The sequence below is a fragment of the Actinacidiphila polyblastidii genome, from assembly GCF_036353415.1.
Lineage (GTDB): Bacteria > Actinomycetota > Actinomycetes > Streptomycetales > Streptomycetaceae > Actinacidiphila > Actinacidiphila polyblastidii.
Map to the genome: position 1 here is coordinate 1 of NZ_JAZEWV010000026.1, position 93578 is coordinate 93578.

The following is a 93578-nucleotide window of genomic DNA, read 5'->3' on the forward strand; positions in this document are numbered from 1 at the left end:
AACCACCCACCGGCCGGTGGCCCGGCAGCGACCGCAACCGCCCCACCGGGCCGGTGACGACGCACAGCCCTCGCCCCGGCCGAAAACCCCGGGCCGCGCCCGGAACGCGCGGTACTCCGCGTCAGCGGTTCTGCTCGTCGTCCTCGGGGAGTTTGCAGACGCGTTCGAGGAAGAGGGCGGCGGCGACGACGGCGACTCCGGCCAGGACGGCGAGGCCGGCGTAGATCGCCTGCTCGCGCCGGGGCTCCATGTCCAGCTTGTACATCACGAGGTAGAGCCCGGCGCCGCCGTAGAGCCCGACGACGAGCGCGCCGACGAGCGCGCTGGCCTGGCCGAAGACGACCGCGCGGGCGGCGGCGAGCGGGTCGACGCCCTTGGCGCCGGGCCGCCGCTCGCGCTGGGCCCGCAACCGCCCGCGCAGCGACAGCGCGGTGGCGAAGAGCGCGACGGCGATCACCGCGAGCACGATGGGCGCGGCCACCGGCACCCGGGGCAGCGTCCCGACGGTGTCCCACAGCCGCGCCGCCGACCACGCGATCACCAACGCGATCGCGAAGAGTCCGGCCAGCGTCCTGATCCGCAGCGTCCTCACCGAGTTGCCCGCCTCCACCAATGCCGTGTTTCCGCGTACCGCTGGTTCCCGACTGCTCTCAACGATTACTCCGGCAGCCGGAGTTCCACGTCGGCCCGGGGCCGCACACCCTGGCGGCCGACCGTCTCGACGAGTTCGGCGACGGGCCCGCGGCCGGGCAGCACCGCGGCCGGCTCCACGTCGTACCACGGTACGAGCACGAAGGCGCGCTCGTGTGCGCGCGGATGCGGGAGGGTCAGCCGGGGGTCGTCGCGGACCGTGCCCTCGTACGCCACGATGTCGACGTCGATGGTGCGCGGGCCCCAGCGCTCGGTGCGCACCCGCAGGTACGCCTCCTCGATGGCGTGGCCGCGCTCCAGCAGCGACTCGGGCGGCAGTGTGGTGCGGACCACGACGACGGCGTTGAAGTAGTCGGCCTGGCTGCCGGGCGCCACACCCCACGGGTCGGTCTCGTAGACCGGGGAGACCGCCTTGACCCGGACTCCGGGGGTGTCCTCCAGGGCGTCGACGGCGCCCTGGAGCGTCTCCAGCCGGTTGCCCATGTTGCTGCCGAGCGCGACGACCGCGGTCCTGGGGTTCTGCAGGGTGCTGTCGGCGGCGTCGACGGCCGCGGTGACCGCGGACGGCACGGGCTGCACGGTGGGGTCGGGCCCCGGCAGCAGGGGGTCGGGCAGCAGGTCGCGGTGCGGGCTCGGCTGGGGGGATGTCACGGGCGCCTCCGGCTGATGGTGACGGTCACGTCCTCGAAGGGCACGGTGATCGGCGCGTCCGGCTTGTGCACGGTCACCTCCACCTCTTCCACCGCCTGATGCCCAAGACAGGTGTCCGCGATGCGCTGGGCGAGGGTCTCGATGAGGTTGACCGGCTCGCCGGAGACGACGGCCGCGACCTGCTCGGCCAGCACACCGTAGTGCACGGTCAGCTCCAGGTCGTCCGCCGCCGCCGCGGCCGCGGTGTCCAGGCCCAGCACCAGGTCGACCACGAACGTCTGGCCGTCCTCGCGCTCGTGCTGGAACACCCCGTGGTGCCCGCGGACGCTCAGTCCGCGCAGCGTGACACGATCCACGACTTCACTCCCGCCGGTATGCGACTGCTGGCAACGGGTCCCGTCACGCGTACGGGCCCGGCGGGAAGAATCTACGTCACTCGTCCGGGTCGCCGTCCGCGACCGCGGTGCCGCCCGGTCCCTCGGGGCCGTCCTCGGGTCCCTCGCCGTCCTCGTCGTCGTCCTCGGCGAGCACCGGGGAGCCGTGGTGCGCCCACATCCGCCAGCCGTCGTGGGTGCGGCGGAAAACGTTGGTGGCCACCACCAGGCCGCCGACCAGCGAGCCGGCCGAGCCGTCCTCCTCGGCGGGGCCGCCGGTGAGGATGTTCTCGGTGCAGGTGACCAGGGCGGTGTCGCCGTCGACGGCGACCTCCACGTCGGTCAGGAAGAACTGGATGTACTCGGTGTTGGCCATGATCAGCGCGTAGGAGCGCATCACCTCGCGGCGGCCGCGCAGCGCCGGCCAGCCCGGGTGCACGACGGTGACGGACTCGGCGAGCGGCCCGGTCAGCACGACGTTCTCCAGCGCGTCCAGGTCGGAGGTCTCGATCGCGTCGTAGAACGCCTGGTTGGCGCGCTCCGCGGCGCGCGCCTCGGCGGTGCGGGCGGTCATCGGGCAGCCCCGCCGTTCGCGTCGCCGGACGTTTCGCCCGTCCCGTCGCCGGCCGGCCCGGCCGTGTCGCCGGCCGCTTCGATGGCGCGGGCCACCCGCACGGCGTCGGCGCTGGCGTGCACCTCGTGCACGCGGACCGCCCAGGCGCCCTCGCGGGCGGCGATCGCGGTGACGGCGGCGGTGGCCGCGTCCCGTTCCCTGGCGGGCGGCGCGGCGCCGGCGGCGCCGGCCAGCACCCGGCCGAGGAACCGCTTGCGCGAGGCCGCGACCAGCACCGGGCGGCCCAGCTCGCGCAGCGTCGCCAGCCGGGCGAGCAGCGCCAGGTCGTGGTCGGCGTTCTTGGCGAAGCCCAGCCCGGGGTCGACCACGATCCGTTCCGGGTCGACACCGCCGGCCACCGCCCGGTCCACGCCGGCGCGCAGCTCGTCGAACACCTCGGCGAGCACGTCGCCGTAGACCGCCCGGTTGTTCATGTCGATGCTCTGGCCGCGCCAGTGCATGACCACGAACGGCGTCCCCGCGGCCGCCACCACCGGGATCATCGCCGGGTCGGACAGGCCGCCGCTGACGTCGTTGACGAGCCGGGCGCCGGCCGCGAGGGCCTGCTCGGCGACGGCGGCGCGCATCGTGTCGACGCTGACCAGCACGCCGCTCGCGGCCAGTTCACGGACCACGGGCACCACGCGGCGCAGCTCCTCCTCGGGGTCGACCCGGGTGGCGCCCGGCCGGGTCGACTCGCCGCCGACGTCGACCAGGTCGGCGCCCTGCGCCACGAGGTCGAGCCCGTGCTTGACCGCCAGCTCCGGGTCGAACCACTGCCCGCCGTCGGAGAACGAGTCCGGCGTGACGTTGACCACGCCCATGACCGCGCAGCGGTCCCACTCCGGCAGCCCGAGGGGGCCGGTCCGACCCTGTGACGTACTCATGCGCCCAGCGTACGGGGCGACGCCGGGACGGGGGTGCGGCGGCGGCGCGGCGCCGGGGCCGCACCGCACGGCCGCCGGGTCCTGGCCCGGCGGCCCGTGCGGGTGTTCAGGCCACCGCGTGGCGGTTGCCGCGGCCTTCCTCCTCCGGCGCGGCGGCCCCGGCCGCGTAGCCGCTCTGGCGGCCGTGCGGCGGGCGCTTGGCGCGGCCGGGCAGGAACCGCTGGACCAGTTCGGGCAGCGGCAGCGACAGCGTGACGAACCCCTCGGCCTGCATGATCGCGAAGCCGATCCGGGGCAGGTCGCGGGAGTTGGGGAAGACCAGGAACCGCGGCACCCACGCGGGCTGGAACTTCGCGTTGAACTTGTACAGCGACTCGATCTGGAACCAGCGGGACAGGAACACCAGCAGCCCGCGCCAGCCGCGCAGCACCGGCCCCGCGCCGATCCGCTCGCCGCGGGCCAGCGCGGAGCGGAACATCGCGAAGTTCAGCGAGACCCGGGCCACCCCGAGCGCCGGGGCCTCCTGCAGGGCGGCGACGATCAGCAGCTCGTTCAGCCCGGGGTCGGCCGAGCGGTCACGCCGCATCAGCTCCAGCGACATGCCGTCGCGTCCCCACGGCACGAAGTGCAGCACCGCGCGCAGGTCGCCGAGTTCGGGGTGAGGGTCGCCCGGCTCGCGCTCCTTGTGGGCGGTGACGACCACGCAGTCGCCGTCGGCCTCCTCGCCGAACCGGCCGAGCGCCATGGAGAAGCCGCGCTCGGTGTCGGTGCCGCGCCAGGCGTCCGCGGCCAGCCGCACGGCCTGCTTCTCGTCCGCGGAGAGGTCGCGCACCCGGCGCACCCGGCACACGTACCCGGAGCGCTCGATCCGCTTGACCATCTGCCGGACGTTGCGCATCGCGCGGCCTTGGAGGGTGAAGTCGGCGGTCTGCACGATGGCCTCGTCGCCCAGCTCCAGCGCGTCCAGGCCGGTCTCGCGGGTCCACACCTCGCCGCCGGTCTCACTGCACCCGACCACCGCGGGCAGCCAGGCGTGCGCGCGGGCCAGCTCCATGAACTGCTCGATCGCGCCGGGCCACGCCTCGACGTCGCCGATCGGGTCGCCGCCGGCCAGCGCCACCCCGGACACCACGCGGTAGCAGACCGCGGCCTTGCCGCTGGGCGAGAAGACCACCGACTTGTCGCGGCGCAGCGCGAAGTGGCCGAGCGAGTCGCGGGCGCCGTGCCGTTCCAGCAGCGCGCGCAGCCGCCGCTCGTCCTCCTCGCCCAGCTCCGCGACCGGCCGGGCCGGGCGCAGCAGCAGGTAGACGGTGGAGCAGGCGATCAGCAGGCCGAGGCCGCCGAGCGAGTAGGCGACGATGTCGTTGACCCGGTCGCTGGTGTACTCCACCGGGCCCTCGAAGCCGAACAGGCCCCACAGCACGTGCTCGCAGCGGTCCGCGAAGCCGGGCGCGCCGCGCTCGGACGACGGGTGGGCGCTGGTGATGACCAGGCCGAGGGCGAAGGCGAAGGTGCTCAGGCCGACGAAGTTGGCCGCCGCCCGCCAGCGGGTGCGCGGGTCGGACAGCGCGGTGAACTCCCCGCGGTAGCGCACCAGCAGCCCCAGCAGCCCCAGGGACACCACCGCGCCGAAGATCGAGTGGCGGTAGATCAGCTGGGTCGCGGCGCCCACCGGCATCAGCGTCACCGCCGCCCACCAGGCGCGCGACTTCCCGCGCTTGAGGGCGTGCGCCAGCATCAGCAGCAGGATGCCGGTGACCACCGAGGTGGCGGCGGCCAGCGAGCTGACGGTGCCGGGGAAGACCGCCGCCATGTGGTGCATCCGGCCGTTGCGGAAGGCCGGGAAGACCGCGGAGACGACGTCGAGCAGACCGATGACAGCGGCAGCGGTGCCCATGATCCGGGGAACGGCGGAGGGGCGCAGCGGCCCGAGGCGGCGGCGCGGTTCGGCGCGGTCAGCGGACATCACACACCCCCTGCGGAACCCGGGCCGGGCTTTCGCCCTCTATCTGAACAGACATGGGTCACCAAACCCCAATATCACCGGGAATCACGGGACATGGCCCGCAATCTGCTCCAGTTACGAATAATGTGCGCCCTCTAGGACGGGAACCCGGGGCTCCGGGTTCCTTCCCCGTGGGGCGCACTTGAGCCGACACGGAAAGTACACCTGCCGACATGGGTCTCACGAGTAAGAAGGTCCTGATCTTCGCCGCGCTCCTCGCGGTGGTGTTCTTCGTGCTGACGGTCTGGCTGTGGCCACGGCTGTCCCGAAGAGGCGTCACCCCGGTGCTCGGCAGGGTCGGGATACTCGTGGCCACCCAGCTCTCCCTGATCTCCGCGCTGGGCCTGGCCGCGAACTACAGCTTCGGTTTCTACGGCTCGTGGGCCGACCTGTTCGGGCAGGAGACCTCGCCGGGCGTGGTGGTCGACCACGCGCTCGGCGGCGCGTCCGGGCAGCTGAGGGTGATGAGGACGCTGGACGTCAGCGCCCCCGGCGGCGGGGTGCCGCGCCTGGGCGGCCAGATCCAGAAGGTCGCGCTGGCCGGCGGCGTCTCCGGCATCAGCACCTCGGCGTACGTGTACCTGCCGCCGGAGTACTTCCGCGAGCCGACCAGGGTCTTCCCCGCCGCGGTGGTGCTGACCGGCTACCCGGGCATCGCCGAGGCGCTGTACAAGCGGATGAAGTACCCGACGATCGCCGCGCAGCAGGTCCGCAAGCACCAGGCGCAGCCGATGATCCTGGTGATGATGCGCCCCACGGTGGCGCCGCCGCGCGACACCGAGTGCATGAACGTGCCCGGCGGGCCGCAGACCGAGACGTTCTTCGCCAGGGACCTGCGAGCCGGGCTGCTGGCCCACTACCGGATCGGCACGGGCGCCGGCAGCTGGGGCATGATCGGCGACTCCACCGGCGGCTACTGCGCGCTCAAGCTCGCCCTGGAGGACCCGCACGACTACGCGGCGGCCGTCGGCCTGTCCGCGGACTACGCGGCGCCCGAGGACCCGACGACCGGCGACCTGTTCGGCGGCAGCAAGGCCGTACGGCAGCACAACAACCTCGGCTGGCGGCTGCAGCACCTGCCGCAGCCCCCGGTGCACCTGCTGGTGACCAGCAGCCGCCACGGCGAGAAGAACTACCGGGCCACGATGCACTTCATCGGCCTGGTCAAGGGCCCCACGAAGGTGTCCTCGATCATCCTGCCGAGCGGCGGCCACAACTTCACCACCTGGTCCCGGGAGATCCCGCCGTCGATGCGGTGGCTGGCGGCGCACCTGGTGCCGGACGCACATCCGGTGACGGTCCCCGCGGCGCAGCACGGGCGGCCGCACGGCGGGGCGCACCGCCCCGGCCCGCACGGGCGGCCGCCGGCGCACGGGGCGACCGCGCCGCACCCGGGGCTCACCGCGATAGGCGCCGACCGGCCGCGGCCGGCCCGCTGACCGGCGGCGGCGCCGGCGCTCAGCCGCGGCCGATGATCAGGCTCATCGCCTCGGAGCGGGTCGCGGGGTCGCGCAGCTGGCCGCGGACCGCCGAGGTGAGGGTCTTGGCGCCCGGCTTGCGCACGCCGCGCATCGTCATGCACATGTGCTCGCACTCGACGACCACGATCACCCCGCGCGGTTCGAGAATCCGCATCAGGGCGTCGGCGATCTGCGTGGTGAGCCGCTCCTGCACCTGGGGGCGGCGGGCGTAGACGTCGACCAGCCGGGCCAGCTTGGACAGACCGGTGATCTTGCCGTTGCTGGACGGGATGTAGCCGACGTGGGCGACCCCGACGAACGGCACCAGGTGGTGCTCGCAGGAGGACATCACCTCGATGTCCTTCACCAGCACCATCTCGTCGTGACCGAGGTCGAAGGTGGTGGTGAGGACGTCCTCAGGCCGCTGCCACAGCCCGGCGAATATCTCCCGGTAGGCGCGCGCCACCCGGGCCGGGGTCTCGCGCAGCCCTTCGCGCTCGGGGTCCTCGCCGACGGCGATCAGCAGTTCGCGGACCGCGGCTTCCGCCCGCTTCTCGTCGAACTCACCGGGCGTGCTCAGCCCGTCGAGCGTCACAGGATCGGTCATGGCTGCCTCGTTTCGTGGTGCTGCCGTTCGGGCCGCTCCGCCGGGTCGGGAACTGCGGACCGCGGACGGCACGACCGCGGCCCCAAGGTGAGAACCCTGGGGCCGCGACCTGCATTCCTTGCTGCCGGTACTACTGGTGCTGCTGGTACTGCGCGCTGCCGCTCGGTGGTGCCGGGCGGTCAGCTCTCGGCCGGACCCTCCTCGGGCTGCTCCACCGGCTTGGTGGTGGAGATGGCCGACGGGCCGCTGCCGTTGGCGGGCTGGGAGCCGTTGGTCAGCGCCAGCTCCTTCTCCTTCGGCGACAGCACCGGCGGCCGGGTGGAGGGCGTGCGCCGCGCGGAACCGGTCCACGCGGGGCGGGCGGGACGCTTGATGATCGGGGCGAAGACCTGCGCGATCTCCTCCTTGTTCAGCGTCTCCTTCTCCAGCAGGGCCAGCACGAGGTTGTCCAGGACGTCGCGGTTCTCGACCAGGATCTCCCAGGCCTCGTTGTGCGCCGTCTCGATGAGCTTCTTGACCTCCTCGTCGACCAGCCCGGCGACCTCCTCGGAGTAGTCGCGCTGGTGACCCATCTCACGGCCCAGGAACGGCTCGGAGTTGTCCGAACCGAACTTGATCGCGCCGAGCCGCTCGGTCATGCCGTACTGCGTGACCATGGCGCGAGCGGTGGCGGTGGCCTTCTCGATGTCGTTCGAGGCCCCGGTGGTCGGGTCGTGGAAGACCAGCTCCTCCGCGGCCCGGCCGCCCATCATGTAGGCGAGCTGGTCGAGCATCTCGTTGCGCGTCGTGGAGTACTTGTCCTCGTCGGGCAGCACCATCGTGTAGCCCAGCGCACGGCCGCGGGAGAGGATCGTCACCTTGTGGACCGGGTCGGAGCTGGGAGAGGCCGCCGCGACCAGGGCGTGTCCGCCCTCGTGGTACGCGGTGATCTTCTTCTCCTTGTCCGACATGATCCGGGTGCGCTTCTGCGGACCGGCGACCACGCGGTCGATGGCCTCGTCGAGCGTGCTGTTGTCGATCAGCTTCTTGTCGCCGCGCGCGGTCAGCAGGGCGGCCTCGTTGAGCACGTTGCTCAGGTCGGCGCCGGTGAAGCCGGGGGTGCGGCGGGCGACGGCCCTGAGGTCGACGTCCGGCGCGATCGGCTTGCCCTTCTGGTGCACGGAGAGGATCTCCAGCCGGCCCTGCAGATCCGGCGGGTCCACCGCGATCTGCCGGTCGAAGCGGCCCGGGCGCAGCAGCGCCGGGTCGAGGATGTCCGGCCGGTTGGTGGCGGCGATCAGGATGACGCCGCCCTTCACGTCGAAGCCGTCCATCTCGACGAGCAGCTGGTTCAGCGTCTGCTCGCGCTCGTCGTGGCCGCCGCCGAGGCCCGCACCGCGGTGCCGGCCGACGGCGTCGATCTCGTCGACGAAGACGATCGCCGGGGCGTTCGCCTTGGCCTGCTCGAAGAGGTCGCGCACCCGGGAGGCGCCGACGCCGACGAACATCTCGACGAAGTCGGAACCGGAGATCGAGTAGAACGGCACGCCCGCCTCGCCGGCCACGGCCCTGGCGAGCAGGGTCTTGCCGGTGCCGGGACGGCCGTACAGCAGCACGCCCTTGGGGATCTTGGCGCCGACCGCCTGGAACTTGGCGGGCTCCTGCAGGAACTCCTTGATCTCCTGGAGCTCCTCCACGGCCTCGTCACAGCCCGCGACGTCGGCGAACGTCGTCTTGGGGGTGTCCTTGGTGATCAGCTTGGCCTTGGACTTCCCGAACTGCATGACGCGCGAACCGCCGCCCTGCATCTGGTTCATCAGGAAGAGGAAGACCACGACGATCAGGACGAACGGCAGCAGCGAGAGCAGGATGCCGACGAAGGCGTTCTGCTTGGACTGCGTGACGGTGTACTTGTCCTGGAGCTGGACCCCGGGGACCTTGCCGTCGACGATCTGCTGCAGCCTGTTCGCGATGTCGGCGCCCTGGTCGCCGATGTAGCTGGCGCGGACCTTGCCGCTGCCCTCGATCTTGACGCCGTCCTTGAGCTGGACCTTGACCGATTGGTCGTCCCCGGTCGTCAGCTCGGCTGATTTGGCCTGGTTCGTGTTGATCGCGTGCAGTACCGCGCCGGTGTCCACCGTCTTGTAGCCGCCGCCGGACCCGACGACCTGCATCAACACGACCACGGCGAGGACAGCCAGCACGATCCACATCACTGGCCCACGGAAATAGCGCTTCACGTCCATCCATGCGGGGCGAGAACGCCCCGTCCCTCCTGCCACAGTGAGGCACCGCCGCCGTACGGCGACGTGTGCATCCGGTGTATTGACCCGACTGTATTGACCCGACCTTCGGACGGTACCTCAGCATTGTCACCCGAGGTCGCCGCAGACCGTTAACAATCCCGCTTTCCCCTGCTCCAACGGCGGAAAACCGATCCGGGTTCCCCGGGGTTGGGCCGACAGGGGCGGTGCGGGTCCTCAGCCGCCGTACACGTGCGGCGCGAGGGTCCCGACGAAGGGGAGGTTCCGGTACTTCTCGGCGTAGTCCAGGCCATACCCGACGACGAACTCGTTGGGGATGTCGAAGCCAGTGTATTTGACATCGATCCGCACCTTCGCCGCCTCGGGCTTGCGCAGCAGCGTGCACACCTCCAGCGAGGCGGGGCCGCGCGAGCCGAGGTTGCTGATCAGCCAGGAGAGCGTCAGGCCGGAGTCGATGATGTCCTCGACGATCAGCACGTCGCGGCCGGCGATGTCGGTGTCGAGGTCCTTCAGGATCCGGACCACGCCGGAGGACTTGGTGCCGGCGCCGTAGGAGGACACCGCCATCCAGTCCATCGTCACGTGGCTGGACAGGGCGCGGGCCAGATCGGCCATCACCATGACGGCGCCCTTGAGCACACCGACGATCAGCAGGTCCTTGCCCGCGTAGTCCCGGTCGATCTCGGCGGCCAGCTGCACCAGCTTCGCGTCGATCTCTGCCTTGGAGATGAGCACCTTCTCGAGGTCGGCGCCCATGTCGTTCTCGTTCACTGCGCGGTACGTCCCTAGGTCTGCGGCTCTACGACGGCGAGAAGAACAGTCTGCCATCCGACCTGCGGGCGGTGACGCCGCCCGGCAGGTTGAGCGCCTTCTGCCCGCGCCACCCCGTGACCAGGCGGTCGACCTCCTCGATGTGCCGGGCGAAGAGGAAGCCGGGCGGCGAGCCGGCGGCGACCGCCGCGCGCCGCAGCACCCGGCGGCGGACCGCGGCGGGCAGCGGGTACAGCCGCACCGCGTCGAGGCTGCCGTCGTCGCCGAGCGCGTCGCGCTCGGCGTCGGCCGCCCACTGGTCGAGGGCGTCCGCGTCGTCCCTGGACAGCTGGGCGGTACGGGCCAGCGCCTGGACGACGCCCTTGCCGAGCGACTTCTCCAGCACCGGCAGCGCCTCGTGCCTGACCCGGGACCTGGTGTACGCGGGGTCGTGGTTGTGCGGGTCCTCCCAGACGGTGATGCCCTGGGCCAGGCAGCCCTGGCGGACCGTGTCGCGGTCGAGCAGCAGGAAGGGGCGGCGGTAGCGGCCGCCGACACCGGAGACCGCGGCCATGCCGGACAGCGACCGGGTGCCGGAGCCGCGGGCCAGCGCCAGCAGCACCGTCTCGGCCTGGTCGTCGCGGGTGTGGCCGAGCAGCACGGCGGCGGCGCCGCGGCGCTCCGCGGTGGCGTCCAACGCGGCGTAGCGCGCGTCGCGGGCGGCGGCCTCGGGCCCGCCCTGGCGGCCCACGGTCACGCCGACGGCGTCGACCGGGTCCAGGCCGAGGGCGCGCAGGCGTGCGGCGACCTCCTCGGCGCGGCCGGCCGACCCGGCCTGCAGCCCGTGGTCGACGGTGACTGCTCCGGCGCGCACGCCGAGCCGGGGTCCCTCGAAGGCGAGCGCGGCGGCCAGCGCCATCGAGTCGGCGCCGCCGCTGCACGCGGCGAGCACCAGGGGGTGGGGTTCGGTCGACGCGGTGAGCACGTCGTGCAGGACGCGTCGGACGGCCAGACGTATCGCCGCGACCGTGGGGTGGGGTCCCATGTCCGGTTCCCTCCTGGGGAGGCTGAGGGGAGCTGCTGTGCGCAAGGGGAATGACGCAGGGTGTTCAGATGGTGACAGAAGTCCGGGCATTCCCCGAGCATCGCACGCGCCACCCCACCGCTACGGTCCCTCGGACGGGTGAACCGGAGGCGGGAGGGGGTCAGGAACCGGCGCGGCGGTGCACCCGGGCGACCCAGTCCGCCGGTTTGGCGATCTCCGCCTTCGTGGGCAGCGTGTTGGGCGAGGTCCACACCCGGTTGAAGCCGTCCATCCCGGTCTCGTCGACCACGGCCCGCACGAACCGCTCGCCGTCCCGGTACTGGCGCAGCTTGGCGTCCAGGCCGAGCAGCCGGCGCAGCGCCTGGTCGAGGCGGCCGGCGCCGCTGGCGCGGCGCTGGGTGAACTTCTCCCGGATCTCCGCGACGCTCGGCACGACCTGCGGGCCGACCCCGTCCATCACGTAGTCGGCGTGGCCCTCCAGCAGCGACATCACGGCGGTCAGCCGGGCCAGGATCTCCCGCTGCGACGGCGTCTGCACCAGGTCGACCAGGCTGCGGCCGTCGTCGCCCTGCTCCTGCGCGTCCTGGCCGCCGCCGCTGAAGGACTGCACGGCCTGCCGGACGCGCTCGATCACCGTGGAGGCGTCCAGGTCGGTCTCGCCGAGGAACGCCTGGATCTCGCCCTCGATGTGGTCGCGCAGCCAGGGCACCGCGGAGAACTGGGTGCGGTGGGTCTCCTCGTGCAGGCACACCCACAGCCGGAAGTCGTGCGGGTGCACGTCCAGCTCCCGCTCGACGTGCACGATGTTCGGCGCGACCAGCAGCAGCCGGCCGGCCCGCGCCTCGCCGGGCCCCGGCTTGACCGGACCCGCGGGCATCTCGCGGCTGGGCGGCGCGAACGTCTCGTACTGGCCGAGCACCCGGGAGGACAGGAAGCTCAGCAGCATCCCGACCTCGACGCCGGTGACCTTGCCGCCCACGGTGCCCAGCACCGCCCCGCCGGCGCCGCCCGGCCTGCGCTCCTGCATCTTGCCGAGGAGCGGCTTCAGCACCTCGCGGAAGCCCGCCACGTTCGCCTTGACCCAGCCTGGGCGGTCCACGATCAGCACCGGGGTGCCGTGCGGCGCGCCCTCGCTCTCCCCGTCGCCGTACATCCGCGTGAACGCGCGGACGTGGGTCTCCGACTGCTGGGCGTGGCCGCGCAGTTCGGCGACGATCGCGCGCGCCTCGTCCCGGCTCACCTCCGGCCCCGGCCGGGTCAGCCGCTGAGCGGTCGCCACGGCGAGGTTCCAGTCGACCATCTCGCTTCCACTGATGCTCGTCATGCCTTCACGTTACGTTGCCGGTCCCGCTTTGGGGGCGCCTCGGCTGGCTTCTGCCGCCGGGGGTCGCGGCTCTACCCGGTGGTGAGGGCGGCGGCCAGGGTGTCCAGGGCGGCCTGGGCGCCGGCGGCGGACGGGGCGTCCTGGCTCATGAAGGAGAAGGCCAGCAGCCGCCCCGAGGGCGCCAGGACGGTGCCGGCGATGGTGTTGGTGCCGGTGAGCGTGCCGGTCTTGGCGTGCACCAGGCCGGCGCCCGCGGACGCGTGGAAGCGGGACGTCAGCGTCCCGGTGAAGGCCGCCACCGGAAGCCCGGTGAGGATCGGCCGCAGTTCGGGGTGGGACGCGGCGGCCGCCTGCGCCAGCACCCCGGCCAGCGTGCGCGGCGCGAGCCGGTCCGCGTGCGAGAGCCCGCTGCCGTCGGTGAACACCGCGCCGTCCAGCGGCACCCCGTAGCGGGCCAGCTCGGCGCGGACGGCGGCGGCTCCGCCGGCGAAGGTGGCCGGCCGGCCGGACGCGCGGGCCGCCTGCCGGGCCAGCGCCTCGCCGAGGTCGTTGTCGCTGGTGGTCAGCATCCGCTCCACCAGGTCGGCGACGGTCGCCGAGCGGTGCGCCGCCAGCCGGGTGCCGCCGTGCCCCGACCCGGCGGCCGGCGCGCCGTGCACGGTGACGCCGCGCTTGCCGAGCAGCGCGGCGAAGGCGTCGGCGGCCGCCGACGCGGGGTCGTAGGCGCGCGGCGCGGGGCCGCTGGAGGAGCCGTCGAGCCGTCCCTCGCGCACCATCAGGCCGGTGACCGGCGCGAGGTTCTCGTCGTGCCCCATCGGGTGCAGGGCGGGCCCGGCGAAGTACGACGCGTCGTACGCCAGCCGCACCGACGTGGTGCCCGCCGCCTTCAGCGCCGCCGCGGTGTCGTCGGCGAGCCCCGCCGGGTCGAACGTCGGGTCGCCGCCGCCGACCAGCACGATCCGGCCGGGCGCGGTGCTCACCACGGTGGTGGTCAGCCGGGCTTCCGGGCCCAGCGTGCCGAGCGCGGCCAGCGCGGTGGCCAGCTTGGTGACCGACGCCGGGGTGCTCGCGTCGGCGGCGCCGCGCCCGTACACCAGCCGCCCGGTGGTGACATCGATCACGGCGCCGGTGCGCACCGGGCCCAGCGCGCCGGCGGCCAGCAGCCGGTCCAGGCGGGTCCGCAGCGTCCCGGACAGCGCCGGGTCCTGCGCGGATGCCGCGCCGGCCGGCGCGAGCACCGGGACCGCGGCCGGCGGCGCGGGGGCCGCGCGCCGCACCGGCGCGGGGCGCGCGGCGGCGGGCCGCTCCCGGTCCCGGGCGGCGGCGTGGACGCGTTCCGCCGTACGCTGGCCTGACTCCCACGGCCCGGCGGCGGCCACCGCCCCGGCAGCCACCGCCAGACCTATCGCCGCCGATCCCGCCACGACCTGCCACGTCCTGCCGAGCGGCACCGCCGACCAGCCCCTTTCGCGACCACCCATTTGCGTGGGGGACACTTAACCACCCGCACTGAGCGCTGATCACGGAGGAGTAGGGCCTTGGAGTTCGACGTCACGATCGAGATCCCGAAGGGTTCGCGGAACAAGTACGAGGTGGACCACGAGACCGGTCGTATCCGCCTGGACCGCAGGCTCTTCACCTCGACCAGCTACCCGGCCGACTACGGCTTCATCGAGAACACCCTCGGACAGGACGGCGACCCGCTGGACGCGCTGGTCCTGCTGGACGAGCCGACGTTCCCCGGGTGCCTCATCACGTGCCGCGCGATCGGCATGTTCCGGATGACCGACGAGGCCGGCGGCGACGACAAGGTGCTGTGCGTGCCGGCGTCGGACCCGCGGGTGGAGCACCTGCGCGACATCCACCACGTCAGCGAGTTCGACCGGCTGGAGATCCAGCACTTCTTCGAGGTCTACAAGGACCTCGAGCCCGGGAAGTCCGTCGAGGGCGCGAACTGGGTCGGGCGGGCCGACGCGGAGGCGGAGATCGAGGAGTCGTTCCGCCGCCTGAAGGAACACGGCGACGGCCACTGAGCCCTGGCCGGGCGGACGTCCCCCTGTCCGCCCGGCCAAGCCCCCCGGGCTGCCGCCCGGATCGCGCTGGACTCCCGGGCTGCGCCCGGACCGCGGTGGGCTTTGCGCCCCGCCAGGGGCGCGAGCAACCACCCGCCGTCCGGTGGTCCGGTCTGCGACCGCAATCGCCCCTCCGGGCCGGTGACGACGTACAGCCGTCGCGGCGGCTGGCCGCGCCGTTCCCCGCGCCCCGCAAAAACCCCGGGCTGCGCCCTGCCAGGGACGCGGGCGACCGGCCGCCGGCCGGTGGCCCGGTCTGCGACCGCAATTGCCCCTCCGGGCCGGTGACGACGTACAGCCGTCGTGGCGGCTGGCCGCGCCGTTCCCCGCGCCCCTGAAAAACCCCGGGCTGCGCCCTGCCAGGGACGCGGGCGACCGGCCGCCGGCCGGTGGTCCGGTCTGCGACAGCAATTGCCCCTCCGGGCCGGTGACGACGTACAGCCGTCGTCGCGGCTGGCCGCGCCGTTCCCCGCCCCCCCGGGAAAGGGGGGGTCAGAAGCCGCGGGTGCGCTTCGCCGCGCGGCGCGGGGTGGGGGGTGGGGTGCGCAGCGCCAGGCGGGCGATCTCGTTGCCGAGGTTGACGCCGATGGCCAGCGCGAGGGCCAGCGCAGCGGCCTTGGTGAGCTGGGTGAGCGCCTGGTCCGGGTGGTGCTGGGTGAGGGCGAGCAGCCCGAAGTAGGTGGCGGAGCCCGGCAGCAGCGGCCCGATCGCCGCGGTGACGTACGGCAGCACCGACACGTAGCGGTACCGCGCCATCAGCTGGCCGAAGAGGCCGACGAGTCCGGCCGCGGCGGCCGTGGCGGCGACCTGGTTGCCGCCGGCCTGCTGGTGGAGGACGCCGAAGACCGTCCAGGCGATGCCGCCGTTGACGGTGGCGAGCACCAGCACCCCGCGTTCGCACTGCAGCAGCACCGCGAACGCCAGCGTCAGCAGCATCGCGGCGAGCACCTGCACCCAGGGGTGGTCGTACGCGCGCAGCGCCTGCCCCGGGTTGAGGTCGGCGCCGAGGGTCACGCCGGCGTAGAGCACCAGGGTGACGCCGACGACGATGCCGACCACCAGGTAGATCACTTCGAGCAGGCGGGCCGACGCGGTGATGTAGAAGCCGGTCAGGCCGTCCTGGACGGCGGCGACGAGCGCGCGGCCGGGCAGCAGCGCGAACAGCCCACCGGTGATCACCGCGGAGGACTGGACACCGCTGGCGCCGGGGATCCAGTGCGCGTAGCGGTCCACCAGCACGCCCATGGTGGCCGCGGGCATCGCCGCCGCCGCGAACTGGTAGAACTCCGGCAGCCCGCGCCCGGCGAGCAGCCAGGCCAGCCGGTCGCCGAGCATCGCGGCCAAGCCGGCCGCGACGAAGATGATCGGGCTGCCGCCGACGAGCATGCTCGCCGCGCCGGCGAGCAGCCCGGAGGCGCCGGTGAGCACCCAGCTGCCGTACGGGTGCCGGTTGCGCCGGATGTCCGCCAGCCGCCGGTACGCGTCCTCCAGCGTGACCTCGTGCGCGGTGATGCCGTCCACCAGGTGGAAGACCGCGGCCAGCCGGGTGTAGTCGGTGCCGCGGCGGCGCACCGTGCGGCTCATGGTGACGGGCGGCTCGGTCAGCGCGGGCTGGTGGGAGATGCCGAGCAGGGTGAAGGTGACGGTCGGCTCGACCCGCGCCAGCCCGTACGCGAAGGCGACGCCGAACATCGCCGCCTCGACGTCCTCGGCGCCCTCGCCGCCGGCCAGCAGCAGTTCGCCGATGCGCAGCGTCAGGTCCAGGACGCGCGGCAGCGAGACGGTCGGCGCGGCGCCGCCGCCGGGCGCGGGCGCGGGCCGCTCGGTCGCGGGCAGCCGGATCATCGCCCGCATCCGGTCCTGCCACAGCGCGCCCTCGGGCGGCAGCACCACCACCGGGATGCCCTCGGGCGGCGTGAACGCGGAGTACGCGGGGCCGCCGCTCTGACCTGCGGTGGGCCGCCGCTCGGGCTCCTGCGGCGCGCCGGGCGCCGCGTCCTGCTCGCCGCTCAAGACGTCAGCGCTTCTGCGCGCGGTGCCGGCCGCCGGTGCCGCGGGGCGCCGTGAGGGGCTCGGAGCCGGCCGGCACGCCGGAGCCCGCGGCCGGGTCGCCGGGGACGGAGCGGGGGGCGCCGCCGGGCACCGCGGCGGGCCCGGCGGCCTTCGCCTTGCGGCGCGAGCGCAGGTACTCGAAGCCGATCGGCACCACGGAGATCAGCACCACGAGCACCAGCATGGCCTCGATGTTGTCGCGGACCACCGCGATCTGGCCGAGCCAGTAGCCGAGCAGGGTGACGCCGGCGCCCCACAGGGTGCCGCCGACGACGTTGAAGGTGGCGAAGGTGCGGTAGTTCATCCGGCTGACGCCGGCCACGATCGGGGTGAAGGTCCGCACGATCGGCACGAAGCACGCCATCACGATGGCCTTGGGGCCGTGGTGCTCGAAGAAGCCGTGCGCCTTCTCGATGTTCTCCATCTTGAACAGCCGGGAGTCGGGGCGCCGGAAGAGCGAGGGGCCCACCTTGCGCCCGAACAGGTAGCCGACCTGCTGGCCGAGCACGGCGGCGCACGCGATGAGCACGGCCACCAGCGCCAGCGACCGGTGCAGCGTGCCGGACGCCACCAGCAGGCCGGTGGTGAACAGCAGCGAGTCGCCGGGCAGGAAGAAGCCGATCAGCAGTCCGGACTCGGCGAACACGATCAGCAGCACGCCCCACAGGCCGTACGTGTTGATCAGATGATCGGGGTCGAGCCAGCTCGGGCCCAGCGCGATGGTCGTCACGGTCCAAAAGTATCAATCCAGTGTTGATACAAACGTTCCGCAACCTACGACTGGTGCACTACGGTCTGCGCAGCGTCACCGCGCTCTGTGGCAAGCCAGGCAAGTCTCACAGGTTTCACAAGTCACAACCTGTCTCGCAAGTCCCCCCCACGTGCCCCGTCACCGCGTCCCATTACTTGGCGGCTCCCGTTATGACTCGCGCCATCACCTTGCACGAAGTGTCCAAGTACTACCCGAAGCAGCCGTCCCCTGCCGTGGACCGGTTCTCACTCGACATCACCCCCGGAGAGTTCCTCGTGCTCCTGGGTCCGTCCGGCTGCGGAAAGTCCACGGTGCTCCGGATGATCGCCGGTCTGGAGGACATCACCACCGGCGAACTGCTGCTGGACGGCGAATACTCCAACGACCTGGCCCCCGGCGACCGCCGGATGGCGATGGTCTTCCAGAACTTCGCCCTCTACCCCAGCATGACCAGCCGGGAGAACATCGGCTTCCCGCTGCGCTTCGAGATGCCCGGCGAGGAGCACGGCCCGCGGGTCGACGAGACCGCCCGCATCCTCGGCATCGAGGAGATCCTGGACCGCTACCCCGGGCAGCTGTCCGGCGGCGAGCGGCAGCGCGTCGCGATGGGCCGCGCGATCTCCCGGCACCCCTCGGTCTTCCTGATGGACGAGCCGCTGTCCAACCTGGACGCCAAGCTCCGCGCCCATCTGCGCGCCGAGATCGCCCGGCTCACCCACGGCATGGGCGTGACGACCGTCTACGTGACGCACGACCAGGCCGAGGCGATGTCGCTCGGCGACCGGGTGGCGATCATGCGCAGCGGCGTGCTGCAGCAGGTCAGCCCGCCGCGCGACGCGTACCACCTGCCGGAGAACGTCTTCGTCGCGGCCTTCGTCGGCACCCCGAGGATCAACCTGCTGCAGGCCACCGTGATCGCTCCACTCAGCGGAGGGATGTGGATCGATTTCGGTCGCCAGCGGCTGGGACTGCCGGAGCCGCTCAACTTCGACCACCAGATGCTGCGCATCCAGCAGGGCCGGCCGATCATCGTCGGCCTGCGCTCGGAGGCGGTGCGGATCGCCCAGCCCAGCCAGGCGCACTCCGGCGAGGTGGTGATCAGCGGGATCGTGGAGCACGTGGAGTACCAGGGCCACGAGTCGCTGGTGCACCTCAACACCGGGTCGCGGCCCGCGGTGGTGCCCGAGCTGGAGGCGCCGCGGCCCAGCGGGCCCGGCGCGCGCGGCGGCAGCCGGCGGGCGGCGAGCGGGGCCGGCGGCCTGGGCAAGCTCGCGCAGAAGGCGGCGCGGCGCATCCAGGCGTCGGTGCTGGAGCGCGACGGGTCCGGTCCCTCGGGGTCCGGGCTGCCGCCCAAGCCCAGCCACGCGCCCGGGAGTTCGCCGGTTTCGGTGATCGACCGGCCGGCCGCGGCACCCGAGACGCAGACCGGCGACCTGGTGGTCCGCACCGGCCCCGACATCCGGGTCAGGCGCGGCGACCGGGTGCCGCTGCTGGTCGACCTGGCGCACCTGTACGTCTTCGACCGCGACGGCAACCGGATCTGCCCGGCGCCGGCGCAGCAGCCGCGCCTGGAGTGAGCCCCGCGCCCGGTGGCGCAACCGCGGGTGCGTACCGCCGGCGCAGCGGGAAGGCTGCCGTCATGAGCATCGAAGACTACGGCGGCGGCCAGACCCAGGACTCCGACTTCCTCGTCGTGACCACGAACGACGCCCCGGGCTTCCGGGTGGAGCGCGTGATCGGCGAGGTGTTCGGGCTGACCGTGCGCTCCCGGCACCTGGGCAGCCAGATCGGCGCGGGCCTGAAGTCGATGGTCGGCGGCGAGCTGAAGGGGCTGACCAAGACGCTGGTGGAGACCCGCAACCAGGCGATGGCGCGGCTGGTCGACCAGGCGAGGGCGCGCGGTGCGAACGGCGTGCTGATGATGCGCTTCGACGTCAGCGAGGCAGCGGACGTCGGCACCGAGGTGTGCGCCTACGGCACCGCGGTGGTGCTGGCCCGCACCGACGCCGGCTGAGGCCCGGGCGGGCATCGGGCGGGCATCGGGCGCGGCCACAGCCTGTGGATAACTCCGGGGCCGGGCCCGTCCGCGATGGCACACTTGTCCGATGCTGGGGACAACGAATCTGCCGACCTACCTCGCCGGCCTGGCGCTGATCATCCTGCTGCCAGGACCGAACTCGCTCTACGTGGTCTCGGTCGCCGCGCGGCGCGGGCCGCGGACCGCGTACCGCGCGGCCGCGGGTGTGGTGTGCGGGGACACCGTGCTCATGACGCTGTCCGCGGGCGGCGTCGCGTCGCTGCTGAAGGCCAGCCCGGTGGCCTTCGACGTGGTGAAGTTCGCCGGCGCCGGGTACCTGACCTGGCTCGCGGCCGGGATGCTGCGCGGGGCGCGGCGGATGTGGCGGGAGCGTGCGGCGCGCCGGGCCGACGTGATGGACGCGCCGGCGCCGGTGGAGCAGGCCGAGCGCCCCTACCGGCGGGCCCTGGTCGTGAGCCTGGTGAACCCGAAGGCGATCCTGTTCTTCATCGCCTTCTTCGTGCAGTTCGTCGACCCGGACTACGCCCATCCGGCGCTGTCCTTCGTGGTCCTCGGCGCCTGGGCGCAGCTCTTCTCGGTGACGTACCTGTCGATCCTGATATTCGCCGGCAGCTACCTGGCCGCGACGTTCCGGCGCAGGCGGCGGCTGGCCGCCGCGCTCTCGGCCGGCGCCGGGGCGCTCTTCCTCGGCTTCGCCGCCAAGCTCTCCCTGGCGTCCGCGGGTTCCTGACGCCGCCGTCGCCCTGCGGACCGCGGCGGGCGGACGTATCGTCGGCTGCGTCGCACGACTGCCGGATCGTCACCGTCCGAAGGGCTTCGCATGTCGCTGCACAAGGGTTCGGGCGTACCGCACGACGTCGCGGTGAACCCGTTCTACGGAGTCGCCGCGGACCCGATCGGCGGGATGCAGACCGCGCCGCCCAAGCACCGGCTCGCGCAGGGCCCGATGACGCCCCTGGCGGCGTACCAGCTGGTGCACGACGAGCTGATGCTGGACGGCAACTCGCGGCTGAACCTGGCGACCTTCGTCACCACGTGGATGGAACCGCAGGCCGCCGTCCTGATGGCGGAGTGCGCCGACAAGAACATGATCGACAAGGACGAGTACCCGCGGACGGCCGAGCTGGAGCGGCGCTGCGTGTCGATCCTCGCCGACCTGTGGAACGCCCCCGATCCGAGCGCCGTCGTCGGCTGTTCGACCACCGGCTCCTCGGAGGCGTGCATGCTCGCCGGGATGGCGCTCAAGCGGCGCTGGTCCCGGCGCACCCCGGGCTATCCCGCGACTGCCCGCCCGAACCTGGTGATGGGCGCGAACGTGCAGGTGTGCTGGGAGAAGTTCTGCGCGTTCTGGGAGGTCGAGGCCCGGCTGGCGCCGATGACCGCCGACCGGCTGCACCTGGACGCCGAGGCCGCCCTCGAACTGTGCGACGAGAACACCATCGGCGTGGTCGCGATCCTCGGCTCGACCTTCGACGGCAGCTACGAGCCGGTCGCGGAGATCTGCGCCGCGCTCGACGACTACGAGCGGCGCACCGGCGTGCACATCCCGGTCCACGTCGACGGCGCCTCGGGCGGCATGATCGCGCCGTTCCTCGACCCCGACCTGGTGTGGGACTTCCGGCTGCCGCGGGTCGCCTCGATCAACACCTCGGGCCACAAGTACGGCCTGGTGTACCCGGGCGTCGGCTGGGCGCTGTGGCGCGACAGCGACGCGCTGCCGGAGGAGCTGGTCTTCCGGGTCAACTACCTCGGCGGCGACATGCCGACCTTCGCGCTGAACTTCTCCCGCCCCGGCGCCCAGGTCGTCGCCCAGTACTACACCTTCGTCCGGCTGGGCTTCGAGGGCTACCGCGCGGTGCAGCAGTCCAGCCGGGACGTGGCGATGTCGCTGGCCGGCACCTTCGAGGGGTACGACGAGTTCCGGCTGATCACCCGCGGCGACCAGTTGCCGGTCTTCGCGGTGACGACCGCGCCGGACGTGAAGAGCTTCGACGTCTTCGACGTGTCGCGGCGGCTGCGCGAGCACGGCTGGCTGGTGCCCGCGTACACCTATCCGGCGAACCGGCAGGACCTGGCGGTGCTGCGGATCGTGTGCCGCAACGGCTTCTCCTCCGACCTGGCCGCCCTGCTGGCCGCCGATCTGGACCGGCTGCTGGCCGAGTTGCGCCGCCAGCCGCACCCGCTGAACCGCCCGGAGAGCGTGGCGACCGCGTTCCACCACTGAGCCGCAGCACGAAAGGACCAGGCCATGGCCGAGCACACCTACCGCGTCACCGAGATCGTCGGCACCTCGCAGGAGGGCGTCGACGCCGCCGTGCGCAACGGCATCCGCCGCGCGTCCAGGACCCTGCGGGGCCTGGACTGGTTCGAGATCACCCAGGTCCGCGGCCACATCGTGGACGGCGAGGTCGAGCACTACCAGGTCGGCCTGAAGGTCGGATTCCGCCTGGAGGAGACCGAGTAGCGCCGGCTTCGGCCCGCGGCGTACGCCGTACGGGGGCGTTTCCCCGTACGGCGGTCCCTCGTACGGCCCCATTCGGGTGGCGAAATCCGACAATCCGTCAAAACTTCTGTCGTTAAGGCGGATTACGCCGGAGCCGTTCCAGGGAGCCCGTCATGAGCCATGAGCAGTCACCCACCGCCCCCCACTCCCCTGGGCCGCGGTCCCCGGGCCATGACAGCGGCCGCGAGTGGGCGGCCGGCGGCACCATCTTCGCCGGCCTGATGCTGCTGATCGCCGGCGTGATGGCGATCCTCGAAGGCATCGTCGGCATCTCCAGGGACTCGGTGTACGTCACCACCCGCGGCGACTACACGTACAACTTCGACGTGCCCGCGTGGGGCTGGATCCACCTGGTCCTCGGCGTCATCGCGGTCCTGGTCGGCTACGGGGTGCTGAACGGCGCCGAGTGGGCGCGCTACGCGGGCATGCTGATCGCCGGGCTGAGCATGATCGCCAACTTCATCTTCCTGCCGTACCAGCCGGTCTGGTCGATCATCATGATCGCCATCGACGCCTTCGTCATCTGGGCGCTCGCCACCTATCACCCGCGCAGCATGCGCGCCGGAGGTGCACTGCTGTGACCATGCCGGGCATCATGACGGGTCCGCTGACCCCCACCCTGGAGCACCTGCGCCGCTGCTCCATGGCGGTCGACCTCGGCGCCGCCCGCACCCGCGTCTACCTGCGCAACGGCGGTCTCGTGGTGGACGAGCCGAGCGTCGCCGCGGTGGACGTCCGCACCGGCGCGCTGATCGCGGTCGGCGCCCGCGCGGAGATGATGGCCGGGCGCACCCCCGACCACATCCGCGTGGTCCGCCCGGTGGCCAGCGGCGCGGTCGTCGACATCGCCATGGCCCAGCGGATGCTGCGGCACGTGCTCGGCGAGAAGCTCGGCCGCCGCTGGCTGCGGATGTCCGTGGTGCGCGGCATGCCGGTGATGCGGGCCGCGGTGTGCATGCCGCACGGCAGCGAGCCGATCGCCCGGCGGGCCGCGATCGAGACGATGTACGGGCTCGGGGCCCGCCGCGTCGAGCTCGTCGACACGCTGATCGCCGCCGCGGTCGGCTGCGGGCTGCCGGTCGAGCAGCCCGAGGCCACCATGATCGTCGTCTGCGGCGCAGGCACCACCCATGTCGCGGTGCTCTCGCTCGGCTCGATCGTCGCCGCGGAGACCGTGCCGGTGGGCGGCGACGCGATCGACCGCGCGGTGGTCGAGCACCTGCGCAGCCGGCACGAGCTGATGCTGCCGAGCCAGGCGGTGCGGCCGCTGCACCAGATGCTCGGCGGCCCCGGCAACGGCGGCACCGTCACCACCGAGGTGCACGGCCGCGACGTCACCAGCGGGCTCGCCCGCACGGTCCTGGTCGAGACGGAAGGGGTGCGGCAGGCGATGCGCACGCCCCTCACCGGGGTGCTCGACGCGATCACCGGGGTGCTGCGGCGCTGCCCGCCCGATCTCGTCGCCGACCTCGGCGACCGCGGGATCATGCTGGCGGGTGGCAGCGCGCATATGCCGGGGCTCGACCCCATGCTGCGGCAGGCCACCGGGATGCCCGTGCATATCGCTCCCAATCCGGACACCGTGGCCGTCCGCGGCCTCGGCTCCATGATCGAGGGCCGCATCCGCACCTCCCCCCACGACCCCCTCGCCCCCTGACCACCCCGCCGCCCCCAGCGCGCGGCCGCTTCTCGGTGCACAAGCCAGGCGCTGGACGCCAGCCCGGTTTTTCAGGGGCGCAGGGAACGGCGCGACCAGCCACCGCGAGGGCTGCACGTCGCCACCGGCCCGAAAGGGCAATTCCCGTCGCCGACGGACCACCGGCCGGTTACTTGCGCCCCTGGCGGGGCGCAACGCCCACCGCGTCCCGGGCCCAGCCCGGGGCCTTTCAGGGGCGCGAGGAACTGCGCGACCAGCCACCGCGAGGGCCGCACGTCGCCACCGGCCCGAAAGGGCAATTCCCGTCGCCGACGGACCACCGGCCGGTTACTTGCGCCCCCGGCGGGGCGCAACGCCCAGCGCGGTCCGGGCGCAGCCCGGGGGACGGGCGCACCGCCCAGCGCGGTCCGGGCGCGGACCCCGGAGGGGTCAGAGGTGGGCGTGGGTGGCGGCGGCTTCGCCGTCAGCGTGACCCTCGGGGTCACGCCCGCCGCGCAGGCGGGTCGAGGTGGTGGACGGGAAGAGCCGGGCACGGGCATCCCGCACCGCGGCGTCACGGGACGCGAGCACCGGCAGCAACCCGTACGCCGCCACCTCCTCCCGCACGGCGGCGGAGAGCCGCTCACGGATCCGCACCGCGTACGCCGTGAGGAACGACTCGCGGAAGTCCCGCGACCGGGACTTCCCCCGGTGCAGCGCCCGGTCCGCCTGGACCAGCAGCGAGGTGTAGAGGAGTTCGACCGCGTCGAGGTCCCCCTCGTGCCCCACCACCGTGGAGAAGCCGAACTCCCGCGCCCACACCGCCTCGCAGCGGTTCGCCTTGGCCACCGCGTCGAGCAGCAGCGCCTTCGCTCCGTCGTAGGGCCGGTCGACGCCGATCCGGCGGGCGCCGGGCCCGCCGCCGGATACCCCGTCCAGCAGCGCCTGGTCGACGCTGTACCGCGCCATCAGGTGCTGTGCCTTCTCGGTGAGCGCCTCGGCCTCCTGCGGGAAGCCGGTCGACTCGGCCTTGGCGAGCAGCGCCCGGATACGGCCGAGCATCTTGGGCTCGCCGTGCGCGGGCCCGGCGCCGCCGCCGGCGGGCAGCGCCGCGATCCGCGGGAGGCACCCGTACAGCCGCATCAGGTCGACGAACTCCGCCGCGGCCGAGAAGCGGTCGAGCCGCTCGTCGCGGGCGAACCCCGCCAGGTCCCCGGCGTCCCCGGCGCCCCCGGCGCCCTCCGCGCCCTCGGCGAGCAGCCCGGCGAGCCGCGCGGGCCGCGCGCCCAGTTCGCGTACCGCCATGCGGACGAGATCCGCGGGCGTCCAGCCGCGCGCGGCGCACTCGCGCCGCACCCGCTGCCAGGCGCCGGCGGCCCAGGGACCGTACTCCCCGCCCGCCGCGGCCAGCACGGACGCGGCCGCGTCGACCTCGGGCTGGCCGGCCCCGAAGCCGCCCGGCGCCGCCATCGCCCGGGAGAGCGCCGCGTCGAAGGCGGCCTGCGCCGTCATCGCGCCGCCCCGCCGGGGCCGACCGCCTCGTCGGTGGTCGCGCCGAGCAGGCTGCGCAGCAGCGCCTCGTCGTCGGGGCCCAGCTCGGAGACGAAGCGGGCCAGGACGCGGCCGCGGTCGTCCGCGTCGGACTTGTCCAGCTCGCTGCGCATCCTGCGGGCGGCGAGGCCGGGTGAGTCCTGCACCGGGAGGTAGGCGTAGCCGCGGCCGGAGCGGGTGCGGCTGACCGAGCCCTTCTCGTGCAGCCGGGCCAGGATGGTGGTGACGGTGGTGCGCGCCAGCGTGGAGCCGAGCGCGGCGTCGAGGTCACGCTGCACGTCGGCGGGGGTGAGCGCCCGGCCGGCCGCGGCCCACAGCGCGGCCAGCACGCCCGCTTCGAGTTCACCCGAAGGGCGGCGGCTGGCGTTGGCGTCCGACATTTCTTCGATCGCCCCTTCCCGCTCGTTCGTCTACAGTGCGGTAGACGACTACATGACTGTAGTCGACAAGGGTGCCCTGCCGCGCCCCCGGACCCATTATGGGAGGGCCCCACCGCCATGCCCCTGCCCGTGCTCGACCAGGCCGTGAACGTGCTGGACGCCACCTCGCTGCTCTCGTCCTTCGGGGCGCTGGGCATCGCCGTGGTGCTGTTCGCGGAGACCGGCCTGCTCATCGGCTTCTTCCTGCCCGGCGACTCGCTGCTGTTCACCGCCGGACTGCTCTGCGCGCCCGGCGCCTCCGATGTGGTGCATCTCTCGCTGTGGCAGGTGCTGCTCGCCGCGCTCGCCGGGGCGCTGCTCGGCGCCCAGACCGGCTACGCGATCGGCCGCCGCGGCGGCCCCGCGCTGCTGGCCAGGACCCGCAACCGCAGGCTCCACGAGGGTGCGGCCCGGGCCGCGGAGCTGCTCGACCGCTACGGGCACGCCAAGGCGGTCGTCCTGGCCCGCTTCGTCCCGGTGGTGCGCACGGTGCTGAACCCGCTGGCCGGGGCGCTCGGCGTGCCGGCCCGCACCTTCACGCTCTGGCAGGTCGCGGGCGGCGCGGTGTGGTCGGCCGGACTGGTGCTCGGCGGGTACGCGCTCGGCTCGTCGATCCCGCACGTGGACACCTACCTGCTGCCGATCGTCGCGGTGATCGTGATCCTCTCGCTGCTGCCGTTCGCGCTGGAGCTGCGCCGCGGCCGGGCGGCGCGGACCGCCGCCGGCCCGGCCGCCGCAGGCCCGGCCACCGTAGGCCCGGCCACCGCAGCGCCCGCCGCGGACGCGGACCAGGACGCGGCGACCGGCGGCGCGCCACCACTCAGGTGAATGGGGCGCAGCGGGGCGCCCGGATGGAAGGGTCTCGGATAGTCACATTTCCGGACTTCCATACCGATTGGAGTGACATGCGCATCCGCACCGTCCTCGCCGCCTGCGGGCTGGCCGCCGCGGTCGCCGCCGGCACCGCAGGTACCGCCTGCGCGGCCGACGGCCCGACCACCGTCAACGGCAACGGCTCCGTCCAGGCGTACGGCAACACGTACACCGGCGGTGTCCAGAGCCCGCAGATCGGCCTGATCCAGGGCTCGCTGAACAAGCCGTGCGTGGCGCTCGCCGGCAAGGTCAACGTCGGCTCACTGATCGGCCTGATCCCGATCACCGTGCAGGACGTCAACGCCCTCAGTTCGCCGCAGAACCAGCAGTGCACGGAGAACTCCAGCCAGATCCAGGGCGACGGACCGCTGTCCCACATCCTGTCCGGCCGCTGAACCGGCCGACGCGCCCGACCCCCCTTCGCACCGCCACCGCCGCGCACGCACCCGGCGGTGGCGGTGTCTGCGTCAAGGGCCGTCCGATCGAAGGACGGTCGGCCGGTCGGCCGAGGGGCGGATGGTCGAAGGGGCGGTCGGTCGAGGCCGGGTCAGAGGGCGCCCTCCCCGGGGGAACCGGTTGCCCGCGCGCCGCGTCGAAGCCGTGCCGACTCACGGACGGCCCCCGAGGGCAGGGGCGAACCGGCGGGCCGCCGCGCGCGAAGGCGGCGGACCGCTGCGCTCCGCCGCCTTCGCGCCCCCGTTGTGCGCCCCGCCGATCCATGGCAGGACAACCAGCATCGGGGGTCGCGGCAGGGGCCGGCCAGTAGTTTGCAGCACAGCGAAAACGCCCGGTCACAGCCGTGAGGGACTGGTCAGCTTGCCGTTAAGGATCCACTTCACCAGTGACGACCTCGCCCGGGTCACGGTGGCTCCCTACGCCGACATGCTGTGGGAGCTGGCGCTCAGCCTCACCGTGTTGCAGACCCCGCAGGCGCCGGCGGTCTTCCGGCCGTGGCGCACCACCGCCTCGGGCGCGCTGGCCGCTCCCCCCGTACGCGCCGCGACCCGGCTGCTCACCACCCTCGTGGCGGCGCAGGGCCCCTTCCCCGACTTCCTCACCCCGCAGCGCGGCCCGGTGCGCTCCGGCGGCTTCGCCGCCGCCGTCGACCAGGTCCGCGCCACGCCGCGGGCCGCGCTGCGCACCGACCTGCCGGCGGTGTTCCAGCACCGCAGGCCGCCCACCTGGGTACGGGAGCTGGCCGCCGGCGAGCCGAGGCGGCTGGCCGCGGTCGCGGACGCGGCGCGGGCGTACGGCGAGGCCGTCGTGCTGCCGCACCAGCGCGCCATCGACGCGGCCGTGCAGGCCGACCGGAGCCTGCGCGCCCGCGACCTGCTGGACGGCGGGGTGCACCGGCTGCTGGGCGGGCTGCCGGCGCCGCTGCGCTGGAAGCCGCCGGTGCTGGAGACGGCCTACCCGACCGACCGCGACCTGCACCTGGCGGGGCGCGGCCTGACGCTGGTGCCGTCGTACTTCTGCTGGGGCGCGCCCGTGACGCTGATCGACCCGGACCTGCCGCCGGTCCTGGTCTACCCGGCCGCCCCGGAGTGCGCGGACCAGGGCCCGGCCCGCGGACGGCTGGCCGAACTCCTCGGCCAGACCCGCGCGGAGGCGCTGCTCGCGCTGCGCGTCCCCCAGTCGACCAGCGAACTCGCCGGCCGGATCGGCACCTCCGTGGCGTCCGCCAGCCGGCACACCGGCGTGCTCCGCGAGTGCGGCCTGATCCGCAGCACCCGCCAGGCCAACACGGTCGTGCACGTCGTCACCCGGCTCGGCCAGCGCCTGCTGGACGGTGAGACCTGCGGCGGCCCGCACGGCGGGGCCGGCTCCCCTGCGGCGGCGGGCGCGCGCGTCACCGGGCGTAGCGGGCCTTGAGGTCGCTCCAGCGCGCAGCCTCGGCCGAGGTCAGCGCGCCGCGCAGCTCCGCGAGCTTGAGGAGGGCGGCCTCGGCGCCGCCCGCGAGGGTCTGCGCCTCGGCGCGGTAGTGGTCGCTGACGACGGCGTCCAGCTCCGCGTCGTCCATCGCGGCCAGCACGCGTCCGGCGATCTTCGTCATGGCGCGGTAGGAGCCCTGGAGCAGGAACGGCGGTTCGGTGCGCGCCGCGTGGCTCTGCGCGGCGGACGCGGTGTACGCGGCGTTGACCGCGAGCAGCGTCGTCCTGGCGCGCAGAAGGTGGCGCAACACGGCGAGGATCTCGCCGAGTTCGTCCTCGGCGTACGGGTGCGCCAGGTCCTGCGCGCGGGCGGCGGGGTCGGACTGGGCGAGCCTGAGCAGGAGTTCGAGGTCGGCGCGGTCGCGGCCGGCCAGCGGCGCCAGCACCGGGTTGGCGGTGAGCGCGTTCTCCAGGTAGCTGAGCGCGAAGAGGTCCTCGCGGCCGCCGAGCACCTCGGCGAGGCTCCAGACGTCCGCCCGGTCGGCGAGCATGTCCGGCACCCGGAAGAGGGCGCCCGACTCGGTGTACGGATTGCCCGCCATGCACACCGCGAACCGCTTCCCGCGCAGGTCGTACGGCCCCTCGGGGCCCTCGATCCGGCGCTGGGCGTCGCACAGCGGGATGAACTTCTGGAGCAGTTCCGGCGAAGTGTGCTGGATGTCGTCGACGTACAGCAGGGTGTTGGCGCCGAGCCGCAGCGCCAGGTCGATCTTCTCCAGCTCCCGGCGGGCTCCTGCGTCCGGGGCGGCGGCCGGGTCCAGGGAGGTGGTGGCCGCGCCCAGCGCCGGCCCGGAGACGCGGACCAGGGCCAGGCCGAGCCGGGCGGCGACGTACTCGACCAGCGAGGTCTTGCCGTAGCCGGGCGGCGACATGAGCATCAGCAGGCCGCCTTCGGGGCCGAACTGCTTGGCGAGGCTGTCGCCGACCAGCGGCAGGTACACCTCGTCCAGCAGCCGGTTGCGGACGAAGCCGGGCAGCGGGTGCGGCCGGTGGTCGTCCAGGGCGAGCCGCCGCCCCTCGGCGGCGAGGAGTTCGCCGCGGCGCCGCCGGTAGGCGCGGTACGCGGGCGCCTCCTCGGCGCGGAACCTCCGCACCCGCGCGGGCAGTTCGTCCACCCGTACGTCGAGGCCGCGGTCGGCGCCGATGCGCGGGTGCGTCCCCAGCAGCCCGGTGACGCGCACCGCGGTCGGCGCGTCCACCGGGTAGCGCGGCAGCCGCGCGCCCACCGCGAGCCCCACCGCGGCCTCCAGCAGGTGCCCGCCGCCGTCCTGCCCGCCGCCGTCCCCCTCGGCGGCGGCGAACGCTCCCAGCCAGGCCAGCGCCAGCTCGCGGCGGGCCGCCGGGTCGTCCTCCAGCGACTCCAGGTCGGCGGCGAACTCCTTGTACGCCGCGCCGTCCGGGCCGCCGAGCGCGGCGGTGAACCGGCCGCGCAGCGCCCGCGCCCCGGCGGCTTCGGCGAACCCCGGTCTCTCGTCGGCGAGTTCGGCGACCAGGTAGGCGCCGAGCAGCGCCGCGGTGGTGGCGTCCGGCGCCGCGGCGGAGGCATCGGCGAGCAGCCCGGCGGTGAACCCGACTGCCGCCGCGCCCAGTTCGGCGGCGAGCGCGTCCACCGCGGCGGCGGGCGACGGCCGTTGCGACGCCGAGGCGGAGTCGGGGGCGGGGGCAGAGGCGGGGGCGAAGGCCGAAGCGGCCCGGGTCAGGGAGCGGGCGCGGGTGGTCCAGGCGGTGCGGGCGGCCGCGTCGGGCCCGTGCGCCCAGAAGAGCTGGGCCGCGGTGCGCACCCCGGCCGGGTGGCGGAGCAGCCCCGCGCCCGCGCCGAGCCGCCGCAGCGCGTCGAGGATCAGCGCCGCGTCGTGGTCGTGCACCCCGCGCTCGTACCCCTCGTCCGGCCGCGCCGCCACAGCCGCCGCGACCACGGCGGCCGGCTCCGGGAGCGGCCCGGCGGCCGGGGTGTCCGCGTCGTCGAAGAGCGTGGCGGCGAGGTACTCCGCCCGGTACAGCGCCGGGGACTCCGACGGCAGCGGGCGGTCGAGGAAGCGGGCGGGCAGCGCGGGGTCGTGCACCGGGCGCAGGTAGTCCGTGCCGGGGACGGTGAAGGCCAGGCCGCCGCCGTGCGGGACCAGCGCGAGCGAGAAGGGGTGCGGGTCGACCGGGAAGCGGTGCCGGCCCAGCCGCAGCGTCGCGCCGCCGTCCTCGTACAGGTCGAGCCGGTCGCGCAGCGCGCGGGCGGTGTCCTGGCGGGCGGCGGCGAGCGCCGCGTCCAGCTCGGCGGCCAGGCCCGGTTCGCCGAGGTCCCGCAACCGCGCCGCGATCCTGCGGTGTTCGCGCGCCATCGGGTCGGCGGCGAAGCAGGCGTGCACCTCCTGCGCGGACGCCAGGCCCGCGGCGCGGCGGCGCACCGCGGCCCGTGCCCGCCGCGCCGAGGCGGTGAGGCCGCGGACGCGGGCGGCGCGCTCGTCGGCCAGCTGCTGCCTGCGGGCGGTGAGGGCCTGCTCGATCGCGGCCCTGCGCGCGTCCAGTGCGGCCGCCCGCTCGGGTACGTCGGCGAACCGCGCGGCGAGGTGCTCCACCCGGGCGAGCAGGCTCCCGAGCCGGTCGTCGCACGCCTCGGGGGTGCCCGCGGCGGCCAGCGCCGCGGCGGTCTCCTGGGCCAGCAGGGCGCCCTCCGCGGCGAACTCGACCGCGGACTCGGCCGCGGCCAGCTCGGTGCGGCGCGCTTCGAGCCGGGCCCGCGCCCGGTTGACCTCGCCGAGCACCGCGGCGGCCGACTCCAGGACGCGGGTGCGCACGGTGGCGTCGCCGCCGTCCAGGCCGGTCGCCGTGGCGGTGACGGTGGTCAGCGCGGCGGCCTGCTCGTCGAGCGCCGCGGCCAGCGGCGCCGCTTCCGCGGCCGCGCCGATCTCCGGTGCGGCGGCGTCGAGTTCGGCGACCCGGGCGCGGGGCGCGTCGAAGGCGTGCGGGTCGGCGAAGCACTCGGCGGCGCGGGCCGCGGCGTGCGCCGACTCCCGCGCGAGGTCGGCGTCGGCGGCGTCCAGCCGAGCCCGGTCGGCGTACCGCATGTCCCGCAGCGCCGCCAACCCGGCCTGTGCGTCGGCGAGTTCGGTGAGCCTGCGGACCCATTCGGCAGCGGTGGCGGCGGACTCGCCGCGGATCAGCCGGCGCAGTGCGGCGATCCGCGCCTCGGCCTGCGCGGCGGCCCGCGCGGCCTGGGCGGTGAGGTCGCGCACCCGCGCGTGCTCGGCCAGCGCGCGGCGCGCGGTGTCGCGGATCTCGCCGACGGGCGCGGCGAGGCCGGCCGCCGCGGGGTCGCCCCCGGGCGCGGGGGCGGCCAGCCAGGGGTGGCGGTCCAGGACCCGGTCGGCCGCGGCGGCGAGCGCCTCGTACCGCGCCGCGTACCGGGCGGGGGCGGGCGCCGGTCCGTGGGCGGCGCGGGCCAGCGCGAGGGTGTCGGACACCGCGCGGACCAGGTCGGGGTTGCCGATCCGCTGCAGCGGGCCGTCGCCCGCGGGCGGCGCCCAGGTGTCGGCGGCGAACGGCGTCCGCCACCGCTGCACGGTGTGCACGCGGCCCGGCTCGCCGCCGTCTGCGGGCCGCAGGGTGAGCAGCGTGCCGTCCTCGTACAGCGCGCAGCCCTGGACGTGCAGCGGCGCGGCGGCCTCCTGCCGGACGAGCCGGTACGGCAGCAGCAGGCGGCGGCCGTCGTCCGCGGCGTGGAAGACGTACAGCACGTCGGCGCCGCCCGGCGCGCGCACCAGGCGCTCGAACTCCAGCTGTCCGGGGGCGGCTTGCGGCCCGAGGTCGAAGGTGCGGGTGCCGCCGGCGGCGAGCGCCACACCGCCGGGGAAGACCACCCCCTGGCCCTCGGGCAGCGGCAGGTACGAGCGGGCCGGCACGTCGGTGCGCTCGATCCGCGCGGTGCGGGTGTTGACGGTGAAGTACCGGTCGGCGTCCTCCCGGTAGGGCCGTACGCGCAGCAGCACGAGCGGCCCGACCGTGGCGTAGCCGGCGTCCGCGTCGGCGAGCGACTGCAACGCGTCGTCGACCGGCTCCTCGTGGACGGTGTCGCCGGTGCGGACGCGCAGCCGGCCGCCGGTGGTGTCCACGGTGAGGACGCCGCCGTCGGCCGCCGTGACGGCCAGGTGCGGCCGCCGGCCGGGCACCTGGTGCGCGCGGCCGAGCGGCATCCAGTTCAGCGCGGGCGCGCCCACCGGGTCCGGCGGGCTCTCGCGGCCCGCGCCCTCGTAGCCGCAGCGGCCGTCCTGGGCGGTCCGCCAGGACAGCACCCGGACGTCGCCGGGCTCGGCGCCGGTGCGGAAGACGGCCTGCAGCAGGCCCTCCCGGGTGCGCAGCCGCAGCACCCGGGTCTGCCGGTAGTAGCGGTACAGCTCGCGGAAGTCGTGCAGGAAGGCGGGGTCGTCGAGCAGCCCGTCCGGCGCCGCGACCGGCTCCATCGCGGCCGCCCCGGCGTCCTGCCCGGCCGGCCGCAGCACCTGGAAGACGTCGCCGACGTCCCGGACCTCCGCCGGGTTCGCCGCGAACAGCAGGTACGGGCCGACGGCCGCGATGTCCGCGGGCGTCGCGGGCCGCTGCGTGCGCACCCGCAGCGCGCCGGTGAGCAGCGTCTCCCCGGCCCCGAACACCGCGACGCGCGCGGCGTCCAGGGCCTGCGCCCGCTCGCCGAGGACCGCCGCGGCGGCGGCGAGCCGGGTGCTGAGCACGGCGTGGGCGTCGGGCGCCGCCCCCTCGGCCGGGGCCGCCTCGGCCGGGGCGGGCTCCCGTGTGGTCGGTGCGGCGGTCACTTCTTCACGAGTCCGTTCGCCGCGACGGGCGGCACGGCGGCCTGTACGGCGGGCTGCTGTCCGGACGGCGCCTGCGCCTGCGCCTGCGGTTCCTGGACGGCGCCCCGGACCGTGCCCTGGACCGCGTCGAAGCCCGCGCCCTGCGCGGAGGCGAGGCGGCCGAGCAGCCCGGTCAGCCCCGCGGGGCCGCCGTTGGCGCCGAGGGCGGTGAGGATGCGCGTCGCGTCGTCGGTGAAGCGTCCCGAGCCGTCGAGCCAGCCCGCGCCGAGCGCCTGCGCGGTGGCGGAGGTGTCGACGAAGGCGTCGACGGTGCGGGCCGCGGAGACCGCGGACAGCAGCCGGTCGAAGAAGACGTCCTCGCCGCCGACGATGCTGATGTCGGCCTTCTCCAGGCCGGCGGCGAGCACGGTCGCCTGCGCCTCGGCGATCTGCCGCTGCGCGTCGAGTCCGGCCAGCCGGACGTCCTTCTCCGCGGCCAGCCGCAGACGGTACTCCTCGTGGCCGCGCGACGCCTCGTCGAGCGCGGCCATCGCCGCGGCCTTCTCGGTCAGCCCGGCCGCCTCGGCCTTGAGCTTCTCGCCGATCATCGCCGCCTCCGCGGTGGCCTGCGCCGCGGTGCCCTCGGCGGTGGCCAGGGCGAGCAGCCGGGCGCCCTCGGCCTCGGCGCGCAGCCGCGCCGCGGTGGCCTCCGCCTCGGCCGCGCCGACCTTGCCGATCGCGGCGGCGCTGCGCTCGTGCACCTCGACCTCGGCGAGCCCGGCCGCGGCGGCCTCGGCGCGCTGCCCCTCGGCGAGCCTGATCTTCGCCTCGGCGTCCATCTCGGCGGTGCGCCTGCGGGCCTCGGCCAGGGTGAGCGCCTCGCGGGCCTTGTGCTGGGCCGCGGCCTCCGCGGCCTCGGCGGCCTTGATGTCCTTGACCAGCCGCTCCTGGGCCTGCGCCTCGGCGGTGATGACGAGCGCCTGGCGCTCCCGCTCGGCCTCCTGGACGAGCCGCAACTGCTTGATGGACTCCTCCTGTTCGGCGACCGTGCGGTCGACGGCGATCCGCTCCCGTACGACGTCGGCGACCTCGCGGCGCTCGCCCTCGACCTCCTTCTCCTTGCCGATGCGGGCGAGTTCGGTCTCGCGTTCGCGGGCGATGACCTCCAGCACGCGGTCCTTCTCGATGCGCTCGCTCTCCACCGCGATGACGCGCTCGCGGTTCTTCTGGGCGACGGCCACCTCGCGGGCCTGGTTCTCGCGCTGCACGCCGAGTTGCTCCTCGGTGCGGATGAACGCCCCCTGGGAGCTGAGCCGTTCCTCCTCCTGGACCTTCGCGGTGGCCGCCTCCTCGCGGGCCCGGAGCGTCTCGACCTCGCGGCGCTGCTTGATCTCGGCCTCGGCCTGGCGGCGTTCGAGCTCCAGGATGGTCTCCCGGGCCTCGACGTTCTGCCGGGTGATCTCCTTCTGCTCGGTGCGCTGCGACTCGTTGGTCCGCACGTGCTCGACGACGGTCAGCTCGGTGATCTTCCTGATGCCCTGCGCGTCGAGGATGTTGGCCGGGTCGAGCTGGGTGAGCGGGGTCTGCTCCAGGTAGTCGATCGCGCAGTCCTCCAGGTGGTAGCCGTTCAGGTCGGTGCCGATGACCTGGATGATGCGGTCCCGGAAGCTCTCGCGATGGGTGTAGAGGTCGACGAAGTCCAGCTGCTTGCCGACGGTCTTGAGCGCCTCGGAGAACTTCGCGCTGAACAGCGCCTGCAGCGTCTCCTGGTGGCTGGCCCGCTCGGTGCCGATGGCCTGGGCGACCTTCACCACGTCCTCGGCTGTCTTGTTGACCCGGACGAAGAAGGTCAGGTGGATGTCGGCGCGGATGTTGTCCTGGCAGATGAGGCCCTCGCGGCCGGTCCGCTGGATCTCGATGGTCTTCACGGAGATGTCCATCAACTCCGCGTTGTGCAGCACCGGCAGGACGACCGCGCCGGTGAACGTGACGTCCACCTGCCGGGTCCTGGAGATGATCAGCGCGTGGCCCTGCTCGACCTTGCGGAACAGCCGGCCGACGGTGAGCAGCACGCCGAGTGCGATGAGCGCGAGGACGGCGAACAGCACGCCGATCCCGATGGCGGTGGCATCCATGACGGATCAACCTCGATGCGGAAGTGGAGGTGCGGTGCGGAAGAGGTGCGGTGCGGGGTCAGCGCCGCGGAATCAGAGCCGCGCGGGATCGTCGAAGGGGGCGACCCAGAAGAACTCGCCGTCCGGCTCGTACGCGTAGAGCAGCGCGCTGCTGCCCGCCCGGTACGTGTCCTGGCCGGTCTGCCGGACCTGGACGACGGCGGTGGAGCCGTCGGACGCGGTGACCTCGGCCTGGCCGAACCGTCCGCTGACCGAGCCGGTGCGGATCACGCAGAGCAGTCCGACGAAGTCGGCGCGCGAGGGGGCCCGTTCGTTCGGGAAGAGGCGGCGCAGCGGCCGTACCAGCATCCAGGTCAGCGACCAGGACCCGGCGCAGGCGGCGGCGAGCACCGCGAAGGACAGCGCGGTACGGAGCGGGCCGGGCAGCGGCGCGCCGTCGAGGGCGGCGGAGCCGGCCAGGCTCAGGAACCAGGCGAGCGCGACCAGCAGGGACAGCGCGACGGTGATCGGCACGCCGTCGAGGCCGAGCCCGCGGTGTCCGGCGTGGTGTCCGGCGTGGTGTCCGCCGGAGGGACCAGGGTGGTGCGGTGCGGGCGCGACGTGGCCGTGGTGGCCCGGGCCGTGCGCGTCGGCGCCGCCGACCAGCACGAGCGTCCAGAAGCCGACCACGACCACCAGCGCCCCTCCGAACACGACGGTCGGAAAGCCGAGGACGACGTCGGTGAACTCCCCCATTCCCGTTGCGCCTCCCCCCGTACAGCTCTTCGACCGCCGCAGGAATCGTGGCAGGTCACCGCCGGGTGCGGCATTGCCGGTTCCCGGCAGTCTTGACCCCCTCCTCACGTCCTGGACCGACCGCAACCGTTCGGGCCCGGACGCGCCGCCGGCCGCCGTCCGCGGAGTGCGGGCGGCGGCCGGAAGCGGCACGCGGAGCGTCGGGTGGGACGCGCGGGTGAAGGTCAGGCAGCGGCCTGGGCGGCGGCCTCGATCTCCAGCGCGATACGGATCTTGTCGCTGACCGCCGCGCCGGCGGCGCCGCCGGTCACGCCGAACTCGCTGCGGCTGATCTCGGTGGCCGCGGAGAAGCCGGCGATGGCGTGGCCCTCGTAGTGGGTGCCGAAGCCGTTCAGCTCCAGCTGCAGGGTGACGGTCTTGGTCACGCCGTGCAGGGTCAGCTCGCCGTCGACCTCGAACAGCTCCGAGGTCTTCGCCCGGATCGTGGCGGAGGTGAAGGTCAGCTCGGGGAACTTCTCGACGTCGAGGAAGTCCTCGCCGCGCACGTGGTTGTCGCGCATCTCGTTGTTGGTGCTCACCGAGGTGGTCTTGATCACGGCGTTGACGGTGGACTCCAGCGGGTTCTCGGCGGTGACGATGGTGCCGGAGAACTCCGCGAAGTGGCCGCGGACCTTGGACACACCCAGGTGGCGGACGTAGAAGGAGACGTCGGAGTGCACGGCGTCGATCGTCCAGGTACCGGCGACGTAGCCGTCGATCACATCGGTCTGCGTGGTCATCGGGGACTCCCAAGGGAACTGTGGAGGGGACGGAGCAAGATGATTGAGCTTTCACACACTATAGACCCGATCCATTGAGAGTTCAACCACCGTATGCTGGAGCCATGAGTGATGTGCGGTGGCTGAGCGCCGAGGAGCAGGAGATCTGGCGGGCGTACATGACCGCGAACGTGGAGTTCTCGGCCTACGTCGACCGGCAGCTGCGCCGCGAGTCCGGCATGCCCATGGCCTACTACGAGATCCTGGTCCGGCTCTCCGAGGCGGACGGGCGCTGCCTGCGGATGAGCGAGCTGGCCGACGCGTCGATGTCCTCGCGCAGCCGGCTCAGCCACGCGGTCGCCGCGCTGGAGAAGAACGGCTGGGTGGTCCGCCGCCCCGCCGACGGCGACCGCCGCGGATGGGTCTGCGAGCTGACCGACACCGGGTTCGCCGCGCTCGCCGAGGCTGCCCCCGGTCACGTCACCGCGGTGCGCGAGAAGCTCTTCGACGTTCTCACGCCCGAGCAGCTGCTCACGCTGCGCGATGTCGGGCGGGCGATCAGTGCGGGGCTGCGCGAGGAGTGCGATGCGGCTCGCGCCGCAGGCGACGACGACGCGGACCCCCCGTGCTGACCCCCCTCCGAGCCGTCCCTCGCGCCCGGACGCGCGGCCGTTCCTAGCCGCGCCGCGGACGCCAGCCCGTTTTCGCCGCGCTGCGGACGCGAGCCCGTTTTTGAAGGGGCGCGGGGAACTGCGCGAACAGCCACGACGAGGGCTGTACGTCGTCACCGGCCCGGAGGGGCTGTTGCTGTCGTGTCCGGGCCACCGGCCGGTGGCCGGTTGCTCGCGCAGTTCCCCGCGCCCCTGGTGGGGCGCGCCGCCCCGGGCGCGAAGGACGGGTGGGCGGTGCGGGCCCCCTGAGAAGCGGGCGGACGCCCGCAACGTCGTCAGAGGGGGAGGGCGGGCCAGTTGAGGAGGCGGGCCCCGAGGGCAGCGGTCTCGAGGGTGTAGCGCTGGAGCGAGTCGTCCGGGTCGAACCCGGTCAGCGCGGCGATCCGCTCCAGCCGGTAGGACAGCGCCCGCACGCTGAGGTCGAGGCGGCGCGCCGCCTCCGCGTTGACGTAGCCCGCCGCCGCGTACGCGGTGATCGTCTCGACGAGCGGCTGCGCGCCGCCGCGCGCGCCGGAGAGCGGCCCGAGCACCGTACCGACCAGATCGGCCATCGCCGCGCGATCCCGCATCAGCACCGGGAAGACCATCAGGTCGGCGGAGTTGAGCACCGCCCCCGGCAGCCCCAGCCGGTCCGCGAGGTCCAGCGCGCTGAGCGCCTCCTCGTACGACCGCACGATGCCCACCGCGCCGCTGTGCGGGCGGCTCACCGCGACCCGCGCGCCCTGCGCGTCCGGGTCGCTCCGCGCGCCCGCGATGAGCTTCACGAAGGCGTCGAGGATGGCCTGCTGCGTGGTGGGGGCGACGCAGACCAGCCGCCCGTCCTTGGCGGCGATCAGCGCGTCGTGGTCGCCGAAGCGCCCGGCGAGTTCGCGTTCGACGCGCCGCAGCAGCGGGTGCCGGCCGTCGTAGCCGGGGCTGTCCCGGCCCGCCGCGGCCACCGCGACGACGTGCCGGTCGGCCAGCCGCAGCCCGAACCCCTCGGCCTGCTCCGCGATCCGGCCGGGGTCGCTGCGGCCGTAGAGCAGGTCGTCGACGAACGCCTTGCGGGACTCCTCGAGCCGGCGCACGGCGTGCCGCTGGGCGCGGTCGTGGCCCTCGGCGAGCGCCGCGACCCCCGATTCGACGGCGGCGAGGACGGCCGCGCCGGCCCTGCGCAGCTCCGCTGCGTCGCGGGCGCCGGCCACGCCGGGCAGCCTGCTCCAGGCGCGGTGCGCCGCGGCGAGGTGGAGCGCGGTCAGCTCGCGCAGCCCGTAACCGGCGTCGGCGGCCTGCTCGCCCAGCACCCTGCGGCTCTCGCGCTCCCCGCGGGTGAGCGCGCGGCAGCTGAGTGATATCTCGGCGAGTGCCTCGGGAAATCCCGTCACGAACTCCGCGGGCACGGCGCCACCCGCCGCCCCCGCAAACGACGCCGCCACCACAAGCCCCCCGCTGTCTTCCGGTCTCCGGACGTCCTGAACGTACCAAGACTGCCGGGTCCCGGAAGCGGGGGCCGTGCGGTGGCGGTTCTGCCGCCTGCTCGCCGGCCGGCGGCGGGCCGGCCGGGCGGTCGCGCGGCGCTCTACTTCGCGGTGGCGGCCGGCTGCTCGGTGGCGGTGGCCTCGTGGGCCGTCACGACGTCGCTCGGGGTGATGGCCTCCGGCGCCGGGGTGGGCGTCGGGGTCGGCGCGCTGCTCGCGGGCGTGACGTCATCCGACTTCATCGCCTTGGCCTCGGACTTCAGGATGCGCATCGACTTGCCGAGCCCGCGGGCGGCGTCCGGCAGCTTCTTCGAACCGAACATCAGGATGACGACGATCGCCACCACGATCAGGTGCCACGGCTCCAGCCCGTTTCGCAACATGGGATCCTCGTTTCCTCACAAATGGGTCCGGCCGGGGGCCGGCGGTCACAGCTTCCAACAGTCGCATTGTCGCCCCGAACCCGCCGAAGACGGCACCCGGGTACTCAAAGCATGCGCAAAAAGCTCGTGAACGCCAAGCCCCCGCCCAGTGGGCGGACGGCTCAGGCCCCCCTCGCGGGGGTCGCGCACCGCCGCGACCAGCACCGTCACGCGGCGACGGCGACCCTGCCGCGATCCAGCGGCGAAGCCGCCGGCAGGGCCGGACGGCGGGCGAAGACCACCAGGCGCAGCACCAGGAACCGTCCGGTGCCGGCCACTCCCGACGCGGCCAGGTAGACGGCCTGCGTCAACAGCGGCCCGGCGTGCGGGTGCACCGCGCCGAGCGCCAGCACCGCCACGGTGGTGAAGAGGTACGCCACCACCAGGGTGAGCGCGGACTTGGCGTGGATGCGCCAGCCCGCCAGGCCCGCCCCGCGGATGCCGCCCTCGCCGCGCGCGGCGAAGGTGAACCGGTGGTGCAGTTCGGTCGCCAGCAGCGTGGAGGCCACCGTGACCACCGCGTTCGCCAGCGCGAAGGGAACGCGTCCGGTCACCGCCAGCAGCAGCGCGCTCGACAGCACGCTGACCCCGCCGCCGCACACCACGAAGCGGACGAAGGCCGCCACGACACCGCGCTGCGCTCCGTCCTCGCCGGCCGCCCGCGCCGCCGCGCCGGTCCCGGCCGCCACCGCCCGTATGCCCTTCATGCCCGTCCCCGTCCGTCCCCGTCGTCCTCGCCGTGTCCTCACTGTGCCGGGGGCCGCTGACACGCCACCCACACGCCGCTGACACGGCCGGCACGCCTTCGCGTACCGGTGTCGGCGCCGTGTCGGCCGGCGCCTTCACTCCCTTGGACGCCTATAACGCTCGGATCGCCTGACTGCTTCCACGGTGATCCGTCGGCGGCACCGGAAGCGAGTGGTTTTCCGCACCGGGGCAGGATCGGAGAAGGACGCGCGAGGCGCCGGAGCACCGGGGCACGGGGCTCGGGGTCCGGCGCCGCGGCGTCAGGAGGCGGCGGTCTGGGACTGCATCTCGGCCGGGACGGCGGCGAGCGCCTCCTGGATGGCGGCGACGAGCGTCCGCGCGGACTGCGCGGTCAGTTCGAGGGCGATCCGGGCGGCGGGCCCCCGTGAGGGGTCGGCGAAGTCGATGTTGAGCGTGTGCTCGGCCATCGCGTGGACGGGGTGGTCGAAGTACACGGTGACGTCACTGACCCGGAACCAGGACCCGCCCGGCCCCTTCGCGCTGCCCTCGACGCGGTCCTTGACGGTGAGGTAGGTGCACACGGTCAGCTCCCCGAGGTCCGCAGCCGGGCGCCGAAGAACTCGGTGACGCGCTCCCAGCCGTCGAGCGCGGCGGCGACGTCGTAGTTCGGGCGGTTCACCGCGAAGAAGGCGTGGCCCGCGCCCTCGTAGCTGTGGAACTCGAACTCCTTGCCGTGCTCGGAGAGGATCTGCTCCAGCTCGGCGACCTGCTCGGGGCTGGGGTGGGTGTCCTCCGCGCCGAACAGGCCGAGCAGCGGCGCCCGCAGGTCCGGCAGCCGGTCGACGAGGTTGGTGACCTTCAGCGGGATGCCCTCGGGGACGGTGCCGGTCACGAAGGCGCCGTAGCAGTCGACGGCCGCGTCGACGTCGAGGGTGCAGGCGGCGAGCACGCTCTGGCGGCCGCCGGAGCAGTAGCCGATGACGCCGACCTTGCCGTTGGAGGTGGGCAGCGCCCGCAGGTAGGCGGCCGCGCCCGCCACGTCGCCGACCAGCCGCTCGTCCGGTACGCCGCCGTTCGCACGGCCGACGGCCGCGGCGTCGTCGGGGGACGCGCCGGGGGCCTCGCGGTGATAGAGGTTCGGGCAGACCGCGTCGTAGCCGAGTTCGGCGAAGCGCCGCACGATCTCCTTGGACTCCCGGTCGTAGCCGGGCATGTGGTGGATGACGACGACTCCGCCGCGGCGGGCGCCGCCCTCCGGCGTGGCGAGGTACGCCTCGATCGTGTCGTCCTGATGGCCGGTCAGGAACACGGTCGCGGCGGTCATCCCGGCCGCGGGCGGGGTGGCTGAGGTGATGGGGGATGCACTCATGCCGCCATCTCTACCATAAGGCTGGACTGATCAGTTTATACTGATGATCGTGACGGCACTCGGCAGCACCCTCCCGGCCGACGGCGATCCGGCCGACGGCGGCCCGGCCGATGGCGATCCGGCCGACGGCGGCCCGGTCAGCGCCGGTGCGGCCGACGGCAGCCCGGTCAGCGCCGATCCGGTCAGCGCCGACGGCGGGCCGGCCGACGGCAGTCCCGCCCGTGTCGCCACGGACCTGCGGATCGCGCTCGGACCGCTGGTCCGCCGGCTGCGCCGGTTCCGGCCGGACGGCGAGCTGACCCTCTCGCAGACCTCCGCGCTGGTCCGGCTGGACCGCGAGGGCCCGGCGACCTCCTCCGAGCTGGCCGCGGCCGAGGGCATCCGGCCGCAGTCGATGTGCACGATCGTCAACGCGCTGCTCGAACGCGGCCTGGTCAGCCGCGCCCAGGACCCGGCCGACGGCCGCCGCATGGTCGTCTCGCTCTCCCCGGCGGGCCGCGCCGGGCTGCACGGCGCCCGCGCCGAACGGGCCCGCCGGCTGGCCGAGGCGATCGAGGCCGAGCTGACCCCCCGCGAGCGGCGGCAGCTCGCCGAGGCCATCCCGCTGCTGGAGAGGATCACCCGACGTGTCTGAGCCGGCCGCCGCCTCCGCCGCCGCACCCGCCGCCGCCGGGCCGGCCGGCCGGGACGCGCCGCCCGACCGCTACAAGTGGCTGGCGCTGTCCAACACCAGCCTCGGGATGTTCATGGCGACCGTGGACTCCTCGATCGTCATCATCTCCATGCCGGCCATCTTCCGCGGCATCCACCTGGACCCCTTCGCGCCCGGCAACATCAGCTACCTGCTGTGGATGATCATGGGGTACCTGCTGGTCACCGCGGTACTGGTGGTGACGCTCGGGCGGCTGGGCGACATCGTCGGCCGGGTCAAGATCTACAACCTGGGCTTCGTCGTCTTCACCCTCGCCTCGCTCGCGCTCTCCTTCGACCCGGCGTACGGCGGGGCGGGCGCGATGTGGCTGATCGGCTGGCGGGTGGTGCAGGCGATCGGCGGCTCGATGCTGATGGCGAACTCCGCGGCGATCCTCACCGACGCCTTCCCGGCCAGGCAGCGCGGCATGGCGCTGGGCATCAACCAGATCTCCGCGCTGTCCGGGCAGTTCATCGGCCTGGTGCTGGGCGGGCTGCTCTCCGCCTGGGACTGGCGTGCGGTCTTCTGGGTGAACGTGCCGGTCGGGATCTTCGGCACCATCTGGGCGTACCGCTCGCTGCGTGAGATCTCGGCCCGGCAGCCCGCCAGGATCGACTGGTGGGGCAACGCGACCTTCGCGCTCGGCTGCGGGGCGCTGCTGGTGTCGATCACGTACGGCATCCAGCCCTACGGCCACCACACCATGGGCTGGACGAGCCCGAAGGTGCTGGCCGGGCTGATCGGCGGCGCCGCGCTGCTGGTGCTCTTCGCGGTGATCGAGACCCGGGTGCCGCAGCCGATGTTCCACCTCGGGCTCTTCCGCAACCGGCACTTCACGGCCGGCAACGCGGCGTCGCTGCTCGCGTCGGTGGCGCGCGGCGGCCTGCAGTTCATGCTGATCATCTGGCTGCAGGGGATCTGGCTGCCGCTGCACGGCTACGACTACGCGGACGCGCCGCTGTGGGCGGGCATCTTCCTGCTGCCGCTGACCGCGGGCTTCCTGATCGCCGGTCCGCTGTCCGGCGCGCTCTCCGACCGGTTCGGCGTCCGCTACTTCACCACCGGCGGGCTGCTGGTCTTCGGCGCGAGCTTCGTCGGGCTGCTCGCGCTGCCGATCGACTTCCCGTACTGGGCGTTCGCGCTGCTGGTGATGTGCAACGGGATCGGCTCCGGGATGTTCTCCGCGCCGAACACCTCGGCGATCATGAGCAGCGTCCCGGCGAACCACCGCGGGGCCGCCTCCGGGATGCGCTCGACCTTCCAGAACTCCGGCATGTCGCTGTCCATCGGCGTCTTCTTCTCGCTGCTCATCGTGGGCCTCGCCAACCGCCTGCCGGGCGCGCTCGACTCGGGCCTGCGGGCGCAGGGCGTCCCGGCGGGCGCCGCCGCGCACGCGGCCTCGCTGCCGCCGGTGTCGACGGTCTTCTCGGCGTTCCTCGGCATCAACCCGGTGCAGACGCTGCTCGGGCCGAGCGGGACGCTGGCCCGGCTGCCCGCGCACAACCGCGCGGTGCTGACCGGCAAGGAGTTCTTCCCGCACCTGATCTCCGGGCCGTTCCACCACGGCCTGGTCATCGTCTTCGCGACCGCCGCGGCGATGTCGCTGCTCGCCGCCACCGCCTCCGCGCTCCGCGGCAAGCCGCGCCCCTGACCGACCCGCGCCCCTGACGGCCCGGCGGGACACGCGGACGCGCACGCGGACGGCTCCCGGGGGGAACCGTCCGCGGGTGACGCGGTGTCAGCGTGCCGCGGCACCGCCTGCGGCGTTCTGCTTGCGCGCCATACGCTTGGCCAGTGGGCCGATGCCCATGGTGGCCAGTGCGAGCAGGCAGATGACGCCGCCGAGGATCGCGTTGTTCAGGATCGTCTTGTGCGTGTCGAAGTTTCCGGACACGACCCATGGCGCGATGATCGTCCACACGCCGATGGCCAGCGCGCACCAGCTCAGATTGTGCGTGCGCTCGATCGCGGACCCGAAGCCCAGACCGAGGACGGCCAGCGCGAGACCGGTGACGAGGTTGCTGACCCGCAGTCCGGTGAAGCCCTGGAAGCCCACCACCCATGGCGAGATCGCCAGGTACAGGCCGGCCATCACGCACAGGCTCTCCAGCAGCCCGGTCGCCGGACTGTCACTCACCTTCGCGTAACGGTCGCGCAGGGACACGATGTCCGGGTGGTTCTCCATGTGGTGCGCCGACGACGGCGTGGTCGCGGTCGGTGCGTTCCGCGGGGCCGTCGGCTGGGTCGAATCGGTGGCCATGCAAGCCACCCCCTTCGCAGTGCAGTCGCTGTATTGCCACCGGATGGCCTTCGGGTCTCCGCCCCGAAGCTGTCGCATCCTCATTCAGCGTAAAACTTATATAAGCGATACGGCCACTCAAATCGGTACGAACTTCATCCGATCCGGCATCAGGCCGTCGTCGGATCGTCGTCGGATCGTCGTCGGGCCGCCGTCGGCGGTGCCTCAGGAGCCGGCCGGCTCGGCGGGCAGGGCGGCGTCCAGCAGGGTCACCGCGGCGGCACGGGCGGTCGCGGCGGCCGTGGGGTCGCGGTCCATGCGGGCGGAGAGCGTCGCGCCGTCGTACAGCAGGTGCAGCCGGCGGGCGAGCGCCTCGGGGTCGGGGGCGCCCGCCTCCGCGGCCAGGTCGGTCAGGAAGCCGCGCAGCCAGTGGCGGTACTCACCCGCGGCCAGCTCGACGGACCCGCCGTGCGGGGCCTCGGCCGACGCGGCCACGAAGGCGCAGCCGTTGAAGTCCGGGGTGGTGAACAGCTCGCCCTGCGCCTCGAAGACGCCGAGCAGCCGCTCGCGGGGGGTGCGGTAGCGGGTCATCGCCCGGGTGACGCGCAGCCGGTTCCGCTCGTGCCGCAGCTCCAGATACGCCCGGACCAGCCCTTCCTTGTTGCCGAAGGCGTTGTAGAGCGACGCCTTGGCGACTCCGGCGTGCTCGATGATCCGGTCGATGCCGACGCTCTGCACGCCCTCGCGGTAGAACAGCTCGTCGGCCGCGGTGAGCAGCCGCTCGCGCGCGGAGGGACGCGCCGCGGGCCTGGCCGCGCCGGCCGCCGTACTCGTCGTCGCCGTCATCGGGTTCACCTCTCCAGACAGGTCTGTCTATGCTAGCTCGCCGCGGCCCCCGCGTCAGCTCTCCCGCACGGCCTGCGGCACCCGCCGGCCGGCCAGCAGCAGCGCCACCAGCGAGGCCGCCGCCAGCAGGATCACCGCGGCGCCGTACTCCCGCGCGGTGTCCAGCAGGCCGCCGCCGTGCACGACGAGCACCCCGCCGATCACCGCCGGCAGGCCCATGCCCAGGTACGACACCACGTAGAGCAGCGACAGCACGCCGGCCCGCTCGTGCGCCTCGACCAGCGGGACCACCATCCGGATGCCGCCCTGGAAGCCCGCGCCGAAGCCGAACCCGGCGATCGCGCTGCCCGCGAAGAAGCCGGTGGCCGGGGCCGCGCCGCCCCCTCCCGAGCCGATCGAGACCAGGGTCAGCGCGACGCCCGCGACGAGCGCGAGGACACCGGCGACCATGACCGTACGGGTCGAGGTGCGGCGCAGCAGCGGCACCGACAGGGCGGCCGCGCCGGCCAGCACGAACAGGCTCGTGCCGCCGTAGACCACCGAGTCGGAGTGCAGCAGGGTGCGGGTGATCGCCGGGCCGAGCGAACCGTAGAAGCCCGCCAGCGCCCAGACCGAGAAGAGCACCGGCGCCGCGATGGCGACCGGGCCGCGGGCGGCCCGCGGCAGCTTGATCTCCGGGGTCAGGCTGGCCAGCGCGCCCGGCTTGCGGGTCACCGACTCCGGCAGCGCCGCCACGCCGAGCGCCTGCACCGCGAAGACGCCGAGCAGCAGCAGGTAGACCAGGTGCGTGGGCGAGGGCAGGAACTGCACGACGATGCCGGACGCGAGCGCGCCGGTAGCGGTGCCGACGGGGGGCGCGAAGGAGTTGGCGACCGCGCCCTTGACCCGGTCGACGTCGATCATGCCGGCGCCTATCGCGCCGAGCGCGGCGCCGGTGGCGACGCCCTGGATCACCCGGGCGGCCAGCAGCGCGCCCACGCTGCCCGCCTCGGCGAAGACGACCATCGCCACGGCCTGTCCGGCGAGCGCCGCGAACAGCACCGGCCGGCGGCCGACGTGGTCGGAGATCTTGCCGAAGACCAGCAGCGCGGCCAGCACGGCGAGCGCGTACACGCCGAAGACCACCGTGGTGGTGATCGGCGAGAAGCCCCATTCGTGCTGGTAGACCGCGTAGAGCGGGGTGGGGGCGCTGGACGCCGCGAGCAGCGACACGATGATCGAGGCGAGCAGCGCGAGCGACGGGCCGCGGCCGAGTTTAAGGCGGTCCAGGCGGTCCAGCCGGTCCCGGCGGTCCACCTGGCCCGGGCGTTCCCGGCCCCGCTCGTCGGCGCCGCCCGGCTGCGGACCCGCCGCCGTCGCGGCCCGCGTCCTCCGGCTGATCTGCTGCGTGGTGACCGTGTCGGTCATCGGGACACTCCCTGGGTCGGACTCCGCACTGCGTCCACATCGACGGAGCGGACAGACTGAGTAGACAGGTCTGTCTAAGTTGCTTCGTCACTTTAGACAGACCTGTCTGTTCAAGTCAAGCCGGGTGGCCGCGCGCCGCGCCGCACCCCGCCTCCACCCGGCAGAACCGGCGGACGGCGGCTGAAATGGGTGACGGACCTCACGACGCGAAGGGAGCGGTTCCGGTGCCCACCGAGCGCGCGTACCAGGGGGTGCCGCAGGCCCAGCAGGCGTTGCTGCGGCCGGTCGGAGCGGACCCGGGAGCGGCGGCGGCGCGGCCGATGCTGGCGACGCTCAGCGCGCGGCGCGCGTTCGACGAGCGGTGGGTCTTCGAGCGCAAGCTCGACGGGGTGCGGGCGCTGGCGGTACGCGAGGAGGGCGGCGCGACCCGCCTGCTGTCGCGGACCGGGCGGTCGATCGGCGCCACCTATCCGGAGGTGGTCGAGGCCCTCGCGGCACGGGGCGCGGGCGGCGCCACCCTCGACGGGGAGATCGTCGCCATGAAGGACGGCAGGACCGACTTCCCGCTGCTGCAGCAGCGGCTCGGCCTGACGAACCCGGCGGCGGTGCGCGCCAGCCCGGTCGTCGTCACCTACTACGTCTTCGACCTGCTCGCGCTGGACGGCTGGGACCTCACCGCCCTCCCGCTGCGCACCCGCAAGTCCCTGCTGCGCTCGGCGCTGTCCTCCGGCGGGCCGCTGCGGTTCACCCCGCACCGCAACCACGACAGCGCCCGCGGCGCGGCCGGCCTGCTCGCCGACGCGTGCGCCCGCGGCTGGGAGGGCCTGATCGCCAAGCGCGCCGACGCCCCGTACCAGCACCGGCGCTCCGGCGACTGGCTGAAGCTGAAGTGCGAGCGGGGGCAGGAGTTCGTGATCGGCGGGTTCACCGAGCCGGGCGGCTCGCGGATCGGCTTCGGCGCGCTGCTGCTCGGCTACCACGACGCGTCCGGCGCGCTGCGCTACGCCGGCAAGGTCGGCACCGGCTGGTCGCAGCGGGACCTGCGCGCGCTGCGCGCCGGGCTCGACGCGCTGGAGCAGTCGGCGTCCCCCTTCGCCACCCGGCCGCGCGAACGCGGCGCGCACTGGGTGCGGCCGCGGCTCGTCGCCCAGGTCGGCTTCAGCGAGTGGACCCGCGACGGGCTGCTGCGCCACCCGCGCTTCCTCGGCCTGCGCGACGACAAGGCCCCTGCCGAGGTGGTGCGCGAGGACCCGGCGTGACGGCGGGAACGCCTCCCGACCCGCCCCGCGTGACGACCGTCCGCTCCCCCGGCGCGACACCCGTCCGCTCACCCGGCGTGACGGGCACCGGCGCACCGGCGTGACGCGCAGCACCCGACCCGGCGCGCGAGACCAGGGGAACGCCCTGGTCACGGCCGTACGGCGGACGCCACGACGGCTCCCGCACCGCGATGGGACGTTCGTCACTTTCCGCTGACGTTTGCCGCTCGGCGGCCTGGAAAGGCGCGGCGTTGCTGTGTTCCCGTCCCCGGCCCCGAAAGGCAGACGTGTCCAAAATCGTCGTGGAGCAAGTGTTCAAGGTCTTCGGTCGAAGGCCCTCGGAGGGTGTGCGCCGGCTTCAGGCCGACGCCGACCCCGAGGGCGTACGCGACCGTCTCCGTGAAGGAGGCACCACGGCCGCCGTGATCGACGCCTCGTTCGAGGTCGGCGAGGGCGAGATCTTCGTGGTGATGGGACTGTCCGGATCGGGCAAGTCCACGCTGCTGCGGATGCTGAACGGACTGCTGGAGCCCACCTCGGGCAGGGTGATGTTCGACGGCCAGGACCTGACGGCCCTGTCCCCGAAGGCCCTGCGCGACATGCGCTCCCGCAGGATCAGCATGGTCTTCCAGCACTTCGCGCTCTTCCCGCACCGCAGCGTGCTGGAGAACGCCGGCTACGGCCTGGAGGTCCAGGGCGTGGCCCGCGCCGAGCGCGAGCGGCGGGCCGCCGAGGCCCTGGAGCTGGTCGGGCTGGCCGGCTGGGAGAAGTCCTGGCCGGACGAGCTGTCCGGTGGCATGCAGCAGCGGGTCGGCCTGGCCCGCGCGCTGGCCACCGACGCCGACCTGCTGCTGATGGACGAGTCCTTCTCCGCCCTCGACCCGCTGATCCGCCGCGACATGCAGGACCAGCTGCTGGAGCTCCAGCGGCGGCTGCACAAGACGGTGGTCTTCATCACCCACGACCTCAACGAGGCGATGCGGCTCGGCGACCGGGTCGCCGTGATGCGCGACGGCCGGATCGTGCAGACCGGCACCGCGCAGGACATCCTCACCGCGCCCGCCGACGACTACGTGGCCGGCTTCACCCAGGACGTGGACCGCTCCCGGGTGCTCACCGCGGCCTCGATCATGCAGGACGCGGTCACGGTCACCCCGGCCTGCCACGCCGACGTCGCGATGGAGGCGCTGCGCACCGACGAGGACGCGCACGCCGCGTTCGTCGTCGCGGCCGGCGGCGAGCTGGTCGGCACGGTGACCGAGGAGCAGGTCACGCGCGCGCTGCGCAGCGACAGCGTGATGGGCGAGCTGATGGACACCGACCTCGCGCCGGTCACCACGCAGGCCGACACCCCGCTCGCCGGGCTGCTCGGCCCGGCCTCGCGCACCACGCTGCCGCTGGCCGTGGTCGACGCCGACGGCCGGCTCACCGGGGTGATCTCCACCGGCACGCTGCTCGCGGCGCTCGGCGACCACCACAGCGCCGGGGCCGACCCGTCCGTCGAACCGCACCGGTCCCTCGACCCGCGGGACCAGGTCGACCCGATCGACCACGTCCCACCGGCTCATCCGGCTCAACCAGCCCATCCGGCCCAACCGGCTCACCCGGTGATCCCCGCGGTTCCCGGCGCCCGGGGCGGGGAGGCGGGCCCCGCGGGCCCGGCGCGGCCGTCCGCACCGAAGGAGGCCACCGGTGCCTAGGATCCATCTCGGCAACTGGGCGCAGGACGCCGTCGACTGGCTGACCCGCCACCTGTCCTGGCTCTTCGACGCGATCAGCACCGTCGTCAACGGCATGTACGACGGCGTGGAGTGGGTGCTCGGCGGCCCGCCGCCGCTGCTGATGGCGGCCATCCTCGCGGTGATCGCCTTCTGGATGCGCGGCGTGGTCGCCGGTGTGCTGGCCTTCGCCGGATTCGCGCTGATCGACTCGGTCGCCCAGTGGCAGCAGGCCATGCAGTCGCTGTCGCTGGTCGTCGTCTCCGCCGCGGTCGCGCTGGTGCTCGCGGTGCCGCTGGGCATCTGGGCGGCCAGGCGGCGCACGGTCGGGCTGGTCGTGCGCCCGGTGCTGGACGTGATGCAGACGCTGCCGGCCTTCGTGTACCTGATCCCGGCGATCATCTTCTTCAGCCTCGGCACGGTCCCCGCGGTCATCGCCACCATCGTCTTCGCGATGCCCGTCGGGGTGCGGATGACCGAGCTGGGCATCCGGCAGGTCGACCCCGAACTGGTCGAGGCCGCCGAGGCGTTCGGCACCCCGCCGCTGGGCACCCTGCTGCGGGTGCAGCTGCCGCTGGCGCTGCCGACCGTCATGGCCGGCGTCAACCAGGTGATCATGCTGGCGCTGTCCATGGTCGTCATCGGCGGCATGGTCGGCGCGGAGGGCCTCGGCTCGACGGTCTTCGGCGCGATCAGCCAGGTCGACATCGGCCTCGGCTTCGAGGGCGGCGTCTCGGTGGTCGTGCTCGCCATCTACCTGGACCGGATCACCGGCGCGCTGGGCGAGCAGGTCTCGCCGCTGGGCCGCCGCGCGCTCGCCTCGATGCGCGCCTCGGTGCACGGCTTCGGCGTGCTGCGCTACCGGCCGCGCCCGGCGGTCGGCGTGGCCGGCGTGGCGATCCTGGCGCTGGTCGCCGGCGGCATGGGCGTCTTCGGCGACTCCGGCTCCGGCGCGACGACCGCCACCGGCGCGGCGAACGTCGGCAAGGGCAGGTCCGTACGGATCGGCGCCTTCAACTGGGACGAGTCCGTCGCCTCCGCCAACCTGTGGAAGCAGGTGCTGACGCAGCGCGGCTACCGTGCGCAGGTCAGCACGTACGACCCGGGCGCGGCCTTCACCGGCCTGTCGTCCGGTTCGCTGGACTACCTGACGGACGCCTGGCTGCCGACCACGCACGCCTCGTACCTGCGGCAGTACGGCAAGGACTACCGCGACCTCGGCGCCTGGTACGGCCGCACCTCGCTGGAGGTGTCCGTGCCGTCGTACGTCAAGGGCGTCCACACGATGGCCGATCTGAAGGGGAGGAGCGGGCAGTTCGGCGGGCGGATCATCGGCATCGAGCCCGGCGCGGGCGAGATGAAGCTGCTCTCCACGAAGGTGCTGCCGGGCTACGGCCTGGACAAGGAGTACAAGCTGGTGGCCAGTTCGACCGCCGGCATGCTCGCCGAGCTGAAGCGGGACTACGCGCAGAAGAAGCCGGTCGCGGTCGTGCTGTGGTCGCCGCACTGGGCGTACAGCACGTACGCGATGACCAAGCTGGCCGACCCCAAGGGGCTCTGGGGGCCGGGCGACTCCATCCACGACCTGGCCAACAAGGGCAGCGCGGCCAAGCTGCCGCAGGTCGCCTCCTGGATGCGGAACTTCACGATGACCGAGGCGCGACTCGGCTCGCTGGAAGCCGCGATCCAGAAGGCCGGCGAGGGCAACACCGAGGCCGGGGTCAAGGCGTGGATGGCCGCGAACCCCGGCACGGTGGACAGGATGGCGCCGGTCGGCGCCGGTTGACCCGTGAGGCGGCCGGGGCCTCCTGCGCCGGCCGCCGCGCCTACCAGGTGGGGATGAAGCCGCCGTCGATGAGGAAGTCGCTGCCGGTGATGTTCGCGGCGCGGTCCGAGGCCAGCCAGCGGACCAGCTCGGCGACCTCCTCGGGGCGGGAGAAGCGGCCGGTGACGGTGGCGGCCTTCGCCTGGGCCACCACGTCCTCGGCGGTGATCCCGGCGGCGGCCGACACGGTGTCGGCCACCCCGCCGCCGCCGAGCCACAGCTCGGTCTCCACCGGGCCGGGGCTCACCGTGTTCACCCGGACGCCCTGCGGCCCGACCTCCTTGGACAGCGCCTTGGAGAAGGCGACGAGCGCCGCCTTGCCCGCGCTGTAGTCGATCACCAAGGGGTCGGGCAGGGTGGCGTTCACCGACGCGACGGTGACGATCGCGCCGCGCCCGGCCGCGACCATGCCGGGCAGGGCGGCGCGGGTGGTGCGCACCGCGGAGAGCAGGTTGAGGTCGAGGGCGCGCTGCCAGTCCTCGTCGCTCACGGACAGGAACCCGCCGGTGCGGGCGGGCGCCGAGCCGACGTTGTTCACCAGCACGTCCAGCGGCCCGCCGACCGCCTCCACCAGTGCCTGCGCCCCGCCGGGCGCGCCGAGGTCGGCCCGCACCCAGCGGACCCGGCCCTCCGCCGCCAGCGCCTCCAGGCGCTCGGAGGAGGTGCGCGACCCGGCGACGACCCGCGCGCCCGCCGCCGCCAGCGCCTCCACGACGGCCAGCCCGATCCCCCGGCTCGCGCCGGTCACCAGGGCGGTCCTGCCGTCCAGTTCGGCCGGGTTCTGCTGGGTGCTCATGGGATTCGACTCCTCGCGTCCTGGCCCGCGCCGCCCGCGGACCGCTGCCTCCCACCCTGCGCCCCGACCGGCCCGCGCGCGTCGTTCCGCCGCAACGGCCCCGCGACTGAACCCATATGCGCGCAAACTTCCGGCATGACCGTCCGAACGTATGACGATCACCCATAGTCTGTGCGTCTCGCCGGGCCCGCCAGGGGGGCGCCCGGCTCCTACGCCCAGGGGGGCCCATGCTTCGATTCCGTCGCGCCGCGACCGCGTTCGTCCTGGCCGCGGCCGGTGTCGCCGCCGCCGCACTGCCCGCGCAGCAGGCCGGCGCCGCGTCCGGCTCGGTGTTCCTGTACAAGATCTACTACAACAGTCCGGGCAGCGACACGGGCTCCCAGACGAGCCTCGACGCGGAGTACGTGCAGATCGCCAACACCACGTCGTCGAACGTCAGCCTCAAGGGCTGGACCCTCACCGACGCGTCGCGTCACGTCTACACCTTCGGCACGTACTCGCTGGGCGCGCACAGGTCCGTGGTCGTCCACACCGGCAAGGGCGGCAACACCGCGGCCCACCGCTACCAGGGCCGCGCCTGGTACGTCTGGAACAACGACAAGGACACGGCGACGCTCCGGCGGTCGACCGGCGCCACGGTCGACACCTGCTCCTACAACTCGGCGCGGGTCGCCTACAAGCTCTGCTGAGCGGCCTCCGGCCGCGGCTCTCCCCCGGACCCGATCCCCGCGCGCGGCCGTTCTCGCGGCGCTGACGACGGCTGCACGTCGCCACCGGCCCGGCGGGGCCATTGCTGTCGCTCCCGGGCCGCCGGCCGGCGGTCGGCGGCCCGCGCCCCTGATCGGGCGCACCCGTCGTCAGGAGGCGTGCCCGAGCGGGTCGATCTGCTCGGGCGTCGCGTCGTCCGCGGCCGTCGACACGCTCAGGTCGCGCCACTTCTCGTCCTCCGCGAGCAGCGCCCGCCCGGCCGCGGTGGCGTACGCGTACGCGTCCGGCCCGACGAGCAGCCGCAGCGGCGGCTGCGGCAGCCCCACGACCTCCAGCAGCAGGCGCGCGACCTTCGCCGGGTCGCTCGCCGCCGTCGACTCGGGGCTGTGCATGGCGGCCATCGCGCCGACCGTCTCCTGGTACTCGGCGCGGATCGGGCCGACCCGCATGGACGAGCCCGCCCAGTCCGTGCGCATGCCGCCCGGCTCCAGGACGGTGACCTTGATGCCCAGCGGCGCGACCTCGCCGGCCAGCACCGAGGAGAAGCCGCCGACGGCCCACTTGGCGGACTGGTAGGCGGACAGGCCGGGCACGGCCAGCCGGCCGCCGACCGAGGAGACCTGCACGATGTGGCCTGAGCGCTGCTCGCGCATCACCGGCAGGGCCGCCTGGGTGAGCCGCACGACGCCGAAGAGGTTGGTGTCCACCTGGGTGCGGAAGTCGTCGAAGCCGACGTCCTCGACCGGGTCCACGTTGGCGTATCCGGCGTTGTTGACCAGCACGTCGAGGCGTCCGAAGCGGTCGACGGCGGTGGCCACGGCGGCCCGCGCGGCGTCGGCGTCGGTGACGTCGAGGGGGACGACGGCCAGCTGCCCGTCGCCGTGCTTCGCGGCCAGGTCGTCCAGCGCGGAGGGGCTGCGCACGCCGGCCACCACGCGGTGCCCCGCCTCCAGCGCGGCCGCGACGATCTCCCGGCCCAGCCCGCGTGAGGCGCCGCTGACCAGGAACACGGATGTTGCGGACATGACTACTCCCGGATGTCGTCGAGCTTCGTCGGGCTCGGTCGAGCTTGCTTACTAACCGGTTGATTAGCACCACCTTCATGGAACCTCTTCGGGAAGCCCCTGTCAACTGTCCGGTTAGTTGATATTGTGGCCGCCATGACCAGGGATGCCGAAGCCACCCGCCGCCGACTGCTCGACGCGGCGACGCAGGAGTTCGCCGCCTACGGCATCGCCGGCAGCCGGGTCGACCGGATCGCGGCGGCCGCCCAGAGCAACAAGGCGCAGATCTACCACTACTTCGGCAGCAAGGACGGCCTGTTCGACGCCGTCTTCGACGCCATGTGCCGGGAGACGGTCGACGCCGTGCCGATCGACCCGGCCGACCTCCCCGAGTACGCCGGCCGGCTCTTCGACTCGTACCGGCAGCGCCCCCACGTGCAGCGGCTGGCCACCTGGTACCGGCTGGAGCGGGCCGGCGCCGGCGCGCTGCTGCCGGTGGTCGTGCGGAGCAACGCCGCCAAGGTCCGCGCGATCGCCGACGCGCAGGCCGCGGGCGTCCTGACGGACCGTTTCTCCGCGGTCGACCTGCTCGGTCTGGTGCTGCACATATCCGGCTTCTGGAGCTCCAGCGTCCCGGAGTTCGACGCGCTGCTCGACGACGGGCACTCCGCCGCGCACCGCCGCCGGGTCGTGGTCGACGCCGTCACGGCGCTGCTCGGCTGAGCGCCCGCCTTCCGCTTCCGCCCCGCGCCGGCCCCCGCGGTGCCTCCGACCGGGACCTGGGCGATGGCAATACAGAAGGTGCCCGGCTCCGCCGCCGCGCCGATGATGAACGGGGCGGCGGCCGCCGGGTCCGCGCCGCCACCGGGGGAGGCGGACAACTGCGTACGGCATTCCGTGCGCATCCGACCCGACACATACCATGGAGGTAAAAATGTCTGGGGTCCAGGTCGGCGTCGCTCTGCCCACGCGCGAGGTGGCCATCCTCGGCGCGGCCGAGGCGAGCCCACTGCTCAAGATCGCCCGCCAGATCGAGGATTTCGGCTACGACGCGGTGTACGCGGGCGACGCCTATGTCGCCCGGCACCGGTTGGAGCCGATGACGCTGCTGGCAGCGGTCGCCACGATGACCGAGCGCGTGACCATCGGCACCGGCGCCCTCATCGCTCCGCCCCGCAATCCGGTCGCACTGGCGCACATCATCGTCACCCTCGACCAACTCAGCGGCGGACGCCTGCGGATGGGGCTGGGCGCCGGCTTCCCGCTGCCGGTGAAGGCCGAACTGGACGCCGAGGTGATGACGTTCGGCGAGCGCCTGGAGCGGATGGACGAGATGGTCGCCGGCTGGCTCACCGCCTGGAACGGCGAGGACGGCGACCTGGTCGGCAAGTACTACGACATGCGGGCGCTGCGTGACCAGCCGCTGCCGCTGCAGAAGGGCGGCCCGTCGCTGTGGCTGGCCGCCAACGGCAAGAAGAAGGCGGTCCAGCGGATCGCCCGGCACTACGCCGGCTGGATGCCGATCCGGGTCACCCCGGAGGAGTACGCGGAGAACGGTGCGAACATCTCGGCGGCCCTGACCGAGGCGGGCCGTGACCCGGCCTCCCTCACCCGCTGCCTCTACACCACCGTCCACATCAACGACGACGTCGACCAGGCGCGCGCCGGCCTGGAGGACTACACCAACCGCTACAACAACCTGCCGGTGGACGTGATGTCCGGCTTCCAGCTGTACTTCGGCGGCTCCGCGTCGGCGTTCGTGGACTGGCTCAAGCAGTACGTCGACGCCGGCGCCCGCCAGATCGTGCTGCGGCTCGGGTCGTTCGACAACTACGAGCGGCACCTGCGGATCATCGCGGACGAGGTGGTGCCCGCGCTGCACGCGCTGGACGTCGACTGACGGTCGGCCGGCTCGTCGGCGCACCCGTCCGGCACGGGCGGCGCCCCTTGCCCGGCGCGTACGGCGATGCCGCCGGTCCCGACGGGGGGACCGGCGGCATCGCCTTGCCTGCGGCCGCCGGTGCGGGCGGCCGCGGGCGTCAGCGTGCGATCTTGAAGTTGAACATCGGGGTGCCGATGCTGGTCATCGTCAGCAGCCGCACCTGCACCATCATCTCGGTGGCCCGCGCGGTGGCGATGCCGCCCAGGTCGATGACGTCGTTCCAGCCGAAGGACGCGAGCAGCTCGGTGACGATCCGCTTGGCGTCCGCGTCGTCGCCGGAGACGAAGACGGTGCTGTCGCCGTCGGCGACCGCCTTGGGCGTCACGAAGAGGTTGCCGACCATGGTGTTCAGCGACTTCACGACCCGCGCCTCGGGGAACTCGCGCTGGATCTGCTCGCCGAGCGAGTCGGTGTCCTTGACGAAGAGGTTCGGCGGGAAGCCGTTCTTGAAGTCCAGCGGGTTGGAGATGTCCAGCAGGACCTTGCCCGCCAGGTTCTCGGCGCCGGTGGCGGTGAGCGCGGCGATCGACGCCGCGCCCGAGGCGGCGTTGACGAAGAAGTCGGCCCCGGCGCCGGCCTCCGCGAACGGCGCGAGCCCGATGTGCGGGTGGGTCTCGGCCCAGACGGGGTACGCCACGTTCCCCATCACGTCCGCCTTGGTCCTGGCCAGGGTCTCGGCCACGTCGCGCGTCCCGATGGTCACCTGGTGGCCCAGCTCCGCGAGCCCCCCGGCGAGGGTCCGGCCGGCGAACCCGGTGCCCACAACTGCGATCTTCATGATGGTCCTCTGCTCCCAGTGGAGTGAAAGGCCGACCCCGGAGCGGCCGCTACAGTGACGAAAGTAACAGAATGTTCTGTCTACTTTCAAGGGCGGCCGGAACGACGTCACCTTGTTCACCAGGCAACTTTGCGCGAGGATGGCTGGTGGGGCAGACAGAACGAGCTGTCTGCCATGGCTGGGTCACCTGGAGGAGCCGATGGCCGCCGACGGCACGCGGACCGCACGCGGAACGGCACGCGACCGCATCCTCGACACCGCGCTGACGCTCTTCTACGCCCACGGTGTCCGGGCGGTCGGGGTGGACCGGATCATCGAGGAGTCCGGCGTCGCCAAGGCCACCTTCTACAAGCACTTCCCGGCCAAGGACAAGCTCGCGCTGGCGTACGTCGAGAAGATCGACGACGTCTGCAGCGGCCAGCTGCACGGCGCCGCGGAGGCCGCGGGCCCCGATCCGGCGGCGCAGCTCGTCGGCGTCTTCGACGCGCTCACCGGCATGTGCCACGCCGAGGGCTTCCGCGGCTGCGCCTTCGTCAACGCCGCCGCCGAGGCCGAGCCCGGCAGCCCCGTGCACGCCCTGGCGGTGCGGCACAAGCGCGACGTGCGGGCCTGGATGCGGCGGCTCGCCGAGCGGGCCGGCGCGGCCGACCCCGACCAGCTGGCGAGGACGCTGACACTGCTGATGGACGGCGTGCTGGCGGGCGGCGCGCTGGCGCCGGACCCGCTGGCCGCGCAGGCCGCCAAGACGGCGGCCCGGCTGCTCGTGCAGGCGTCCGTCGCCGCGGCCGCCGAGGCCGGCGCCCCCACCGAGGCGGCCCCCGCCGTCGCCTCCGAGGCCGGCGCTGAAGCCGCCGCCGACGCCGCCGCCCGGCTGGTCCGCACCCGCTGACAGCCCGGGCTCCGCGCACCCTGCGCGACCGCACCAACCCCGGCAATCAGGAAGAGGCTGGACTCCTGCACCCCCCACCACACTGGCGCCATGACTCAGAGCAGGGACCGCGCCATCGTGCTGGGTGGAAGCATCGCGGGGACGCTTGCGGCCCGCGTGCTCGCCGATTCGTATCGGGAAGTCCTTGTCGTCGACCGTGACAGGCTGCTGGGAGTGCGCGAGCCCCGCCGCGGCGCACCGCACAACGTGCATGCCCACGGTCTGCTGGCCCGCGGCCACCAGGTCATGGAGGAGCTCTTCCCGGGCATCACACAGGAACTGAGCGACACCGGTGTCCCCACGTACGACATCGGTGAGATCCACTGGTACTTCCACAACCGCCGCGTGCAGCTGGCCGACACCGGGCTGCTCAGCGTCGCCGCCCGGCGGCCGGTGCTCGAGGCGCACCTGCGGGCGCGGGTGGCCGCGCTGCCGAACGTCACCTTCCTCGAGCAGCACGACATCCTGCAGCCGCAGGCCACGGAGGACGGCTCGCGGATCACCGGCGTGCAGGTGCGGCGGCAGGCCGACGGCGCGGACTCCGAGCCGCTGACGCTCACCGCGGACCTGGTGGTGGACGCCACCGGGCGCGGCTCGCGCACCTCGGCGTGGCTGGAGCAGCTGGGATACCAGCGCCCCGACGAGGAGCGCATACGCATCGGCCTGGCCTACGCCACCCGGCACTACCGGATGCCGCGCAAGGCCCCCGCGATCAACGTCATCCCCTTCACCGAGCACCACCGCGGCGCGTTCTTCGCCCCGGTCGGGCCCGACACGTACATCCTCACCCTCAACGGGATGCTCGGCGACCACCCGCCGACCGACCCCGAGGGGTTCGAGGCGTTCCTGCACTCGCTGACGGTGCCGGACATCGCCGAGGCGCTGCGCGGGGCCGAGCCGGTGGACGAGCCGGTCCGGTTCAGCTTCCCGGCGAGCGTGCGGCGCCGTTTCGAGCGGCTGACCGCCTTCCCCGACGGCCTGCTGGTGATGGGCGACGCGGTGTGCAGCTTCAACCCGGTCTACGGCCAGGGCATGAGCGTCGCCTCGCTGGAGGCGCTGACGCTGCGCGCGCACCTGGCGCGGCCGGGCCGGCCCTCCTCGACCGCCTTCCTCAAGGACATCGCGGCCGTCGTGGACGTGCCGTGGGAGATGGCCGCCGGCAGCGACCTGGCCTACCCCGAGGTGGAGGGCGAGCGGCCGCCGAAGGTGCGCTTCCTCAACGCCTACATGGCCCGCCTGCAGCGCGCCGCGTCCAGGGACTCCAAGGTCACCGCCGCACTGATGCGGGTGGCCGGTCTGCTGGACCCCCCGCAGGCCCTGCTGCTGCCGAAGACCCTGATCCGCGTGCTGATCAGCGGTTTCCTCCGGCCCGCCGTGCGGCAGCCGGCGGCCCGGCAGGCCACGGGCGTCCCGGCGCCCCGCACGCACGAGCCGACCCCCGCCGTCCCACCGCAGCCGTAACCGACCAAGGGAGCACCCGTCATGCAACCGTTCCGCGTGGACATCCCGCAGGCCGACCTGGACGACCTCAACCGCCGGCTGGCCGACACCCGGTGGCCCGAGCTGGTCGACGTCGGCTGGGAGCGCGGCGTGCCGACCGCGTACCTGAAGGAGCTCGCCGAGTACTGGCGCACCGGCTTCGACTGGCGGGCGGCGGAGGCCCGGCTCAACCAGTACCCGCAGTTCACCACCGAGATCGACGGCGAGCAGATCCACTTCATCCACGTGCGCTCGCCCGAGCCGAACGCCATACCGATGATCATCACGCACGGCTGGCCGGGCTCGATCGTGGAGTTCCTCGACATCATCGGCCCGCTGACCGACCCGCGCGCGCACGGCGGCAACCCGGAGGTCGCCTACGACCTGGTGATCCCGTCGATGCCCGGCTACGGGTTCTCCGGTCCGCTGAAGTCGACCGGCTGGGACCTGGTCAAGGTGGCGCAGGCGTGGGCGCAGCTGATGAGCGGCCTCGGCTACGACAAGTACGTCGCCCAGGGCGCGGACTTCGGCGCGGTCGCCTCGATCCTGCTCGGCGTGGTCGACGCGCAGCACCTGCTGGGCATCCACCTGAACCTGCTGCTGACGCTGCCGGCCGGCGAGCCGGGCGAGCTGGACGACCTCAGCGACGAGGACCGGCGGCGGCTGGGGATGACCGACCGGTTCCTGTCGATCCTGGCCGGGTCGATGAAGCAGCAGGCCACCCGGCCGCACACGGTCGCGTACGCGCTGACCGACTCGCCGGTCGGGCAGCTGGCGTGGATCGCGGAGAAGTTCAAGGACTGGGCGCAGGCCGAGACCGCCCCCGAGGACGCGGTCGACCGCGACCTGATGCTGACGCTGATCTCGATCTACTGGCTGACGAAGACGGCCGGGTCCTCGGCGCAGACCTACGTGGAGAACTTCCCGCAGCTGCCGATCAACTCCATCGTCGGCCGGCTGCCCACCGTCGAGGTGCCGGTCGGCGTCGCCCAGTACACGCACTCGCTCTTCCTGCCGGTGAAGAAGTTCGCCGAGCGCGACCTGACGAACATCGTGTACTGGTCGGAGTACGACCGCGGCGGCCACTTCGCCGCCATGGAGGAGCCCGACCTCTTCGCGGCGGACCTCCAGGCGTTCGGACAGGTGCTGCGCAAGCTCTGAGACCGCCCCCGGAGCTGCTCCGGGCCGATTTTCCGGAAAACCCGGCGGACCGCGATTCCTTTGCGCGGTCCGCCGGGTCTACACACCGACGGCAGGCACAGCAAGCAGCATCGTGAAAGGACACGGACCGCTATGGCGATCAAGTACAGTCTCGGACTCCCCCAGGGCTTCGTATGGGAGCTCGTGGGCCGACGCGACCCCGTGGAGGCGTTCGACACGCTGCTGCGGTGGACGAAGGCCGTCGAGCAGTCCGGCTACGACACCATCTGGGTGGCCGACCACCTGATGACGGTCCCGCCGTCGCAGGAGATGCTCTTCGAGTGCTGGACCACGGTGGCCGCGCTGCTGCGCGAGACCGAGACCATCAGGATCGGCCAGCTCGCCACCTGTAACAGCTACCACAACCCGGCCCTGCAGGCGAAGATGGCCTCCACCACCGACGTCATCGGCGGCGGCCGCTTCACCTTCGGCATCGGCGCCGGCTGGTACGAGCCCGACTACCAGGCCTACGGCTTCGACTTCCCGAGCGCCGGCGAGCGCCTGCGCCAGCTGGACGAGGCCGTCCAGATCATCAAGCGGATGTGGACCGAGGACGAGGTCACCTTCGAGGGCAAGTACTACCAGGTCCGCGGCGCGGTGAACCAGCCCAAGGGCATCCAGCAGCCGCACATCCCGATGATGATCGCGGGCGGCGGCGAGAAGGTCACCCTGAAGCTGGTCGCCAAGTACGGCGACTACGCCAACGTGACCGGCTCCCCGGAGGAGGTCGAGCGCAAGTTCGCCATCCTCAAGAAGCACTGCGAGGACGCCGGCCGCGACTACGACAGCATCAAGCGCACCGTGCTGATGCACTCCGTGCTCGACGAGACGGACGAGAAGGCGGCCGCGCGGGTCCCGCAGTGGGCGCCGGCCGTGTACCCCGGTGACATCAGCACCTACGGCCTGATCGGCACCGTCGACACGGTCCGCGAGCGCATCGCGGCCTACGAGGCGGTCGGCGTGGACGAGTTCGTGCTGAGCTTCCCCGACACCGTGCAGACCGACCTGCTCACGCAGTTCGCCGAGGCGTTCATCGCCTGACGCCCCTCCAGCTCCCGCCGGGCGCGCGCACCCCGGACAGGTGCGTGCCCGGCGGGTACCCCACGACCCGCCGTGTACGGATGCGCACGGCGCGCTCCCCCGCGTAAGCTGGCCGGGCCCGATGGAACTGATCCGGCCCGCGATTGTGTGAGGGAGCGGGATGCCGCAGACTCTGGACTCCCGGCCCGATACCGAGGAGTTCGTCCGCACCACCGAGCGGTTCCGGCACGAGCTGCTGGCGCACTGCTACCGCATGCTGGGCTCGATCGACGAGGTCGAGGACCTCGTGCAGGAGACCTACCTGCGGGCCTGGCGCTCGTACGGCACGTTCGAGGGCCGGTCCTCGGTGCGCGTATGGCTCTACCGGATCGCCACCAACGCCTGCCTGACCGCGTTGCAGCGGCGCGGCCGGCGGCCGCTGCCGTCCGGCATCGGCGCGCCGAGCGACGACCCGGACGCGCCGCTGGCGATGGCCGGCTCCGACGTCAGCTGGCTGCAGCCGGTCCCCGACGCCCTGGTCATGCAGAAGGTCGACGACCCCGCGGCCGTGGTCACCATGCGGGAGACGCTGCGGCTCGCGGTGATCGCCAGCCTGCAGTACCTGCCGCCGCGGCAGCGCGCCGTGCTGATCCTGCGGGACGTGCTGGACATGCCGTCCGCCCAGGTCGCGCAGGTCCTGGAGATGTCGAACGCGGCGGTCAAGAGCGCGCTGCAGCGGGCCCGCGGCCGGATCGCGGAGGTGTCGCCGTCGGCCGAGGAGGTCAGCGAGCCCACCGAGCCCGAGCTGCGGGCGCTGCTCGACCGGTACGTCGCCGCCTTCGAGCAGGCCGACGTCGCGGGCCTGGAGAAGGTGCTGCGGCAGGACGCGGTGCTGGAGATGACGCCGTCGCGCACCTGGTTCTCCGGTCTGGTCACCTGTACGGCCTACCTGGCCCGGGTGCTCGGCTCCCCCGGTGACTGGCTCATGGTCCCGACCGCCGCCAACGGCCAGCCCGCCGCCGCCGCGTACTACCGCGCCGCGGACGGCTCGTACCAGGCGTACGGGATCGCGGTGCTCACCGTCGCGGACCGCGCGATCTCCCGGATCACCGTCTTCGGCGACTCCTCGCTGTTCGAGGTGTTCGGCCTGCCGCAGGTGCAGCCCGCCCGGGAGGCGTGAACCTCCCGGGGCGGGCGCCGGCTCGGCGGCCGGCCGCACTCAGCCGTTGAGCTTGGGCAGCACCTCGCGCCCGAAGACCTCCAGGAACTCGTCCTGGTTGCGGCCCACGTTGTGCACGTAGATCCGGTTGAAGCCGGCGTCGATGTACTTCTGCAGCGACGCCCGGTGCACGTCGGGGTCGGAGCTGACGACCATCCGTCCCTCGAAGTCCTCGCGCCGCACCAGCTTCGCCATCTGCTCGAAGTCGAACGGCGAACGGACGTCCGCCTTCGGGAACTTCATGCCGCCGTTGGGCCACTGCACCATCGCGTTGGTCCACGCCTCCTCGTCGGTCGGCGCCCACGACAGGTGCACCTGGAGGAGCTTGGGCATGGTGTCGGGGTCCTTGCCGGCCTTGCGGGCGCCGACACCGAAGTTCTCCAGCACCGAGGCGAGCTTCTCCAGCGAGGCGCCCGGGGTGATGAGGCCGTCGGCGAGCTCACCCGTCTTGCGCGAGGTGTAGGGCGCGGCGGAGGCGATGTAGATCGGCGGCGGCGCGTCCGGCAGCGTCCACAGGCGGCTGGTGTGCAGCTTGAAGAACTCGCCGTTGTGCTTGACGTCCTTGCCGCTGAACAGCTTCCTGATGATCTCCAGCGCCTCGAACATCCGGCGGACCCGTTCGGCGGCTTCCGGCCAGTATCCGGCGATGAAGTGCTCGTTGAGCGACTCGCCCGAGCCGATACCCAGCCAGGTGCGGCCGGGGTAGGTCGCTTCCAGGGTCGCGGCGGCCTGCGCCACCAGCGCCGGGTGCAGCCGGAAGGACGGGCAGGTCACGCCGGGCCCGAGGTCGCCGGTGGAGTGCTCGGCGAGGGACGCCAGCACGCTCCACACGAACGACGCCTCTCCCTGGGCGGGCACCCAGGGCTGAAAGTGGTCGGCGGCCATCTGGCCCCGGAAACCGTGCTGTTCGGCCAGTTCCGCGAGCCTGATCGACTCACGCGGCGAGAACTGCTCCAGTGCGGCGGCGATACCGATCTGAACACTACTCATGGGTGGGATGAGCCTCTCCTGTTGGTCCGCTTTACGAATACAGACTCCTCCGGGGCCCGAGAGGAATCGCGCAGCGGCGGTGACGTCCGAGGTCAGCGTACCGGCAGGCGGCCCGGCGGCGGGGGCGCGGCAGGTGTGGCGAAGGCAATATGGGAGAGGCGTCGCACACCCCTTGAGCACAGGATGTATTTGCTACCCCTGCCTGATTCCGTTCGTCGACCTCAGCGCGCATTGAAGCCTGCGGAGGAATAGAGGAGATATCGATGACCACAAGTGCTCTCACGTCGAGCGTGGGTGATCTGGCTGCGGATCCCGAGAAGGCTGCCGCGTGCAGCGTCGTCTCCCGGGTGAACGCCGCTTGGGACAAGAACGACGCGGAGGAGTTCGCGGCGGTCTACGCCGAGGACGCCACGCTCATCCTGTCCGGCGACCGCTTCTTCGAGGGCCGTCAGCACATCGCCGAGGAACTGGCTCTGTCCTTCAAGGGCCCGCACAAGGGAACCCGCCTGCTGGCGGACGTGGTGAGCTTCCACTGGATCGCCCCGGGGCTCGCCGCGATCGTCACCGAGGGCGGCGTCATCGCCCCCGGTGAGGACACCTTCATCTGGGACCGCGCGCTGCGCGCCACGTGGGTGGCCGCCAAGCAGGAGAACGGTGAGTACCTCGTCACCGCCTACCAGAACGGCCGCCGTGCCGACGGCGCGCTGAAGGGTGAGGGTGAGCACTGACTCATGACGGGGCCGGCCCCGGATCCGAGGATCCGGGGCCGGCCCTTTCGCGCGTTCAGGAGTGCAGGAGTTCAGGAGGGGAGTTCGACCGACTGGCGGTGCTGGAAGAAATTCCGCGGGTCGTACTTCTTCTTGATCTGCTGCAGCCGCGGATAGGCGTCCTTGTAATACAGCGTCGACCACCGGACCGACGACTGGTTGTACGTCGGGTCGCTCAGGTCGGCGTCGGGGTAGTTGACGTAGCAGCCGTCGGTGACGGCGTTCGGCACCGGCACCCCGCCGGTCGACGCCCACACCTCGGAGTAGCTCTGCCGGGTCCAGCTGATGTACGTGTCGTCGTCGGCCGGGTCGGTCCACTGCACGAACCACAGCATCTTGAACGCGGCGCCGCGGTGCTGCGCGGCCGTCGCGGCCGCGTCCACGCCGCTGGCCACGCCGCCGTACGAGGTCAGCTGGATGCTGATGTCGGGGTTGTTGATGTCGGTCCTGGTCAGGTGCTTGTACAGGGCCAGCGCCTGGTCCTGCGTGAAGGCGGTCTTCACGTACGCCGACTTGTACTCGGCGCGCAGCGTCGGGTCGTTGAGCTGCGCGTTGGTGGTGCTGGTCTTGCGGGTGGCCTCCAGCCAGGGCAGCTGGATGCCGTTCACCGCCTCCGGCATGGCCACGAAGTCACCCGACTTGGTGGTGGCCGTGGTCGCCGGCGTCGTGACGCCCGCGTTCATGTAGGCGATGTAGTCGTCGAGGATCTGCTGCGCGTTGGGCGCGCCCGCGTCGACCTGGGTGAGCATGACGATCACCCCGTTGGAGGCGTGGTTCATCACCAGGAAGCTGGCGAGGTACCGGTTGGGGCTGGTCGGTGAGATGTTGTCGGCGTGCCACTGCGAGTAGTTGTGCACCAGCCGCACGAACTCGTCCTGGGTGAGCTGGCTCCAGGGCCAGGCGATCACCTGGAACAGCACCGAGGCCGGCGGCTTCGGCAGCAGCTTGCGCGGGTCGGTCGCGGTGACGCCGGGCGAGCGGAACAGGTAGCGGGTGACGACGCCGAAGTTGCCGCCGCCGCCGCCGGTGTGGGCCCACCACAGGTCGCGGTTGGGGTCGTTGGCCTCCCGGGTGGCGACGACCGTGCGGACCGCGCCGGTCGCGTCGACGAGCACGACCTCCACGCCGTACAGGTGGTCCACGACCAGGCCGTTGCGCCGGGTCAGCCAGCCCCAGCCGCCGCCGGCGACGTGGCCGCCCATGCCGACCGAGTAGCAGATGCCGCCGGGGACGGTGACGCCCCAGGTCTGGTAGAGCTTGGTGTAGACGTCCAGCAGGGTCGCGCCGGACTCGATGGCGATCGCGTTGTACGTGGCGTCGTAGTAGACCCGGTTCATGTTGGTCAGGTCGACGACGACCTTCACGTCCGGGTTGTAGACGAAGTCCTCCAGGCAGTGCCCGCCGCTGCGTATCGACAGGCGCTTGCCGGCCTTCACCGCGGCCGCGACGATGGCCGGTATCTGGCCAGGATTGTCGACGACCTCGACGCAGTCGGGAGCCCCGACGTACCGCGCGTTCATCCCGCGGACCAGGTCGGGGTACTGCTGGTCGGACGGGGTGATGGCGGGCGCCGCCCCCGTGGACGGCGTCGGCGTGGTGTCCTTTCCCCCCACCACTCCCGGCGTCGTGCTGCCCGCTGCCGGGTCGGCGGCGGCGACACCGGCGCTGACACCGCCCAGCGCGGCGGCTCCGCCCACGCTCGCGGCGGCTCCGGCGAGGAACCGGCGACGGTTCACCCCGCTCTTGTCGTGCGTCATGCTGTGTTCCTTCCTCTTGCTCGCTGAGCTGAGCCCTTGGCCTTGCTCTTGGCCTTGCCCTTGAGTGCGATGCCGGCCCCCCGGCGGACGGTGTGGGGTTACCCGGCCCCCAGCACCGGACGGACGCGGTTCGCCATGAGCAGCAGGGAGAGGAAGTGGCCCTGCTCAGGCGGGCGCTGCGTGAAATGCAGCGGCGTCCCCGATGTCTTCGCTCGTAACTCGCGCCGAATTTTGCAGCCCGGTGACGAGCCGCCGGCCACGTACTCCTGCGGGGCATCACCGAGCAACTCTCGAAGCCGCAACGCAGGTCCCCCTGTTCCGCTCCGGCGTCGCCGAAAAAAAGCACATTCGGCAACTGTGGTCGTGCTCCGGAAATTACCATCCCGGCGGACTGCCGTGTCAAGGATTTCAGAGTCGTACCGGGACCGTGACGATCCGCGGAAGTTCCCGAACATCCGCCACGGCAGGCCCTGTTGAGAAGGCAGCCCTTCCCACCTCGGCATTTGCCGCCGCGAGGCCCCCCGGAGCCCCCGTGAAGCGGCGGTCCAAAAACTCGGTAAACGTTTCGGTACCGGGCGGGAAGCGCCGTTCGTACGGCGCGTCGCCGCCGCCCGCGATCTCTACTACGCGCGATGCCCCGGTAACACACGGCTAATGTCGCCACAGGGGTACGGGCGCGTAACAAGCGAGTACGTGCGCGGATAGCGCTGTGTGAATGCGTAATCGCTCGCCGGATAAAGGCGGGACGGAAGTCAACCCTGTTGTGGAAGTGACTGGAGAAATTCCAGAGTGCTCACGTCGGGCCGGGACGGCTCGAACGTGCCCTTGGGAGCGACAACTCCCAGGGAGAGCAAGCCGGAAGAAACACTCGGGCGCTCGCCGCCCTACGTTGTTCGGCATATGACCGCTGCCCGGGTGCGGCATGCCCGGGAGCGACCGGGGCCACCCGGAATGGGCAAGGCGCGTCGTCCGCTCCGCTTCGATGACTTGGGGGAAGCTCATGCACGACATGCCTGGGATGCCGGCGATGCCGGCGTCGCACGCGGCCGCAGCCTCGGGCTGGGACAAACTGGGCGCGATCCTGCTGCTGCTCTGGGCGGTGGCGATGTGGGCCGCCGTCTTCGGGCTGTGGTACGCCAACCGCGGCCCGGTGCGCCGGCCGTGGATCTACCGGGCCAGCGCCACGACCATCGTGGTCGGCGTGATCGGCCAGATCGGCCACCTGCAGGAGCACGTGGCGCAGGCCGGATACTGGCTCGGCCACCCCAACAGCCCTGCCTGGATGACTCCGTGGGGCATGGGACTGGCCAAGGGCTACAACACGGTCGACACCTCCAAGCCCACCCTGGGCATGGAGATCCTGCACCTGACCGGCAACTTCATCTTCCTCGCCGGAATGGCCGCGGTGATGGTCATCTCCACCCGCGCCCGGGCCACCCAGACCCGGCGCTGGGGACGGATGGGCGTGTGGATGCAGGGCATCCACGGCCTGGAGCACCTGTCACTGACGCTGTCGGTGTGGTTCGGCGCGGACCGCGCGATCGGCCTGTCCACCTGGTTCGGGCAGATCCAGCCGGGCGTGGGCCTGACCACCTACCGCATCTGGTGGCACTTCATCGCCAACGTCCTGGGCTCCTTCATCTTCGGCATGGCGCTGTTCAACCTCTGGCGTGAACGCACGGTCATCGCCGCCTCGTTCGACGCGCAGAGCGCCAAGGCCCCCGAGCCGCGGACCGCGCCGAAGCGCCGCCCCGGTGCGGCCGAGCCCGGTACCGCCTGATCCACCGCCCGATCCACCGCGGGCGGTTCGCCCGTAGGCGTCCCGTCGCACCCGGCCCTCCGGCCGGGCGCGACGGGACGTGGTGCGTGGTGCGTCGTGCTCAGTGGCCGAGCGCCTGCGCGGCCAGCTCGGTCCCGCGCAGCCGGGCCTCGATCTTGGCGAAGGCCGTCTCGCGGGACGTCGAGGTGTCGTCGGCGAACGGCGAGAAGCCGCAGTCGTCGCAGGTGCCCAGCTGCTCCACCGGAATGTGCCGGGCCGCCTCCAGCACCCGGTCCCGTACCTGCTCCGCGGTCTCCACCGCGGGGTCGTTCGGGTCGGTGACGCCCACGAACACCCGCACGCCGGGCGGCAGATGCTCGGCGATGACGCGCAGCACCCGCTCACGGTCCGGCTCGCCCGACAGCTGGACGTAGAAGGCGCCCGCCTTCAGCCGGAAGAAGTCGGGCAGCAGGCCGGCGTAGTCCACGTCGGCGCTGTGCGTGGCGTCGTGGTCGGCGCCCGGGCAGGTGTGCACGCCGATCCGGGCCCGCTCCTCGTCGCTGAAGCGCTCCAGCACCAGGTTGTTGAGCGCGATGAAGTCGTTCAGCAGCCCGCCGCTCGGGTCGAGCTTGAGCGACAGCCGGCCCTCGGTGAAGTCGAGTTGCACCGCGTGCGCGCCGGCGTCCAGCGCGCCGCGGATGTCGGCCTCCGCCTCGTCGGCGAGGTCGGCGAGGAACTGCTCGCGCGAGTAGCCCTCGATGGGCTCCGGCGGGTAGAGCAGGCTGAGCGCGGACGGCGCGATCACCGCCTGCTTCACCGGGAGTCCGGTGTGCCGCTGGGCCTCGCGCAGATAGCTCTCGGCGTGCACCTGGTAGCGGAAGGGGCCGGCCGTCAGGAGCGGCAACTGCCGGGTGTGGCCGTCGGCGAAGGGAATGACCGCGCCGTTCGGGTCGAGCGTGGTGAGCCCGGCGATCGGATACGTGGCGAAACTCGGCTTCGCCTGCTCGCCGTCGACGAGGACCGGGGAGCCCAGCTCGGCCAGCTTGCTCAACGTCTCTGCGGTCGCCTGGAGTTGATACGCCGTCAGTTCAGCGTCCGATAAGGCGCCTTCGGCGTGCTTGGCGAGCGCGCTCTGCAGAGCGGCGGGCCTCGGGATGCTCCCGATGGGTTCGGTGGGGATGCTCATGTCCGGACTTTAGGGAATCACGCCAGCCCCTCACAAGCACCCCTTGACAAAGTCCGTGCGAACGTTTTCCCGCTCCTCGAACGGGTGATCGGAGCGTCGGGCCGCACCCGGCCCGGCGGTGCCCGCGGGCCCGCGGAACAGGCAGCTCCACCTGTACAGCCCAGGCTGTGCAGACCCGCGCGCACGCGTGCACAGCCGGGAATGCACAGGTGGAACTGCGCAGGCCGATATGCACAGGTGAATTTGCACAGTCTGGCCTGTCGACTTATCGTGGGGGCATGGAAGAGACCCCGTCCATCCCGTCCGCCGAGGCGGTCCGCGCCGCGCAGGACATCCGCGTCGTCTTCAGCCGCCTGCGCCGCCGGCTCCGCGAGGAGTACCGCATCGAGGACCTGACCCCGTCGCAGACGTCCGTCCTCAGCCGCCTGGACCGGGAGGGCCCGGCCTCCACCAGCGCCCTCGCCGCCGCCGAGCGGGTCAGGCCGCAGTCGATGGCCGCCACCGTCGCCGTCCTGGAGGAGCGCGGCCTGATCGGCCGCCGCGCCGACCCCGACGACGGCCGCAAGCAGCTGGTGTCCGTGAACGCGCACGGCCGCGAGTTCCTCGCCGACCGCCGCCGGGCCGGCGAGGAGTGGATGGCGAGGGCGCTGCGCGACCACTTCACCGAGCAGGAGCTGCGGACCGTGCTCGACGCGCTGCCGCTGCTCGAACGGCTCGCCCGCGTATGACCTCGCGCCTGACGTCGCACATGGCCCCGCACCTCACCCGCCTCGCCCACCGCACGGGAGCCGGAGCGGGCAACAAGGGCTCGTTCGACCGCAGACTGCTGCCGCCGATGATGCTCGGCTCGGTGCTGAACCCGGTCAACTCCTCGATCATCTCGGTGTCGCTGGTCCCGATCGGCGCCGCCTTCGGCGCGCCGCCGGCGCAGACCGCGTGGCTGATCTCCGCGCTCTACCTGGCCACCGCGATAGGCCAGCCCGTCGTCGGCCGCCTCATCGACCTGCACGGCCCGCGCCGCCTCTTCCTGGCCGGGACCGCGCTGACCGGCGTCGCGGGCCTCGTCGGCGTGCTCGCCCCGAACCTCGGCGTCCTCATCGCCGCCCGCGTACTGCTCGGCTTCGGCACCTGCGCCGGCTATCCGGCGGCCATGAACCTGATCCGCAGCGAGGCCGCCCGCACCGGCCGGGACAGCCCGGCCGGGGTCCTCACCGCGCTCGCCGTCACCAACCAGACCGTCGCCGTCATCGGCCCCTCGCTGGGCGGCCTGCTCATCGGCCTCGGCGGCTGGCGCGCCACCCTGGCCGTCAACATCCCGCTGGCCCTGGCCGGCCTGCTGCTCGGCGCGCTGCGGCTGCCGAGGACGCCGCCGGCGCGCGAGGGCGGCCGCGGCGCCGCCGCCCTCGACCTGCCGGGCATGGCGCTGTTCTCCGCGACGCTCGTCTCGCTGCTGCTCTTCCTGATGGACCCGCGGCTCGCGCACTGGTGGCTGCCGGTGCTCACCGCGGTCCTCGCCGCGGCCTTCGCACGGCGCGAACTGCGCCTGCCCGAGGACCCCTTCATCGACCTGCGGGTGCTCGCGGGCAACGGCCCGCTGCTCGCCACCTACGGCCGCGCCCTGCTCGGCTACGTGGTCTCGTACGCCTTCCTCTACGGCTACACCCAGTGGCTGGAGGAGGGCCGCGGGCTGTCCGCGTCGCAGACCGGCCTCGCCCAGCTCCCGCTGTTCGCCACCGCGATCGCGGTCTCCGCGGCCTTCGGGCGGCGCGCCGAGATCCGCCGCAAGCTGCTGGTCGGCGGCGTCTTCCAGGTCGCCGCGTGCGCGCTGCTGCTGTTCCTCGGCGCGGGCGGCACCGTGTGGCTGCTCGTGGCCGTGGCGGTGGTGTTCGGCGTCCCGCAGGGCCTGAACAGCCTCGCGCTGCAGAACGCGGTCTACCACCAGGCGCAGCCGGAGCGCATCGGCTCCTCCGCGGGGCTGCTGCGCACCTTCGGCTACCTCGGCGCGATCGTCGCCTCCGCGGCGAACGGCGTGTTCTTCCCGCACCGCGCCGACACCGCGGGGATGCACCACCTGGCGTGGTTCCTGGTCGCGGTGTCCGTCGCGTTCCTCGTGGTGACGGTGGCCGACCGCTCACTCGCCCGCATCGGCGTACCGTCGGCGCCCCCCGGCCCGCCCGCTCCCGCCGCCTCCGCTCCCGACTCCGCCTCAGCGGCGTCCGCGTCGGACGCCGACGCCGATGCCGACGCCGACCCCCCGAAAGGCGCCACGCCGTGACCACCACCGCCCTGCTCGTGATGGACGTCCAGAACGGCATCGTCGCACGCGTCCCCGACCCCGGCTACGTGCCGCGGGTGGCCGCCGCCGTGCGTGCGGCGCGCGCCGCGGGCGTCCCGGTGCTGTACGTGGTGATCGGCTTCCGGGCCGGCCACCCCGAGATCAGCCCGCGCAACAAGACCTTCGGCGCCCTGCCGGACGGCGCGTACACCCCCGGCGACCCGGGCGCGGCGATCCACCCCGACCTCGCCCCGCGGCCTGGCGAGCCGGTGGTGACCAAGCGGCGGGTCAGCGCCTTCACCGGCAGCGACCTGGAGGTGCTGCTGCGGTCGCGCGGCGTCGGCCACCTGGTGCTGGCGGGCCTCGCGACCAGCGGTGTGGTGCTGTCCACGCTCCGCCAGGCCGCCGACCTCGACTTCCGGCTCACCGTGCTCGCCGACGGCTGCGGCGACGCCGATCCCGAGCTGCACCGGGTGCTGCTGGAGAAGGTCTTCCCGCGCCAGGCCGAGGTCACCACCATCGAGGCGTGGACGGCGTCGCTCGGCTGACCGGATCTGGCCGGTGCGCGGCCGGCCGGGCACGGGCGGTATGGACGGCCGCGCGGGGCTGTCCTACCGTCGGGCGCCCGTGCCACGCCCCGCGGGAATCCGAGGAGGACGTACCGTGACCGTCGTCCCGCAGCCCCCCGACATCCTCTCGCCGCAGTTCGCCGCGGACCCGTACCCGTCCTACCGGGTGCTGCGGGAGCACTACCCGCTGCACTACCACGAGGCCACCGGCAGCTGGCTGATCTCGCGGTACGAGGACGTCGAACGGGCCTTTCGGGACCCGGTGTTCACCACCGACAACTACGCCTGGCAGCTGGAGCCGGTGCACGGCGGCCGGACCATCGTGCAGATGAGCGGCCACGAACACGCCGTCAAGCGGGCGCTGGTGGCGCCGGCCTTCCGCGGCCGGGAGCTGCGGACGCGCTTCATGCCGGTCATCGAGCGCAACGCGCGCGAGCTGATCGACGCCTTCCGCGACCACGAACAGGCCGAACTCGTCGACCAGTTCGCCACCCGCTTCCCGGTCAACGTGATCGTCGACATGCTCGGCCTCGACCACTCGGAACACGACCGCTTCCACGCCTGGTACGAGGCGGTGGTCGGGTTCTTCGCCAACCTCGGCCAGGACCCGGAGGTGGCCGCCGCCGGACTGCGCGCCGGCGCGGAACTGCGCGCGTACCTGCTGCCGGTGATCGAGCGGCGGCGCGCAGATCCGGGCGACGACCTGCTCTCCAGCCTGTGCACCGCGGAGATCGACGGCACCCGGATGACCGACCAGGACATCACGTCCTTCGTCAGCCTGCTGCTCTCCGCGGGCGGCGAGACGACGGACAAGGCGATCGCCGGCATGTTCCGCAACCTGCTGGCCCACCCCGACCAGCTGGCGGCGGTACGGGCCGACCGCGGCCTGGTCCCCGCGGCGTTCGCCGAGTCCCTGCGGCACAGCCCGCCACTTCAGATGATCATGCGGCAGACCGCCGCAGAGGTGACCCTCAGCGGCGGGACCGTGCCGGCCGGCGCCACCGTCACCTGCCTGATCGGCGCGGCCAACCGCGACGAGAGCCGGTACGCGGACCCGGACCGGTACGACGTCTTCAGGACCGACCTGACCACTGCCAACGCCTTCAGCGCGGCGGCCGACCACCTCGCCTTCGCGCTCGGCCGGCACTTCTGCGTCGGCGCACTGCTGGCCAAGGCGGAGGTCGAGGTGGGCGCCAACCAACTCCTCGACGCCTTCCCGGACATGGACTTCGCAACGGGGGAACCGCCGCCCGAGACCGGCGTCTTCGTCCGCGGCCCGCACACGCTGCCGCTGCGGTTCGGCTGACCCGTCCCGGCGGCCGGGCGCCCGGGAGGCACGGGCGTACGGCCGGCACGGCACGGCACGGCGCGCCCGGCGGGTCCGCCGCCGGGCGCGGCCGCGTTTGCCCCGCCGGGCCGGGGCGCGCACGCTGGACAGCGGGGAGCATCGACTCATCCCGGATCGGACAGTAGGGCCGACATGCCTGATTTCGAGCAGACGTCCGGTCGCTCCGGTCGTTCCGGCCGGCCGGCCGAGGCCGCGGCCACCGCCACCCTCGGCCCCACCGGTGTGCTCACCGGATGGAGCGAGGGCGCCCGGCGGCTGCTCGGCTACCCGGCCGCCGAGGTCGTCGGCCGTGCGGCGGTCTGCCTGCTCGCCGCGAGGAATCCGCCCGCCGTGGCCGCGCTCTCGCTGATCGACACGCACGAGTGGAGCGGTTCCGCGGCGCTGCGCCACCGGGACGGGCACCCCCTCGACGTCGTCCTGCGCGCCAGTCCGCTGCTGGGCGCCGACGGCACGACCCGCGGCTTCGTCGTCACCGCCGCCCCGGACGTCCGCGCCGCCCCCGCCGGCCGGACCGGCCAGGACGCCGCGCAGGGCGCCGCGCCCGAGTCCGCCGCCCGCGAGTCCCGCGCCCGCGCGACCGCGGAGCGGTCCTTCGCGCAGTCCTCGATCGCCATGTCCACGTACACCACCGCCTCCGGCGCCTGGCGGCTGAACACCTTCGCGTCCGGCGAGGACCGGCCGCGGCCGCCGGACGGGAACCAGCCGCCCGGTTCGCCGTACCCGGAGCTGCTGACCGGCGGCCAGGCCGACCGGGGGTTCCTGTGGCACGTCCGGCGGGTCGCCGAGGAGGGCAGGCCGCTGCGGTACGAGCACCGCACACCTGACCCCTTCCCGTTCCGCCGCAGCGCCTGGATCGTCGAGATGTGGCCGGTCAGGGACCCGGACACCGGGCAGGTGTGCGGGGTCGGCACCGCGGCCTTCGACGGCAGCGAGGAGTACCGGGCGCGGCAGCGGCTCGCGCTGCTGAACGAGGCGGGGCGCAGCATCGGCACCACCCTGGACGTGACGCGCACCGCCCAGGAACTCGCCGACCTGGCCGCGCCGCGCCTCGCCGACTTCGTCAGCGTGGACCTGCTCGACTCCGTCATGCGCGGCGAGGAGCCGCTCGCCGGCCCGGTCCCCGCCACCGTGCTGCTGCGGCGGATCGCCCACGGGTCGGGCAGCGCCGGGGTGCCGGAGGCGGCCGTCGGCGTCGGGGAGGTCGACGTCTATCCCCGCTACGCGCCCCCGGCCCGCGCGCTGGCCTCCGGCCGGCCGGTGCTCAGCGGCGACGCCGACCCCGACTTCACCCGCTGGGTCACCGCCGACGAGCTGCGGCACTCCAGCGTCACGACGTTCGGGTTCCACTCGCTGATGGCGGTGCCGCTGCGGGCCCGCGGGACCACCCTCGGCGTGGCGGTCTTCGCCCGCGCCCGGTCCACCCCGCTGCCCTTCGCACACGACGACCTGGTCCTCGCCGAGGAGCTCGCCGGCCGGGCCGCGGTCGGCATGGACAACGCCCGCCGCTACACCCGCGAGCGCACCAACGCGCTGGCCCTGCAACGCAGTCTGCTGCCCCGGGAGATCCCCGCGCAGGCCGCCGTGGAGGTCGCGTACCGCTATCTGCCGGCCCGCAGCGGGCTCGGCGTGGGCGGCGACTGGTTCGACGTGGTGTCGCTGTCCGGCACCCGCGTCGCCCTCGTCGTCGGCGACGTGGTCGGCCACGGCATCCACGCCTCGGCCACCATGGGGCGGCTGCGCACCGCGGTGCGCACCCTCGCCGACGTGGACCTGCCGCCGGACGAACTCCTCACCCACCTCGACGACCTCGTCGCCCACTTCGACTCCGACCGGGACGACGGCGGGTACGCCGCAGCCGCCGGCGCCGACGGCAGGGACGGCGTCCCCGGTGAGATCGGCGCGACCTGCCTGTACGCGGTCTACGACCCGATCTCCCGGATCTGCACCCTCGCCAGCGCCGGCCACACCCCGCCCGCGCTGGTGCTCCCCGACGGCAGGGTCAGCCTGGTGCGGCTCAGTCCCGGGCCGCTGCTGGGCGTCGGCGGCCTGCCCTTCGAGTCCACCGAGCTGAAGCTGCCCGAGGGCAGCCTGCTCGTCGTCCACACCGACGGCCTGGTCGCGGCCCGCGACCACGACGTCGGCCGCGGCCAGGACCGCCTCTGCGCGGTGCTGGCCGAGCCGTGGCCGACGCTGGAGGCGGCCTGCGACGGCATCCTGCGGACCATGCTGCCGGACAGCCCCGCCGACGACGTGGCGCTGGTGCTGGCCCGCACCCGCGCGCTGCCCGCCGACCAGGTCGCCGACTGGGCGCTGCCCTCCGACCCGGCGATCGTCGCCGACGCCCGCGCCCAGGCCGTGCGCCAGCTGGACGACTGGGGCCTGGAGGAGGTCGCGCCGGTCACCGAGCTGGTGGTGAGCGAACTGGTGACCAACGCGATCCGGTACGGCGACCTGCCCATCGGCCTGCGGCTGATCCGCGACGAGACGCTGATCTGCGAGGTCTCCGACGCCAGCAGCACCGCCCCGCACATGCGCCGGGCGCGCGTGGGCGACGAGGGCGGCCGCGGCCTGCACCTGGTCGCACAGCTCACCCAGGGCTGGGGGGCGCGGCAGACGCCGACGGGCAAGACGATCTGGGCGGAGCAGGCGCTCCCCGCGGACCGGCGGGCCGCCTGAGCGCACCGCAGCGCCCGCGAGCCGCACCCGCGGGCGTACGACTGCGCCGGCGTACGGGCGTACGGCTCCGCGGGCGCGCGGCGGCCGGGCCGTCCGGGTGGTGAAGGACCGGGGGAGGCGTCGCCCTCCCGCGGCGGTGGGACGTATCCGGCCCCCGACACCCCTGCCCGCCCCTGCCGATGGGAGTCCCCCCGCATGCCCCGCTTCCCCAGAGCCCTCGGCGCGTCACTCGCCGGGGTCCTCACCGCCGCCGCCGTGGCGCTCCCCGGCGTCGCGCTGGCCCCCGGCGCGCACGCGACCGCGTACGTCCTCCAGCAGGTCACCGCGAACGACCTGGGGCCGTCCCGCTCCTGGCTGCGCCTCCAGGACGACCCCGCCAACGCCCGCCGGGCGGCGGGCGTGGAGGAGATCTCGCCGTTCGCGGACGGCGCCCGGTTCAACGGCAGCCTGCACCTGGCCGTCGCCGCCGGGCCGTCCGCCCAGCAGTCCGAGGTCACGCACTGGTTCAACCGCAAGATCCCGCTGAGCGGCATCGCCGCCGCCACCCCCTCGTACGACATGTACGTCAGGAGCTGGACCTCCTCGGCCGCGGCCGTGCCGTACGGCGCCGCGCTGCAACTCCCGGTGCTGTGCCAGGGCGCTCCCACCACGCTCAGCTTCCAGCCGCAGCTGGCCAAGGACAGCCTGGGCCGCAGCGGCGCGGTGGCCGACACCTGGCGGCACTTCGTCGCCGGCGCCGACTCGCCGTGGTCGACCTCCCGCGCCGTCGCCGGCCTCGGCGCCGGCAGCGTCCACACGCTGGGCGACTACGCCACCGCGTGCGCCGCGGCGGGCGACGGCGCGATCGGCGTGATGGCGGGCGTCAGCCGGCCGGCCGCCCCCGGCCAGGGCCTCGACACCTACGTCGACAACCTCGCGGTGAACAGCACCGTGTACGAGTTCAGCGTCGGCAGCACCAGCGCGGCGAAGGTCGCGATGGCCGCCGCGGCCCCCGGCAAGACCGGCGAGACCCCGCTCAGCGGCTCGGTCACCTTCAGCAGCCCGGCGGACGGCGCCGCGTACACCTCCGTCGGCACGAAGCTGCAGTTCGCCCGGGAGGGCGGGCTCACGGCGGGCGACCTGACGGTGACCGCCGACGGCCGGCCGCTCGCCCTGACCGCCGACCCGGCCGGCACGCTGAGCGGGGTCGCGGTGCCGCCCACCGGCGCCGACCTCGGCCCCGGCGGCTCCTTCCGCACGGCGTTCACCGTCGCCTTCGCCGGCGCGCACCCCGCGCCCGTCACGCTGACCGCGACCCTGCTCGCCCAGGGCCTCCAGCCGCTCCAGTCCACCGGCACGCAGACGCGGGTGACGCTCCAGCCGTAGCGGCTCCACCCGCAGCGGCTCGGGCCGGTCCCCTGCCAGGCCCGTCCCGTGCCCTCCCCGGCCTGCGGCCCCCGCGCACCTCGCGCGGGGGCCGCCGGCGGGTCAGCCCGGGTCCGGCGCGTCCCGCGTCGCGCGCAGCGCCGCGATGCCGGCGTCGAGCGCGGCCTTGAGGTGGGTGGAGTCGCCCGTGGACATCATGATCGCCACGCCGCCCTGGATGCCGGCCAGCAGCGCGGCGGACGCCTGGCCGACGTCGAGGGAGGCGGCGACCAGACCGCGCGCCTGGAGCGCCCGCATGCCGTCGGCGAGCTGCTGCTGCCACTGGCGCATCAGCTCCGTCACGATCGCCCGCGAGCCCGGCCGGGAGCGGCCGACCTGGAGGAACAGCGAGCCCAACGGGCACTGGTCGCCCTGGCGTTCGTAGCGCTCCACCACCAGATCGCGCCACTGGGCCCAGGACTCCCAGGAGTCCAGGCGGCCCAGCTGCGGCTGCTGGTCCTCCAGGACCCGGTCCGCCTCGAACCGCGCGACGGACAGCAGCAGTTCGTCCTTGCCGTCGGGGAAGTAGTGGAACAGCTGGCTCTTGCTCGTGCCGGTGCGGTCGCGGATGTCGTCGAGCGTGGTGAAGGCGACGCCACGCTCCCGCAGCACCTCGGCCGCGCCTTCGACGATGCGGGCCCGCGTGGCCCGCCCCTTCGCGGTGGCCGCCTGCGTCATGTCGCCCTCGCTTCCACTGGACCGATGGGTCCATTCTATCCGCTCCCGGGGTGGACTTGCCGGTCCATTTTCTGCGACGCACAGTGGCGGGGAGCGGCGGCGCAACCGGCGCGGGCAAGGCCCGGAGCACGAGCGCGCGCCCTGCCGGGAACACGACCGAGAGCACGACCGAGGGCACGACAGAGAGCGAGGAATCCGCACCATGGGTGAGCGACTGGAGAGCAAGACCGCACTGGTCACGGGATCGACGAGCAACATCGGGCAGGCGATCGCCGAGGCGTTCGCCGCCGAGGGCGCCCACGTGGTGGTGTCGGGGCGCAGCGCCGAGCGGGGCGCGCGCGTCGTCGAGGGCATCCGCGCGGCCGGCGGGCTGGCCGACTTCGTGCCGGCCGACCTCGACGGCAGCGCCCGGGCCTCCCGCGACCTGGCCGAGCGGGCCCGAGCGATCCTCGGCAGGCCGATCGACATCCTCGTCAACAACGCCGGGATCTTCCCCGGCGACGTCACCGCCGCCACCGACGAGGAGACCTTCGACCGGGTCTACGCGGTGAACGTGAAGGCGCCGTTCTTCCTCACCGCCTCGATCGCCGCGGACATGGTGCGAAACGGCGGCGGAAGCATCATCAACCTCGGCTCCTGGGTCGCCCGCCTCGGCGTCCCGGTCGGCGCGCTCTACGCCTCGACCAAGGGCGCGGTGGAGACGCTCACCCGGGCGTGGGCGGCGGAGTTCGGCCCGTCCGGCGTACGGGTCAACGCCGTCTCGCCCGGCGTGATCGTCCCGCGCGGCGAAGACGGCGGCGACCCCCACCCCGGCGAGATCATGATGAAGGGCACCCCGGCCGGCGGGATCGGCACCCCCGACGCCGTCGCCCACGCCGCCGTCTGGCTGGCGAGCGACGAGGCGGCGTTCGTCCACGGCACGGTGGTGGACGTCGACGGCGGCCGCATGGGCGCGGCGGTCATCGCCGCGTAGCCCCGCGGCGGCCGCCGCGGGGCCCCGTCGCCCGGCGCGGCTCCGCCGCCGGGCGCGGACGGCGAGCGTGCGCGGGTGGGCCGCCCGCCCGCGTCGGCGGGCTGCCCGGCCCGGCTCGCCACAAGTCGAGTGATTTTGTGCGATCGTAGCGATTTCCACCGTCACGTCGCCCGGTTGCGCTATCAATGGGACACGGAGCGCGGCAACCGGGGGGTGCGGTGGGGTCATTCGAGGAGATGCACCGGCTGGTCGAGCACTTCCTGTGCGGTTCCAACGCCTTACTCGACCACCGCTACAAGCCCCCCGCCGGCAGCGCGATCGCGGAGAGCGGCTCCGAGCTGATCCCGGGCGCCCTGTACCGCTACGACCTGGTCAACCTCCAGGGCTACCCGGTCACCGTGCAGATCTACCGCGGCCTGTCCGACATGGCCGGGCAGTTGTGGGAGCAGGAGGTGCGCGTACTGCTGCGGGCGGCCGCGCTGCGGCACCCCGCCCTGCCCGACATCGAGACCGGCGGCTACCGGGACAGCGAGGACACCGCCTCGGCCGGCATCGACGTCGACGGGTTCGCCTACGTGGCGACCAGGGGCGCCGTCCACAGCCTGCTCAACGAGCCCGAGCTGCTCCCCGAGTTGCGCGACAACCCGACGCTGGCCGTGCGGCAGTTCTTCTTCCTCGCCGACGCCCTGTCGGTCCTGCACCGGCAGAAGATCGTGCACCGCAACCTGTGGCCCGGCACCATCGACGTGCACCAGGACGCCCGGCTCCCCGCCGGTCCCGAGCGGCTCCAACTCCAGCTGTCCCGTTTCGAGATGAGCGCGCTGGTCGGCAACCTGCTGCGGTCCGCCGAGGGCGACTCCGAGGAGAACGCGAAGCAGGCGGTCAGCATCCTGCTCGGCCAGGACTCCCGCGCGCTGGCCTACTGCGCGCCGGAGCGGCTGGCGTTCCTCTTCCCCGAGGCCGGCGCCGAGGCCGCCGACCAGGCGGTGTCCGACGTCTTCAGCCTCGGCGCGACGGTCGCCGAGTGGTTCCTGCCCGACGAGCTCACCCGGCCCGAGCCGCCGGCCGGGCAGACGGGCGCGGCGCTGCGCGCCTGGGCGCTGGAGCGGCAGTCCACCCGGCGCGCCGCGCTGCTCGACAGCACCGCGCTGCCCGACGCGTTAAAGTCGCTGCTCAGCGACATGCTGGCGCCCAGCCACGGCAGCCGGCCCACCGCGGACAGGGTGGTCAGCCGGATCAGCGAGAACTACGAGCGCATCCTCGACCACTGGGCCGACCACAAGACCAACGACATGCCCTACCTGGTGGCCTTCCCGCCCGTCGAGTTCCGCCGCCACATGTACGCGTGGGGCTGGCTCGACCTGGACCCGGAGACCGACGAGGGCCGCGAGGAGCTCGCCCAGTTCATCAAGGAGGACCTCACCGGCGCCCTGCTCGTGCACGCCGTGCACGGCGCCGACCCGTACGTGGTGGCCGGCACGACCGCGACCAAGCGGTCCGCCCAGCAGTTGCTGATCGGCGCCCGTGCCGCGTGGTTCTGCGAGCGCTACCGCCCGTACAACGCCATGGGCACCGTGCTCGGGCCGCCCGAGGACAGCACGCTGATCATCAAGTACACCGTGCCCCTGGACCGGCAGTTGGGGGAGAACGCCCGGCAGGAGGCGACGCGGGCCGCGTTCAGCCGCAAGATCCCCTCGGTGGACGTCATCCCGTCCGACATCCACCCGGCCGAGTTCGCGGCGCAGCAACGGGGCAGGCCCAGTTGGACGGTGCTGATCGACGCCATCGCCCGCGGCTCGGACGCCTCCCCCGAGGACCTGCTCTACCAGCAGGCGTTCGACTGGCTGTTGCGGTACCAGAGCATCGAACTGCAGGCCCGCGAGTACGCCTACCAGGTCGTGCCCGAGGAGAGCAGCGGCCGGCTGGTCACGCTGCGGCTCGACCGCGACCGGGACGACGCGCGCAAGTACGGCGACGCCATGGCCACCAGCTACTACTCGGACACCCAGTCGCGGCCCTCCCTCGGCGACTTCTTCGCCGCGTTCGGGTCGTCGACCGACGGCGGCGACATCGAGGTGCTGCCGGACCGCAAGGGGCGGCCGTACTACCCCCGCGACAACCGGGTCCTGGTGAGCCTCGTCGAGCAGGTGGGCGAGGAGTCGATCAAGGTCCTCGTGGGCGGTCCCCGCGACCTGAAGGCGATGAGCGCCAGCGGCTGGATACGGCCCGGCGGCGACCTCGGCAGCGCGGTCGCGCTGCGCCGCCAGATCCAGGCCCGCTGGCGGATGCTGGAGAACCAGGTCCTGGTCAGCCAGCTGCAACGCCCGCGCACCATCAAGGGACTGCCGGCCCGCTGGGAGAAGTACGTCTCCGACCTGGGCCGCGAGACCGTGATCGACATGCTGGTGTCGCAGCCCCTCTACGCCCTCCAGGGCCCGCCCGGCACCGGCAAGACCGAGATGACCGCACGGGCCGTGTCCGCCTACATACGGGCCGAGCGCGGCTCACGCGTGCTGGTCTCCGCGCAGTCCAACTGGGCGCTGGACAACCTCGCGGTGCGGGTGCTGGAACGGCTCGTGCCGGAGGACGGCGGGCCCGATCCGGTGGCCAAGGGCGACATCATCCCCATGCGGGTCACCACCCGTTCCACCGCGGACCGGATCGACGACCGGCTCAAGCGCTTCCGGCCGGCGACGCTGGCCGAGGAGCGCGCCAGGCTGCTGACGGAGCACGCGCGCAGGACCCGCGAGAACGCCGTCGCGCCGCTGCGGGACCTGCTGGAGGAGTGGGAGCACGTCGCCGCCGACGCGGTGCCCGAGCTGGCGGACCGCATCCGGCGCTGCGCGAACCTGGTCTTCGCCACCTGCTCCTCGGCCGCGCCGGAGTTCATGACGGGCGACCGCAAGGACGAGCCCTTCGACTGGGTGGTCATCGAGGAGGCCGCCAAGGCGTGGCCGACCGAGATCGCGATCCCGCTGTCGCAGGGGCTGCGCTGGACGCTGGTCGGCGACCACCACCAACTGCCCGCCCACCGGCGCCGGGACGTCGAGCGGTTCCTCCTGTCCTCCGCCGACCACGGGGACGCCGACCTGGCCCTGGCCGGCACCCAGAGCAAGGCGTACATGCGGGTCTTCGATCTCTTCGGCAGCCTCTTCGAACCCTCGGGGAAGGACGGCGACCCCGTCCCCGCGGCCGCCTCACCGGCGCCGGCCGCCTCACCGGCGCCGGCGGACACCGCGTCGCAGCCGGAGCCCGGGGCGCAGCCGGACACCGTGCCGCGGGAGGAGTCGGCCGCGCAGGAGAAGGCCGCGGAACAGGCCGAGGCGGCCCGCAAGAACTCCCCGATCCGCACGCTCAGCAAGCAGTTCCGGATGAACGAGGACATCGGCAACCTGGTGAGCCGGATCTTCTATCCCGCGCCGGGCGGAGCCGAGTCCGGCGCCCTCCAGATCACCACCGCCAAGGCCGACGAGCCGCACGGCTTCGACAAGCCGGACTGGCTGGGCGACGCCTCCCTCCTGTGGCTCGACACCGGCGCCCTGCCGTCCTGCGCCGACGAGCCGGCGTGGAAGAACCGCGGCGAGGTCGAGGTCATCGACGAGTTCGTCTCCCAGCTGCACCCCGTCCCGCAGCTCACCGACGACGACTCCGGGCGGGTCTCCCTCGCGGTGCTCACCCCGTACCGCCACCAGACCGACCTGCTGCGCGGTCGCGGCAGCCTGCGCCCGTTCGTCCACACCGTGCACGCCTTCCAGGGGCGGGAGGCGGAGACCGTGGTGGTCTCCCTGGTCCGCGACAAGACCCGGGGAAGCACCACGGCGCCCTGGCGGAACATGGGCCACCTGGTCCAGCCGGACCTGATCAACGTGATGTGCTCCCGCGCGCGCCGGCTCCTCGTCCTCGTCGGCGACTTCGCCCACTTCGCCGACAGCGGGGTGGCCTTCTGGGAGCAGTTGTGCGGGGTCTTCGCCGAACACCAGGCGGTCCGGCCGGCCGGCCGCGTCTTCAGGGGCTAGAGGAGTCTCATGGGCGCCATCACCATCGGGGTGCGCTGCACCGTGATCCAGGTCCGGGCGACGCTCGGCTACGGCCGGTACGTCTCACCGATCGAGCTGATCGTCCTCAAGGCGCTGACGCTCAACGAGAAGAAGGGCCTGCGCGAGGCCACCCCCTACGGCACCGACGAACTGGCCGGCATGCTCGGCCTCGGGCGCCAGCTCACCCTGGACGTCATCTCCGACCTGTGGCACAAGGGCTACGTCACGGTCGACCTGGCGCACGGCCAGGTGCGCGCCGCCGCGGCGGTCCGCGAGCACGCGCTCGCGGGGACCCTGCAGCAGATGGAGGGCGCGGAGGAGTACCCGGCGGACTACCAGCTCATGGTGGACGGCCTCTCCGGGACCCTGCTGCCGTTCGGCGGGACCACCCGGCCCCCCTCCGGGACGCTCCAGGTCCCCCTGCCCGCCGCCGACTTCGCCGCCACCGACTTCACCCAGGACGAGGTCGTCGACGCCCTCCACGAGACGCTGCGACACGAGCGGCGCGGCCACTTCGACCGGCAGCGGGGGCGGGCGGAACCGCCGCCGGACGAGGCGCTGGGCCGGGAGAAGCGGGTGCTCACCGCCCACGTGGTGCCTCCCCTGATGCGGGGCCCCGCGGGCCACCAGTGGCTGACGCTCAGCCTCACGGTGAGCCGCGACCGCGACAACGACCGCCTGCAGATGTCGATCACCGACTCCGCCCTCCCGGTCGAGCTCCGCGCCCGGATGGTCGAGCACATCGAGGCGCTGGTCGACGCGGCGCCCGGCCAGGACCCGTTCGCCAAGGCGGTACGGGGCGCGGCCGAGTCCAGCTTCCGCAAGTCGCTGTCGCTGGAGTCCGAACTCGACCGCTTCGAGCGCACCCTCACCGATGTCGCCCTCGCGCGACCCGGCACCCACGGCGACCGGCAGAACGACCTCGCCGACCAGGCGCGCCGCCTCGGCGACCTGCTGTCGCAGCGCGTCGCCGCCGAGGTGGACGCCGAGGTGGTGTCCAGCCCGGCGGAACACGAGGCCGCCCTGACCGACCTGATCCGCCTGGCCACCCGCCAACTGGTCATCTCCTGCCCGGTGCTGGGCTACGAGCCGCTGCACGACCTGCTCGAAGCGCTGCGCGGCGCCCTCGACAAGGAGGTCGAGGTGGTGCTCCTGTGGGGCGACCACCAGCGCAGCACCCTGCCGCCCCCGGTGGCCAACATGCTCGACGAGCTGGCCGCCTTCGCCAAGGGACGGCTGATCTGGTCGCGCCGCCCGCACCGGGTCAACGGCTGCGTGGTCGTCGCCGACGACCGGCACGCCCTGGTGACCGGCTTCCCCTTCCTCGCGCCCGAGCCCTCCCGGCGCGGGCGCACCGGTCGCGATCCGCGCCACCGGGCCCTGCAGATGGGGCTGCGGATCGACGCGCCGGGGCCGGGGGCGTGCGAGCCCATCGAGGCGCTGCTGCGCTGGGCGCGCCGCGCGGTACCCGACTACCGCATGTCCCGGAAGGTCCGCACCCGCCGCAGCGAGTTCCAGCCGCCCGCGTGGGCCGACCGCGGTCCCGACCCGGACCTCCCGCCGCAGGACGCGTCCCCGTGGCGGCCCCACCTGCCGGACGTGCCGGTCGCCCCGCAGGGTGCGGACGGCGGGCCCGCGACGGACGCGGACGTGGACCTGTGGCGCGAGGCGTGGGAGCAGTACGCGGCCGCGCTGCGCCGCGAACTGCGGGGCCGCGAGCGGCCGTGGGCCGCGGCGCTCCTTGACGGCGCCCACCAGGACGCGCTCTGGGAGGCGCTGCGGAAGACCTCGACGCGGCTGATCGTGTCCTCGGCGCTGATCGGGCCTGACGCCTTCGACTCCCGGTTCGTCCGGGAGCTGGAGCAGCGGCTGGACCGCAACGTGTCGGTCACCCTGGCGCACGGCCGCCAGACCGAGACCACCGGCACCGCGACCGTCTCCCGCAAACTGCTGTCGGAGCTGCGCGAGTCCTACCGCGACCGCGGGCTGACGCTGCTCAGCCAGGCGACGAACGCGCGCGTGCTGGTCGCCGACCTGGAGGTGGTGGTGGGCAGCTTCGACCTGCTGTCCATGGGCTGGCCGTCGGCCGGCTCGGTCAACCGCCGGCCGAGCGAGGTCGGTCTGCGCCTGGTCGACCTCGCCCCCCGGCAGCCGACCCTCCAGCGTGTCGTGCAGCACGTGCTCGGCGCGGAGCCCGACGGGCCCGGCCCCGAGCCGGAGGCGGCGCGGGACGACGCCCCTGCGCTCGTCGAGGCGCCCACCGCCACCGCGGCGCAGCGGCTGCTGGGCCGGCTCGCGGCGCTCCCCGGGCCCGCCGGCTCCCCCGCCGGCGCCGCGGTGGTCCGGGAGACGGTGGACCTGCTCACCACCGAGCCCGGCGCCGTCGTCTCGCTGCTCGACACGCTCCGCGGCCACCCCGACCGCGCCGACGTGCTGCGCGTCGCGGCCGCGCACGCGCTGCGCCGGCACGACCTGGGCGACGACGCGCCGCGCTGGCACCGGTGGCTCCTGCAGGACCGGTGGCAGTGCGGCGCGTATCTGGAGGCCTACGTTCTGCGCGCCGCGCTGGACCGCGCGGAGACCCGGCCGCGGCTCTCGCTGTGCCTGGCGGCGCTCAAGCGCGGCGGCGAGGGCTTCGACAGCGCCATCGCCACGGCCGCGCTGGAGACGGACGAACTGCTCGCCGGGGAGCGGCCGGGAGCGGTCGCCGAGGCGGCCGCGCTGACCTGCCTGTGCGCCGACGAGGTGCTGCTCGGCGAGCGCAGGGCCGCCGCGCGCGAAGCCCTCGGCCTGCTGGAACCCGCCCTGGCCGGCCCCTGGCGCGAGCTGGCCGTGCTCACCCGCGGGCACTACGACGCCGGGCTCGGCGCCGTACCGGTCCTCCAGCTGAGCGCGGAACTCGACGACGCCCGGTACCTCGACGCGCTCCGGGCGTCGTGGGAGCTGCTGGAGCGGCGGCTGTCCCGGGCCGAGGCGGTCACCTTCCGCTTCGTCTCCGGCATCCGCACCCACGCCGCCCTCTTCCACGCCGACGGCGTCTACGGACGCCTGCGCGCCCACCTCGACGACCGGAACACCTCCGCCCTGCGGGAGTGGTCGGCCGCCCACCCCGTGGAGAACGTCGACAGGGAACTCGACGACACGACGCTCTCGCTCAACTCCGTGCAGCCGCTGCCGGTCATGATGGCCGGGCAGCGCCGCAACTTCGTCGCCCGCCTGGTCGAAGTGCACACCGCGGCGGTCGAGTTGGTGGGCCTGCTCAACGCGGCGCGGCCGACCGCCGGCGGCGAGCTGGCCCGGCAGTTCCCCACCGCCCAGGCGCTCGGCGCGCTGCTGCCCGAGCTGAGGGAGGCCGCCACCCGGCTCGACGGCCGCTCCGAGAGGGCGCTCGTCGACCGCGCGCTGGACGAGCTGTCCGACTTCGCCGCGTGGGGAGAGGGCCGATGACGGAACCCGCCGACGACGCCGACCTGGACGGCGTCCTGCGCGAGGTGCTCCCCGACTGGCCCGAGCGCTGGCGCTACCCGGGGCTGATGGCGCTCGCCCTCGGTCCTGGCACGGTCGCCGCGGACGACTGCCTGGCCGCGGTGCTCGACGGGCTGGCGGAGCCGCCGGCCGACCCCGAGGCCGCCGCCCAGGCCCTCGTCGAGGCGGGCGACTTCCACGCCGCACGGCGGGTGCCGGGCGGCGAGGCGGTGGACGTGGACGCCGCCGTCGTCCAGGCGGGCGTCCGCATCGAACGGGCCAGGCAGCAACTGCTGCGCCAGGCCGCGCGGGCGGGGCTGCCCGCGCAGGCGATCGCCGACGCGCCGCCGGGCCTGGTCGACGAACGGCTGGCGGACGCCGAGGCGGCCCTGGCGGCATGGACCGACCACGTCAAGGCGCTGACCGACGACAAGCGCGGCTCCCTGCACCAGCGGCTGCTCGACGTCCTGGACGAACTGCCCGGAGCCGGCGCCGAGGACGACCCGGCGGACTCCACCGCGAGCTGGGCGCGGTCCGTACGGGACTGCCTGGGCCACGGCGAACTCGCCGCGGCGGAACGGCTGATCACCGCCGGGCCGTCACCCAGCCCGCTGGCCGAACCCCGCACCGTGTCCCCCTGGCCGATGTTCCCCTGGGCGGACCACGGCCTGGACGAGGTGCTGAGCTGGTACGCCGGCGGCCCGGCCAGCACCGGACCCGAGTTCGACGCGCTGTGGCGGCCGCGCAGCGAGGAGGGCGCCGAGCTCGTCGACGCCCTCCACTCCCTCCACCAGGGCCTGAACGAGGCCGCGGTCGGCCGGTTCGCCCGCGCCCTGGACACCTTCCTGGGCGAGGCGGACGTACGCCACCGGGTCCGCGCCGCGGACGGCGGCTTCGTCACCTGGGTGTCCGGCGTCGCCGACCACCGGCGCATCCCGCGACTCGGCCTGCCCCTGCAACTCCCCCTCTACATCGGCCCGCCCGGCTGGACCCCCGGCCAGGACGGGCCGGCGGTCTGGCTGGTCCTGCGCACCCAGCTCCAGGAGGCGCACCTGCGGGCGGCCCAGCGCGGCATCGCCCCGCTGGAGGCGACGGCCGTCCTCCAGCTGGCCGCCCCGCCGCGCTCCGGGAGCGGTTCGACCGCCGGCTCGCGGATCAACGTCCTGCGCGCCGTCTGCCGCCGGCTCAGGGTGCGGGACGTGGTCGGCGCGCTTCCGGCCCCCGACGAGGACGCCGGGCCCGGCCACCCGTACGAGTCGCACGAGGACCTGGAGTGGTGGCTCGACATGCTCGGCGTCCACGCCACCGCGGCCGTCGCGGACGCCCTCCTGTACGACACCGGCGGCCACCCCCTGGTGCTGCGCGAGGCGCTGTGCGCTCTGCTGGCGGCCGACGCGCCGTCCGGCGCGGGGCGCTCGGGCCAGAAGCTGACCCTGGAGGTGCTGGACGGCTGGCGGGCCGACGCCGCCGCCCAGGAGAGGTTCCACGACCAGGTCGTCGACGCGCTCTTCGCCTCCGATCTCGAAGCGGCGCTGGTGCTGCGGGCCGTGCTGTACATCCGCTGCGTGGAGCCGTCCCGCACGCTGGACGCCTGGGCGCTGGCCGACCTGCTGCTGCCGCCGGACGCCGATCCGTCCGTCCTGCCCGTCGCCGCCGACGCCGCGCTGTCCCGGGTGGCCGCGGCGGGCCTGCTCACCGGTCCGGGCGCCGGCGCCCCGGCCACGTACGCCTGGCCGAACGGCGGACTGGCCGCGCTGCTCGCCGGGGCGGGCCAGGACGTGCTGCGCAGCCGGCTGCACAGCGGCCTGTCCGACCTCACCGAGCTGCGCGACCGCAGCGACTACAGCGCGCCGGTCGGCCTGTACACGGTCATCAGCTCGTACGGCCACAAGATGACGAGCGACCTGCGCGGGGTGCAGGGCGCGCTGGAGCGCGGCGATCAGGCGAGCGTCCGCGAGGGGCTCAGCGGACTGTCCGACACCATCGAACGGTTCGGCGCCCCCAACGCACTGCAGGAACAGCTCAACGCCCAGTCCGAGATCGACCTGCGGACCGAGCTGGAGCGGCGCTGCCGGGAGTCGTGGAGCAACGGCTCTGGTCTGAGCGAGATCGCGTTGGCGCCGGGCGGCGAGGCCGCGCCGATCCTCGTCTGGGGAATCCGGCAGCTGCTGAACCTGGCCTTCAACAGCCTGCTGGAGAACGCCCGCCGGGCGGCCGACGAACGCGACGGCGGTGGCGGCAGGGTCACGGTCGAGCTGACCGTCCGCCGCCGCGACCCGGTCGGCATCGGCCCCACCGTGGCCCGGATCGACATCTGCGACAACGGGGCCGGGGTCAGACCCGGCTGGCTGCCGGTCCTCAACAACGAGCAGCAGCGCGTGGAGGGCGACGGGCTGCTTCCCATCGGGTCCGGCAACGGGGTGCGCTACGCGCGCGACCACATCAGGCGGCACGGCGGGACGCTGCGGTTCCTCCCCGCCGACGGCGGAGGGACCGTCGCCCGGATCGAGCTGCCGGTCACCCGGAGCGGGCCGGCCGGAGCGTAGGTCCTGGCGGCGGACGGCCCCGGTCAGCCCGCCGCGGCCAGCTGCGCGGTCAGCTGACCACCGGTCAGCTGCGCCCAGGTCAGCGGCCTGGTGAACCGGCGCGGTCAGCCGCGCATCATGCCCTGCACGGCCTTCACCGCGTCGGGCAGGAACCCGTCGCCCTTGGTGCAGACCCCGGCCAGCCCGAACTTGTCCTCCAGCATCCGCGCCTTCTCCCGCGGATCGCCGCCGGGCAGGAAGGCCGTCAGCAGGGTGCTCGGCACTCCGAGTTCCTGGAGCCTCTGCAACACGACGTAGCCGTCGTTGTCGTCGTTGTCCCGGGTGAGATGGCGGTCGACCAGGGCGGCGTCGAACCGCTCGCGCTCCAGCTCCGCCAGCGCCTCCCCGCGGGCGGGCGCGAGCGTCGTTTCGTACCCCATCTCGGTGAAGAGCTGGGCCAGTTCGCGCCCCAGCGGAGCCGAGTCCTCGACGATGAGCAGCCGGCGCCGGCGCAGCGGAAGGCGAGCGGGGTCGAGGAGGTCGACGCGGCGCACCGCCTCGTCGACGCCGCTGAACTGCTCGGCGAAGTCGAGCCACCCGTCGACCTGGGTGCCGGCGCGGAACAGCGCCGCGACCCGCTCCACCAGGTCGAGGCGGGCGCGCAGCGCCGGCCGCCAGTGGCGTTCGTCGACGCCCGGATGGATCGTGATCGGATCGCCACGCCACCAGGCGAGGAGCCCCGTCAGTTCGGCGGCGGAGGCGTCGGGCGGCAGACGTCCCACCTCGGCGGCGAACTCCGACGCGTCCAGCCACACCGCGCCCGCGGGCAGCCGGTAGGCACCGTTGCGCTGGGCGTCCAACGCCACGCCGTGGCCCTTCAACGCGCGCCGCACGGTGCTGACCGCCGCATGCACGGCGTCCGCGCCGTCCGCGCGCGGCAGCAGACCCCGCATGCTGTCCGCGGCGACCGTCCTGCCCTTGGCGAAGAGCAGCCGCAGCAGAACGGCCGCGGGCGCGGCCGTCAGCGGTTCCTCGCCCCCGGTTTCACTCGTGATGATCAATTCGCCTAACGCGGCGACCCGGCACACCCCGACCCGCGTCTTCGATGCCCCCACCATCACGTCAGGATAGCCCGGCTCCTGCCTCCGGCGAATCGCCACCGCACTATCGCCGAAATCGACGCGCCGGCGCTCCCGACGCAATTCGGCGGAGGACCGCTAAACGGTCTCAGCGGCCGGCGGGAGGCTGTCGGCACGGGGACGAGAACCCCGCCGGAGGGCCGCCGAACGGCCACACGACCTGGAAGGGGGGAGCGCTCCATGTCCACGATCGGAGAACTCTCATGGCACGGAGCCGAGGCATCGGTGGCGCTCAGCGTACTGAACATGCTGTTCAAGCTGCTGCTGCTCGAGTGGTTTTCCCGCAAGGAGCCGAAGACCCGGGCCGACGTGGAGAAATTCGCCGCACTTCTCTATCCGAAGTCCGCCGCGCGAAGGTCGAAGTCGATCGAAGGGACGCCCCCGGATTCCGACGAGGACCTCTCGGGTAGCGGCTGACCGACCCGGCACATCGCGCCACTTTCCCCCTCCGATAACGCCACACGCCCCCCACCGCTTTATCCCCGCCCCGATTCACCGCCGCCGACGCGGCATACGCGAGACGCGGCACGCCGCCCCGCCACATGCTGCCTCGCCGCACGCCGCACGCCATCCGCCTGTGCTCAGCGCAGGCGGCCACCACGCCGCCGTGCGACACCCACACCTCCGGCGGCGCCCCGTGCGTCGCCGCGCACAGCACCACGCGCGCGCCGTTCGCCTCGTACGACGCCCGCCACTGCACGAACGACAGCCGCCGCGCACCCCTGAGGCTGATCGAATCTGTCCGATCGAGTCCACTTGGTTAGATGTATTGACACTCGATCGAACACTAGGGCTCAATACGGAACAGTCTGAACCCCCGGCGTGAAGTGAATCGACTCGAAGGAGAGTCATGTCCAAGCGCGCACTCGTCGCGACGGTCGCCCTGGCGGCCTCGCTGCTCCTCTCCCCCCTGACGGGCTCGACGCCCGCGCAAGCCCAGGACAACGGTGCGTCGCGGACGCCGCCGATGGGGTGGAGCAGCTGGAGCTCCGTCAGAAACAACCCCACCGAGGCCAAGATCAAGGCCCAGGCTCAGGCGATGCACGACTCGGGCCTGATGTCAGTGGGTTACCAGTACATCAACCTGGACGACTACTACATCAAGAACCCCGGCACCACCGTCGATCAGTACGGTCGCTGGGTCGTCGACACCGGCAAGTTCCCGGACGGCATGAAGAACCTGGGCGACTTCATCCACGGCCTGGGGGAGAAGTTCGGCATGTACGTGACGCCGGGCATCCCGAAGGCGGCGTACGACCAGAACACCCCGATCGAGGGCACGTCCTACCACGCACGGGACATCGTCTCGAGCACGTCGACCTTCGAGTCGAACTACGGCGGGTTCGGCAATGTCATGTACTTCATCGACTACAACAAGAACCCCACCGCGGCGCAGGCGTTCGTGAACTCGTGGGCCAACCAGTTCGCCTCCTACGGGGTCGACTACATCAAGATCGACGGCGTGCACACCAGCGACCAGAACGACGTCATCGCCTGGTCGAAGGCGCTGAACCAGACCGGCCGCACCATCCACCTCGGCCTGTCGAACACCCTGGACATCAACAACATCAAGACCTGGCAGCAGTACTCCAACAGCTGGCGGACGGGCGGTGACATCGAGTGCTACTGCTCGACCCTCACCACCTGGAGCAACGTCGGGCCGCGGTGGGCGAACCTGGCGCAGTGGGGGCCGTACGCCGGTCCGGGCGGCTGGAACGACCCGGACTCGATCGAGGTCGGCAACGGTGACCACAACGGCCTGACCGTGAACGAGCGGCAGAGCGTGATCACTCTGTGGGCGATCACGCGGTCGGTGATGATGCTGGGGAGCGACCTGACCAACCTCGACGCCGGCGACCTCAACATGCTGAAGAACGCCGAGGTCACCAACGTCAACCAGACCGACTCCGTGGTGGCCAGCCAGATCTCGAACAACAACGATCTGCAGGTGTGGGCCACGAAGCAGAAGAACCCCGACGGCAGCTACACGGTGGCGCTGTTCAACCGCTCCGACCGGACCGGCAACGAGACGGTGACGGCCAACTTCTCCGACCTCGGGTTCAGCGGTTCCGCCACGGTGCGCAACCTCTGGGGCAAGTCGAACGAGACGCTCACCAACTCCGTCAGCCGGAGCCTGGCCCCGCACGAGTCCGCGCTGTTCAAGGTCACCCCCTCCGCCTCCTCGACCCCGGTCGGCGGCACCCTGACCAGCAGCCTCTCCGGCCGCTGCGCCGACGACCCGAACAGCACCCTGGTGAACGGCACGCAGCTGGCCGTGTGGGACTGCAACGGCGGCACCAACCAGAAGATCACCTACAGCTCCTCGGCCAAGACGCTGAAGGTGCTGGGCAAGTGCTTCGACGCCCACGGCGGCGCGACCACCGCCGGCACCCACGTCGAGATCTACGACTGCAACGGCAACACCAACCAGCAGTGGAACGTCAACTCCAACGGCACGATCACCGGCGTCCAGTCCGGCCTCTGCCTCGACGTCACCGGGGCCACCAACCCCAACGGGTCCGGCCTGGAGCTGTGGACCTGCAACGGCGGCGCCAACCAGACATGGACCCTCGGCTCCGGCGTCAGGGTGTCCTGACGAACCGAGTCGCCTCGTCCCAGCGGCGCGGTGAGCCAGGGCGCCGCCCTGGCCGCATGGGCCACTGACTGCAAGGCAACCGAAACGAAAACCCCAGGTCAGATGTCTGACCTGGGGTTCTTCGTGGAGCCGCCTCCGGGATTCGCGAACCGGGGCTGCCCGTCACGCCGCGGCGGGCCCACCGGAACGGTTCATGGCGCGTCAAGTGTGCGCTGTAGGCGGTACCGGACCTGTCCCAACTGATCTGCGTCGATGGGAAGCGTTCCTGCCAGGTCTTCCAGATCCTTCATCGCTTCCCTGACACGATTCTCTGCTGGTGCGAAAGCCAAAAAATACTCCAGCTGTTCCGAAGCTGCCCGCCAATCACCCATGGCACAAAATACGATCAAAAGGTTTCCATGGGCGTGCACGGCATCAGGCCCGTTCTGAGCATCCCTGTTGAGGAGTTCCACCGCCCGTCCCCACGGCTCGTCCTCGCCCCCCAAGCCTTTCCCCCTCAAGACCAATCCGAGTAAGTAATGCATCCAAGCGTTGGTGGGGTCTTGTTGGAGGGCGGCGGTGTAGTCGGCGATGGCCTCGTCGAACTGGTCTGCCTGACGATGAGCTTCCCCACGCTCGACAAGAAGCCAGGTGAGGGAGGGGTCGATCTCCAGGGCGGCGGTGTAGTCGGCGACGGCCTCGCCGAACCGGCCTGCGTGACGATGAGCCTGTCCGCGCTGAACAAGGGCCCAGGTGAGGGACGGGTCGACCTCCAGGGCGGCGGTGTAGTCGGCGACGGCCTCGCCGAACTGGTCTGCCTGCCGATGAGCTTCCCCACGCTCGACAAGAAGCCAGGTGAGGGAGGGGTCGACCTCCAGGGCGGCGGTGTAGTCGGCGACGGCCTCGCCGAACCGCCCCGCCTGACGA

Annotated in this window: 78 protein-coding genes; 41 read left to right on the forward strand and 37 right to left on the reverse strand. The window is 73.3% G+C overall.

Annotated elements, in window-relative coordinates:
- Positions 1-121: 121 nt before the first annotated feature.
- From V2S66_RS24860 to V2S66_RS24885, 6 genes are all read right to left on the reverse strand, one after another.
- Positions 122-592 (reverse strand): DUF3180 domain-containing protein, encoded by a 471-nt coding sequence (locus V2S66_RS24860; RefSeq protein WP_330798712.1) that lies wholly within the window; start codon positions 590-592, stop codon positions 122-124.
- 65 nt (positions 593-657) lie between these two features.
- On the reverse strand, positions 658-1266 hold the full coding sequence (gene folK / locus V2S66_RS24865; RefSeq protein WP_330798713.1) for a 2-amino-4-hydroxy-6-hydroxymethyldihydropteridine diphosphokinase: 609 nt from the start codon (positions 1264-1266) through the stop codon (positions 658-660).
- A gap of 32 nt (positions 1267-1298) precedes the next feature.
- Entirely contained in the window at positions 1299-1658 is a 360-nt protein-coding gene (gene folB / locus V2S66_RS24870) for a dihydroneopterin aldolase (RefSeq protein ID WP_330798585.1), read from the reverse strand.
- Positions 1659-1734: 76 nt separating this feature from the next.
- Positions 1735-2250, reverse strand: coding sequence for a nuclear transport factor 2 family protein (locus tag V2S66_RS24875; protein WP_330798586.1), 516 nt, complete (start codon positions 2248-2250; stop codon positions 1735-1737).
- Positions 2247-3176 carry a dihydropteroate synthase gene (gene folP, locus V2S66_RS24880; RefSeq protein ID WP_330798588.1) on the reverse strand — a complete coding sequence of 310 codons (930 nt, stop codon included), beginning with the start codon at positions 3174-3176 and terminating at the stop codon, positions 2247-2249. Before folP ends, V2S66_RS24875 begins: the two co-directional genes overlap by 4 nt.
- Positions 3177-3282: 106 nt before the next feature.
- Entirely contained in the window at positions 3283-5142 is a 1860-nt protein-coding gene (locus tag V2S66_RS24885; RefSeq protein ID WP_330798590.1) for a phosphatidylglycerol lysyltransferase domain-containing protein, read from the reverse strand.
- Positions 5143-5354: 212 nt separating this feature from the next.
- Here V2S66_RS24885 and V2S66_RS24890 point away from each other — a divergent pair, with 212 nt between their 5' ends.
- Complete coding sequence (locus V2S66_RS24890) at positions 5355-6620, forward strand: alpha/beta hydrolase (protein ID WP_330798592.1); 1266 nt, start codon at positions 5355-5357, stop codon at positions 6618-6620.
- A gap of 19 nt (positions 6621-6639) precedes the next feature.
- Here the strand turns inward: V2S66_RS24890 and folE are convergent, their stop codons facing one another.
- The 6 genes from folE to dacB form a co-directional block, all read right to left on the reverse strand.
- Positions 6640-7248, reverse strand: a complete 609-nt coding sequence (gene folE / locus V2S66_RS24895) for a GTP cyclohydrolase I FolE (protein ID WP_330798594.1) — start codon at positions 7246-7248, stop codon at positions 6640-6642.
- A 179-nt stretch (positions 7249-7427) separates the two neighbouring features.
- Entirely contained in the window at positions 7428-9473 is a 2046-nt protein-coding gene (gene ftsH / locus V2S66_RS24900; protein WP_330798596.1) for an ATP-dependent zinc metalloprotease FtsH, read from the reverse strand.
- 234 nt (positions 9474-9707) lie between these two features.
- A complete protein-coding gene (gene hpt, locus V2S66_RS24905) occupies positions 9708-10262 on the reverse strand; it encodes a hypoxanthine phosphoribosyltransferase (protein WP_330798597.1) in 555 nt (184 codons plus the stop codon).
- Positions 10263-10290: 28 nt separating this feature from the next.
- On the reverse strand, positions 10291-11286 hold the full coding sequence (gene tilS, locus V2S66_RS24910; RefSeq protein WP_330798598.1) for a tRNA lysidine(34) synthetase TilS: 996 nt from the start codon (positions 11284-11286) through the stop codon (positions 10291-10293).
- A 160-nt stretch (positions 11287-11446) separates the two neighbouring features.
- Positions 11447-12610 (reverse strand): zinc-dependent metalloprotease, encoded by a 1164-nt coding sequence (locus V2S66_RS24915; RefSeq protein WP_330798599.1) that lies wholly within the window; start codon positions 12608-12610, stop codon positions 11447-11449.
- A 71-nt stretch (positions 12611-12681) separates the two neighbouring features.
- Positions 12682-14091 (reverse strand): D-alanyl-D-alanine carboxypeptidase/D-alanyl-D-alanine endopeptidase, encoded by a 1410-nt coding sequence (gene dacB, locus V2S66_RS24920; protein ID WP_330798600.1) that lies wholly within the window; start codon positions 14089-14091, stop codon positions 12682-12684.
- Positions 14092-14148: 57 nt separating this feature from the next.
- Here dacB and V2S66_RS24925 point away from each other — a divergent pair, with 57 nt between their 5' ends.
- Positions 14149-14643 carry an inorganic diphosphatase gene (locus tag V2S66_RS24925; RefSeq protein WP_330798601.1) on the forward strand — a complete coding sequence of 165 codons (495 nt, stop codon included), beginning with the start codon at positions 14149-14151 and terminating at the stop codon, positions 14641-14643.
- Positions 14644-15174: 531 nt separating this feature from the next.
- Here V2S66_RS24925 and V2S66_RS24930 read toward each other — a convergent pair.
- Both V2S66_RS24930 and V2S66_RS24935 read right to left on the reverse strand, forming a co-directional pair.
- Positions 15175-16695: a threonine/serine exporter family protein gene (locus V2S66_RS24930; RefSeq protein WP_330798602.1), complete on the reverse strand. Its 1521-nt coding sequence runs from the start codon at positions 16693-16695 to the stop codon at positions 15175-15177.
- A gap of 4 nt (positions 16696-16699) precedes the next feature.
- The gene (locus V2S66_RS24935) at positions 16700-17464 is read right to left on the reverse strand and encodes a DedA family protein (RefSeq protein ID WP_330798603.1); all 765 of its coding nucleotides are present in this window, start codon (positions 17462-17464) and stop codon (positions 16700-16702) included.
- A gap of 191 nt (positions 17465-17655) precedes the next feature.
- Between V2S66_RS24935 and V2S66_RS24940 the strand changes: the two genes are divergently transcribed.
- From V2S66_RS24940 to V2S66_RS24970, 7 genes are all read left to right on the forward strand, one after another.
- A complete protein-coding gene (locus V2S66_RS24940) occupies positions 17656-19062 on the forward strand; it encodes an ABC transporter ATP-binding protein (protein WP_330798604.1) in 1407 nt (468 codons plus the stop codon).
- Positions 19063-19124: 62 nt separating this feature from the next.
- Positions 19125-19499: a YbjQ family protein gene (locus tag V2S66_RS24945; protein WP_330798606.1), complete on the forward strand. Its 375-nt coding sequence runs from the start codon at positions 19125-19127 to the stop codon at positions 19497-19499.
- Positions 19500-19590: 91 nt separating this feature from the next.
- Positions 19591-20253, forward strand: coding sequence for a leucine efflux protein LeuE (gene leuE / locus V2S66_RS24950; protein WP_330798608.1), 663 nt, complete (start codon positions 19591-19593; stop codon positions 20251-20253).
- 90 nt (positions 20254-20343) lie between these two features.
- Positions 20344-21747, forward strand: coding sequence for a glutamate decarboxylase (locus V2S66_RS24955; protein ID WP_330798610.1), 1404 nt, complete (start codon positions 20344-20346; stop codon positions 21745-21747).
- 24 nt (positions 21748-21771) lie between these two features.
- Complete coding sequence (locus tag V2S66_RS24960) at positions 21772-21987, forward strand: dodecin (protein ID WP_330798611.1); 216 nt, start codon at positions 21772-21774, stop codon at positions 21985-21987.
- 152 nt (positions 21988-22139) lie between these two features.
- A complete protein-coding gene (locus V2S66_RS24965) occupies positions 22140-22607 on the forward strand; it encodes a DUF7144 family membrane protein (RefSeq protein WP_330798614.1) in 468 nt (155 codons plus the stop codon).
- A 26-nt stretch (positions 22608-22633) separates the two neighbouring features.
- Entirely contained in the window at positions 22634-23683 is a 1050-nt protein-coding gene (locus tag V2S66_RS24970) for a rod shape-determining protein (RefSeq protein WP_330798715.1), read from the forward strand.
- Between the two features lie 429 nt (positions 23684-24112).
- Here V2S66_RS24970 and V2S66_RS24975 read toward each other — a convergent pair whose 3' ends face one another.
- Positions 24113-25174: a DUF2786 domain-containing protein gene (locus tag V2S66_RS24975; RefSeq protein WP_330798616.1), complete on the reverse strand. Its 1062-nt coding sequence runs from the start codon at positions 25172-25174 to the stop codon at positions 24113-24115.
- A complete protein-coding gene (locus V2S66_RS24980) occupies positions 25171-25593 on the reverse strand; it encodes a BlaI/MecI/CopY family transcriptional regulator (protein WP_330798619.1) in 423 nt (140 codons plus the stop codon). Before V2S66_RS24980 ends, V2S66_RS24975 begins: the two co-directional genes overlap by 4 nt.
- A 117-nt stretch (positions 25594-25710) precedes the next feature.
- Here V2S66_RS24980 and V2S66_RS24985 point away from each other — a divergent pair, with 117 nt between their 5' ends.
- The 3 genes from V2S66_RS24985 (at position 25711) to V2S66_RS24995 (ending at position 28377) form a co-directional block, all read left to right on the forward strand.
- Positions 25711-26460 carry a DedA family protein gene (locus V2S66_RS24985; RefSeq protein WP_330798621.1) on the forward strand — a complete coding sequence of 250 codons (750 nt, stop codon included), beginning with the start codon at positions 25711-25713 and terminating at the stop codon, positions 26458-26460.
- A gap of 77 nt (positions 26461-26537) precedes the next feature.
- Positions 26538-26900, forward strand: coding sequence for a rodlin (locus V2S66_RS24990; RefSeq protein ID WP_330798622.1), 363 nt, complete (start codon positions 26538-26540; stop codon positions 26898-26900).
- Positions 26901-27321: 421 nt separating this feature from the next.
- Positions 27322-28377 carry a winged helix-turn-helix domain-containing protein gene (locus tag V2S66_RS24995; RefSeq protein WP_330798624.1) on the forward strand — a complete coding sequence of 352 codons (1056 nt, stop codon included), beginning with the start codon at positions 27322-27324 and terminating at the stop codon, positions 28375-28377.
- Here the strand turns inward: V2S66_RS24995 and V2S66_RS25000 are convergent.
- The 4 genes from V2S66_RS25000 to V2S66_RS25015 form a co-directional block, all read right to left on the reverse strand.
- Positions 28355-33235: a DNA repair ATPase gene (locus tag V2S66_RS25000; protein ID WP_330798625.1), complete on the reverse strand. Its 4881-nt coding sequence runs from the start codon at positions 33233-33235 to the stop codon at positions 28355-28357. The genes V2S66_RS24995 and V2S66_RS25000 overlap by 23 nt on opposite strands.
- Positions 33232-35349, reverse strand: coding sequence for a flotillin family protein (locus V2S66_RS25005; RefSeq protein ID WP_330798627.1), 2118 nt, complete (start codon positions 35347-35349; stop codon positions 33232-33234). The genes V2S66_RS25000 and V2S66_RS25005 overlap by 4 nt, the downstream gene beginning before the upstream one ends.
- 72 nt (positions 35350-35421) lie before the next feature.
- Positions 35422-36084 (reverse strand): hypothetical protein, encoded by a 663-nt coding sequence (locus tag V2S66_RS25010; RefSeq protein WP_330798629.1) that lies wholly within the window; start codon positions 36082-36084, stop codon positions 35422-35424.
- Between the two features lie 224 nt (positions 36085-36308).
- Positions 36309-36863, reverse strand: coding sequence for a YceI family protein (locus V2S66_RS25015; protein ID WP_330798630.1), 555 nt, complete (start codon positions 36861-36863; stop codon positions 36309-36311).
- A gap of 104 nt (positions 36864-36967) precedes the next feature.
- Between V2S66_RS25015 and V2S66_RS25020 the strand changes: the two genes are divergently transcribed.
- Entirely contained in the window at positions 36968-37474 is a 507-nt protein-coding gene (locus V2S66_RS25020) for a MarR family winged helix-turn-helix transcriptional regulator (RefSeq protein ID WP_330798632.1), read from the forward strand.
- A 314-nt stretch (positions 37475-37788) separates the two neighbouring features.
- Here V2S66_RS25020 and V2S66_RS25025 read toward each other — a convergent pair whose 3' ends face one another.
- The 5 genes from V2S66_RS25025 to V2S66_RS25045 all read right to left on the reverse strand — a co-directional run bounded on the left by V2S66_RS25025 (position 37789) and on the right by V2S66_RS25045 (position 41469).
- Positions 37789-38892, reverse strand: a complete 1104-nt coding sequence (locus V2S66_RS25025; RefSeq protein WP_330798634.1) for a PucR family transcriptional regulator — start codon at positions 38890-38892, stop codon at positions 37789-37791.
- A gap of 179 nt (positions 38893-39071) precedes the next feature.
- The gene (gene tatA / locus V2S66_RS25030; protein ID WP_330798636.1) at positions 39072-39353 is read right to left on the reverse strand and encodes a Sec-independent protein translocase subunit TatA; all 282 of its coding nucleotides are present in this window, start codon (positions 39351-39353) and stop codon (positions 39072-39074) included.
- 206 nt (positions 39354-39559) lie between these two features.
- On the reverse strand, positions 39560-40099 hold the full coding sequence (locus V2S66_RS25035) for a GtrA domain-containing protein (RefSeq protein ID WP_330798637.1): 540 nt from the start codon (positions 40097-40099) through the stop codon (positions 39560-39562).
- A gap of 300 nt (positions 40100-40399) precedes the next feature.
- Positions 40400-40681, reverse strand: coding sequence for a DUF6295 family protein (locus V2S66_RS25040; RefSeq protein ID WP_330798639.1), 282 nt, complete (start codon positions 40679-40681; stop codon positions 40400-40402).
- Between the two features lie 2 nt (positions 40682-40683).
- The gene (locus V2S66_RS25045) at positions 40684-41469 is read right to left on the reverse strand and encodes a dienelactone hydrolase family protein (RefSeq protein WP_330798641.1); all 786 of its coding nucleotides are present in this window, start codon (positions 41467-41469) and stop codon (positions 40684-40686) included.
- A 49-nt stretch (positions 41470-41518) separates the two neighbouring features.
- Between V2S66_RS25045 and V2S66_RS25050 the strand changes: the two genes are divergently transcribed.
- Both V2S66_RS25050 and V2S66_RS25055 read left to right on the forward strand, forming a co-directional pair.
- A complete protein-coding gene (locus V2S66_RS25050) occupies positions 41519-42103 on the forward strand; it encodes a MarR family winged helix-turn-helix transcriptional regulator (protein WP_330798643.1) in 585 nt (194 codons plus the stop codon).
- Positions 42096-43811, forward strand: a complete 1716-nt coding sequence (locus V2S66_RS25055) for an MFS transporter (RefSeq protein WP_413966475.1) — start codon at positions 42096-42098, stop codon at positions 43809-43811. Before V2S66_RS25050 ends, V2S66_RS25055 begins: the two co-directional genes overlap by 8 nt.
- 87 nt (positions 43812-43898) lie before the next feature.
- Here V2S66_RS25055 and V2S66_RS25060 read toward each other — a convergent pair whose 3' ends face one another.
- The 3 genes from V2S66_RS25060 to V2S66_RS25070 form a co-directional block, all read right to left on the reverse strand.
- Entirely contained in the window at positions 43899-44420 is a 522-nt protein-coding gene (locus tag V2S66_RS25060; protein ID WP_330798644.1) for an SPW repeat protein, read from the reverse strand.
- A 204-nt stretch (positions 44421-44624) separates the two neighbouring features.
- On the reverse strand, positions 44625-45245 hold the full coding sequence (locus tag V2S66_RS25065) for a TetR/AcrR family transcriptional regulator (protein WP_330798647.1): 621 nt from the start codon (positions 45243-45245) through the stop codon (positions 44625-44627).
- A gap of 54 nt (positions 45246-45299) precedes the next feature.
- Positions 45300-46652, reverse strand: a complete 1353-nt coding sequence (locus tag V2S66_RS25070) for an MFS transporter (RefSeq protein WP_330798648.1) — start codon at positions 46650-46652, stop codon at positions 45300-45302.
- Positions 46653-46972: 320 nt separating this feature from the next.
- Between V2S66_RS25070 and ligD the strand changes: the two genes are divergently transcribed.
- The 3 genes from ligD to V2S66_RS25085 all read left to right on the forward strand — a co-directional run bounded on the left by ligD (position 46973) and on the right by V2S66_RS25085 (position 51415).
- On the forward strand, positions 46973-47911 hold the full coding sequence (gene ligD, locus V2S66_RS25075) for a non-homologous end-joining DNA ligase (protein ID WP_330798721.1): 939 nt from the start codon (positions 46973-46975) through the stop codon (positions 47909-47911).
- A gap of 287 nt (positions 47912-48198) precedes the next feature.
- Positions 48199-49611, forward strand: coding sequence for a quaternary amine ABC transporter ATP-binding protein (locus tag V2S66_RS25080; RefSeq protein ID WP_330798650.1), 1413 nt, complete (start codon positions 48199-48201; stop codon positions 49609-49611).
- Complete coding sequence (locus V2S66_RS25085; protein WP_330798653.1) at positions 49604-51415, forward strand: ABC transporter permease/substrate binding protein; 1812 nt, start codon at positions 49604-49606, stop codon at positions 51413-51415. The genes V2S66_RS25080 and V2S66_RS25085 overlap by 8 nt, the downstream gene beginning before the upstream one ends.
- 40 nt (positions 51416-51455) lie before the next feature.
- Here V2S66_RS25085 and V2S66_RS25090 read toward each other — a convergent pair whose 3' ends face one another.
- Positions 51456-52250, reverse strand: a complete 795-nt coding sequence (locus V2S66_RS25090) for an oxidoreductase (protein ID WP_330798655.1) — start codon at positions 52248-52250, stop codon at positions 51456-51458.
- A 227-nt stretch (positions 52251-52477) separates the two neighbouring features.
- Between V2S66_RS25090 and V2S66_RS25095 the strand changes: the two genes are divergently transcribed.
- The gene (locus tag V2S66_RS25095; protein ID WP_330798657.1) at positions 52478-52939 is read left to right on the forward strand and encodes a lamin tail domain-containing protein; all 462 of its coding nucleotides are present in this window, start codon (positions 52478-52480) and stop codon (positions 52937-52939) included.
- A 168-nt stretch (positions 52940-53107) separates the two neighbouring features.
- Here the strand turns inward: V2S66_RS25095 and V2S66_RS25100 are convergent, their stop codons facing one another.
- Positions 53108-53983, reverse strand: a complete 876-nt coding sequence (locus tag V2S66_RS25100; RefSeq protein WP_330798658.1) for an SDR family NAD(P)-dependent oxidoreductase — start codon at positions 53981-53983, stop codon at positions 53108-53110.
- A gap of 135 nt (positions 53984-54118) precedes the next feature.
- Between V2S66_RS25100 and V2S66_RS25105 the strand changes: the two genes are divergently transcribed.
- Together V2S66_RS25105 and V2S66_RS25110 are read left to right on the forward strand one after the other, a co-directional pair.
- Positions 54119-54685 (forward strand): TetR family transcriptional regulator, encoded by a 567-nt coding sequence (locus V2S66_RS25105; protein ID WP_330798660.1) that lies wholly within the window; start codon positions 54119-54121, stop codon positions 54683-54685.
- A 211-nt stretch (positions 54686-54896) separates the two neighbouring features.
- The gene (locus V2S66_RS25110) at positions 54897-55862 is read left to right on the forward strand and encodes an LLM class flavin-dependent oxidoreductase (RefSeq protein WP_330798663.1); all 966 of its coding nucleotides are present in this window, start codon (positions 54897-54899) and stop codon (positions 55860-55862) included.
- A 139-nt stretch (positions 55863-56001) separates the two neighbouring features.
- Here the strand turns inward: V2S66_RS25110 and V2S66_RS25115 are convergent, their stop codons facing one another.
- Entirely contained in the window at positions 56002-56682 is a 681-nt protein-coding gene (locus V2S66_RS25115; RefSeq protein ID WP_330798665.1) for an NADPH-dependent F420 reductase, read from the reverse strand.
- Between the two features lie 199 nt (positions 56683-56881).
- On the opposite strand from V2S66_RS25115, the gene V2S66_RS25120 reads away from it, so the two are divergent.
- The 5 genes from V2S66_RS25120 to V2S66_RS25140 all read left to right on the forward strand — a co-directional run bounded on the left by V2S66_RS25120 (position 56882) and on the right by V2S66_RS25140 (position 62489).
- Positions 56882-57571, forward strand: a complete 690-nt coding sequence (locus tag V2S66_RS25120) for a TetR/AcrR family transcriptional regulator (protein WP_330798667.1) — start codon at positions 56882-56884, stop codon at positions 57569-57571.
- Positions 57572-57661: 90 nt separating this feature from the next.
- On the forward strand, positions 57662-59071 hold the full coding sequence (locus V2S66_RS25125) for an FAD-dependent oxidoreductase (protein WP_330798669.1): 1410 nt from the start codon (positions 57662-57664) through the stop codon (positions 59069-59071).
- Between the two features lie 21 nt (positions 59072-59092).
- Positions 59093-60250: an epoxide hydrolase family protein gene (locus V2S66_RS25130; protein WP_330798670.1), complete on the forward strand. Its 1158-nt coding sequence runs from the start codon at positions 59093-59095 to the stop codon at positions 60248-60250.
- Between the two features lie 132 nt (positions 60251-60382).
- Positions 60383-61330: an LLM class F420-dependent oxidoreductase gene (locus V2S66_RS25135; protein WP_330798673.1), complete on the forward strand. Its 948-nt coding sequence runs from the start codon at positions 60383-60385 to the stop codon at positions 61328-61330.
- Positions 61331-61490: 160 nt separating this feature from the next.
- The gene (locus tag V2S66_RS25140; RefSeq protein ID WP_330798675.1) at positions 61491-62489 is read left to right on the forward strand and encodes a sigma-70 family RNA polymerase sigma factor; all 999 of its coding nucleotides are present in this window, start codon (positions 61491-61493) and stop codon (positions 62487-62489) included.
- Between the two features lie 39 nt (positions 62490-62528).
- On the opposite strand, the gene V2S66_RS25145 is transcribed toward V2S66_RS25140, so the two are convergent.
- Positions 62529-63518 carry a TIGR03557 family F420-dependent LLM class oxidoreductase gene (locus V2S66_RS25145; RefSeq protein ID WP_330798677.1) on the reverse strand — a complete coding sequence of 330 codons (990 nt, stop codon included), beginning with the start codon at positions 63516-63518 and terminating at the stop codon, positions 62529-62531.
- A gap of 263 nt (positions 63519-63781) precedes the next feature.
- On the opposite strand from V2S66_RS25145, the gene V2S66_RS25150 reads away from it, so the two are divergent.
- Positions 63782-64246 carry an SgcJ/EcaC family oxidoreductase gene (locus V2S66_RS25150; protein WP_330798679.1) on the forward strand — a complete coding sequence of 155 codons (465 nt, stop codon included), beginning with the start codon at positions 63782-63784 and terminating at the stop codon, positions 64244-64246.
- A gap of 71 nt (positions 64247-64317) precedes the next feature.
- Here the strand turns inward: V2S66_RS25150 and V2S66_RS25155 are convergent, their stop codons facing one another.
- The gene (locus V2S66_RS25155) at positions 64318-66042 is read right to left on the reverse strand and encodes an FAD-binding oxidoreductase (protein WP_330798681.1); all 1725 of its coding nucleotides are present in this window, start codon (positions 66040-66042) and stop codon (positions 64318-64320) included.
- A 1000-nt stretch (positions 66043-67042) separates the two neighbouring features.
- On the opposite strand from V2S66_RS25155, the gene V2S66_RS25160 reads away from it, so the two are divergent.
- A complete protein-coding gene (locus V2S66_RS25160; RefSeq protein WP_330798682.1) occupies positions 67043-67822 on the forward strand; it encodes a DUF6008 family protein in 780 nt (259 codons plus the stop codon).
- Positions 67823-67922: 100 nt separating this feature from the next.
- Here the strand turns inward: V2S66_RS25160 and V2S66_RS25165 are convergent, their stop codons facing one another.
- Entirely contained in the window at positions 67923-68987 is a 1065-nt protein-coding gene (locus V2S66_RS25165; RefSeq protein ID WP_330798684.1) for a cobalamin-independent methionine synthase II family protein, read from the reverse strand.
- A gap of 278 nt (positions 68988-69265) precedes the next feature.
- Here V2S66_RS25165 and V2S66_RS25170 point away from each other — a divergent pair, with 278 nt between their 5' ends.
- The 6 genes from V2S66_RS25170 (at position 69266) to V2S66_RS25195 (ending at position 77220) form a co-directional block, all read left to right on the forward strand.
- Positions 69266-69715: a MarR family winged helix-turn-helix transcriptional regulator gene (locus tag V2S66_RS25170; protein ID WP_330798685.1), complete on the forward strand. Its 450-nt coding sequence runs from the start codon at positions 69266-69268 to the stop codon at positions 69713-69715.
- 20 nt (positions 69716-69735) lie between these two features.
- Complete coding sequence (locus V2S66_RS25175) at positions 69736-71262, forward strand: MFS transporter (RefSeq protein WP_330798722.1); 1527 nt, start codon at positions 69736-69738, stop codon at positions 71260-71262.
- Positions 71259-71810 carry a cysteine hydrolase family protein gene (locus V2S66_RS25180; RefSeq protein ID WP_330798686.1) on the forward strand — a complete coding sequence of 184 codons (552 nt, stop codon included), beginning with the start codon at positions 71259-71261 and terminating at the stop codon, positions 71808-71810. The genes V2S66_RS25175 and V2S66_RS25180 overlap by 4 nt, the downstream gene beginning before the upstream one ends.
- A 115-nt stretch (positions 71811-71925) precedes the next feature.
- Complete coding sequence (locus V2S66_RS25185; RefSeq protein ID WP_330798687.1) at positions 71926-73137, forward strand: cytochrome P450; 1212 nt, start codon at positions 71926-71928, stop codon at positions 73135-73137.
- 174 nt (positions 73138-73311) lie between these two features.
- Positions 73312-75855: a SpoIIE family protein phosphatase gene (locus tag V2S66_RS25190; RefSeq protein ID WP_330798689.1), complete on the forward strand. Its 2544-nt coding sequence runs from the start codon at positions 73312-73314 to the stop codon at positions 75853-75855.
- Positions 75856-76050: 195 nt separating this feature from the next.
- Entirely contained in the window at positions 76051-77220 is a 1170-nt protein-coding gene (locus V2S66_RS25195; RefSeq protein ID WP_330798691.1) for a hypothetical protein, read from the forward strand.
- Positions 77221-77322: 102 nt separating this feature from the next.
- Here the strand turns inward: V2S66_RS25195 and V2S66_RS25200 are convergent, their stop codons facing one another.
- Positions 77323-77937 (reverse strand): TetR/AcrR family transcriptional regulator, encoded by a 615-nt coding sequence (locus V2S66_RS25200; protein WP_330798693.1) that lies wholly within the window; start codon positions 77935-77937, stop codon positions 77323-77325.
- Between the two features lie 202 nt (positions 77938-78139).
- Between V2S66_RS25200 and V2S66_RS25205 the strand changes: the two genes are divergently transcribed.
- The 4 genes from V2S66_RS25205 (at position 78140) to V2S66_RS25220 (ending at position 88958) form a co-directional block, all read left to right on the forward strand.
- Entirely contained in the window at positions 78140-78910 is a 771-nt protein-coding gene (locus V2S66_RS25205) for an SDR family NAD(P)-dependent oxidoreductase (RefSeq protein WP_330798695.1), read from the forward strand.
- Between the two features lie 218 nt (positions 78911-79128).
- Positions 79129-82926: an AAA domain-containing protein gene (locus tag V2S66_RS25210; protein ID WP_330798696.1), complete on the forward strand. Its 3798-nt coding sequence runs from the start codon at positions 79129-79131 to the stop codon at positions 82924-82926.
- Positions 82927-82935: 9 nt separating this feature from the next.
- Complete coding sequence (locus V2S66_RS25215) at positions 82936-86394, forward strand: hypothetical protein (protein WP_330798698.1); 3459 nt, start codon at positions 82936-82938, stop codon at positions 86392-86394.
- Positions 86391-88958, forward strand: a complete 2568-nt coding sequence (locus V2S66_RS25220) for an ATP-binding protein (RefSeq protein WP_330798700.1) — start codon at positions 86391-86393, stop codon at positions 88956-88958. The genes V2S66_RS25215 and V2S66_RS25220 overlap by 4 nt, the downstream gene beginning before the upstream one ends.
- A gap of 104 nt (positions 88959-89062) precedes the next feature.
- On the opposite strand, the gene V2S66_RS25225 is transcribed toward V2S66_RS25220, so the two are convergent.
- Positions 89063-89998 (reverse strand): response regulator, encoded by a 936-nt coding sequence (locus V2S66_RS25225; RefSeq protein ID WP_330798701.1) that lies wholly within the window; start codon positions 89996-89998, stop codon positions 89063-89065.
- Between the two features lie 258 nt (positions 89999-90256).
- Here V2S66_RS25225 and V2S66_RS25230 point away from each other — a divergent pair, with 258 nt between their 5' ends.
- From V2S66_RS25230 to V2S66_RS25240, 3 genes are all read left to right on the forward strand, one after another.
- Positions 90257-90493: a hypothetical protein gene (locus tag V2S66_RS25230; RefSeq protein ID WP_330798705.1), complete on the forward strand. Its 237-nt coding sequence runs from the start codon at positions 90257-90259 to the stop codon at positions 90491-90493.
- A 125-nt stretch (positions 90494-90618) separates the two neighbouring features.
- Complete coding sequence (locus V2S66_RS34630; RefSeq protein ID WP_413966476.1) at positions 90619-90840, forward strand: arabinofuranosidase catalytic domain-containing protein; 222 nt, start codon at positions 90619-90621, stop codon at positions 90838-90840.
- A gap of 86 nt (positions 90841-90926) precedes the next feature.
- Complete coding sequence (locus V2S66_RS25240; RefSeq protein ID WP_330798707.1) at positions 90927-92672, forward strand: glycoside hydrolase family 27 protein; 1746 nt, start codon at positions 90927-90929, stop codon at positions 92670-92672.
- Positions 92673-92863: 191 nt separating this feature from the next.
- Here V2S66_RS25240 and V2S66_RS25245 read toward each other — a convergent pair.
- On the reverse strand, positions 92864-93578 hold a 715-nt coding region (locus V2S66_RS25245; RefSeq protein ID WP_330798709.1), incomplete at its 5' end, for a tetratricopeptide repeat protein.

Bases quoted from the DNA above. Each gene is read 5' to 3' on its own strand.
- V2S66_RS34630 (WP_413966476.1), top strand. From the start codon at position 90,619: ATGCTGCCTCGCCGCACGCCGCACGCCATCCGCCTGTGCTCAGCGCAG.
- folE (WP_330798594.1), bottom strand. From the start codon at position 7,248: ATGACCGATCCTGTGACGCTCGACGGGCTGAGCACGCCCGGTGAGTTC.
- V2S66_RS24915 (WP_330798599.1), bottom strand. From the start codon at position 12,610: ATGACGAGCATCAGTGGAAGCGAGATGGTCGACTGGAACCTCGCCGTG.
- V2S66_RS25060 (WP_330798644.1), bottom strand. From the start codon at position 44,420: ATGGCCACCGATTCGACCCAGCCGACGGCCCCGCGGAACGCACCGACC.
- V2S66_RS25220 (WP_330798700.1), top strand. From the start codon at position 86,391: ATGACGGAACCCGCCGACGACGCCGACCTGGACGGCGTCCTGCGCGAG.
- V2S66_RS25115 (WP_330798665.1), bottom strand. From the start codon at position 56,682: ATGAAGATCGCAGTTGTGGGCACCGGGTTCGCCGGCCGGACCCTCGCC.
- V2S66_RS25200 (WP_330798693.1), bottom strand. From the start codon at position 77,937: ATGACGCAGGCGGCCACCGCGAAGGGGCGGGCCACGCGGGCCCGCATC.
- V2S66_RS25095 (WP_330798657.1), top strand. From the start codon at position 52,478: ATGCTTCGATTCCGTCGCGCCGCGACCGCGTTCGTCCTGGCCGCGGCC.
- V2S66_RS25070 (WP_330798648.1), bottom strand. From the start codon at position 46,652: ATGACCGACACGGTCACCACGCAGCAGATCAGCCGGAGGACGCGGGCC.
- V2S66_RS25125 (WP_330798669.1), top strand. From the start codon at position 57,662: ATGACTCAGAGCAGGGACCGCGCCATCGTGCTGGGTGGAAGCATCGCG.
- V2S66_RS24985 (WP_330798621.1), top strand. From the start codon at position 25,711: ATGCCCCTGCCCGTGCTCGACCAGGCCGTGAACGTGCTGGACGCCACC.
- ftsH (WP_330798596.1), bottom strand. From the start codon at position 9,473: ATGGACGTGAAGCGCTATTTCCGTGGGCCAGTGATGTGGATCGTGCTG.
- dacB (WP_330798600.1), bottom strand. From the start codon at position 14,091: ATGGGTGGTCGCGAAAGGGGCTGGTCGGCGGTGCCGCTCGGCAGGACG.
- V2S66_RS25205 (WP_330798695.1), top strand. From the start codon at position 78,140: ATGGGTGAGCGACTGGAGAGCAAGACCGCACTGGTCACGGGATCGACG.
- V2S66_RS25045 (WP_330798641.1), bottom strand. From the start codon at position 41,469: ATGAGTGCATCCCCCATCACCTCAGCCACCCCGCCCGCGGCCGGGATG.
- V2S66_RS25150 (WP_330798679.1), top strand. From the start codon at position 63,782: ATGACCACAAGTGCTCTCACGTCGAGCGTGGGTGATCTGGCTGCGGAT.
- V2S66_RS24960 (WP_330798611.1), top strand. From the start codon at position 21,772: ATGGCCGAGCACACCTACCGCGTCACCGAGATCGTCGGCACCTCGCAG.
- V2S66_RS25230 (WP_330798705.1), top strand. From the start codon at position 90,257: ATGTCCACGATCGGAGAACTCTCATGGCACGGAGCCGAGGCATCGGTG.
- V2S66_RS24955 (WP_330798610.1), top strand. From the start codon at position 20,344: ATGTCGCTGCACAAGGGTTCGGGCGTACCGCACGACGTCGCGGTGAAC.
- V2S66_RS25130 (WP_330798670.1), top strand. From the start codon at position 59,093: ATGCAACCGTTCCGCGTGGACATCCCGCAGGCCGACCTGGACGACCTC.
- V2S66_RS25135 (WP_330798673.1), top strand. From the start codon at position 60,383: ATGGCGATCAAGTACAGTCTCGGACTCCCCCAGGGCTTCGTATGGGAG.
- V2S66_RS25120 (WP_330798667.1), top strand. From the start codon at position 56,882: ATGGCCGCCGACGGCACGCGGACCGCACGCGGAACGGCACGCGACCGC.
- V2S66_RS25155 (WP_330798681.1), bottom strand. From the start codon at position 66,042: ATGACGCACGACAAGAGCGGGGTGAACCGTCGCCGGTTCCTCGCCGGA.
- V2S66_RS25105 (WP_330798660.1), top strand. From the start codon at position 54,119: ATGACCAGGGATGCCGAAGCCACCCGCCGCCGACTGCTCGACGCGGCG.
- V2S66_RS25090 (WP_330798655.1), bottom strand. From the start codon at position 52,250: ATGAGCACCCAGCAGAACCCGGCCGAACTGGACGGCAGGACCGCCCTG.
- V2S66_RS25175 (WP_330798722.1), top strand. From the start codon at position 69,736: ATGGCCCCGCACCTCACCCGCCTCGCCCACCGCACGGGAGCCGGAGCG.
- V2S66_RS24875 (WP_330798586.1), bottom strand. From the start codon at position 2,250: ATGACCGCCCGCACCGCCGAGGCGCGCGCCGCGGAGCGCGCCAACCAG.
- V2S66_RS24975 (WP_330798616.1), bottom strand. From the start codon at position 25,174: ATGACGGCGCAGGCCGCCTTCGACGCGGCGCTCTCCCGGGCGATGGCG.
- V2S66_RS25010 (WP_330798629.1), bottom strand. From the start codon at position 36,084: ATGGGGGAGTTCACCGACGTCGTCCTCGGCTTTCCGACCGTCGTGTTC.
- V2S66_RS24990 (WP_330798622.1), top strand. From the start codon at position 26,538: ATGCGCATCCGCACCGTCCTCGCCGCCTGCGGGCTGGCCGCCGCGGTC.
- V2S66_RS25160 (WP_330798682.1), top strand. From the start codon at position 67,043: ATGCACGACATGCCTGGGATGCCGGCGATGCCGGCGTCGCACGCGGCC.
- V2S66_RS25195 (WP_330798691.1), top strand. From the start codon at position 76,051: ATGCCCCGCTTCCCCAGAGCCCTCGGCGCGTCACTCGCCGGGGTCCTC.
- V2S66_RS25145 (WP_330798677.1), bottom strand. From the start codon at position 63,518: ATGAGTAGTGTTCAGATCGGTATCGCCGCCGCACTGGAGCAGTTCTCG.
- folP (WP_330798588.1), bottom strand. From the start codon at position 3,176: ATGAGTACGTCACAGGGTCGGACCGGCCCCCTCGGGCTGCCGGAGTGG.
- V2S66_RS25100 (WP_330798658.1), bottom strand. From the start codon at position 53,983: ATGTCCGCAACATCCGTGTTCCTGGTCAGCGGCGCCTCACGCGGGCTG.
- V2S66_RS24965 (WP_330798614.1), top strand. From the start codon at position 22,140: ATGAGCCATGAGCAGTCACCCACCGCCCCCCACTCCCCTGGGCCGCGG.
- V2S66_RS25020 (WP_330798632.1), top strand. From the start codon at position 36,968: ATGAGTGATGTGCGGTGGCTGAGCGCCGAGGAGCAGGAGATCTGGCGG.
- V2S66_RS25215 (WP_330798698.1), top strand. From the start codon at position 82,936: ATGGGCGCCATCACCATCGGGGTGCGCTGCACCGTGATCCAGGTCCGG.
- V2S66_RS25035 (WP_330798637.1), bottom strand. From the start codon at position 40,099: ATGAAGGGCATACGGGCGGTGGCGGCCGGGACCGGCGCGGCGGCGCGG.
- V2S66_RS25110 (WP_330798663.1), top strand. From the start codon at position 54,897: ATGTCTGGGGTCCAGGTCGGCGTCGCTCTGCCCACGCGCGAGGTGGCC.
- V2S66_RS25005 (WP_330798627.1), bottom strand. From the start codon at position 35,349: ATGGATGCCACCGCCATCGGGATCGGCGTGCTGTTCGCCGTCCTCGCG.
- V2S66_RS25015 (WP_330798630.1), bottom strand. From the start codon at position 36,863: ATGACCACGCAGACCGATGTGATCGACGGCTACGTCGCCGGTACCTGG.
- tatA (WP_330798636.1), bottom strand. From the start codon at position 39,353: ATGTTGCGAAACGGGCTGGAGCCGTGGCACCTGATCGTGGTGGCGATC.
- V2S66_RS24890 (WP_330798592.1), top strand. From the start codon at position 5,355: ATGGGTCTCACGAGTAAGAAGGTCCTGATCTTCGCCGCGCTCCTCGCG.
- leuE (WP_330798608.1), top strand. From the start codon at position 19,591: ATGCTGGGGACAACGAATCTGCCGACCTACCTCGCCGGCCTGGCGCTG.
- V2S66_RS24945 (WP_330798606.1), top strand. From the start codon at position 19,125: ATGAGCATCGAAGACTACGGCGGCGGCCAGACCCAGGACTCCGACTTC.
- ligD (WP_330798721.1), top strand. From the start codon at position 46,973: ATGCTGGCGACGCTCAGCGCGCGGCGCGCGTTCGACGAGCGGTGGGTC.
- tilS (WP_330798598.1), bottom strand. From the start codon at position 11,286: ATGGGACCCCACCCCACGGTCGCGGCGATACGTCTGGCCGTCCGACGC.
- V2S66_RS25140 (WP_330798675.1), top strand. From the start codon at position 61,491: ATGCCGCAGACTCTGGACTCCCGGCCCGATACCGAGGAGTTCGTCCGC.
- V2S66_RS24885 (WP_330798590.1), bottom strand. From the start codon at position 5,142: ATGTCCGCTGACCGCGCCGAACCGCGCCGCCGCCTCGGGCCGCTGCGC.
- V2S66_RS25170 (WP_330798685.1), top strand. From the start codon at position 69,266: ATGGAAGAGACCCCGTCCATCCCGTCCGCCGAGGCGGTCCGCGCCGCG.
- V2S66_RS25065 (WP_330798647.1), bottom strand. From the start codon at position 45,245: ATGACGGCGACGACGAGTACGGCGGCCGGCGCGGCCAGGCCCGCGGCG.
- V2S66_RS24940 (WP_330798604.1), top strand. From the start codon at position 17,656: ATGACTCGCGCCATCACCTTGCACGAAGTGTCCAAGTACTACCCGAAG.
- V2S66_RS25240 (WP_330798707.1), top strand. From the start codon at position 90,927: ATGTCCAAGCGCGCACTCGTCGCGACGGTCGCCCTGGCGGCCTCGCTG.
- V2S66_RS25190 (WP_330798689.1), top strand. From the start codon at position 73,312: ATGCCTGATTTCGAGCAGACGTCCGGTCGCTCCGGTCGTTCCGGCCGG.
- V2S66_RS25165 (WP_330798684.1), bottom strand. From the start codon at position 68,987: ATGAGCATCCCCACCGAACCCATCGGGAGCATCCCGAGGCCCGCCGCT.
- V2S66_RS24980 (WP_330798619.1), bottom strand. From the start codon at position 25,593: ATGTCGGACGCCAACGCCAGCCGCCGCCCTTCGGGTGAACTCGAAGCG.